This window comes from Mucilaginibacter sp. NFR10, assembly GCF_900100445.1.
In the GTDB taxonomy this organism is placed as follows: Bacteria; Bacteroidota; Bacteroidia; order Sphingobacteriales; family Sphingobacteriaceae; genus Mucilaginibacter; species Mucilaginibacter rubeus.
On record NZ_FMTV01000001.1, the window covers coordinates 346029 to 461371 of the forward strand.

105 protein-coding genes and 3 tRNA genes (1 of these 108 only partly in view) are annotated in these 115343 nt (G+C 43.6%); 75 read left to right on the top strand and 33 right to left on the bottom strand.

The genetic code is table 11. From position 1 onward, the window contains the following. The 3 genes from BLP33_RS01535 to BLP33_RS01545 all read left to right on the top strand — a co-directional run. On the top strand, positions 1-2418 hold the 3' portion of the coding sequence (locus BLP33_RS01535) for a ThuA domain-containing protein (protein WP_217633093.1). Its footprint begins 1023 nt before the window's first position; only the last 2418 of its 3441 coding nucleotides appear in the window; the start codon falls outside the window, past its left edge; the stop codon is at positions 2416-2418. 117 nt (positions 2419-2535) lie between these two features. Beyond that, positions 2536-3393: a sugar phosphate isomerase/epimerase family protein gene (locus tag BLP33_RS01540; protein WP_090524143.1), complete on the top strand. Its 858-nt coding sequence runs from the start codon at positions 2536-2538 to the stop codon at positions 3391-3393. A 3-nt stretch (positions 3394-3396) separates the two neighbouring features. Next, positions 3397-4332, top strand: coding sequence for a sugar phosphate isomerase/epimerase family protein (locus BLP33_RS01545; RefSeq protein WP_090524145.1), 936 nt, complete (start codon positions 3397-3399; stop codon positions 4330-4332). Between the two features lie 197 nt (positions 4333-4529). Here the strand turns inward: BLP33_RS01545 and BLP33_RS01550 are convergent, their stop codons facing one another. Then, the gene (locus BLP33_RS01550) at positions 4530-5051 is read right to left on the bottom strand and encodes a protease (protein WP_090524148.1); all 522 of its coding nucleotides are present in this window, start codon (positions 5049-5051) and stop codon (positions 4530-4532) included. A gap of 114 nt (positions 5052-5165) precedes the next feature. Between BLP33_RS01550 and BLP33_RS01555 the strand changes: the two genes are divergently transcribed. Beyond that, positions 5166-6308: a metallophosphoesterase family protein gene (locus BLP33_RS01555; RefSeq protein WP_254780042.1), complete on the top strand. Its 1143-nt coding sequence runs from the start codon at positions 5166-5168 to the stop codon at positions 6306-6308. A 199-nt stretch (positions 6309-6507) separates the two neighbouring features. On the opposite strand, the gene BLP33_RS01560 is transcribed toward BLP33_RS01555, so the two are convergent. Beyond that, positions 6508-7104: an FMN-dependent NADH-azoreductase gene (locus tag BLP33_RS01560; protein WP_090524150.1), complete on the bottom strand. Its 597-nt coding sequence runs from the start codon at positions 7102-7104 to the stop codon at positions 6508-6510. Positions 7105-7510: 406 nt separating this feature from the next. Between BLP33_RS01560 and BLP33_RS01565 the strand changes: the two genes are divergently transcribed. The 27 genes from BLP33_RS01565 to BLP33_RS01695 all read left to right on the top strand — a co-directional run bounded on the left by BLP33_RS01565 (position 7511) and on the right by BLP33_RS01695 (position 46652). Then, positions 7511-8095, top strand: coding sequence for a Pvc16 family protein (locus tag BLP33_RS01565; protein ID WP_090524152.1), 585 nt, complete (start codon positions 7511-7513; stop codon positions 8093-8095). A 38-nt stretch (positions 8096-8133) separates the two neighbouring features. After that, positions 8134-9318 carry a hypothetical protein gene (locus BLP33_RS01570; protein WP_090524155.1) on the top strand — a complete coding sequence of 395 codons (1185 nt, stop codon included), beginning with the start codon at positions 8134-8136 and terminating at the stop codon, positions 9316-9318. Between the two features lie 18 nt (positions 9319-9336). Then, entirely contained in the window at positions 9337-10791 is a 1455-nt protein-coding gene (locus BLP33_RS01575) for a phage tail sheath family protein (RefSeq protein ID WP_090524157.1), read from the top strand. An 11-nt stretch (positions 10792-10802) separates the two neighbouring features. Next, on the top strand, positions 10803-12794 hold the full coding sequence (locus tag BLP33_RS01580; protein WP_090524160.1) for a phage tail sheath C-terminal domain-containing protein: 1992 nt from the start codon (positions 10803-10805) through the stop codon (positions 12792-12794). 33 nt (positions 12795-12827) lie between these two features. After that, positions 12828-13259, top strand: coding sequence for a phage tail protein (locus BLP33_RS01585; RefSeq protein WP_090524162.1), 432 nt, complete (start codon positions 12828-12830; stop codon positions 13257-13259). 2 nt (positions 13260-13261) lie between these two features. Further along, positions 13262-13720 (top strand): phage tail protein, encoded by a 459-nt coding sequence (locus tag BLP33_RS01590; RefSeq protein ID WP_090524166.1) that lies wholly within the window; start codon positions 13262-13264, stop codon positions 13718-13720. A gap of 4 nt (positions 13721-13724) precedes the next feature. Continuing rightward, on the top strand, positions 13725-13907 hold the full coding sequence (locus BLP33_RS01595; RefSeq protein WP_090524169.1) for a DUF5908 family protein: 183 nt from the start codon (positions 13725-13727) through the stop codon (positions 13905-13907). After that, a complete protein-coding gene (locus BLP33_RS01600) occupies positions 13907-14578 on the top strand; it encodes a CIS tube protein (protein ID WP_090524172.1) in 672 nt (223 codons plus the stop codon). Before BLP33_RS01595 ends, BLP33_RS01600 begins: the two co-directional genes overlap by 1 nt. 6 nt (positions 14579-14584) lie before the next feature. Continuing rightward, positions 14585-16336: a type VI secretion system tip protein VgrG gene (vgrG, locus tag BLP33_RS01605; RefSeq protein WP_090524175.1), complete on the top strand. Its 1752-nt coding sequence runs from the start codon at positions 14585-14587 to the stop codon at positions 16334-16336. Positions 16337-16345: 9 nt separating this feature from the next. After that, complete coding sequence (locus tag BLP33_RS01610) at positions 16346-16636, top strand: PAAR domain-containing protein (protein ID WP_090524177.1); 291 nt, start codon at positions 16346-16348, stop codon at positions 16634-16636. 3 nt (positions 16637-16639) lie between these two features. Further along, positions 16640-17062: a GPW/gp25 family protein gene (locus BLP33_RS01615; protein WP_090524180.1), complete on the top strand. Its 423-nt coding sequence runs from the start codon at positions 16640-16642 to the stop codon at positions 17060-17062. A 9-nt stretch (positions 17063-17071) separates the two neighbouring features. After that, positions 17072-20371 (top strand): baseplate J/gp47 family protein, encoded by a 3300-nt coding sequence (locus tag BLP33_RS01620; protein WP_090524183.1) that lies wholly within the window; start codon positions 17072-17074, stop codon positions 20369-20371. Beyond that, entirely contained in the window at positions 20362-23079 is a 2718-nt protein-coding gene (locus tag BLP33_RS01625) for a hypothetical protein (protein ID WP_139159909.1), read from the top strand. The genes BLP33_RS01620 and BLP33_RS01625 overlap by 10 nt, the downstream gene beginning before the upstream one ends. A gap of 18 nt (positions 23080-23097) precedes the next feature. Beyond that, complete coding sequence (locus tag BLP33_RS01630) at positions 23098-27276, top strand: hypothetical protein (RefSeq protein ID WP_090524190.1); 4179 nt, start codon at positions 23098-23100, stop codon at positions 27274-27276. Between the two features lie 9 nt (positions 27277-27285). After that, a complete protein-coding gene (locus BLP33_RS01635; protein WP_090524192.1) occupies positions 27286-28773 on the top strand; it encodes a contractile injection system tape measure protein in 1488 nt (495 codons plus the stop codon). Next, positions 28770-32336: an eCIS core domain-containing protein gene (locus BLP33_RS01640; RefSeq protein WP_175489892.1), complete on the top strand. Its 3567-nt coding sequence runs from the start codon at positions 28770-28772 to the stop codon at positions 32334-32336. The genes BLP33_RS01635 and BLP33_RS01640 overlap by 4 nt, the downstream gene beginning before the upstream one ends. After that, complete coding sequence (locus BLP33_RS01645) at positions 32333-33316, top strand: tetratricopeptide repeat protein (RefSeq protein WP_090524197.1); 984 nt, start codon at positions 32333-32335, stop codon at positions 33314-33316. The genes BLP33_RS01640 and BLP33_RS01645 overlap by 4 nt, the downstream gene beginning before the upstream one ends. A 7-nt stretch (positions 33317-33323) precedes the next feature. Further along, positions 33324-34241 (top strand): eCIS core domain-containing protein, encoded by a 918-nt coding sequence (locus tag BLP33_RS01650; protein ID WP_090524201.1) that lies wholly within the window; start codon positions 33324-33326, stop codon positions 34239-34241. Between the two features lies 1 nt (position 34242). Further along, positions 34243-35571: an ATP-binding protein gene (locus BLP33_RS01655; protein ID WP_090524207.1), complete on the top strand. Its 1329-nt coding sequence runs from the start codon at positions 34243-34245 to the stop codon at positions 35569-35571. A gap of 289 nt (positions 35572-35860) precedes the next feature. Beyond that, positions 35861-38173, top strand: coding sequence for a tetratricopeptide repeat-containing sensor histidine kinase (locus BLP33_RS01660; RefSeq protein WP_090524209.1), 2313 nt, complete (start codon positions 35861-35863; stop codon positions 38171-38173). 3 nt (positions 38174-38176) lie between these two features. After that, the gene (locus tag BLP33_RS01665; protein ID WP_090524211.1) at positions 38177-40126 is read left to right on the top strand and encodes a sigma 54-interacting transcriptional regulator; all 1950 of its coding nucleotides are present in this window, start codon (positions 38177-38179) and stop codon (positions 40124-40126) included. Positions 40127-40679: 553 nt separating this feature from the next. Next, positions 40680-40862: a hypothetical protein gene (locus BLP33_RS01670; protein WP_090524214.1), complete on the top strand. Its 183-nt coding sequence runs from the start codon at positions 40680-40682 to the stop codon at positions 40860-40862. A 208-nt stretch (positions 40863-41070) separates the two neighbouring features. Continuing rightward, positions 41071-41616: a GNAT family N-acetyltransferase gene (locus tag BLP33_RS01675; protein ID WP_090524217.1), complete on the top strand. Its 546-nt coding sequence runs from the start codon at positions 41071-41073 to the stop codon at positions 41614-41616. Between the two features lie 6 nt (positions 41617-41622). Continuing rightward, on the top strand, positions 41623-42795 hold the full coding sequence (locus BLP33_RS01680; RefSeq protein WP_308421692.1) for a M20/M25/M40 family metallo-hydrolase: 1173 nt from the start codon (positions 41623-41625) through the stop codon (positions 42793-42795). Continuing rightward, complete coding sequence (locus BLP33_RS01685) at positions 42770-44110, top strand: sigma-54-dependent transcriptional regulator (RefSeq protein ID WP_090524220.1); 1341 nt, start codon at positions 42770-42772, stop codon at positions 44108-44110. The genes BLP33_RS01680 and BLP33_RS01685 overlap by 26 nt, the downstream gene beginning before the upstream one ends. Before the next feature lie 397 nt (positions 44111-44507). Continuing rightward, entirely contained in the window at positions 44508-45899 is a 1392-nt protein-coding gene (locus BLP33_RS01690; RefSeq protein WP_090524225.1) for an outer membrane beta-barrel protein, read from the top strand. 150 nt (positions 45900-46049) lie between these two features. Then, a complete protein-coding gene (locus BLP33_RS01695; protein ID WP_090524227.1) occupies positions 46050-46652 on the top strand; it encodes a hypothetical protein in 603 nt (200 codons plus the stop codon). A gap of 58 nt (positions 46653-46710) precedes the next feature. Here the strand turns inward: BLP33_RS01695 and BLP33_RS01700 are convergent, their stop codons facing one another. Further along, complete coding sequence (locus tag BLP33_RS01700; protein WP_090524230.1) at positions 46711-47868, bottom strand: trans-sulfuration enzyme family protein; 1158 nt, start codon at positions 47866-47868, stop codon at positions 46711-46713. 2 nt (positions 47869-47870) lie between these two features. Beyond that, positions 47871-49199: an APC family permease gene (locus tag BLP33_RS01705; protein ID WP_090524233.1), complete on the bottom strand. Its 1329-nt coding sequence runs from the start codon at positions 49197-49199 to the stop codon at positions 47871-47873. Between the two features lie 400 nt (positions 49200-49599). Here BLP33_RS01705 and BLP33_RS01710 point away from each other — a divergent pair, with 400 nt between their 5' ends. The 3 genes from BLP33_RS01710 (at position 49600) to BLP33_RS01720 (ending at position 54091) form a co-directional block, all read left to right on the top strand. Beyond that, positions 49600-50628, top strand: a complete 1029-nt coding sequence (locus BLP33_RS01710) for a LacI family DNA-binding transcriptional regulator (protein WP_175489893.1) — start codon at positions 49600-49602, stop codon at positions 50626-50628. Between the two features lie 338 nt (positions 50629-50966). Continuing rightward, positions 50967-51638, top strand: a complete 672-nt coding sequence (locus BLP33_RS01715; RefSeq protein WP_090526159.1) for a basic secretory protein-like protein — start codon at positions 50967-50969, stop codon at positions 51636-51638. Positions 51639-51781: 143 nt separating this feature from the next. After that, positions 51782-54091, top strand: a complete 2310-nt coding sequence (locus BLP33_RS01720; protein WP_090524241.1) for a GH92 family glycosyl hydrolase — start codon at positions 51782-51784, stop codon at positions 54089-54091. Between the two features lie 1237 nt (positions 54092-55328). Here the strand turns inward: BLP33_RS01720 and BLP33_RS01730 are convergent. Continuing rightward, complete coding sequence (locus BLP33_RS01730) at positions 55329-56900, bottom strand: TROVE domain-containing protein (protein WP_090524254.1); 1572 nt, start codon at positions 56898-56900, stop codon at positions 55329-55331. A 725-nt stretch (positions 56901-57625) separates the two neighbouring features. On the opposite strand from BLP33_RS01730, the gene BLP33_RS01740 reads away from it, so the two are divergent. From BLP33_RS01740 to BLP33_RS01750, 3 genes are all read left to right on the top strand, one after another. Then, positions 57626-57699, top strand: a tRNA-Pro gene (locus tag BLP33_RS01740). A gap of 13 nt (positions 57700-57712) precedes the next feature. Continuing rightward, positions 57713-57785 (top strand) — tRNA-Ile (locus BLP33_RS01745). Positions 57786-57791: 6 nt separating this feature from the next. Further along, a tRNA-Cys gene (locus BLP33_RS01750) sits at positions 57792-57865 on the top strand. A gap of 332 nt (positions 57866-58197) precedes the next feature. Here the strand turns inward: BLP33_RS01750 and BLP33_RS27300 are convergent. Together BLP33_RS27300 and BLP33_RS01755 are read right to left on the bottom strand one after the other, a co-directional pair. Then, on the bottom strand, positions 58198-58362 hold the full coding sequence (locus tag BLP33_RS27300; protein WP_175489894.1) for a hypothetical protein: 165 nt from the start codon (positions 58360-58362) through the stop codon (positions 58198-58200). Between the two features lie 107 nt (positions 58363-58469). Next, positions 58470-59261 (bottom strand): NIPSNAP family protein, encoded by a 792-nt coding sequence (locus BLP33_RS01755; RefSeq protein WP_090524264.1) that lies wholly within the window; start codon positions 59259-59261, stop codon positions 58470-58472. A 191-nt stretch (positions 59262-59452) separates the two neighbouring features. Between BLP33_RS01755 and BLP33_RS01760 the strand changes: the two genes are divergently transcribed. Further along, complete coding sequence (locus BLP33_RS01760) at positions 59453-60139, top strand: DUF2461 domain-containing protein (protein WP_090524268.1); 687 nt, start codon at positions 59453-59455, stop codon at positions 60137-60139. Here the strand turns inward: BLP33_RS01760 and BLP33_RS01765 are convergent, their stop codons facing one another. Both BLP33_RS01765 and BLP33_RS27135 read right to left on the bottom strand, forming a co-directional pair. Next, complete coding sequence (locus BLP33_RS01765) at positions 60140-60460, bottom strand: hypothetical protein (RefSeq protein ID WP_090524270.1); 321 nt, start codon at positions 60458-60460, stop codon at positions 60140-60142. A 124-nt stretch (positions 60461-60584) separates the two neighbouring features. Then, positions 60585-60740 (bottom strand): lmo0937 family membrane protein, encoded by a 156-nt coding sequence (locus BLP33_RS27135; RefSeq protein ID WP_112652139.1) that lies wholly within the window; start codon positions 60738-60740, stop codon positions 60585-60587. A gap of 162 nt (positions 60741-60902) precedes the next feature. Between BLP33_RS27135 and BLP33_RS01770 the strand changes: the two genes are divergently transcribed. Beyond that, a complete protein-coding gene (locus BLP33_RS01770; RefSeq protein WP_090524273.1) occupies positions 60903-61238 on the top strand; it encodes a hypothetical protein in 336 nt (111 codons plus the stop codon). A gap of 85 nt (positions 61239-61323) precedes the next feature. Here the strand turns inward: BLP33_RS01770 and BLP33_RS01775 are convergent, their stop codons facing one another. From BLP33_RS01775 to BLP33_RS01795, 5 genes are all read right to left on the bottom strand, one after another. After that, positions 61324-62460, bottom strand: a complete 1137-nt coding sequence (locus BLP33_RS01775; protein ID WP_090524275.1) for a glycoside hydrolase family 76 protein — start codon at positions 62458-62460, stop codon at positions 61324-61326. Between the two features lie 390 nt (positions 62461-62850). Next, positions 62851-64290: a tetratricopeptide repeat protein gene (locus BLP33_RS01780; protein WP_090524277.1), complete on the bottom strand. Its 1440-nt coding sequence runs from the start codon at positions 64288-64290 to the stop codon at positions 62851-62853. Positions 64291-64373: 83 nt separating this feature from the next. Then, positions 64374-64553, bottom strand: coding sequence for a hypothetical protein (locus BLP33_RS01785; RefSeq protein ID WP_090524279.1), 180 nt, complete (start codon positions 64551-64553; stop codon positions 64374-64376). Between the two features lie 232 nt (positions 64554-64785). Then, the gene (locus tag BLP33_RS01790; RefSeq protein WP_090524281.1) at positions 64786-65388 is read right to left on the bottom strand and encodes an NUDIX hydrolase N-terminal domain-containing protein; all 603 of its coding nucleotides are present in this window, start codon (positions 65386-65388) and stop codon (positions 64786-64788) included. Between the two features lie 350 nt (positions 65389-65738). Further along, positions 65739-66536: a hypothetical protein gene (locus BLP33_RS01795; RefSeq protein WP_090524284.1), complete on the bottom strand. Its 798-nt coding sequence runs from the start codon at positions 66534-66536 to the stop codon at positions 65739-65741. Positions 66537-66844: 308 nt separating this feature from the next. Between BLP33_RS01795 and BLP33_RS01800 the strand changes: the two genes are divergently transcribed. After that, positions 66845-67438, top strand: a complete 594-nt coding sequence (locus BLP33_RS01800; protein ID WP_090524286.1) for a dihydrofolate reductase family protein — start codon at positions 66845-66847, stop codon at positions 67436-67438. Positions 67439-67458: 20 nt separating this feature from the next. Here the strand turns inward: BLP33_RS01800 and BLP33_RS01805 are convergent, their stop codons facing one another. The 4 genes from BLP33_RS01805 to BLP33_RS01820 form a co-directional block, all read right to left on the bottom strand. Next, positions 67459-68202: an AAA family ATPase gene (locus BLP33_RS01805; protein ID WP_090524289.1), complete on the bottom strand. Its 744-nt coding sequence runs from the start codon at positions 68200-68202 to the stop codon at positions 67459-67461. Positions 68203-68238: 36 nt separating this feature from the next. Further along, on the bottom strand, positions 68239-68988 hold the full coding sequence (locus tag BLP33_RS01810; RefSeq protein WP_139159910.1) for a hypothetical protein: 750 nt from the start codon (positions 68986-68988) through the stop codon (positions 68239-68241). 111 nt (positions 68989-69099) lie between these two features. Then, the gene (locus BLP33_RS01815; protein WP_090524295.1) at positions 69100-69540 is read right to left on the bottom strand and encodes a hypothetical protein; all 441 of its coding nucleotides are present in this window, start codon (positions 69538-69540) and stop codon (positions 69100-69102) included. A gap of 88 nt (positions 69541-69628) precedes the next feature. Then, positions 69629-71083, bottom strand: a complete 1455-nt coding sequence (locus BLP33_RS01820; RefSeq protein WP_090524298.1) for an RtcB family protein — start codon at positions 71081-71083, stop codon at positions 69629-69631. A gap of 304 nt (positions 71084-71387) precedes the next feature. Between BLP33_RS01820 and BLP33_RS01825 the strand changes: the two genes are divergently transcribed. The 3 genes from BLP33_RS01825 to BLP33_RS27305 all read left to right on the top strand — a co-directional run bounded on the left by BLP33_RS01825 (position 71388) and on the right by BLP33_RS27305 (position 73461). Continuing rightward, a complete protein-coding gene (locus tag BLP33_RS01825; RefSeq protein ID WP_090526160.1) occupies positions 71388-72449 on the top strand; it encodes a helix-turn-helix transcriptional regulator in 1062 nt (353 codons plus the stop codon). A gap of 24 nt (positions 72450-72473) precedes the next feature. Next, the gene (locus BLP33_RS01830; protein ID WP_175489895.1) at positions 72474-73028 is read left to right on the top strand and encodes an RNA 2'-phosphotransferase; all 555 of its coding nucleotides are present in this window, start codon (positions 72474-72476) and stop codon (positions 73026-73028) included. A gap of 295 nt (positions 73029-73323) precedes the next feature. Further along, entirely contained in the window at positions 73324-73461 is a 138-nt protein-coding gene (locus BLP33_RS27305) for a hypothetical protein (RefSeq protein ID WP_167516184.1), read from the top strand. Between the two features lie 236 nt (positions 73462-73697). On the opposite strand, the gene BLP33_RS01835 is transcribed toward BLP33_RS27305, so the two are convergent. Continuing rightward, positions 73698-75263 (bottom strand): M20/M25/M40 family metallo-hydrolase, encoded by a 1566-nt coding sequence (locus BLP33_RS01835; protein ID WP_090524300.1) that lies wholly within the window; start codon positions 75261-75263, stop codon positions 73698-73700. 356 nt (positions 75264-75619) lie between these two features. Here BLP33_RS01835 and BLP33_RS01840 point away from each other — a divergent pair, with 356 nt between their 5' ends. Beyond that, positions 75620-76084, top strand: coding sequence for a hypothetical protein (locus BLP33_RS01840; protein WP_139159911.1), 465 nt, complete (start codon positions 75620-75622; stop codon positions 76082-76084). Positions 76085-76343: 259 nt separating this feature from the next. Then, entirely contained in the window at positions 76344-77264 is a 921-nt protein-coding gene (locus BLP33_RS01845) for a ChbG/HpnK family deacetylase (protein WP_090524305.1), read from the top strand. 4 nt (positions 77265-77268) lie between these two features. Here the strand turns inward: BLP33_RS01845 and BLP33_RS01850 are convergent, their stop codons facing one another. Beyond that, entirely contained in the window at positions 77269-77478 is a 210-nt protein-coding gene (locus BLP33_RS01850; RefSeq protein WP_090524308.1) for a hypothetical protein, read from the bottom strand. 171 nt (positions 77479-77649) lie between these two features. Here BLP33_RS01850 and BLP33_RS01855 point away from each other — a divergent pair, with 171 nt between their 5' ends. Both BLP33_RS01855 and BLP33_RS01860 read left to right on the top strand, forming a co-directional pair. Then, positions 77650-78657: an ABC transporter ATP-binding protein gene (locus tag BLP33_RS01855; RefSeq protein WP_090524310.1), complete on the top strand. Its 1008-nt coding sequence runs from the start codon at positions 77650-77652 to the stop codon at positions 78655-78657. A 42-nt stretch (positions 78658-78699) separates the two neighbouring features. Continuing rightward, positions 78700-78894 (top strand): DUF2683 family protein, encoded by a 195-nt coding sequence (locus tag BLP33_RS01860; RefSeq protein WP_090524313.1) that lies wholly within the window; start codon positions 78700-78702, stop codon positions 78892-78894. 18 nt (positions 78895-78912) lie between these two features. On the opposite strand, the gene BLP33_RS01865 is transcribed toward BLP33_RS01860, so the two are convergent. Both BLP33_RS01865 and BLP33_RS01870 read right to left on the bottom strand, forming a co-directional pair. Further along, positions 78913-79869 (bottom strand): EamA family transporter, encoded by a 957-nt coding sequence (locus BLP33_RS01865; RefSeq protein ID WP_090524315.1) that lies wholly within the window; start codon positions 79867-79869, stop codon positions 78913-78915. Positions 79870-79875: 6 nt separating this feature from the next. Next, positions 79876-80355 (bottom strand): Lrp/AsnC family transcriptional regulator, encoded by a 480-nt coding sequence (locus BLP33_RS01870; protein ID WP_090524317.1) that lies wholly within the window; start codon positions 80353-80355, stop codon positions 79876-79878. A 252-nt stretch (positions 80356-80607) separates the two neighbouring features. Between BLP33_RS01870 and BLP33_RS01875 the strand changes: the two genes are divergently transcribed. From BLP33_RS01875 to BLP33_RS01890, 4 genes are all read left to right on the top strand, one after another. Continuing rightward, positions 80608-81168: an RNA polymerase sigma factor gene (locus BLP33_RS01875; protein WP_090524319.1), complete on the top strand. Its 561-nt coding sequence runs from the start codon at positions 80608-80610 to the stop codon at positions 81166-81168. A gap of 20 nt (positions 81169-81188) precedes the next feature. Beyond that, complete coding sequence (locus BLP33_RS01880) at positions 81189-81590, top strand: hypothetical protein (RefSeq protein ID WP_175489896.1); 402 nt, start codon at positions 81189-81191, stop codon at positions 81588-81590. 87 nt (positions 81591-81677) lie between these two features. Continuing rightward, positions 81678-81893, top strand: coding sequence for a hypothetical protein (locus BLP33_RS01885; RefSeq protein ID WP_090524321.1), 216 nt, complete (start codon positions 81678-81680; stop codon positions 81891-81893). Between the two features lie 12 nt (positions 81894-81905). Continuing rightward, positions 81906-82115: a hypothetical protein gene (locus tag BLP33_RS01890; RefSeq protein ID WP_090524324.1), complete on the top strand. Its 210-nt coding sequence runs from the start codon at positions 81906-81908 to the stop codon at positions 82113-82115. Between the two features lie 17 nt (positions 82116-82132). On the opposite strand, the gene BLP33_RS01895 is transcribed toward BLP33_RS01890, so the two are convergent. Beyond that, on the bottom strand, positions 82133-82621 hold the full coding sequence (locus tag BLP33_RS01895) for a VOC family protein (RefSeq protein WP_090524326.1): 489 nt from the start codon (positions 82619-82621) through the stop codon (positions 82133-82135). A gap of 799 nt (positions 82622-83420) precedes the next feature. Between BLP33_RS01895 and BLP33_RS27310 the strand changes: the two genes are divergently transcribed. After that, complete coding sequence (locus BLP33_RS27310) at positions 83421-83567, top strand: hypothetical protein (RefSeq protein WP_175489897.1); 147 nt, start codon at positions 83421-83423, stop codon at positions 83565-83567. Between the two features lie 88 nt (positions 83568-83655). On the opposite strand, the gene BLP33_RS01905 is transcribed toward BLP33_RS27310, so the two are convergent. The 3 genes from BLP33_RS01905 to BLP33_RS01915 form a co-directional block, all read right to left on the bottom strand. Continuing rightward, the gene (locus tag BLP33_RS01905) at positions 83656-83856 is read right to left on the bottom strand and encodes a hypothetical protein (RefSeq protein WP_090524329.1); all 201 of its coding nucleotides are present in this window, start codon (positions 83854-83856) and stop codon (positions 83656-83658) included. A gap of 110 nt (positions 83857-83966) precedes the next feature. After that, entirely contained in the window at positions 83967-84824 is an 858-nt protein-coding gene (locus tag BLP33_RS01910; RefSeq protein ID WP_090524331.1) for a glycoside hydrolase family 16 protein, read from the bottom strand. Positions 84825-84991: 167 nt separating this feature from the next. Continuing rightward, positions 84992-85204, bottom strand: coding sequence for a hypothetical protein (locus BLP33_RS01915; RefSeq protein ID WP_090524333.1), 213 nt, complete (start codon positions 85202-85204; stop codon positions 84992-84994). Between the two features lie 181 nt (positions 85205-85385). On the opposite strand from BLP33_RS01915, the gene BLP33_RS01920 reads away from it, so the two are divergent. From BLP33_RS01920 to BLP33_RS01930, 3 genes are all read left to right on the top strand, one after another. Continuing rightward, positions 85386-86651: a metallophosphoesterase gene (locus BLP33_RS01920; protein ID WP_090524335.1), complete on the top strand. Its 1266-nt coding sequence runs from the start codon at positions 85386-85388 to the stop codon at positions 86649-86651. Positions 86652-86733: 82 nt separating this feature from the next. Then, a complete protein-coding gene (locus tag BLP33_RS01925; RefSeq protein WP_090524337.1) occupies positions 86734-86949 on the top strand; it encodes a hypothetical protein in 216 nt (71 codons plus the stop codon). 356 nt (positions 86950-87305) lie between these two features. After that, positions 87306-90149, top strand: a complete 2844-nt coding sequence (locus BLP33_RS01930) for a TolB family protein (protein WP_090524339.1) — start codon at positions 87306-87308, stop codon at positions 90147-90149. Positions 90150-90151: 2 nt separating this feature from the next. Here the strand turns inward: BLP33_RS01930 and BLP33_RS01935 are convergent, their stop codons facing one another. The 4 genes from BLP33_RS01935 to BLP33_RS01950 form a co-directional block, all read right to left on the bottom strand. Beyond that, entirely contained in the window at positions 90152-90949 is a 798-nt protein-coding gene (locus BLP33_RS01935) for a hypothetical protein (RefSeq protein ID WP_090524341.1), read from the bottom strand. A 71-nt stretch (positions 90950-91020) separates the two neighbouring features. Continuing rightward, positions 91021-91767 carry a copper homeostasis protein CutC gene (locus tag BLP33_RS01940; RefSeq protein WP_090524343.1) on the bottom strand — a complete coding sequence of 249 codons (747 nt, stop codon included), beginning with the start codon at positions 91765-91767 and terminating at the stop codon, positions 91021-91023. A gap of 148 nt (positions 91768-91915) precedes the next feature. Then, positions 91916-92926, bottom strand: a complete 1011-nt coding sequence (locus BLP33_RS01945; protein WP_090524345.1) for a N(4)-(beta-N-acetylglucosaminyl)-L-asparaginase — start codon at positions 92924-92926, stop codon at positions 91916-91918. Between the two features lie 149 nt (positions 92927-93075). Next, positions 93076-93516 (bottom strand): putative signal transducing protein, encoded by a 441-nt coding sequence (locus BLP33_RS01950; RefSeq protein WP_090524347.1) that lies wholly within the window; start codon positions 93514-93516, stop codon positions 93076-93078. A gap of 53 nt (positions 93517-93569) precedes the next feature. Here BLP33_RS01950 and BLP33_RS01955 point away from each other — a divergent pair, with 53 nt between their 5' ends. The 4 genes from BLP33_RS01955 (at position 93570) to BLP33_RS01970 (ending at position 96058) form a co-directional block, all read left to right on the top strand. Further along, a complete protein-coding gene (locus tag BLP33_RS01955) occupies positions 93570-94517 on the top strand; it encodes a helix-turn-helix transcriptional regulator (protein WP_090524349.1) in 948 nt (315 codons plus the stop codon). Between the two features lie 122 nt (positions 94518-94639). Next, entirely contained in the window at positions 94640-95095 is a 456-nt protein-coding gene (locus BLP33_RS01960; protein ID WP_090524351.1) for an EVE domain-containing protein, read from the top strand. Continuing rightward, complete coding sequence (locus BLP33_RS01965; protein WP_090524353.1) at positions 95083-95505, top strand: SRPBCC family protein; 423 nt, start codon at positions 95083-95085, stop codon at positions 95503-95505. The genes BLP33_RS01960 and BLP33_RS01965 overlap by 13 nt, the downstream gene beginning before the upstream one ends. A 94-nt stretch (positions 95506-95599) precedes the next feature. Continuing rightward, entirely contained in the window at positions 95600-96058 is a 459-nt protein-coding gene (locus BLP33_RS01970; protein ID WP_090524355.1) for a GyrI-like domain-containing protein, read from the top strand. Between the two features lie 157 nt (positions 96059-96215). On the opposite strand, the gene BLP33_RS01975 is transcribed toward BLP33_RS01970, so the two are convergent. Together BLP33_RS01975 and BLP33_RS01980 are read right to left on the bottom strand one after the other, a co-directional pair. After that, complete coding sequence (locus BLP33_RS01975) at positions 96216-97550, bottom strand: dihydroorotase (RefSeq protein ID WP_090524357.1); 1335 nt, start codon at positions 97548-97550, stop codon at positions 96216-96218. A gap of 65 nt (positions 97551-97615) precedes the next feature. After that, positions 97616-98062, bottom strand: a complete 447-nt coding sequence (locus tag BLP33_RS01980; RefSeq protein WP_090524359.1) for a winged helix-turn-helix transcriptional regulator — start codon at positions 98060-98062, stop codon at positions 97616-97618. Between the two features lie 80 nt (positions 98063-98142). On the opposite strand from BLP33_RS01980, the gene BLP33_RS01985 reads away from it, so the two are divergent. The 11 genes from BLP33_RS01985 (at position 98143) to BLP33_RS02035 (ending at position 109712) form a co-directional block, all read left to right on the top strand. After that, positions 98143-99027 (top strand): NmrA family NAD(P)-binding protein, encoded by an 885-nt coding sequence (locus BLP33_RS01985; protein ID WP_090524361.1) that lies wholly within the window; start codon positions 98143-98145, stop codon positions 99025-99027. A gap of 243 nt (positions 99028-99270) precedes the next feature. Further along, the gene (locus BLP33_RS01990) at positions 99271-99738 is read left to right on the top strand and encodes a MarR family winged helix-turn-helix transcriptional regulator (RefSeq protein WP_090524363.1); all 468 of its coding nucleotides are present in this window, start codon (positions 99271-99273) and stop codon (positions 99736-99738) included. Positions 99739-99743: 5 nt separating this feature from the next. Further along, positions 99744-100247 carry a transposase gene (locus tag BLP33_RS01995; protein WP_090524365.1) on the top strand — a complete coding sequence of 168 codons (504 nt, stop codon included), beginning with the start codon at positions 99744-99746 and terminating at the stop codon, positions 100245-100247. A 136-nt stretch (positions 100248-100383) separates the two neighbouring features. After that, positions 100384-101736: a DEAD/DEAH box helicase gene (locus BLP33_RS02000; RefSeq protein WP_090524367.1), complete on the top strand. Its 1353-nt coding sequence runs from the start codon at positions 100384-100386 to the stop codon at positions 101734-101736. A gap of 9 nt (positions 101737-101745) precedes the next feature. After that, positions 101746-102012 carry a hypothetical protein gene (locus BLP33_RS02005; RefSeq protein ID WP_090524369.1) on the top strand — a complete coding sequence of 89 codons (267 nt, stop codon included), beginning with the start codon at positions 101746-101748 and terminating at the stop codon, positions 102010-102012. 8 nt (positions 102013-102020) lie between these two features. Beyond that, positions 102021-102353 (top strand): gliding motility protein GldC, encoded by a 333-nt coding sequence (gene gldC, locus BLP33_RS02010; RefSeq protein ID WP_090524371.1) that lies wholly within the window; start codon positions 102021-102023, stop codon positions 102351-102353. Positions 102354-102363: 10 nt separating this feature from the next. Next, a complete protein-coding gene (locus tag BLP33_RS02015) occupies positions 102364-102798 on the top strand; it encodes a hypothetical protein (protein WP_090524373.1) in 435 nt (144 codons plus the stop codon). A gap of 88 nt (positions 102799-102886) precedes the next feature. Further along, the gene (locus BLP33_RS02020) at positions 102887-106345 is read left to right on the top strand and encodes a response regulator (protein WP_090524375.1); all 3459 of its coding nucleotides are present in this window, start codon (positions 102887-102889) and stop codon (positions 106343-106345) included. A 2-nt stretch (positions 106346-106347) separates the two neighbouring features. Continuing rightward, positions 106348-107178: a CheR family methyltransferase gene (locus BLP33_RS02025; RefSeq protein WP_175489898.1), complete on the top strand. Its 831-nt coding sequence runs from the start codon at positions 106348-106350 to the stop codon at positions 107176-107178. After that, positions 107168-107755, top strand: coding sequence for a chemotaxis protein CheB (locus BLP33_RS02030; RefSeq protein ID WP_090524377.1), 588 nt, complete (start codon positions 107168-107170; stop codon positions 107753-107755). Before BLP33_RS02025 ends, BLP33_RS02030 begins: the two co-directional genes overlap by 11 nt. 28 nt (positions 107756-107783) lie before the next feature. Then, on the top strand, positions 107784-109712 hold the full coding sequence (locus BLP33_RS02035; RefSeq protein WP_090524379.1) for a hybrid sensor histidine kinase/response regulator: 1929 nt from the start codon (positions 107784-107786) through the stop codon (positions 109710-109712). Here BLP33_RS02035 and BLP33_RS02040 read toward each other — a convergent pair. Further along, positions 109709-110194: a methylated-DNA--[protein]-cysteine S-methyltransferase gene (locus tag BLP33_RS02040; protein ID WP_090524381.1), complete on the bottom strand. Its 486-nt coding sequence runs from the start codon at positions 110192-110194 to the stop codon at positions 109709-109711. The genes BLP33_RS02035 and BLP33_RS02040 overlap by 4 nt on opposite strands. A gap of 92 nt (positions 110195-110286) precedes the next feature. Between BLP33_RS02040 and BLP33_RS02045 the strand changes: the two genes are divergently transcribed. From BLP33_RS02045 to BLP33_RS02065, 5 genes are all read left to right on the top strand, one after another. Further along, entirely contained in the window at positions 110287-110970 is a 684-nt protein-coding gene (locus BLP33_RS02045) for a heme exporter protein CcmB (protein ID WP_090524382.1), read from the top strand. 201 nt (positions 110971-111171) lie between these two features. After that, entirely contained in the window at positions 111172-112413 is a 1242-nt protein-coding gene (locus tag BLP33_RS02050; RefSeq protein WP_090524384.1) for a hypothetical protein, read from the top strand. Between the two features lie 11 nt (positions 112414-112424). Then, the gene (locus tag BLP33_RS02055; RefSeq protein ID WP_090524386.1) at positions 112425-112850 is read left to right on the top strand and encodes a QcrA and Rieske domain-containing protein; all 426 of its coding nucleotides are present in this window, start codon (positions 112425-112427) and stop codon (positions 112848-112850) included. Between the two features lie 9 nt (positions 112851-112859). Continuing rightward, positions 112860-113930 (top strand): imelysin family protein, encoded by a 1071-nt coding sequence (locus BLP33_RS02060; RefSeq protein WP_090524388.1) that lies wholly within the window; start codon positions 112860-112862, stop codon positions 113928-113930. Positions 113931-113938: 8 nt separating this feature from the next. After that, positions 113939-115312, top strand: coding sequence for a di-heme oxidoreductase family protein (locus BLP33_RS02065; RefSeq protein ID WP_175489899.1), 1374 nt, complete (start codon positions 113939-113941; stop codon positions 115310-115312). Positions 115313-115343 lie beyond the last annotated feature (31 nt).

The window sequence follows — 115343 nt, forward strand, 5'->3', positions numbered from 1 at the left end:
TACTATATGCCCGCCGGGCAAACGATCGAACCTCTTAATTTCCAGCTTTCGCGCTTCAAGTTAAGTCCAACGGATGTGCTCGACCTTAAATCAGAAAAAATCCTGCTTAAAGTACCTGTACAAAAGGTGAGCGGCGCTCACCACGGTGGCTCGCTGGCCTGGGATAAGGATAAAAACCTGTACCTGTCCACAGGTGATAGCTCAAGCCCTTTTCCTTCTGATGGTTATGCACCGCTGGATGAGCGCCCCGGAACAGAGCATTACAGCCTTGATGCGCAGCGGAGCGCCGGCAATACCAATGATTTTAAAGGCAAGATCTTACGTATCCACCCCGAGGCCGACGGAACTTACACCATCCCCGAGGGAAATCTTTTCCCGAAAGGTACGGCTAAAACCAAGCCCGAAATTTATGTGATGGGCTGCCGTAACCCATACCGGATTGCGGTAAATCCTAAAACATCAGTTTTATACTGGGGCGAAATTGGGCCTGATGCGGGTAAAGATTCGCCGCGGGGGCCGCGGGGGTACGATGAGTTTAACCAGGCGCGCAAAGCAGGCAACTTTGGCTGGCCATATTTTGTGGGGAACAACTTTGCCTACTCGCACTGGGATTTTGTGAATGCCAAACCAGGGCCAAATTTTGATCCCAAAGCACCGGTGAACAATTCGCCTAATAATACCGGGCTAAATGTGTTGCCTCCGGCTACGCCGGCCATGATCTGGTATCCTTACGCTGCTTCCGACGAGTTTCCCGAGTTGGGTATGGGGGGGCGCTGCGCCATTGGCGGCGATTTTTATGAGTTTGATAAGCATATCAAAAATCCGAACAAATTCCCTGAATATTATGACGGCGCCTTGTTTGTGGCCGACTGGATGCGCAACTGGGTAATAGACCTGAGGTTTGATAAGGATGAGAACTATTTACGCAACGAAGCCTTTATGCCTGCCAACGGCGATTTTCGCCGGCCTATTGATATGGAATTTGGGCCGGATGGTGCTTTGTATATGCTGGAGTATGGCTCGGTTTATGGCGCCCAAAATGAAGACGCCCGGTTAGTTAAGATTGAATACAATACCGGTAACCGTGCGCCGATTGCCAAAGCCAGTATTTCGGACACAGCTGCATTTAATAAATTCGCCAAAACCAGGTTTTTAACTGCGGAGTTAAAAGAGTTTCCGGCAAAAAAGGAAATAGCAGGGCAGGCCCCGCTTAAGGTAAGCTTTAGCAGCCAGAACAGTAAAGATTTAGATGACGACGATAAGATCACTTACCAATGGTTGTTCGATGGTAAAGCGGTTGGGGCATCTACACCTTCGGCCAGTTATACTTTTACTAAACCGGGCGTTTATAAAACTATACTGAAGGTAACTGACAAGGGCGGCTTGTCCGGTCGCGATACGGTAATTGTAAGGGTTGGCAATACCAAACCGGAGGTCACCATCGCCAGTGCTGATAATAAATCATTCATCTGGAAAGGCAAACCATTTCATTATCACGTGGTAGTTAGCGATAAGGAAGACGGTAAGATAGATCCCAAAAAGGTGAAACTATTTTATATCTACAACCCGCAGCCCTCTGCCAATAGCACCACACAAAATTTAACAGCTTTGTCAACTACCGAGGTAAGCTATCCGGGTAAGGGGCTGATGGCTAATAGTGATTGCAAATCGTGCCATACTATTAACAAAACTGCCGTTGGGCCAAGCTTTTTAGCTATTGCAAAACGGTACAAAACCCAAAAGGGAGCTATTGATCAGCTCTCCAAAAAGGTAATTGCGGGCGGCGCGGGCAGCTGGGGTACTGAGCATGTAATGAGTGCGCATCCGCAACTATCAAATGCCGATACGCGGGAAATAGTGAAATACATTTTTTCGCTTACGGATAAAAAGAGCCCGGTATTGCCTTTGCCTTTAACCGGCACACTCAATCTGAAATTTAATGACGCTGAACCGCGCGGAGAATACACGCTGCTGGCCTCTTATACCGATAAAGGTGGCAAAGTTGTTGGTCCGCTTAAGGCTACGGATATGGTAGTTTTACGCAACTCGGCTGTTAAGGCGGTTTATGCCGATGAGTTGAAAGGCTTTAACAGGTTTAAAGATGACCTGTCGGCAGGGAGCCATAAATCATATGTGCTGTTCAGGAATATCGACCTGACCAATATCAGCAAGTTTGCTTATAAATATGCCTCAAAGGATTATGATGGGGAGATAGAGGTGAGGCTCGATTCGCAGGCCGGGCCGGTGATCAGTTCCGTAGCTTACCAAACCACCGGGTCATGGGATAAAACCGGCGAAGTAACCGGTGTGTTGAGTAAACCTGTAAGAGGAAAGCATGATGTATATTTCTTCGCCATAAAACATTCTAAGCCGAGTGACGGTATTTTAAATTTGAAGGATATTCAGTTTGTTGAATAGTTTTTAATTATAATGCCGTCATCGGAGGCACGAAGCAATCGCGAACTTTACAGATCGGATCTGCTAATCGGGGATTGCTTCGTACCTCGCAATGACGCATTTTTATCTTCAGGAACCATGAAAAAATCAACCATTTTTATAGCCCTTGCAGCCGTTATGGCTTGGGGGCAAAACAAAGTATCGGCACAAACTAAACCGTTATTTACCGGTGCTATAGGTGTGCAGGCTTATACATTTCGGAGCAGTATGCCAAAAGCTACCGCCGCTGTGCTGGATACCATAAAATCATTAGGCATAACCGAAATTGAAGGCGAAGGGCCGAAAGGGATGCCGCCCGAAGAATTCAGGAAAATGTGCGATGACCGCGGTATCAGCATTCCATCAACAGGGGCGGGGTATGAAGCAATTGTTAATGATCCGGGTAGCGCGATCAAACTCGCTAAAATATTGGGCGCAAAGTATGTGATGGTTGCCTGGATCCCACATGGTAAAGAGTTCACTTTGGATGATGCCAAGAAAGCCGCTGCCGATTTTAACCGGGTGGGTAAGATCCTGAGCGAAGCGGGTTTAACCTTCTGTTACCATAACCACGGTTACGAGTTTGGAACTTATAACGATGGTACGCTGTTTGATTATATCGCCCAAAATACCGATCCGAAATATGTTTCGTTCGAGATAGATATCCTGTGGTCGTTCCATGGCGGGCAGGATCCGGCTGCATTGATCAATAAATATCCGTCGAGGATGAAACTGATGCACCTGAAAGATATCCGCAAAGGCGTAGCTAACGACCTTACCGGCGGTACCGATACCAAAAATGATGTTGCCTTAGGTACCGGGCAAATTGATATCCCTGGGGTGTTGAAAGCTGCAAGAAAGGCCGGAATTAAACATTATTTTATTGAGGATGAAAGTCCGTCGTACAGCCAGCAATTGCCTGTTACCATTGCCTATCTGAAAGGTTTAAAGGATTAATATATGAGTAATTTAAACCGCCGACAAGTGTTAAAGGCTATAGGTTTAACAGCGGGGGCTGCCGTATTGGGTGAAGCAGGGGCGGTAGCAGCGCCCATAGCTCCAAAAGCTGGCGGCGGCTTTGTTTACTCGCTAAACATGAGTACCATACGCGGGCATAACCTTGGCTTTGTTAAAGAACTTGAAGTAGCTGCCAAAGCCGGTTTTACATCAGTAGAGATCTGGATAGATACACTGCAAACTTATCTGCAAAACGGCGGGTCATTGACTGAAGCCAAAAAGATCATCGCGGGCTTAGGCCTTAAAATTGAAGATGCCATAGGTTTTGCCCCATGGCTGGCTGATGATGAAGCAGCCCGTAAAAAAGCGCTGGAGCAGCTTCAACGGGAAATGGACATGCTGGCACAGATAGGCTGTCATCGCATTGCAGCCCCTCCGGCGGCCGTGACCAAAGGCCCGGTGCTTGATCTGGATGTGGTTACTGAACGATACCTCACCATCCTGAAAATGGGCGAGCAAACGGGCGTTTTACCCCAACTGGAAATGTGGGGCGGATCGCAAAATCTGAAACATATAAGCCAGGTACTTTATGTAGCTACACAGTGTGGTAATGCGAATGCCCGCATTTTGCTCGATGTGTTCCACCTTTTTAAAGGCCAGTCGGCAGTGGAAAGCCTCAATTATGTAGGCAATCATGCCTTGGATATTTTTCACGTAAATGATTATCCGGCAGGTATCAGTCCTGAGCAGATCTCCGAACCCGACAGGATCTATTGCGGAGACGGTATTGCCCCGCTTAAACAGATCCTGCAAATAGTTAAAAACCCCGAACGGCCGCTGGTGATCTCGTTCGAAGTTTTTAATAAAAGTTATTATGCGCAGGATGCTTTAACGGTGGCCAAAACCGCGTTGAAGAAAATGAAGGGGGTAGCCTCTTGAAGAACATATAAAAGAGGTGGGATTGTGCGATTCCCCTCTTGAGAGGGGCGGAGGGATGTGTTTCTGCTTTGATAAGTCTACCGCAGAAACACACCCCTGCTACCGCTCATTCCCCCGTGCCCCCTCTCAAGAGGGGAATTTAAAAGCTCACCATCGATGAGCATCAGTAAGCACCAAATATTAAATCTTTCCTTTTTTTACTTCCCTTCATAAACAAACGCTACACTATCTTTGACGGTAAGGCCGCTCATATTTTGCCCTACGTAAATGATGGTGTATTTTGATGGCTTACTGATATCATAAGCCTTCAGCAGGTCCACAGTGGTTGATAAGCTATCTTTAGCGTTAACCTTAATATAGCTGCTGGCAGGTGGTGGCATCATTCTTTTGGCCATAGCACCTTTGTACAGCATTTCCTGGCCGCTTGCATCTTTAACGTCGAGGTATTTGCTCATAAGCGGCTCAAAGGGGGTGTGCCATTTGCAGAATTGACGAGCTGTATCGGCATCATTATAAACTGTAAATTTTAGTTCAACAGCGTCGCCAATCTTAATAGTGGGTTTTATTTGCATTTTGGCAAATAGGTCGGCACTCGCGGCAGCGGCGTTACTTTGATTTTTAGCAGAATCAGAACCGGCAGATGTGTTTTTAACATGATTAACACTGCATGCCGATAAGGCCAGCAGGGTTGCAGATAAGATTATTTTGTAGTTTTTCATACGGCAAATGTAAACACTTCAATTGCCATTGGCCTGATAGAATTTTGAACCCGTGATTTCAGGCTGGCCCTGTTAAACCTTAAACCCCCAATTTAATCCTGCCTTAATATTAGGTTGCGTAATTTTGTTGACATTATGGAGCAGATGGCGTTAATTTCTTCATTAAAACACACCGGCCCGATCATCAAAAAAGATCAGCCGGATGACAGCTATAAATTTCAGCCCCTGCCCGAACCTTCCGGCAGTTATCCATATCACCTATCCATACATGATGTAGTGCCCGGCATTGCTGATAACAAAATGGTTTTTCATATGGTAGGGGATACCGGGAGCATTCGTAACCCCGGTTCGCAAAAGCGTATAGCAGCTTTAATGGCCGCACAGTATAAAGCGCTTTCCGGAGCTGATAAACCAAACTTTTTGTACCATTTGGGCGATGTTGTTTACAATTACGGCGAAGCTCAAAACTATTATGAGCAGTTTTTTGAACCCTATAGTCTTTATCCGGGGCCGATATTCGCGATAGCCGGTAACCATGATAGTGATGTAAATCCTGCTGCTGCGATGCCGTATCAAAGCCTTGATGCTTTTACAACTGTGTTTTGTGATACTGTTTCGCGCCCTGTAATGCTGAGCCGAAGGATAGACCGCAAAAGTATGCCGCAGCCCAATATTTACTGGACAATGGACACCCCGCTGGCAACTATTATCGGTTTGCATACCAATGTGCCAAAGTACGGCGTTGTTACCCGCGAGCAGCGCGAATGGTTTATGGAGGAACTGCGATCTGCCGAGATGCAGCGGCCAGATAAGGCTATTGTTCTTTGTATGCACCATGCTCCTTATTCGGCAGATATTAATCATGGAGCCAGTTTGCCGATGATCGATTTCCTGGAAGGTGTTTTTGAAGAAACCGGTATCAGGCCCGATATAGTTTTTAGCGGGCATGTGCATAACTATCAGCGTTTCAGTAAGCAATATGATGATTTAATTATAGTGCCTTTTATTGTAGCGGGTACCGGTGGTTTTGACGAATTGCATTCAATTGCTTTGACAGACAATAAGGGTTTTACTGCCGAAGATTCGCGATTTGATGGTGTAAGCCTTGAACATAGTTGTGATACAAGGCATGGCTTTTTAAAGATCGCTGTTGAAAAGATTAATAATGGGCTCACCTTAACCGGTGAATATTACACCGTAGCTGATGAGGACGAAAATACAGCTGTTTTAACGGATAGCTTTGCTGTGAAGATTTGATTGTTGAGACAATGATCATTCTTTCGTCATATCCAATTCGCATCTGGCAAAGCAATGGAGTCGTTCATCTCCAAATCAATTTTATTCATTGCCGTCGACTTTAATGTTGTGCAACAGCCACTAAAGTCAACGGCAATGATAGCTTCATTTATAAGTTTAAACAAAAACGGGAGGCTTTAGCCTCCCGTTTTTGTTTAAATTAAAGCTCAATAGCTTCTATCGCTTTATCCAAAGCTGTTTCCTGCAGACCTGGCACTTTTACCCCTTCAACCCTGAAGGTTTTTACATCTGTCATTCCTAAAAAGCCTAAAACTGTTCTTAAATAAGGCTCGGTAAAGTCGTATGGTTTCATAAAGCCTTCGGAGTATACACCGCCTGATGAGATGGCCAGGTATACCTTTTTATTTTTAACCAAACCCTCGGGTCCTTTTTCGCCGTAGCTGAAAGTTTTGCCCGCGCGGCAAATGTGGTCAATCCACGTTTTTAAGGTTGATGGAATACCGAAGTTGTACATCGGTGTATCAATAACCAAAGCATCTGCGCTCATGAGTTCGGCAATTGCTTCGTCCGAATTTTTTGCTGCTTCAGCAAGCTCGGGTGTCCTTTTTTCTTCAGGAGTGTAGAAAGAGGTGAGATGTGCTTCTTCCAGGTGCGGGAATGGAGTAGCTGTTAAATCGTGTGTGATTAAAGTATGATCCGGATGGGCCGATTGCAGTTCGTTAACAATGGCATTGCCCAATTTTACGCTGAATGATGCTTCGCCCTGGGGGCTGCTGATTAGATGTAATATTTTCATTGCTCGTTATTTTAAAAGCAAAATTACCTTGAATAACTATCAAAAAGATACTACTATCCTAAAGGATACCGGTATCCTTTAGGATAGTAGTACTTGCCTTTCGGAGAATTATCTGAAGTTCAGGAGTACCGGAAATGTGCAGATCCGCGCTGCGCTAAAATTCATGGTTTTTAAACTTACGCCTGTTTGGCGGCAAATGCTTAAACAAAAAAAGCCCGTTTTAACTATAGATTAAAGGTTTTATGTTCTTTTAACCTATTCATTACCACGTATTTATACGTGTCTCAATCGCGTATAAATACGTGGTAATTAACGTGCATACACTTGCACGTTACTAAAGTCAGATGCCCAACTTTGGATTAACATCAGCAGCCAAACTGCAACCACCTATAAACATCTAATTATCATGATTTACCAAACCGTAAGTTTTTTAGCCGAGCAGTTAAATAACTATCTCAAAACAACCGACGGGAACAGCGGGCTCAGCTCAAGCTTCACCCAGCTTAAAAACGTGGCCCACCTGAGCGACGATGAGATCAAAGGGCTTGAAAATATCCTGGTAACGCTGGTAAATATCTCCGAAGAGTTTACCATGAAAAACATACCGAATTATGTACGCAACGGCGATGATATTAACTATCGCAACGCGCCGATGTACCTTAACCTGTATGTTTTATTTTCGGCCTGTTTGCATTCTTCTTATGAAAAATCACTGATCTTCCTGTCGCATATCGTCGAATTTTTTCAGGGTAAGAGCACTTTTACCAAACAAAACAGCCCGACCACGAAAGTCGGCCTCGGCGATTTTCGCCTTATCCTTGATATCTACTCGCCCACATTTGAGCAGGCCAATTACCTGTGGAGCACGCTGGGCGGCAAACAATTTCCATATGTATTGTACCGCGTCAGGCTGATTGAAATACTGCGCGATAATGTGACCGAAACACGTGGCATCATTAAAAAGATAGAACTGAGCGATAAACTGAGCTAACGATTAGTGCCGGCGATTAACCTGTAAATTATAACCCGATGGTACTGGACCTGAACTACGAAACGCTTTTTGAGGTTGACATCCGTCATCATTATCACCTGGATGACGGTATCACACTCTTTGACACGCTGAGTGCCGACGCGCGTCTGGCCATGCTGGAACGTTACGATATCGGCAGCTTTATGAGTGTAACGCCTACTAAAGCTACAAGGGCAAAGTTTGCAGGCTTGCACATGGTTTATAAGCAAACCGAAACCGGCATTATTACCGGCATTCCGTATACTTTAAACGGCACCAAGGAACAACCGCAGATAGTACCGGCAGATAATACCGTTTTTAGCTTTAGTTTGACCATTAACGACGGGCTTTTTGCCAACTACAGCTCACTGCCTTTAAAGGCGCCGGATGGTATGGTATACTTTTTTACCAACGATCCTTCGTATTCGCCGCGTGTGGCGCCGTTTTTAACAGCGACACCAAATGTGTACAAAGCTGCTACCGATTATTACCCCGGTGACATGCTGGTTGACAACCAGGCTGCGCCAACTAAATTGTTCATCGCCCAGAAAAAGAATAACCTTGACCCGGCAGCGGGCGGTACCCCGGCGGGTAACTGGATAACTGATCCGCTGGTAGGCGGAAAACCGCTGGCCTACGCAAGTAACAATGATTTGATCCGCCAGTTTGGGCGCATATTTACCTATCAGGTAACGGTGGCAAATAAAACCCCGGTACTCACTATAAAAGATCGCTTTGGCAATGTTGTAAACGTGCCCGGCAGTGTCGAAACCGGGCCTTTGAATATCATCAAAGCTGATATGGGCGGTTTACCCGAAGGCTTATATACCGCCCACCTGGCAACTGCAGGTTATACTGACGATTTTCCTTTTTACTATAGTATGGATGCGTCGGCCTGGGCTTTTATTGATATCTGTGTTAAAACAAGCGGTGCGACTTATAACCTGTTACAGGCGGATACTACGCTTAAATCGCCGGTGTTTAGCTTACGGTTTAAAAACCGGGCAACCTACTGGCGCTATATAGGTAAAGCTTTTGGGGCGGCTTCGGTGACTGATAATGCGCTGCCCCTTACCCGGCAGGGGTTTATTACTGTAAAAGTGAAGGATAAAAATAATCATCCCACCACTATCGACCTGCCCAATGCAACGGCATCACTTATTAAACCAGAAACCAACCAGATTTTTTCAGACATATTTTTTTAGGAAGTAAAAAACAGTAATATGGCAACAACATACAAAACTCCGGGTGTTTACGTGGAAGAAATTCCGCTCCTACCTCCATCGGTAGCCGAGGTTGAAACGGCTATCCCGGCCTTTATAGGCTACACACAAAATATTAGCTATAACGGGGCATCGCTGCAGTACAACCCTGTCAGGATCAAATCGCTTAAAGAGTATGAGCAGATTTTTGGTTTTGCCGAGAATACCCTGTTTACTACAACCGGAACAGCAACCGGTATCAAGATCAAAAAAGCAGCAGGTGTGTTTTCATTTGATGCCGCGGTTGACGATCCTTACGCAACCCTGAAATTCAGGATGTACTATTGCCTGCAGCTTTACTTTGCCAATGGCGGCGGCCCTTGTTACATTGTTTCGGCAGGCCAAACTGGTGCAGCTGTTAATGTTGACAAAGCTTTGCTTGGTAACGCGCTTGCCGCGGTTCAAAAGGAAGACGAGCCCACAATTTTGCTGTTTACCGATGCCGTAACCCTTACCGCACCTGCAGACTATTATGGCTTGTTTACCGCAGCATTGGCCCAGGCCGCATTTCTGCAGGATAGGGTAGTACTTATTGACCCATATGTGGCAGTAGCGGATAAAGGGAAAAAAGCGTTTGGCGATATCGCAACTGCTTTCCGCACAGCTATTGGGGTTAATAACCTTAGTTATGGTGCTGCCTATTATCCATGGCTGCAAACCAGCATCAACTATTTCAGCAATGAAAGCAAACAGCTGATTGTTTCCGGAACAGGCGTTACACCAACGGATTTTCCGGCCACTGCCGTTCTGCGCGACGATGCCAATACAGCCAATTCTATCTATCACTTAAACAGTGACCTGTATAACTATATCAAACAGCAAACCAGCCTGTTCTCGGTTATTTTACCTCCCGCAGCTGCAATAGCAGGTGTATACGCATCCGTTGATAATACTCGGGGTGTTTGGAAAGCGCCGGCAAATGTGAGCCTTAACATGGTTGTGGCCCCAATGGTAAAAATTGATGATGCCGACCAGGAAGATATGAACGTCACCAGCACCGGTAAATCAGTAAATGCCATCAGGGCATTTTCGGGCAAGGGTGTATTGGTTTGGGGAGCACGTACGCTGGCAGGTAATGACAACGAATGGCGTTACATATCCGTAAGGCGTTTCTTTAACATGGTCGAAGAATCGGTTAAAAACTCAACCCAACCCTTTGTATTTGAGCCTAACGATGGTAATACCTGGGCAAAGGTACGCGGCATGATAGCCAACTTTTTAATACTGCAATGGCGTGCAGGTGCTTTACAGGGCGCCAAGCCTGAGGATGCCTTCTTTGTACACGTTGGCCTTGGCGAAACCATGACCTCGTTGGATATCCTGGAAGGCAGGCTCATTGTTGAAGTAGGCATGGCTGTGGTCCGTCCGGCCGAGTTTATCATTCTTCGTTTCAGTCATAAAATGGTTCAATCTTAAATCAATTAGTCATGGCTTATAAAACACCCGGAGTTTATGTGCAGGAAATTGCACTGTTTCCGCCATCAGTTGCCCAGGTTGAAACTGCTATACCCGCCTTTATAGGTTTTACAGCTTTTGCATTAACTCCTGAAGGCAAATCATTGGTAAATGTACCAACCCGTATAAAATCGTTGCTGGAGTTTGAAAGCTTATTTGGCGGCGGCTATGTACCGGCAACCATTAAGGTTACTGTTAACCCGGCTACAAACCAGATCCTGAACGTGGTACCCGATAAACGGTTTCATTTGTATGTATCACTCAGGCAGTATTTTGACAATGGCGGCGGGCCATGTTATATCGTTTCGGTGGGAGATTTTTCATCTGCCGTAACGGCGCCGCCTTTATCAGGAGGTATCGATACCCTATCGGCCGAGGATGAGCCTACACTGATCTTGTTTCCCGATGCGGTTGAGCTGGTAAGCGGTGGTAACCCCGACCTTGTTGCTTTTAGCGGTTTGCAAACCAAAGCGTTGGGCCTGTGCGCTTCTATGCAAGACAGGTTCTCGATACTTGATGTGCTGCAGGGCGATAAACGCCAGGATGTTAGTAATAAGCCTATTGATAATTTCCGAAGCTCGATAGGGATCAACAACCTTAACTACGGCGCGGCTTATTATCCCTGGATCATAACCACTTATGATGTCAATGTTGATTTCAGGCAGATGGAATTTTGGAATAATGCAGGGGTACCGGCCAAGATCACCAATTATGACGGCTTTTCAAAAAGCACTGATGAAAAGGCGCTGGTAACCAATCTGCAAAATGCTATCAAGGACACTGATAAAGTAATCGGATCTGTATTTAGCAACGCTGCTGACGCAACTGCGTTGAGGGTTGGTGGCATTGATGCCGTTAAAGCAAAGTTAACCGCACTGGCAAATAATATTGCCAAAAACATAACTCCCGATGTACAGCTAACCAGTTACCTCGATTTGTTGGCCGCCATTGTTACCGCGGGTAAAAAGGCTAAAGATGCACCCGCTGTTGGTGCGTTGTATGGCAAAGACATTGACGCATTGAGTAAAGATGCAAAACTTGCCGCTGCCATCACCAATCTCATTGCCTACGAAAAAAATGCCAAGGTTGCTGCTAATACAACCGCCGGCCGTAACCCCACGCCTGTTTATTCGGTATTGGATAATACACCCTGGTTAGCCAACTCAAACTATGCGGCTGTAGCTGCCAATGCAGACAACTTTACCAAGGATGCGGCCGGTGCGCTTTCCATCGTACAGGCACTGCAGGATACCGTTGCCACCATTTTAACTGGTTTTGGCGCATTAATAAACGGTGCCCTGTTTTATGAAAACCTTGCCGAGCAGGCTTTATTCTCGGGCAATGTATTTTTCAGTGCCGCCAACTCGGCTATAACGCTTAAAATGAGCACTATACCGCCGTCTGGGGCAATAGCAGGGGTGTATGCCAATGTTGACGGTACCCGGGGTGTTTGGAAAGCACCTGCCAACGTAAGCCTTAACAATGTCATAGGTCCCGCTGTGAAAATTGACAACAGCGACCAGGATGATATGAATGTTACTGCCACCGGTAAATCAATCAATGCTATCAGGGCTTTTGCGGGCCGGGGCACTTTGGTTTGGGGCGCGCGTACCTTAGCAGGTAATGATAATGAATGGCGCTATATCCCTGTCAGGCGTTTCTTTATCATGGTTGAAGAATCAGTTAAAAAGGCTACTTATCCTTTTGTATTCGAGAACAATGATGCCAATACCTGGACAAAAGTCAGGGTGATGATCCAGAACTTTTTAACGCTGCAATGGCGTGCCGGTGCCTTACAGGGCGCTAAACCCGAAGACGCATTTTTTGTACACGTTGGCCTTAACGAAACCATGACCGCACTTGACATTTTGGAGGGCCGGATGATCGTTGAAATTGGTATGGCTGTAGTAAGGCCTGCCGAGTTCATCATCCTCCGCTTCTCACACAAAATGCAGGAGAGTTAATTATATCAATGAATTTCATTTAAAACAAATAAAATGGCAAATTATCCTCTACCCAAATTCCATTTCCAGGTTGACTGGGGTGGCACACGCATCGGTTTTACCGAAGTAACCGGCTTACAAATTGAAACCGAAGTGGTTGAATACCGCGAAGGCAGCAGCAAGGAATACAATAAGGTAAAAATGCCCGGCATGCGCAAGTACGGTAACATCACCCTAAAACGCGGCACATTTGCTAATGATAACGAGTTTTATGATTGGATGAACACCGTAAAACTAAACCAGATAGATCGGCGCGACCTTACCATTAACCTGCTTAATGAAGAGCATCAGCCGGTGGTTACCTGGTCGGTTAAAAATGCCTTCCCGGTTAAGATCCAGTCGGCCGATTTAAAGGCAGATGCCAACGAGGCTGCAATTGAAACGCTTGAGGTTGCACACGAAGGTTTAACCATTAAAAACGGCTAATCATGGCCTTCGACGCTAAATCGGGTTATCCGCCTTTAGGCTTTCACTTTAAGGTGGTGTTTACGGGCATCGGCGATGAAAATATCGACAGCAGGTTCCAGAATGTATCCGGCCTATCCATGGAGATGGAAACAGAATCCAAAAAGGAGGGCGGCGAAAACCGTTTTGAACACGCGCTGCCGGTAAGGGCCAAGTTTCCGGCACTGGTGCTGAAACGGGGGCTCATTACCGAATCAAAACTGCTGATGGACTGGTGTAATAACGTGTTCAATAATTTTATTATCGAACCCAAAGACCTGACCGTAAGCCTGCTTAATGAAGAACATGACCCGCTTTTAACCTGGAATGTAGTGCAGGCCTGGCCAAAAAAATGGAGCCTGAGCGATTTGAATGCCGAGCAAAACAGCATCGCAATTGAAAGCTTTGAGCTGCAATACCAGTATTACACCCTTCAAACCTGATGTTATGCCAATTGAGATCAGAGAACTGAACATCCGCGTGAGCGTAAATCAAAGCCCTGCCGAACAGGATTCAAAGCCCTCGGGTGTCGGTGGCGGTAGTGGCGGTGGCGGCGGTGATAAAGATGAGATCATTGCCGAATGCGTGGAGCAGATACTGGAGATTTTGAAAAATAAAAACGAACGCTGATGGCCGATAACGTAACCAAAATGAAGATCGTGGCCTGGTCCGATCCGAAGAGCAAAAATGAAGAAGGCTCTATGACGGTACAGGTTAACCCCGAAAGCTACAGCCAGAAGATCGAGATCAAGTATTCTGATAAACAGGCGCAGGGAACCTCGGGCAAGTTGCCCAAGTTTTCCAAAATTGAGCCCCAGAAGATGGATTTCGAGCTGATGTTTGATCGTACCGGGGTAATCAATGGTGCTACCGCCGGTGAGTTAGGGGTTGACGAGGATATCGATAACCTGCAAAAGCTCATCATCGAATACCAGGGCGATAAGCACCGGCCAAGGTTTGTAAGTATCTATTGGGGAACGCTTCAGTTTGACGGTGCCCTGGAAACAATGGATATCAGCTATAAACTGTTTGATAGCCAGGGCCGCCCGCTCAGGGCCATTGTAAAAGCTTCGTTCATTGGTTCGGTTGAGGATAAAAAGCGGGTAGCTAAAGAAAATGCCCAGTCGCCCGATTTAACAAAAGTGAGGGTGATTAACGAAGGGGACACATTGCCGCTGCTCTGCTACCAGATATACGGCGATTCAAAGTATTACATAGAAGTAGCCCGGGCAAACAGTCTTAACGATTTCAGGTACCTTAAAACAGGCACAAAGCTCAAATTTCCACCATTAAATCAATAACAAATCATGGCAGATAGCCGCACCATAGAAACCACCCGGCCAAGTACCGTTGTTACCCCGATTGTAAAAATTGAGGGCACCGAGATACCCCGTACCATGCAGGTGGAGGCTATGGTAATTGATAAAGGCGTAAACCGGATAGCAGCCGCCAAACTGGTGATTATTGATGGTGATACCTCGGCCCAAAAGTTTGATGCCAGCAACGGTGACTTGTTTGTGCCGGGTAAAAACATCGAGATCCTGTGCGGTTATGAATCAGATAACTACACACTGTTTAAAGGTGTGGTTATCAAGCATAGTATCAAGCTGCGTAACAGCGGCTCGCAACTGGTTATCGAATGCCGCGATAAGGCCATTGCCATGACACTTGCCCGCCATAGCAAGTATTTTGGCGAAAACGTGAAGGACAGCGATGCTATAACTACTATAGCTGGCACTTACAGCGGTTTAAGCACCGATGTTGCCGATATGAACATCACCACCAGCGACCTGGTGCAATACGAAGCCACCGACTGGGATTTTATAACCGGTCGAGCCGAGCTGAACGGGATGTTGGTTTATACCGATGATAATACCCTCTCCATCAAAAAGCCGGAAATAAGCGGCGCCGCGGTTGTGGAATTATCATTTGGCGCTACCATGCTGGAGTTGGATGCCGAGATTGATTCGCGGATCCAGTTTCCCTCCATAACAGGCCGCACCTGGAACCCGGCATCACAGGAAATTGAAAAGGTTGATGCCAACCCGCCATCGGGCGAACTGAACGGCAATCTGACAAGTGATGATCTGGCTGGTGTATTTAATGAAAGTAAATATCAGCTTAACCATGGCGGCAAGCTTTCGCAGCCCGAATTGCAGGCCTGGGCAACATCGCTTAAGCAAAAGCAGGTGCTTTCAAAAGTGCGGGGCAGGGTAAAGTTTAAAGGCATTCATACGGTGAAACCGGGCATGATCATTAAGCTCAGCAATCTGAGCGACCGGTTTAACGGCAACACGTTTGTAAGCCACATTCAGCATCATATCTCGGCCGGCGACTGGCAATTGGAAGTACAGTTTGGTTTAGATCCGCAATGGTTTACCGAAAAGTTTGAAACCAGTATAAAGCCTGCTTCGGCCTTGATCCAGGCGGTTCCGGGTTTGCAGATTGGGGTTGTAACACAATTGGAAAGCGATCCTGATGGCGAATGCCGCATCCTGGTACGTATGCCGGTGATTAGTGCTGATGATCAGGGGATTTGGGCACGCGTGGCAACTTTAGATGCCGGTAAAGAACGCGGAAGTTTCTTTTTGCCCGAAGTTGGCGACGAAGTGGTAGTAGGTTTTTTAAACAGCGATCCGCGCAAGCCTGTGGTACTGGGCATGCTTAACAGCAGCAATAAAACCGCTCCTTTAACCGCGGCCGATGCCAATAACCAAAAGGGCTTTGTAACCCGCAGCAAAATGAAACTCATTTTTGATGACGATAAAAAATCAGTAACCATCGAAACGCCGGCCGGGAAAAAGATAACTATGGATGAAGACGCCGGGGCGATTGAGTTAAAGGATGAGAACAACAACTCGATAAAAATGAACAGCGATGGCATCACCATCGAAACCCAGGGCAAACTGGTGCTCAAGGCTCAGCAGGATTTTAACGCCGAAGGGATGAACCTGGGCCTGAAAGCCAATACCGCCCTTTCGGCCGAAGGATCGGCCAGTGTAGAAGTAAAATCAAGCGGTACGGCGGCACTCAAAGGCTCAATTGTACAAATAAACTAATAGCAAAAAATGGCAGCAGCAGCAAGGATAGGCGATATGCACGTATGCCCTATGTTCAACGGGCCTTCACCTCATGTAGGCGGACCTGTAATAGGGCCAGGGGTACCAACGGTACTCATTGGTGGTATGCCGGCCGTATGCCTGGGCGATATGTGTACCTGCGCCGGTCCGCCCGATTCGATAATCATGGGTTCGGCAACGGTGCTGATAGGAGGGAAACCCGCCGCCCGCATGGGCGATAGCACAACCCACGGCGGATCAATAGTGTTAGGCTGCCCAACAGTAATAATCGGAGGCTGATCAATGGAACCAAAAATACCTTTTATAGGCAGGGGATGGAGCTTCCCGCCAAGCTTTGACAAGGCTGCCGGTAAAGTCGAAATGCTTACCGACGAGGCCGATATTGAAAGCAGTTTGGGCATACTGTTCAGCACCCGGCTGGGCGAGCGCATTATGCAGCCAACTTTCGGGTGCGATTTACAAAAGATAGTTTTTGAGGCTGTGAACCTTACCCTCAAAACCTATATTAAAGATTTGATTGAAACCGCCATACTGTATTTTGAACCCAGGATAACGCTAAATAGCACCGAGGTTGACACCAGTATGGATAACGAAGGGATTTTGCTTATTAAGCTCAATTACACGGTACGTACCACCAATTCAAGGTACAACTACGTGTTCCCTTATTATAAAAATGACATTACCAGCATAACTACCAACCAATAAGAACTAACCATGGCCTGTAACGATAAAAATCCGCTTCAACGTGATGGCTCAAGCCAGTCACAGCGCTTCCTGAAAGCGCTTGACCCAGCCTACGCCCCAATTGAGGAATTGGGCATGGAAGACTGGCTGACGTTCGCTGCTGCTTATGCCGATAAAATAAACTATTATACCTTGAAAGACAGCAATTACCCCCAGGGCGATTGGAAACCGTTTTTCATCCAGGATAAAAAAGCGCTGCAGGATTTTTTGAAGCAGGTTGAGGTTAAAATGCAGAATGCCGGCCTGGGTTTTCCCGACTCAAGTATCAAAAGCGATGTTGAACCGCACCTGGCCCTGTTTATGTGTTTCATTATGCTTTTACAGCATTCGGAAGATGCATTGAACCAGTTTACCGGCCGGCACCTTGATTTTTATTTTAAACGGGTATTGCAGCTGCGTAACCGCCCCGAAGTACCCGATAAGGTACATGTAATATTTGAGCTTGCCCGTAACCTCACCGGTTTCCTGTTGCCGGAAGGCACACCACTTGATGCCGGTAAAGATAAAAGCACCAAACCCAAACCGGTTGTTTTTAAAACAAACGCAGAGCTGGCTGTAAACAGCGCCACTATAGCGGCTATGAAAAGCTGGTACCAATCGTCCGCGGATAAGAAGGTAGCCTATGCCGATGTTACTTTTTCGGCCGATGGTTTGGGTACACCTTTTAAAGATGATGTACCTAAGTGGAATCCTTTTGGCAGCAAGAGCTGGCCAACAGCATCAATGGGCTTTGCTTTTGCATCAAAAGTATTGCTCATGAGCGAGGGTGACCGTACCATAACTTTAACACTCAACTTTTCGGGGCTTGGTACTACTATTGATCCTGCACTGCTTGCCCAACTGTTTAAGGTTTTTTTAACATCCGAAAAAGAGTGGCTGCAGGCCGATTTTCCAACTACAGATGCCTTTAAGGTTAATCAGCAGCAAATTATTATTACAGTAAATATACCGGCAAAGGCTAAGGCTGTTGTGCCCTATGATCAGGCTATTCATAAAGAAAATTATAAAACCGATTTCCCGGTAATCCGCCTGCTGATGAGTGTTCAGGATAATGCCTATCCTGTTTATGTTGCGCTGAGTAAAGCTAAGCTCAATAATGTGCAGATAGATGTGACTGTGAAGGGCATGAAAAACCTGGCTGTTGAAAATGATAACGGTAAAGTTGACCCATCAAAGCCCTTCTTTGCCTTTGGCGCACTGCCAAAAGTTGGCTCAACCCTATACATCGGCAGTACTGAGATCTTTCAAAAAGAGTGGACAGAAATTACGCCTCATATAGATTGGAAAGGCGTACCTGATGATCTGAAAAGTTATTATACGGCTTATCGTACAGATTATCTCAAGTCGACATTAAGTCCCGGTGCATATAACATTAACGCCAGTAATGAGGCTTCCGATACTACGGGGACCTCGAGGGTGATAACTGCCAAAAGTGATTTTAAAGCAAAAGTAGCCTATATCAAAAATGGTGCATTGTTCCCAAGCGAAGGCAGCGAGATCAATGTGCTCGATAATACCTTTACACTTAAGCCGGATGGCGTTCAGCAAGCGGTAAATCCCGCACCTTATTTTATTAATAAATACCTGTATTTTAATGTATCGGGCTCTTTTAAACAGGGTAGCTGGCCGCAGGCCGAAAAGGCGTTGGTGCAACAGTATGTGCAACCTATGCAGATGTTTTTCCCGGTGCTGGGTTTTGTTGGTTTTCAGCAAACTGCTACCACACTTCAAACACAAACCGAAAATTTCTCAGCAGGAGTTAAGGATAATTATATCCTTATAAGCCTTGAAAAGGATTTTCTGCATAGTATATATCCGCAATTGTTTGCCGCTGCCATGACAGATACAACAAGGGCCGCGCTTATCCCTAAAGAACCCTATACTCCCGAAATAGCATCGCTCAAGCTCGATTACAAGGCATCGGCTAAAAATAAGATTGACGATTTGACCGGCAGTAATGATAACCCTGGTTTGCTGGCTGATTACGTGAACCATAACGTTCAATTTTTTCACGAAACACCATTTGGCCAGGCCGAACAGCATGCTTTCCTCAAAAAACAATATCACGGGCTTATCGACGGGAATATTACTGCTATACCGCAAGCTCCAGATCTAGCAGCTTTTTACATAGGCATTGCGGGTATTGAAACGGGGTCTGTAGCCAGTATTCTTTTCCAGGTAGCCGAGGGCAGTGAAGACGCGCTTGCTCCCTCGTTCTCGGATACTATTCAACCTAAATGGTATTATTTATCGGGCAATGAATGGCTTGCTTTGGATAAAAGCAATATCATCAGCGATGATACCAATGATTTTTTACGCTCGGGGATCATCAAGTTTTTAATCCCCGAAGGCGCTACAACCAACAATACATTCCTAAACCAAAGCCTCACCTGGCTTGGGGTTGAACTGCCAACTGCAGTAACGATAGATTCGGTTTGTAAATTCATCAACGTACATATCCAGGCTGCCGAAGCCGAATTTGCCGATAATGATAATGAACTTTCGCACCTGGAAACCGGGTTGCCTGCAGGTACCATCAGCAAACTGCTCGACAGGCTGCCGCAAATCAAATCGGTTACTCAGCCATATGCCTCGTTTGGCGGTTTACTGCCGGAAGATGACGGCGCTTTCCGCCTGAGGGTAAGTGAACGGCTGAGGCATAAACACCGGGCTGTCACCATCTGGGATTATGAGCACCTGGTAATGGCGCAGTTTCCGCAGGTATTCAGGGTTAAATGCCTTAACCATACCAACGATAATATTGAAGTTGCCCCGGGCAGCGTAAGGGTGGTAGCCATACCTGATATCCGTAACCAGATCAGTTTTGATCCATTTAAACCTCGCGTAAGCAAAAATACCCTGAGCGAGATCACCAAATATCTGTCGGGATTAAACTCTATGCATGTTGACCTGCTGGCTATTAATCCTGATTATGAAGAGGTAATCCTTGATTTTAAGGTGAAATTTTACTTCGGACTGGATGAAAACCTATACGCGGCTAAGTTGAATACCGATGTGATTAATTACCTGTCGCCCTGGGCTTTTAACCGTAATGCCGATATTGATTTTGGCGGCATCCTGTACAAAAGTGTGGTGATCCGCTTTATTGAAGAACTACCCTATGTTGATTATATAGCCGATTTTAAGATGTACTTCACAGCATCGGGGCCTGCAAACCCCGATGTTTTGGAGGCAGGCAATTCAAAGGCAATCCTTGTATCGGCAAAGCAACATTTAATTGATACTAAAACCATACATACATGCCCATGATTGATCAGTTAACCATACCGAAACAAATTGATACCAGCCTTGGGCCCGAGTATAATGCTTTGCGCACCGAAGGTATGCAGCATATCCGCGACCTGGCCAGCGCCATCTGGTCGGATTATAACGTGCATGATCCGGGCATTACCACGCTTGAGATGCTTTGCTATGCACTCACTGATCTGAACTACCGCATTACACTGCCCGTTGAAAATATTTTGGCGGTTGATCACGACAATGCCAACAGTATGCATGAGCAGTTCTTATCTGCCATAAAAATACTGCCCACTTACCCGGTTACGCCCGACGACTACCGTCAATTATTTGTGCGGATAGATGGTGTGCGGAATGCCTGGATCAAAAAATCGCCCCATAGTATTATAGCTAACTATAAACAACCTGATGGTAAACCATTGCTGCGTTATGCCAAACCCGGTGAAAATGCCCTGACCGGTAAAGAGGTTAAATTCGATCTAAAAGGCATCAACGATATCCTGATAGATTTTGAGGATTTTCCTGAATTGGGGGGCGATGTAGCTAAGATCAAAGCCAAACAGGATGACATCATCAAACAAATAAAATCAGTATACCATTACTTCCGTGAGCTGTGCGAGGACCTTGACCAGGTAAAAGCGGTTGAAAATCAGGAGATCGTGATATGCGCCGAAATTGAGCTTCAGCCCCAGGCCGATCCTGAAATGATCTGGGCGCGGATCATGTTTAATATTGAGCAATACCTTACACCCGATATTAAATTTTATCTGCTTAAAGAATTGCTGGATAAAGGCATGCAGCCCGACGAGATTTTTGAGGGCCCAGTGCTTGATTTTGAAAACCTGCAGGGCATTGATACTAAATTTACAAAACAAGGGTTCATTATCCCGGCCGAGCTTGCGGCCTCACAGTTGCGTACAGAGGTGCGCCTGTCTGATCTGTATCGCATTATCATGGAAATTGACGGCGTACGATTGGTAAAAAGAATTTCCTTTGGTTTTTGCGGCTGTACCGCGCCGCAGAGTGAAGTTGCCGATAAGATCTATAAATCGAATGAATGGCTGCTTTGTGTGCAGGATGGCCATAAACCTGTTTTATGCGAAACCAATTCATCATTCACATTTTATAAGGATGTGGTGCCTATCGAACTGAAACAGTCCGAAGCCCAGGCCGATCTTAACCAGCTTCGTAAAGACTGGCAGGACAACGTGGAAGCTAAAAAGATAGTCGACCTGCCAATACCTGAAGGCGATTATCGTGATATAGCCCATTATGAAACCCTGCAAAACCAGTTTCCTGAAAATTACGGTATCTCGCCGCTGGGCCTGCCTGAAACTGCTACAACTGAGCAAAGGTCGCTGGCCTTACAGCTTAAAGGCTACCTGCTGTTTTATGACCAGGTGCTGGCCAATTACTTCGCCCAGCTTTCAAATGCCAGGATTTTGCTTACTGCCGACGATAGTATCCGCAAAACCTATTTCAGCAATACGGTAAATGGCATCCGCGATGCGGAAAAGCTGTTGGATGGTTATGCCCAATGGGAGAAAACGGTTGATGATGTAATTAAAGAAACCGGGCAGGATAACTATCCCGAACGGAAAAATAAATTCCTCGATCATTTGCTGGCCCGTTTTGCCGAGCAGTTTAACGAGTACGTATTTTTAATGTACCGCATTTACGGCGAAGATTATCAGCGCAACATCATCAGGCATAAGGTTAAGTTTTTGAAAGACTATGACCAGATGAGCATTTGCCGCGGCAGCGGGATGGATTTGTACAATGCCAAAACACCGGATCAGCAACTGGTGAATGTATCGGGCATGGAAAAACGGATCTCCATGCTGCTCGGTTTCTCTAACTATAAAATGCAACAGCTTAGCGTTGAGGATTACCTTTTGTTTAAGGCCGATGCCCTGCATTATAACTGGACAATATCGCAGCTTGGCGTAGTTAAATTTAAAGGCAATGCCAACTTCCTGAAGGAGATTGATGCTTATGAAGATCTTGGCCTCGTATCCGTACTGGCCTGCGACAGGGAAAATTACCGCTTAAGTCCGGGAGCTACCGCCGGTAAATATGTATATAACATAGCCAACTCTGCGGGTACTTTGCTTACCCATAATGATATGGAGTTCAGCGCCGCCGCCATCGAAACCGAGATAGCATTTATCATCAAATTTATGCAGAACGATTTCAAGATGGAGGGCATGTACGTGATTGAGAACATCTTGCTGCGCCCGCCATTTGATTATACCGGCGATGATAGTACCCACCACCAGTTTATGCCGGTTTGCCTTGATCCTAACGGTGTGTACTGCGAGCCGCTTGATCCATATTCGTTCCGGATTTGTGTGATACTGCCGGGGTACAGCGTAAGGTTGCGAAACACAGCCTTCCGAACCTATGCCGAGCGGCTCATCCGCACCGAAACACCGGCCCATGTGTTGCCGCGCATCTGTTTCATCGGGCATGATCAGATGGTTGGTTTTGAAGCGGCTTATAAAGATTGGCTTGCTGCCAAACACATAGCGGTAAGTACCGATACGCCTATAGACCCTGTATTGAACAGCAAATTTATTGATGTACTTGAAAAACTATACACTGTTTATCAGCAGGGCCAGCTAAGCGATTGCGACGATGATACCCAGGAAACCAACCCGATAATATTGAACAAAACCAGCCTTGGCACCTTGCAGGGCGGCACAAATAATAACAGTTAAAACCTAAATGAAAAAGCCATGCCACCAGTAACCAACATAAAGCTCACCGATATAACTTTAGAGTATAACTCCTTTGTTGACAGCCAGGTGCTTACAGCCAAACAGCTGAATGATATTGTAGAGTTTTTTGAAGATCAGCAGCGCCTTACCCGTACCTGTTTAATTGGTGTTGGCCTGGTATGCGGCTTAAGTTTCAAAGGCGATGCCAACGGCATAACCATAGGCAAGGGCTGCGGCGTAACTACCGACGGCGATTTGCTTTACATGCCCGAAACAACCTATAAAAACTTCAGGGCCTATGATAATTCGCTGATCAAATACCCGCCGTTTTATCCCATGGGCACCGATGCCGCACAAATGGCTTTATGGGAGCTGGTAACACCCGATGATAAAGGCGCTTTCCCGGTTGATAGTTTTGCCCTCACCAATTTTAAATCAAAGGCTGGTAAGGAACTTACCGAAATGTACGGCCTGCTTTACCTGGAGTATTATTCTAAAGATCCGGATGCCTGTACGGCTATTGATTGCGACAATCAGGGCCGCAAGCAGGTAGCCAAACCCAAAGTGCTGCTTATTGCACAGGCAGATATGAACCAGATCATTGAGCAAACCGGTTCGGAGGTTATTTATGACGATATCTACAAAAAGTATTTCAATGCTTATAACGCGTACTTTGATGCCCCTGTGCTGGCGGCAAAACGGGTGTTTTTCAATAAGCAGACTACCGCTTCATCATCAGCGCTTACCGCTGCCTTTTCAAAAATTGCAAATGATGGTGCCGGTGGTTTATCAAGTGCTGTTCAAACGCTCTACAACACATTCAAATTCGCGCTCGATCCGCAATCTGTTTATCCTATTACCAGTATCGTTGCCAATATCAATACAACGCTGAGTAAAGCTACAGCCCCAATGCAGGCGCAATATCTGTATGATTTTTACAAAGATCTGTTAACCGGGTATAATGAATTGAGGGCTATACTTTCGGATATCATTTACCAGTGCTGCCCCAATATTTATGCTTTCCCCAAACATATTATGCTGGGTGCTTTAAATGTTACGCCTACGGCCAAGCCAACGCCATATCGCCATAAATTTTATGCCTCGCCGGCTATCAGCGCCAATAAAGATAAGCTGAACATTGCCATTAACCTGCTCGACAGGCTGAACGTTATGAGCAGCGGGTTTACGCTGCCTCCGAGCCCGGTGGTGAAAATAACACCATCTACAGATAACAGTAAACCTTTAGAGGCAAGGGCTATCCCTTTTTATTACGGCAAACCGGTCGACCTGGCTCAAAAGTGGAGTTATAACCGGTGGCTGCAGGGCACAGATAAGCTGATCCTTGGTTATAATGCCGGAGCTTATTCGCCCGCAAATGATATGGTGGTAAATCCGCTCGCCTATTCAATCGACTCCAATAATTTTTTCAGGATTGAGGGGCATATCGGTAAAAAATATACCGAGGCTATTGCCGCGGTTGATAAGATCAGGCAGGACAGTAACCTGCCATTTGATGTAGTGGCCATCCGTTTGGGCGATGTAAGCCTTAGTGATATTGATATAGATGATTATGCCTGCCAGTTTAATGATCTTGAAGCTACATTAAAAGCTTTCCAGGCAGAGCAGAATTGCCTTTATGGTGATGTAAGCAAGTTTTTTTCAAGCTTTAATACCAAAACAGGTTATTCGGTGGCGAATGATATCCGGTATCAGGCGGCCCAGCAAAAACTGGAATTGGCCAATGAGGAGGAAGTAGCCGCTCCTAAAATGCGAATGGCTGCTGCCAAAACAGCGGATACCGGCGAGGTGCAGGCAACTGCCCGCGAACAAATAAGCAGCGGATTTGCGATCAATAAAAGCACCGATAGATATGTGATGGATGGCGGTATCGACGCGGTTGACAATAATATCAATATAGCACAAGGCAGTATAGGTTATTATGTAGATCAGATCCGCAGGCAGGGCGGGGCCATCAGTATTTCTGACTATGCAGATGCCGCAGGCAAAACTGTGGATACCTCGGCAACAGGCTCATATGAGCAAGCCATTGCAGTTGATATCCCTGTGCGCATGATAGCCGGCACCCGTAACATAAGCCAGTGGCTGCCCGACAGGCTGGTTGATATTGACGAAGACACCATTGATAATTTTACAGCCCGCCTGGATGAACTTTGCAACGAAGTAAAGTTGGCTGCTCAAAAAAGCCGCCAGATTTTTGCTAAAAGCGACTATGTACGAAAAGGGTATGAAGATGATTATGAATTACAGTTATGGCGCTTATCTGAAAATTGCTGTGCAGGTCAGGCGCTTGCCGTAATATTAAAGGAAATACAGGACCGCAAAACCAAGCTGCTGCAACAGCTTACCTTTTCGGCCTATGCCGCTAATCATACCGGGTTAGAACACCTGGCAGGTGTGCCGGCGGGTGGTACCTTTGTAATGGTTTATGCTACCGCGGTAGCTGCACCCAGTCCAACCACCCCTTCAGACAAATTTCCGCTCGAAGACAGGTTAAAGGCGCTTGAAAGCGAACAGCAGTTTGTAAAAGGTTTTGCAAGTGATAGCGACGTGATGGTTTATATCGCCAAAAATACCGAGTATGATGACATTGCCGATGCTGTAAAATATTATGAAAGCCGGTCGAAACGTAAGTATACCCCGACAAATGAAGCTGAGGTGATCAAGAAAACTCAGGCCTTAGCGCTCGAACTGGGAAAATCAAGAGCTGTAGCTGCAAACCCCGATGTGCCTGCCGATATAGTATTTGCCGATTTCTGCCTGCCGTATATGTGCTGTTCTGATTGTCCGCCGGTAGCATTTATCATGCCTAAGCCACAGGTAGGGCTTAGTTTACCTAAAGCCGTAGCATGTTCTGACGAAGGGTTGCTGCAGTTTAAAGTTAGCCCGGCTGATGGGGTTATCAAAGCCTCGGCTGGTTTTGAAACTACAGTTGTAACTAAAGACGCAATAACCTATTTTGATACTACTAAAGTTAAAGACGGTACATTTGGCCAGCAGATTAAATTTACGGTAAATGATCAGCCAACCGATTGCACCATTACCGTATTCAAACATCCGTCTGTTAAACCTGCAGCCAGCATAAGTGATACAACCCAGTTTGCCGTATTTATTCAGCTAACGGCTACAACCAATCAGGCAACGGGCGATACATTTGCTTACACCTGGACTATGCCCGACGGACAGGTACATGCTAACCTTACCACACCGGATGATAACATTACCTTCCAATATGCTGATCTTCGTGCCAAATTCCCTGATGGTAAACTAACCTTCATCTTATCTGCCAATAACCATGATTGTACCGATTCTGAGCAGGTTACTATTACAGTAGAGATTCCTGAGGAACCTGTAGACCTGCAGTTAGCTGCCAGCGAAGTTTGTTCGGATGAGGGTAATATAAACTTCACTGCCGTACAACCCGCAACAGGGATTATCACCTCAAAAATAGCGGGAGATGCAGTTAAATTATTGGGGAGCCAGTGGGTTGTTGATCCATCGAAAGGTCCTTATGATGTCAGCATCAACGACTTTATGGTGAACGACAAGCCGGTTCCTGCTTGTACGCTCATGATCCATGAACATCCGCAGGCCTCTTTTGACTATAAAGTGTCTATGGATAATGAAAAAGGTGCTGCCACGGTTACTTTAACAAATAAAACACCTAATCCGGGCAGCTTTAAGTTTACATGGACATTTGACGATGGAACTACCAGTAATGAGGTAAACGCAGTAAAAGTGTTTGATATGCGCCAGTTCCCGCGTGGCCGTAATACAGTTATTACACTTACAGCAGTGAATGGTAAGTTTGAGAAGTGTCGTGCCGTGTTTACACCTACGCCGCCTGTTGCTTTGCCTCCTATAACTACCACTCCGGTACTTACCCACTTGCCGCCGGAAACCACTACACCAATAGTTACTAAAGTTCCGCCTGTGGTTACTACGCCGCCAACGGGTACTACTGTACCGCCGGTGATTACAGTTAAGGATACACCTCCGGTAACACCATCGGTAACGCCAACACCAACGGTAGACCCATCTGCGATTAAAACGAGTACAACTGTAACACCGGCGGCTACACCGAAGACAGACCCGGCTGTAACTCCTGTGACACCCAAAATAGCTCCGAAGATTATCAAAAAAGATCCGGGTACTACAGATCCTGGCACTGTTAAATAATGTTGAGCTATGGTAGCGAGGACACATATCATCCATAAGCTGGTACTTGATATAGAAGTATCACACCGAAGCACTGCCCAAAAGGTGCAGGACGAGGCCGTGCGGTACTTTGAACAGGTACTGCTCAAAAAACTGGAGCAATTGCTGGATGATATGGATCTGCCTGCTCATGTTTTGATAGATAAGATTGATCTTGATCTGGGTATGGGTAAAATGGAAGATGTTTTTGAGCAACTGCAATTTAGGTTATCGAAGGCGCTTAAGCCAGCTTTAAACCCCGGTTTGCTGCCCAACGGAGATGAGCCGGATAATGTCATTGACTATTCACTACTTACCGATGAACAGCAGGCTTTTAACGTGTTTATTTATTTCCTGAATACGGGCAGGCTCCCATGGTATGCTGTTGCTGCAACAGAGTGGCTACAGCAGGAAGATGTTTGGTTAAATAAACTATCGGGGCAGTTGATCAATGATAACGTTTATCAATCAAAGCTTATCAATCTGTTTAAGAGCTCAGCTCTTGCGGCAGCCAGGTTATTCAGCCAGTTTGGTATGGCTTTTATTAAAAAGCTGGCAATGGTTTTACTTCAGGCCGAGACTTATGGATTTCAAAAAAAGGTCGACGCTGTTGTTGAAGAAATCAGGCGTTTGATAACTGGTGAATCAGCAACAAACATACACGCTAACATTAAAGAGGTTTTACCGGCGGAATTTAATAGCGACTCCGGGCGGCAGATCATTGAAAAGCTCTTGCTGATGATTTACCTGCTGACAGGCCATAGTGAATTACCTGTTGATAGCACAATCCTGAAAAAGTTAGCCGCGTTAATAAAAGGAGATTTAAAAGCTTCTGTTTCAAAGTCTACGATGAGCCTCATTCAAATAGCCGAAACAGTTATCCAATCAACAGAAAATAAACCGCTACTACAAAGTAATAAGCCCATAACCACGCCCGATAATACTCCGGAAACGAGCTTGAAAAAAGAAGAAGAAATTGCCGGAACTTATGTAACTCAGGCCGGTTTGGTGATCCTGCACCCGTTTCTGGAGTATTTCTTTAAAGATTTTGGCTTGCTGCAGGATAACGATTTTGTTGATCTGCCCGCAAGGCAACTGGCCGTTCACCTGCTGCACTATTTAGGTACCGGTAATGTGAACGCTTTTGAATATGACCTTTATTTTGAAAAGTTTTTATGCCGGTGGCCACTTGACGAGCCATTGGAACGTGAAGTTGAAATACCACAGCGTATGCTTGATGAAGGCGACAACATGCTCCGCACCGTGATAAAATACTGGAAAGCATTAAAAAACACTTCGCCCGGCGGCTTGCGTGATGCATTTTTAATACGAAACGGGAAACTGATTGAAGCAGAACAGCCTGCCCGCCTTATTGTGGAGCGGATGGACCTGGATATCCTGCTTTCGTCATTGCCATGGGGCATTGGCGTAATTAAACTGCCCTGGATGAATGAACCTTTTTACGTGGAATGGCAATGAAGACACCGCAAAAGGCAGCACCTGCAAACACCAAACAAAACCAGCCCGCAAACAAGCAGGGGGCAGGGAAAGATCCTTTTTTCTCTGCCGCTCATGATGTTGAACAGGCGCAGGAAGCGCCCTTTTTTGAAGGGAATAAGGTTCAGCGTAAAATGACGGTGAATGAACCTGGCGATCATTTTGAACGGCAGGCCGACCAGGTGGCTGATAAAGTTGTTCAGCATATTAATCAGCCTAAAACCGTAGCCAACGCTGCAACTAGTTCTACTACTACCACGGGTCCTGCTAATGCAGCTACCCCCGCTGTGCAAAAGAAAGAAGATAAGAAGGAAGATAAACAGGAAAAAGAGCAGAACGGAGCCGATAAAGAATTACAGCGCCGCCCCATTTTTGAAAGTGATGGCGATCCCAACGAGGGGAATACATTAAAACGCAGCAGCCAGTCGGCCGCTCCGGATGTATCTCCACAAACGCAACAAAAGATCGAAGGCAGCAAAGGCGGCGGCGAACCATTGCCTGCCAATACCCGCGAGGAAATGGAAGGAGCAATGGGCAGGGATTTGAGTGGGGTACGCATCCATAACAACAGTGAAGCCGCCGGATTAAGTAACGATTTACAGGCGCAGGCGTTTACCCACGGCAATGATATTTATTTCGGGGCGGGTAAATATGACCCGCAAAGTAAATCGGGGCAGCACTTGTTAGCGCATGAGGTGACGCATACGGTACAACAGGGTGGAAATGGTGTTAAAAAGAAAGGGGTTATTCAACGGGCGGAAACCGGCGTTGCAGAAAGTGGAAAAGCCAAGGCGCACACTGGTGAAGATAAAATTGACCAAACCAATAAAACTATAAAGGTTGAGAAAATAGATATTCCAGGTTTTAAATATGATATGATGCCATCTAAAACCGATTACTCGTTTAAAAAAACGACGAGAAGCGGAAAACATTTGGCTACCTGGGAAAAAGATGCAGCTACAGATGCCGGCTTTGGGAAAAAGTTTGATGACCTGAAAAAGGTTGAGTTACCCAATGGCGGGACATCTCCCGCGGGAAATAACACTTATTTCATGGTATCAAAAACCAATGTTACCGGGGGCATATTGTTTGGTAACCCCGATGAGATAAGGACCCGGTCGGTGAGGCCTAACTGGCGGCGGGCCGGGCAAATGCATGAGTTTGAAGTTGATCATAAAGTAGAGTTGCAAATTGGAGGGGCCGATAACGATATCGGCAACTTATGGCTTCTTTCCCAAAAAATTAACGGCTCATCAGGTGGTACTATTCAGGCCAATATAAAAAGTGCTGTAGATGAAACTATTAAAGCCGAAAAAGCCAAGGACCCTGAAAAAGTAAAAGGTCTGTCGGTGCAGGGCATTGTAGATAATTACAGTATCACCACTGCAAAGTTAAATAAAGCCGGATCGCCGGACAGTGTGGGCGACCAGGAAAAATATTCGCTTTCTGAAATTCAGAAGGGAGAGCATCTCAACGGTATGCGCTTTTTAGTGCCCGGCAAAGATGATAAGATTTTAAAAGAGCTTGTAGATACCAATACTGTACACCTGTTTTTGAATGAGAGGCGGAGCAAAGCTATCAAAATGCCTAAAAAAGGGCCTTTTAAACTTCAAAACTCAAAAAAGTATACTGCCAATATCGATTCTGTTACCTATGACCCCCAAACAGATATTATGCAACAGGGTGGAACCGGCAGCATAACAGTAACCATGTTTAAAACCAGTAAAACTGCCGACAAGATTACTGAAAGTTTTACATTGAATCCTATTCCGGGGGTGTACGGGGGATACGTTTCGAGACAAGACATTTTAGATAAATTACGTCCGCAGGTCAAGGCCTTAAGCCCGGTTCAACTCTCTGAAGCCGGCTTTAGTGATGATGGCGAGCTTGAAGCAAAAGGAAAAGTACATACAACCATTCCACTTATCGACAATGCGGATATTGATATTATCATAAATAGCAGCGGCTTAAGTATCCGGAAAGTTTTTGATGGCGGCGAGATCAAGCTTCCCCCTCCATTTAAAATTACAGATACTTCGCTCGGTATTACTTTGGGCGATTCGGGTTTGACGGTTGATGGTAACATGAACTTTGAGATCAAAAAACTCGGGAAAGGCGAAGTTCATGCAAAAGCAGGTACCTCAGGGGCTTTCGCGCTGGGTGGTTCATTTGATTTCGACTCTAAAACTTTTAATCCTGCCCGTATTACGGTTGACTATGTTAAGCCTGGTGATGGCGGCGGCGGAGGTTTGTCTGCCACTGGCGAGATAGGAATCGGCCCTAATAAGATAAAGGGGATCAAATCGGCCCATATTAATATAGCTTATGCAAACAATGAGTTTACAGCTACCGGCACTGCCGAACCGGATATTAAAGGGGTAAAAAGTGCCGAGATCCATGTTAGTTACGCTAATGAAACCTTAGTTATTGGTGGCAGCTTCGTTCTTGACGAGAATATGCCGGGTATTCAAAGCGGCAGCGGTAGTGTGGAAGTTACACGCGGGCCGGACGAAATTTACCATGTTAAAGCCAGTGGTAAAGCAGTACCCAAAATTCCGAAGATCAATACCGAACTGTCAATATCTTATGACGATGGCGCGCTGACTATTGAAGGCAAGGCATCTTACGCTGCTGACAGGGTATCAGGTGAGGTGATGGTAGGCGCCACCAACCGTGCTATTGCTGCCGATGGTACGCCATCAGGCCCTGCAGGGGATAAGTTTACTGCCTACGGCTCGGGTAAATTAACCCTCAAAGTTACCGATTGGCTGCAGGCTTCGGCAACTGTAAGGGTGACCCCGGCCGGAGAAATTGAAGTTGTTGGCCGTTTGGATCTTCCTTCGGCTGTTGATGTGTTCCCTAAAAAGAGCATCAATAAAGAGCTGTTCAAAGTACCAACCATCCAGATTCCCATATTCGCCATCCCGCTTGGGCCTAAGAGTATCGGTATTGTGGCCACTATTGATGGCGGCCTTGATTTTGATGCAGCTGTAGGCCCCGGCCAACTCAAAGACGTTTTTGGACAGATAGAATTTAACCCCTCACACCCGGAAAATACACGCATTAGCGGCGGGGCAAAATTTGTGATCCCGGCGCATGCCGGTTTAAAATTAAAAGCCGCATTAGGTATTGGTCTGAGTATCGGGCCTGCCAGCGTTACCGGCGGCATCCAAATAGTTGGCGGATTAGGGTTGGAGGGTGAGGCGAGCGCGGCTGCCGACCTGGCCTGGTCGCCCACAACCGGGTTTGAGTTTAACGCTTTAGGCGAGATAGAGGTACACCCTAAGTTTACATTTGATGTAAATGCATTCATTAAAGCCGAACTTGATCTTTTGGTTACAGATATTTCAAAAGAGTGGACTAAAAACCTGGCGTCATTTAGTTATGGCCCTGATCTGCAGGTTAAAGTTTCGCTGCCAATCCATTATAAGGATGGCGAACCGTTTGATGTGAAAACCGATGATATTAAAGTTACCTATCCTGAAATCAGCATTTCTGATATAGCAGGTGGTATAGCAGATAAAGTTAAAGAAGAAATGTTATGAGCAACCGAAGCCAACTAACCGAACTGATAAACCTTGGCGCCATGCAGCAGCTTAACGGTAATTTTGAAGCTGCCGAGGCTTATTATGCCAAAGCTGCCGACTTAAATGAGCCCAATGTTACCCTGCTCAATAACCGGGGAATGTTGTTTTACCAGCAAAATAAATTTGCCGAAGCGAAGCCGCTGTTTGGACGTGCTTTACAAATTGACAGTCAAAATGCTTCGGCATGGCTCAATCTGGCTAATACCGAAGTTTTGCTGGGCCAGTATGATAAGGCTCTAAACGCTTTCAGGCAAACTATTACGCTTAAGGCCGATCAGTTTGAAGCCTGGGAGGGCTTGGCAAAACTGTATATGCTATCGGCAGATATGGAAAGCGCCGAAACATGCTGGCTTAAAGCGGTGGAACTTAACCCCGCAAGTTTAAATTTATTGATGGGACTGGCGCAGGTCTATCTTTCAACCGGGAGGTATGATGAAGCTTTTGAAATGGCCGATTATGTATTATCCGAAAACCCGCAAAACAGCAGGGCTTTGCAAACAGCAGGTCTGTCCCAATTAATGATAAAAAACTATGCGTCGGCTACAGGGTACCTGATCAGGTATTTGATGCTGTTTCCTGGCGATATTGCGGTACGTAACCACCTGGCCGTTGCTTATTTGCAAAGCGGCCAGTTAAATGAAGGGGCGGCAGAATATGAGCGGATCCTGGAATATGACCCTGGAAACGAAGAGATAAGATTAAATACCGGGGTGCTTTGCCTCGGCCTCAACCGTTTTGATGATGCGCTGGCACACCTTGACCTGTTACTTGAACAATACCCCGAAAATAAGAAAGGAAAGCTTTACCGGGGGATAGCCCTGGCTAATTTAAACGAGAAAGATAAAGCGCAGCAGGTTTTTGAAGACCTGCTGCATGATGCCGGCGAATGGGCCGCCCATGCAAAGAAGCAATTAGATCTGTTACACAATTTAAACTAAACCTCCTATGAAATACATCCATAATACACGCCAGCCGCTTAGTCAGAAACAGGCGGATAAAGCAGATAAGCCCTTTTTTAATGGCAGCCGCGAAAAAAGCAAGCAGGATGGAGATGCTTTTTTCCAGGCCAGGAAAATTGATGGTAACCAGGATAGCGCCCTCGAGCAGGAGGCCGATGCGGTAGCACATAAGGTAACTATGGCACAGCAGGCAACTGCTAATTCGTCACAGCGGATGGGACAAATGAGCGTTCAGAAAAAAGGAGCTGATGAGGAAAAGGATGCTAAAGGAACCCAAAAGAAAGAGCAGAAGGATGAGAAAGAAGAGGGTAAGCCGCAGAAAAAAGACGAAAAGAAAGAAGAAGAGAAGCCAACTCAGAAGAAAGAGGAGGATAAAAAAGATAAAGAGCCCCAAAAAAAAGAAGAAGATAAAAAAGATAAAGAAGGCGTTCAAAAAAGGGAGGAAGATAAAAAAGACAAGGAACCGCAGAAAAAAGGCGAAGAAGATAAAAAGGACGAAGGCAAGCCGCAAAAAAAAGAAAAAGGTGAAGAAAAAGACGATAAAGCCGCTGCCCAAAAAAAAGAAGAAAAGGGTGGCAGCGTAGAAAAAACAGAGGGCAAGCCCGAAGCTCTGGAAGCTAAGTTTGACAGATTACTGAACGAAAGTAAAGGCGGCGGCAGCCCATTACCGGCTAAAGTACGCACACAACTGGAGCATCAGATGAACGCCAATTTTGAACAGGTGAAAATCCACACCGGGCAGCAGGCTGTTGAACTTTGTAACCTTTCAAAGGCGCAGGCCTTTACACATGGCAACGATATTTATTTTAACGCTGCTAAGTTTGATCCGGAAAGCACCGCCGGTATGAACCTGCTGGCACACGAATTAACCCATGTTGTACAGCAAAACGGTCCGCGTAAGTAATATGGATACTAACATTAAACAGTTAAAAACATTAATGCAGTACACGGCCGGGTGTATTGAGGCGCGGCTGCAAACCGTATTTGGTAATGATGCCACTTATTTGCCACCGCTACTGCCGCAGTTGGAGCGAAATGGCAGCGTACTTGAAAAACTGATAGATGATAATGGCCTTAGCAGCAATGAGGTTATTATATTGATGATGGCCCTGGCGCCGCATTTACAGGTTGAATTTTTTGATGAGATCATTCAACCTTATATACGCGAATCGGGCGACTTTCAGCAGATTGGAGGCGTTCGCAGCCGTAACGGGCGCAGTTTTTTACCGACCGGCCAAACAGCGGTTTTTGTTTTGGCAGGCGATGATATTGAAAAAAGGTTGGAGATAGCGGAGCTTTTCCATCATCACGGTAATTTGGCAAAGCAGCATATTTTACATCTGGAGGACGTGCCTGAAGGAGAGCCCGCCTTATCCGGAAGGTTGGTGTTGCAGCCCGAATATGTTGAACTTCTGGTCAGCGGTACCGAATCTATTCCCAAACTAAGTATGAACTTTCCGGCACAACACCTGGAAACTACCTATAACTGGGATGGCCTTGTACTCAATGATACCACCCGCAGGCAAATTGCTGAGCTGGAAAACTGGGTAAACTACCAGCAGGTACTAATGACCGACTGGGGCATGGAGCGGAAATTGAAACCAGGCTACCGGGCATTATTCCACGGCCCGCCGGGAACGGGAAAAACGCTCACGGCATCGTTGCTCGGTAAGTACACGGGTAAACCGGTTTTCAGGATCGACCTGTCCATGATCGTATCCAAGTTTATCGGCGAAACGGAAAAAAATCTCTCCAAATTGTTTGAAAAGGCAGATAATAAAAACTGGATCCTGTTTTTTGATGAAGCTGATGCGCTTTTCGGTAAGCGTACCAATGTTAAAGATGCACATGATAAATATGCCAACCAGGAAGCATCGTACCTGCTGCAACGTGTGGAGCAGCACAATGGCCTGGTAATACTGGCAACCAACTTTAAAAATAACATTGATGAGGCCTTTATGCGCCGGTTTCAGTCGGTTATTAACTTCCCGCTGCCTAATGCCGATGAACGCTATACCATCTGGCAAAAATCTTTTCCGCCTAAAGCAAACCTCAACGGGCATATTAACCTCGAGCAGATCTCGCGTAAATATGAGCTCAGTGGTTCCGGGATCTTAAACGTGGTGCAGTTTGCCTGTTTGCAAATGCTGGCCCGCAAGGAAGGCTGCATTACATCCGAGCTGATACTGGAAGGTATTGAAAGAGAATACACTAAAGAGAACCGGGTTTGGTAGAGATCTCCGGGATATAAACCGGAAATTTCCCGGCTATCTATAATTTGTACAATCGAATCCATGATCTGTACATTGACTGGTTGAGCAGGCTTCGGGATTTTTATGCCGGTCCGGATCCTGGTTATCTCAGCAATAAAGAAAATATAGCTTTCTGCTTATTGATGCCGTTTGCATAAAATTGAATAAATTTAGCAAATCATCGCCTATCACTATTCCGTGACTTTCACAGGAGATGATTTCGTTATGGTTTTGTCGGTAATTATCTCTGGGGCAATAAAATACTAAGTGTATGTTTAAATATATAGCGACATGTTTTATTGCTTTAATTTTTGCCCCAAGCGTTTCCGGGCAAAAAAAGATGGACATTGCTACCATTAAACTCAACCTCGATAACCAAAAAAACAAAGCCGACACCAATACTATTAAGCTGCAAATACAATTAGGCAGCTATTATCTCAACAAGCAAGGCGACCACAAAGAGGTGTTGGATAGCGGCATCACCGCTTTCAATAAAGCCATACAAATGAGTGTTGCCATCCATTCGGCAAAGTGGCTTAACGAAGCTATGATGCTTAAAGGGGCGGCGTATCTCAAGCAGGACAACCTGAAGCAGGGTAAAGCTGTTTTTATGGAAGTAGTTGGTTATTACCATAAAACAGGTGATCAGTACCAGGAAGGTAAAACCCTGGCCCGCTTAGGCGATAATATATCTATAGACAATACAGTTGCCATTCCTGATAAAATAAATAGTTATGAGCAGGCCCGGGCCTTATTTCAGCAAACGGGCCATAAACTGGATGAGGCTGATATGAACAAAAACATAGCCGACATCCATCTTAGCCAAAAGAAACTTGATCTGGCCGAAACCGAACTGCGCCAGGTGCTGGCCCAATACAAAGCAATAGGTTACAAAAAACTTCATTATACCTATCATTCCCTTGCCGAGATAAGCAAACAAAAGGTTGATCTGCATAACGAGCTTTTATATCGCCACGAGGTAATAAAAAGTATGAACGCCACGGCTGATACGGCTTTGGCCGATTTTTATTACGCCAAACTTGCATTGGTATATGCCGATCTGAATAAATATGACCAAAGCCTCATCTATATTCTTAAATCGGCAGAGATACTAAAGCATAGAAAACAATACGAAGATTTTTATGGGTACCTGAGCCTCATTATTTATGATTTCATAACAGCTAAAAGACCTAAAGAAGCACTGGCATACTTGAAACAGGCGGTAAAAGATGTACCACCGAAGATCCTGGCGCAAAAGGTTGATATGTATGAGGCATTTGGCAATATCTACGTTGCCCTGAAAGATTACCCGGAAGCCGAGCGATATTATCTGAAAATGATGGACGTATATAAGGTTACTAACTTTAGTAAAGACTTTTATACCACTAACGAGCAAATGGTTACTGATTTTGTTCATTACAACGAAACCATGGCCGGCTTTTACCTGCTTACCCAACAGTATAAAAAGGCGGGCATTTATACAAAACAGATCTTATCGCTGCCATCTAATACCATCAGGCCTATTACCCTTACCAAGATACATGGCATGCAGTTCCGGGTTGATTCGGCATCCGGCAACTATGTAGCTGCTATAAAACATTTCGAGATCCATAAACGCCTTGATGACTCGTTGTTTAATGCCATTAAAAACAAGCAGATAGAGGAGCTCGATATCAGATATAAGACCAATGAAAACAAGCAGTCGATAAGGTTTTTACAGGAACAGAGCAAGAATCAGAAAGCCGAACTGCAAAAGGTAAACATGCAGCGTAACATTACTTTTGGCGGTGTGGCTATGCTTATCATTATAGCAGGTTTGGCATTTAACGGTTACCGGCACAAGCAAAGGAGTAATCAGCAATTACAGTTAAAACAAACGGAAATTAATAATCAGAACCTATCGTTACAAATCCTGCTTAACGAAAAGGATGGTCTGTTAGATGAAAAGGACTGGCTGTTAAAGGAAGTGCATCACCGGGTAAAAAACAACCTGCAAATTGTAATGAGCCTGCTTAATACGCAATCGGCATTTTTGAAGAACAACGCGGCGCTTGCCGCAATCCGGGAAAGTCAAAACCGGGTACAGGCTATAGCGCTTATTCATCAAAAGTTATACAGTAATTCGGATGTGGCTTATATCGATATGTCGGTTTATATTAATGAGCTGATCAATTACCTGGCCGATTGTTATGATCCTGGCGGCAGGGGAATTCGTTTTGAGCAAATGATACAGCCCGTTAAGCTTGACGTTGCCCAGGCCGTACCCTTAGGCCTGATACTAAACGAGGCCATTACAAACGCCATAAAATATGCCTTCCCTGCGCAGCGGGGCGAAATTAAAGTAGCCTTACAACTGGCCGAGGAAACCATTATACTCACCATAGCCGATAATGGAATAGGCTTGCCTGTTGATTTTGACATCCAAAAAGCAAGCTCATTAGGGATGGAAATGATGAAAGCGTTAAGTAAACAACTGGGCGGTTATTTTAAAATAGAAAATTACGGCGGCGCTATAATCACCGTGGAATTCAGGGCCGAGAAGATGTTAAATAATATTGAACGAAAAACTTTTGCAGCTAATTAAAATATGAACAAAAAGATATTAATAGTTGAGGATGAGTCGCTGGTGGCGTATGATCTGAAATTAATATTAACCCGTGCCGGTTATAAAGTTTGCGGCATTGCAGATTCTGTACCCGAAGCGTTGGAGATCATTGAGGAGCAAAAACCTGAAATGGTATTGCTTGATATATTTTTAAAGGGCAACCTGAACGGTATTGACCTTGCCAAGGTGCTTACTTCAAAAAATATAGCATTTGTATACCTGTCGGCTAATTTTCAGGAAAGTATCCTGGAACGGGCAAAGGCTACGCAGCCCTATGGTTTTTTGGTAAAGCCATTCCGCGAAAAAGAACTATTGATAACCCTTGACGTGGCATTTTATCGTCATCAAAACAGTATTGAATCCAAATTGCGCCAGGAGCAGGCCCTGGAACAAGTATTTAAAAATATTGTTGCCGAACCGATAAACTGGAAACAAAAGTTGTTGAAAATAGCAATGAGTATCCAGCCGCATGTACCGTTTGATTATTTAACTGTTACCATGAAAAATGGTGCGGGTTTTCCTGACAACGCCATTTCATTTTTGCGTACCGGATTTGATGAATACCAGGTAATAGGCCCGGATGAATTGGTAAACATCACAAAAACAAATAAAAAACAGCTTAACCGGATGCAGGATGACAGTCCGCGGATAACCAAGGCTGATTTTTATAATGCCGGCAATTTTGTTAAGATTTGGCCGCAGTTTCCCGTTAAAAAGCTTATAGCCCAGGTTTTTAATATGCAATCGTTTTTAGGATTGCCTTTGCTTTCGTCTGGTGGGGATGTTATTCATTTTTCGTTTTACAGCCGCAAAACCGATTGTTATACCAATGATCATTTGATCTTGTTAGATCGGCTGCACAGATTATTACTGACCACGGTGGAGGCGATCATCCCATTTGATGCGCCTGAGCCGTCACCACCCAGAATTGATAAATCAGGCCAAAATCAATTGAGTGAGAAAAACAAAGCAGCAGGCTTTAAAGATATTATCGGTAAAAGCCATCAGATGCTCACCGTACTTGATCACATTGGTATAGTGGCTCCGCTTGATACATCGGTATTGGTTTTAGGCGAAAGCGGTACCGGTAAGGAGCAGATAGCCAAGAGTATCCACTATCTGTCGCCCCGTAAAAACAAGCCTTTGGTAGTGGTAAACTGTGCCTCCATGCCGGCTACCCTGATTGAGTCCGAATTGTTCGGGCACGAAAAAGGTGCTTTCACCGGGGCTGTGGAAAAACGTACGGGCAAATTTGAACTGGCCGATGGCGGTACTATTTTCCTGGATGAGATAGGCGAAATGCCGGCCGAGCTACAGGTGAAGCTGTTACGCGTATTACAGGAGCAGGAAATTGAACGCATTGGCGGCAGGGGCCCGGTGAAGATCAACGTACGCATAGTTGCGGCTACTAACCGCAACCTTGAAAAAGAAGTTGAAGAAGGCCGCTTCAGGCTCGACTTATATTACAGGCTGTTTGTGTTCCCAATCATCATTCCACCTTTAAGGGAACGTAAAGATGATATTCCGGTATTGGCTAATCATTTCCTGGCACGATACGCGCAAAAGATCGGTAAAGCGGTAACGGGGATCTCAGCAAACGTAATGGCCCAACTGCTTGAATACCACTGGCCGGGCAACGTGCGCGAGCTGGAACATTTTATTGAACGCAGTATCCTGTTAACGGATGGCCCGGTAATAAAAGATGCTTACCTGCCCAAGCTGCAGGGAAAAAAGGAAAGCCCTGCCTTTGCCGATATAGCAACCGACAGATTGAAAACCATTGATGAACACGCCCGCGACCATATTTTGGAGGTTTTGAAACGGTGCAATGGTAAAATAAGCGGCAAGGACGGGGCCGCATCTAAATTAGGTTTGCCGCCATCAACCCTGCATTCAAAAATGCAAAAGCTGGGGATCAAAAAGTGGGAGTAGGGCTGCTATATTTTATAGTAACTTATTGATTTTAAGTTGGTTTTGATTGGGGCGAACTTAAAGTAAACGTTCTCGCCGGGAGACTGCTGTGGGAGGTAACCCTGCCTGTTGTTTAATTTATTGATTATCAATTATATGTGTTAGGTTTTTACGATTTCTGTTAACCCTGTTAACCCCCCCGCTGGCCGTTAACTTAAAGGATTAAAGTGTGAGGAAATGGGAGATTCCCCGCCTGAGAGGGGAGAGAGGTGTGTTTCTGCTTTGATAAATCTACAGCAGAAACACACCCCTGCTACCGCTCATGCCCCGGGGCGCGCTCTTGAGTGAGGATTGTAAAGTTTTTGATCGATCAGTCATTTAATTTACACAACTCTTTAATAACATCGGCCTGCTTTCAATACTTTATCATTTTGATAATTTATATATCCCAAAATGATAGGAGGGCGATGGCTGCTTGTGGCCGCTTTGGTGCAGTGTGCGTATTTTGACGGCTTTATTAGCTTTTGGCATAGGTTTAGTTTATTGCCGGTTTTTATGATTAAGTTAAAAAGCCATGGCAGCATTTTATATTATACTTAAAGTTACCGCTTTAATAGCAGTTATTATTGTTTCAATTACCGGCCCTAAAAAGAAAAAAGCATCCCCTAAAACTGAGATAAGCGGATTGGCTGTAAATGCCGATGGCTGCCTTGAGCATTTCAAAAACAGCCCTGAATACCATCAGCCGGTTGAATAATTATCAAAATATCTTGTTTTGAAAATAGAAGCCTTTCATTTTGATAGGCTTTTTTTATGCTCCGGACCTGCGCTAAAAACTAAAATCTTCATTTACATGGCCTAAACCTATAAATGGTACAAGCGTACCACAACGGGCATTCTTTTAGCATTGGGATATGTACAGTTATTCAACAAATCCGTGCTGATAGCTGAAATAAACATATAAAATGGAAGATGAACGAATTATTGTAAGGCCGGCTATTCCGGCCGATGTAGTGTTCGCCGACGAAATTATCAGGGAAATGGAAAGTTCGGCCATAGCAAGAGGCTCGGGTATTTCCAAAAGATCGGCCGCCTCAGTAATAGAAAAAATCGATACTGGCAAAGCTATAATGGCCGTAACTGAAAATGGCGAATGGGTAGGTTTCTCCTACATCGAAACCTGGGACGATGGGAAATTTGTATCCAACAGCGGGCTCATCGTATCACCGCAACGCCGTAACCAGGGTGTAGCCTCCGAAATTAAGAACCGTATTTTTAACCTTTCGCGCAGTAAATACCCAACCGCCAAAATATTCAGTATCACATCTGGTTTGGCCATCATGAAAATGAATACCCGTCTTGGCTTTGAGCCCGTAACCTATGCCGAAGTAGCAGGTGAACCTCGTTTTTGGGATGCCTGCAAAAGCTGTGTAAACTACGATGTGCTGCAAAGTAAAAATCGCTGCAATTGCCTGTGTACGGCCATGTTATTCGACCCCCAACTAAACTAATCAGTTATGATAAAAACATTGAATGAGCAGCCCGTCACCTCCCTGGTGGGGCATACCATGCCTTTAAACCCGCATTTTTTTAGCGAATCAGTTGTGCTGCTGCAGCACATGATCAAAATATCGTCGTTCAGCGGCGATGAATGTGCGGTTGCCGATACTATACAACAGCATTTGCTTGGGTATTCGGTAAAGGTGAAACGGCAGGGAAACAATATCTGGTGCTTTAATAAATACTACGATGAAACTAAAGCGACAATATTGCTTAACTCTCATATGGATACGGTTGTGCCAAACGAAGCTTACACAAAAGACCCGTTTTGTCCGGAAATAAGCGAAGGGAAACTTTATGGCCTGGGGAGTAATGATGCGGGTGGTTGTGTGGTATCGTTAATTGCTGCTTTCCTGCATTTTTATTGCTATCAGGGCCTGGGTTTTAATTTATGCCTCGCCATTACTGCTGAAGAGGAGAACTCCGGCGAAAATGGCATTAAATCAATCCTGCCCCTGCTGGGCAATTGCGAGCTGGCTATAGTTGGTGAGCCTACTTTATTGCAGATGGCCATTGCCGAAAAAGGCAATTTGGTTATTGATTGCGTAAGCAATGGCCGCCCCGGTCACGCCGCGCGCGAAGAGGGCGATAATGCCATTCACAAATGCCTGCGTGATCTGGAATGGTTTAGCCTTTACCAGTTTCCGCAACAATTAAAAGGTATTGCACCCGTAAAAATGACGGTAACCACGATTAAGGCGGGTTCGCAACATAACATTGTGCCCGGCCGCTGCGAGTTCACTGTTGATATCAGGCATGACGATACATTTTCACAGCATGAAATTGTTGATATCATCAAACGTAATGTATCCTGCCAGGTAAGTCCACGCGCCGGTTCATTAGCCGCGTCATCGGTATCTCCTGAGCATCCTATAGTTAAAACGGGAATAGCTGTTGGCTGCAAAACTTATATCTCGCCTACCACATCTGATCAGGCCTGGTTATCCATCCCTTCGGTAAAGATTGGTCCCGGTGATTCGGCCCGCTCACATTCGGCCGATGAATTTATTTACCTCGAAGAGATCAAGAAGGGGATCAGCTTATATGTGAGGTTGCTGGAAACACTACCGCTGATGCTCATCAATAATCCAAACAAATACAAAAATGAAATCAGGCATATTAATAATTGATGACGAAGTTAAGCTGAGCGAACTGATGGCCCGGATCCTGGTGCTGGAAGGTTATCACGTAATTCAGGCACCAAATGCCAAAGCTGGTCTGCGGATCATTGAGCGCGAGGATGTGAGGGTGGTGCTGAGCGATGTGAAACTGCCCGATGCCAATGGCGTTGAACTGGTGCAGCGCATCAAACAAATAAAGCCCTACATCGAAATCATCAACCTAACAGCCTTTGGTACCATCAGCGACGGGGTGCTGGCTATTAAAAACGGAGCCTTTGATTATATAACCAAAGGCGATGATAACGATAGGATCATTCCGCTGGTAAGTAAAGCGCTTGATAAAGCCAACCTGCAATATCACATTAACGAGCTGCAAAATGAGGTTGAAGCCCAACATGGTTTCCCTATAGTGTTAGGGCAATCGCCGGCGATACTGGAGGCGGTTGAACTGGCAAAAAAAGTAGCCTGCACTGATGCCACCGTTTTGCTTTTAGGCGAAACCGGCACAGGCAAGGAAGTATTTGCCGAAGCCATCCATTATGAAAGCCTGCGTAAAGACAAGCCTTTTGTTGCCGTTAACTGCAGTGCTTTTAGCAAAGAGTTATTGGAAAGTGAATTGTTTGGTTACAAGGCCGGGGCATTTACCGGTGCGCTCAAAGACAAGAAAGGCTTGTTTGAAGAAGCCAATGGTGGTACTATTTTCCTGGATGAACTTGGCGAAATGAGCCATGACCTACAGGCCAAACTGTTGCGGGTATTAGAAAACGGTACTTTCATTAAAATAGGCGAAACCCGAACCATTAAAGTGAACGTACGCCTCATTGCAGCCACCAATCGCGATTTGCAAAAGGAATCGGAAGACGGGCACTTCAGACTCGATCTGTTTTATCGCCTTTCCGGCTTTTCTATAGTACTGCCGCCCCTGCGGGATAGGATAGGTGATATTGAGGTGCTGGCACGGCACTTTATCAAACTGTATTCGGCCAAAGTTAAGAAAAAGCAGCCTGATGTGGACGAGAACTTTTTTAAACTGCTCAACCAGCATAAGTGGAACGGCAATATCCGCGAACTTAAAAATGTAATTGAGCGGGTTATCATCCTGATGGACGAACCTATACTCACTCCTAAGCTACTCCCCAACGAATTTCATAACGGTGGTTATTATGACCTTGTAGCACTTGATTTGGATAGCGTAGAACGCCACCACATCCGCAGGGTCCTGAAATATGTGAAAGGCAATAAATCAGAAGCTGCAAGGGTGCTTGGAATCGGTTTAGCCACCTTATATCGCAAAATTGAGGAATATCATATTATTATGAACTGATGATGATAAACAATTAAAATTTTCGTCATGTTGAACTTGTTTCAACACCCCACTCGCTAAGCCGGCTGCTAAGCAAATCGCCCACCTGTTCTGTGGGGTGCTGAAACAAGTTCAGCATGACGATATTGTTATTTCATTTTACTTTTCAGTGGCTTTAGATTTTACCTCAATCACCATGAGAAAACCGCCTTCTCAAAATGAAACAGAACATTCAACTATCCCCAACCAAAATATAAAACAAAAACTAATAAAGAGCTGATAATCAAATCGGCGGAAAATATTGCAGCCGCTTTGGTATAGCAATTGGCAGGCGTGCCATAATTAACGCAGGCAAGAGCAATTAAAACTAAAACACTGCAACCCGCTCCGGCCGCGAACAAATAATCTCATACAAAAAATGAAAAAACTTCTCTTATTTATTGCTTTAGGCCTTACTTTACTTTTAGCCTATGCCCAGGCAAACGCTGCATCATTACCAGATAGCACCACAATTAAAGACACCGTAAAAACTAAACCCGAACCATTTGCCTTTGGCGATTTTACCTGGCTTAACGGCAACGACCGCCGTCATAAAGCCCTGCTCGATACTAAATACTTTACCGGTCGTTTCCTGCTTGATTTTAACTATACCGCTTCAAACAATAACCCGGTAGACCATACCGTGGTTGGTTCAACCGCTCTGGCGCGTGACCATGAGTTTGAGATCTCGACGGTAGCTTTCGGCGGAGATTTTCATTATGATAACGTGCGTGCCAGCGTACTTACCCAATTTGGTACGCGATCAACTGTAGTGCCCCGTAACGACTTCAGTGTTACCCGCGGACAGTTTGATCTTTCAACAGCTTACCGCTACCTGAGCGAAGCCAACGCCGGTTACCATTTTAATGTGTTGAACGGTATCAACGTTGATGCAGGTTTGTTCATGTCGTACGTAGGTTTGTTCTCGTACTATAATGCCGAAAACTGGGCTTACCAGCCATCCTTCACCAGTGATAATACGCCATGGTTTTTTAACGGTGTGCGTGTGCAGATCTTTGTATCGGACAAACTGAAAATTGAGCCTTGGCTGATTAACGGCTGGCAATCATACGGGATGTTTAACAGCAGGCCAGGCATTGGTGGTCAGGTTCTTTGGCGCCCTAAAGAATGGCTTCAGGTGCTAAGTAATAACTATTATGGTGCCGATACCCAGGATAAACCGGGTCGTAAGCGCTTCCATACTGATAACAGCGTGGAGGTACGTTATTACAAAAATAAAAACACTTTCGTAAACAGTGCGGCCTTCTCTATAACAGGCGACCTTGGCGATGAAAAAGGCGATGGCGTTAACGGTTTCAAATCCGATCCTGTTAAAGGGCCGGCCCAATACTTTGCCAGCGCCATGTTTTATCACCGTATGGTAATGGCTAAAGGTCATTTAGGCTGGACAGTAGGCGGCGGTGTAATGAACAACCCCGGCCGTTACCTGGTGCTTTACCCAACGGGCGATGCCAACCCCATCCCGGCAGTGGGCACAGGTGCAGTTGGTACACATCCGTTCTCGGCTAATCCCGGCGATAAGTTCCATGCTTATGACTATTCAACTACCGTGGATCTGATGCCTAACGATTACCTGACTTTCAGGATGGAAGTGGAACACCGCCATGCCGATGTTCCTTACTTTGCCGGTCATGGTGGCGTTACATCTCCTGATGGTTATAATACTACACCACTTGGCGGTACCAATTTTGTCCCCGATTTGGTGAATTCTGAAACAAGATTTATAGCTGCCTTATTGGTGCGTTTTTAAGCGCAAAGAGGCGTGTAACATAAACGTACTTTAAAACCGCGATAACTTATCCCGTTTGGATTGCAGGGCTAGGTTTAGTAAAGGTTGGAGGCCGGGTTTTGCCGCCCGGCTTTTTTATGCCCTTAATTTTAAGATTAAATAGTAAACAAAATGAAAAATTCAATTAAAATGATCATCATCACAATGATGATAAGTATACAGGCGAACCGACTTGTGGCACAAAACACAAATGCAAACGCAGGTATTTATTTAACTGTACAGGATTACAAAGCCGGCAGGCTAAGCTATGTGCCCGAAGCTGGTGAAAAACTAAAAATCAATGATTTTTTTGGAGGAAAGCACATCAGCGTTAAAGCCGGAAGTAAAAAGATCAGTCTGTTAAAGGGCAATGTTTTTGGCTACCGCGACGGAGGTAAAAATTACAGGTTTTATCAAAATGAAGCATATGAGATACTTGACACAGCCGGTTTTCCGCTTTATACACATGCACAAATAATACCGCAAGGAAAAGGCTATACCCGCTACGAAAAGTATTTCTTCAGTGCCGCTATAGCAACGCCTGTTTTAAACTTAACTGTAGCAAATGTGTACAAGAGTTTCCCTGACCAAAATGATTTCAGGTATAGCATCCGCAATTACTTTCACGGCGATGCTGATCTGATGGCTTATGACAGCATTAACAAAGGGTATCAGATCAAATACCTGTATTTTGAACATCAGCATGCAAAGGGTATTCAGCATGTATCCCTATAAAATAATTAAAATTGATTTCAAAAACCAAAAAGTAATCCCGGCGCGGAGCCGGGACTATTTACTTTTCTAAAGCCCGTTTAATATCCGCCATCAAATATTGTGGGTCTTCCAAACCAATATACATCCGGATTAATTGATGATGGTCGTTATCGGCCGAATACTCATCCTCACTAAAAGAAGCGATGGCCGGCACAACAAGGCTTTCATGACCTCCCCAGGAAACAGCAAGCAGGATATGCTGCAGGCTATTACAAAACTTTTCGATTTTGCCGAATGTGCTGTTTTTTAATGTAAGGCTAAACAGGCCCCCGCAGCCCTGCATTTGTTGGCTAACTAAATCGGCCTGATTGAATTTGGGACTAAAAGGCCAGATCACCTCCTGTACAGCCGGATGAGAGGCAAGCCATTCTGTAATGAGTCTGGTACTTTCAAAACTGCGTTGCAGCCGGAGCGGGAGCGTTCTTAATCCCCGCAAAAGCAGCCATGCCGAATGGGGCGACAGCGCCGGACCGGTATTCATGAACTCGTGCTCAAAGATTTTTTTAAGCATAGCCTTGCTGCCGGTAAGCACACCTGCCACAACATCCGAATGGCCGCCGATATATTTTGTTGCTGATTGCGCCACAAGATCAACCCCCATTGATATGGGCTGCTGATAAAGGGGACTACAGTAGCTGTTATCAATCATGGTTGTGATGCCCCTTGATTTGGCAAAGCCGGTCACTTTTCTGATGTCCTGTAAGGCATAACAAAATGTATTAGGGCTTTCGAGGTAAATTAAGCGGGTTTGCGGAGTTGCAGCTTGTTCAAAATTTTCAAAAACTGTTCCGTCAATAAATGTGGTTGTAATGCCAAATTTGGGTAAAAAGTCTTTAAATAATTTAATTGTCCAACTGTACAGGTTATCCACGGCAATAATATGATCACCGGATTTTAACAGCGATAAAATGGGGACACTTATAGCACTGATACCGCTGCTAAACAGCAGGGCCTCTTCCGCGCCATCTAACGCGGCGAGTTTTTTCCTGAGTATAGTGAGTGTGGGATTTTGCCCCCTTGAGTACAGGCTGCTTTCAAATTCATCATTCATTGCCCCCCTAAGTGCTGCAACGTCTTTAAAACAGAAATTGCTTGATTGCATAATTGGCGGCGAAACGGCGTTAAAGTAGTTCTCTCTTTCCTCCCCAAGCTCATTTAAAATAAATGACAAATCCATAATTAAAGTATAGTGTTAGGTTTTTGGCTTCGTTTTGTGATATAGTAGATAATAAGGCCGGCAATAAAAGCACAGATGCATATTAAAGCAGCCTGTGGGTTTTCAATAAAAATGCTGATAGTAACAAACCAATAGGTTGTAATAAATATGACAGGTATAACAGGGTACCATTTCATGATATAGATGCCTGTATTATTGAGATGTTTGGTTTTGCGCCGTAAAACGAAGATCGTTATAGCTGCAGTTGAAAGGCCAATGGTGTCAAAAAACATTACATAATTTAATATGTTTTGAAACGAATTGGCAAAAAACAGGATAATGAGCACCGCACCAACAAAAAAGCTCAATCCAAACTCCTGTACCTGGGTTTGGCTGTTTACACGTTTAAAGCGGGCTGGTAATATACCATCTTCGGCCATGGCGTAATAAACACGCGGGTTGGCCATAATATTAACGTTAACGAAAGCCAGTACCGAAACAAACATAAGCAGCGATACTATTTTATATCCCGCAGCACCAAACAAAACCCCTGCAAGGGTTGCCGCTAACGTAGTTTTATGCTGTAGCCCGCTGATACCTAAAACCGAATAATAGGCAAAGTTGATAAGCATGTATAATGATATCACGGTAGCTATTCCAAAAAATATAGCCTTGGGGATATTGATCTTCGGGTTTATAATATCGCCTCCAAAATTTATAGTTTGCTGATAACCGCCATAGGTAAAAAATACAGCTACCAAACTTATTCCGAACGCGCTTATATTGTTATTATTATGATATGCGATAACTTCTTTGGTAGCATTGATGTTACCTTTAAATACTGCCGCACACAAAATCAGGATCATGCCTATTTTAAAAAGCGTAAGTACGTTTTGAGTACGGGCACTCATTTTAATGCCCAGGTAGTTGATAATATATAAAACAACCACGGAAGTAATGGTCATGATTTTGATGCCCGCATCGTTTTGCAGGCTTTGTGGCATAATAATGGGGTTAATGTATTCCGCGCCTATCAATGCTACGGCAGCTACCGAAGCAGCGTTGCTGATCACCAACACCCAGTTAATCATAAAAGCAAAAGCAGGGTGGAAGCAATATGAAAACACTTTGTAGAAACCGCCTGTGGTAGGGTAGCGGGCACCAATTTCGGCAAAGGTGAGCGCCCCGCACAGGCTTACTGCTCCCCCAAGCAGCCAGGCTCCGAAATACAAAAGAGGTGTGCTTGAGTTTTTTGCTACTTCTGCCGGTGCTGCAAAAATGCCCATGCCTATTACGAGGCTCACAACAATCATTGAAAGATCAAAGCGGTTGAGTTTCGGGGTTATACTCATGAAATTTTAAAATACCAATTAATCAGGGAAAACACAAAATCTAAATTTAGCATTAATTTGTCAGCAATTGATACGATGAAAGCTTTTATACACAGGTCTTCTATTTTGATTTTTTAATGATCTTAATGAAAGTTTATAACTGTTTTGCAATAAATTGTTGTTGAAAAGGTCGAAAATGCAAGCCATACGCTATATTTACCAGTCCGGTTTTAAATGTTTATATTACAAGGTTAAAATATTGGCAATTAGCAAAATTAACTTGCCGGGTTTGATTGAAATAAAGCAAAAAGTTAAATTTTAACAGATATCTGTTTGACTAATTACCGGTTTAACATAAAAATTGATAAGACTTTAAGATGCAGGGCATACTAAACCTTAAACCTGAATTTAAAAAACGATGATGAAAAAAAAGATATCCATTAAGGATATAGCCAAACTTACCGATACGTCAATAACTACTGTTTCATTTGTTTTAAATGGTAAGGGCCGTATCAGCAAAGAGATCAGTAAGAAGATATTGGATGTGGCCCAAAAAAATGGTTATGAACCTAATCGTATGGCGGTTGGTTTGCGTACGGGTGTTTCAAAAGTTATCGGGCTGATAGTGGAGAGCATTGGCGGGCCGTTTTTTGGAGAGATGGCAAAGGTTATTGAAGAGGAGGCTGAAAAAGACGGCTATCGTATTATTTATTGCAGCACCAACAATAACTTGCAAAAAGGTAAGGATATGATCAGGATGCTAAGCCAGCAACTGGTTGATGGTTATATTATTACCCCGATGAGGGGGCTGGAAAAAGATATCCAGAACCTGGTTGATAATGAAAAACCTGTAGTGCTTATTGACGGATATTTCCCCGGGACAAGCATCCCTCATGTACTGGTTGATAATTATACAAGCGCCTACAACGCGGTTGATTGTTTTGTACGATCGGGATATAAAAATATCGGGATGGTGACTGCCGACCTCGGGCTGATCCAGCTAAACGACCGGAGCCTGGGCTACAAAGCTGCTTTAAAAGATAATAACCTGAAAGATAGCAGTAAGATGGTTTTAAAGGTTCCCTTTGATATGGACAAGAATGACGGGGTTGAGGCTGTTAAAGCATTTATTGAAAAGCAAAAACAAATGGATGCTGTTTTCTTTACCACCAATTATTTGGGTACCATGGGTTTGCAGGCCATCAAAGATCTTAAGCTTAATATCCCCGATGATTTGGCGGTGATAAGTTTTGATGATAATGAAGTGTTTAGCTTATACCCACCGGGTATCACTACCATACAACAACCTACTTACGATATTGCAAAATCGGCAATTGATATTTTAATGGCGCAGATCAACACCCATAAACTTGATGCTTCAAAAATTGATCTGAAAATCCCGTCGAAACTGATTGAGCGGGGATCAACCCTGTCGAAGGCCACAGCGTGACAATAGTTTAGTATTGGTGCACGGATATCCTTAAAAATCATTTGGTAAAACGTTTTATTTAATTAGCTTTGAACACTGATGCTGCTCACCTGGTTAGTTAGAACCGGTTGGGGTAGTAGGGGGCTAACTCCACCATAGTTCAACTGCTTCATAGTTCTTTTTTGATAATATTGTTTAATTAAAAAACGCCTGTTGTTTGAAGAGCAACAGGCGTTTGTTTTTGAACAAATTGAAAGGAAACTATTAATAATATTACAGAGGAATATGTTTTAATGATAAAACGTTTTATCTATATTTGGATGGTTTATCATTATCAATCGCAAAAACCAAAACTATTCATGAAAAAAATATTTATTTTCTCACTATTCTTAATTTCGGGCTTGTTCATGGGTTTGAATGCCAATGCGCAGGAAGTTTTTAAACAAAAAGGCTACCAGGTAACTTTTATCAGTAAGGATGCTGCATTTAGCACAGATTTGAAAGACAGGCTGATCAAAACCTTTTTTGAAGTGTATCCAAAACTTTCAAAGGAGTACAACAAAAAAACATCTAAAAAAGTAACGTTTGTTATCGATACCGCTTATGACGGCGTAGCTGCTACCGGAAATGATACCGTAGTATTCAGCGCGAAATACATGACCAAACATCCCGGCGATATTGACGTGGTTACTCACGAAGTAATGCATATTGTGCAGGCTTATGGCAACAGCGACGGCCCCGGCTGGTTAACCGAGGGGATTGCCGATTATGCCCGTTTTAAATTTGGTGTTGACAACGCCGGGGCCAAATGGGCATTACCCGCATTTAAATCGACCCAAAATTATGATAATGCTTACCGTGTAACTGCACGCTTTTTGCTTTGGGCGGAAAAAAACGCAAAGCCCGATCTGGTAAAAATACTTGATAAGCAACTGCGTGAACATACTTTCACCAACGATAGCTGGAAAACCCTTACCGGTAAAACAGTGGATGAGTTGTGGGCCGCTTACGCTTCAAATCCCGCGGTTTAAACCGTTTGTTACAGGTATCTGTAACAAATACCACGTACTCCCATATTTAGCGGGCTGCTTTACATAAATTAGTTGCTTTGTTAAAAAGAGGTTACAAGGCCAGGGGCCGCGACGCAGAATTTCCTCATATATGAGAGGAAACAATGAATATACTTAAGATTACAATGAGAAGAATACTTACAGCATTATTAATAGGTTCGGCCGTTTATAGCCAGGCTCAAACCAAAACAGAAAAGCTGGTTGATTATGTTAACCCTATTATAGGTACACAGCGCATGGGGCATACTTATCCGGGGGCAACGGTGCCGTTTGGTATGGTACAGTTAAGCCCTGAAACGGACACTGCCAGCTACGAAAAAGACGGTCACTACAATCCTGATGTATACAAATATTGTGCAGGATATCAGTATGACGATAAAACGATAGTAGGCTTTAGTCATACCCACTTCAGCGGTACCGGTCACTCAGATTTGGGCGACTTTTTAATTATGCCAACCGTTGGGGCTTTGAAACTTAATCCGGGTGTGGCCGATAAGCCCGGCAGCGGCTACCGTTCGGCATTTTCGCATCAGAATGAGGTTAGCGGGGCCAACTATTATAAAGTAAAACTTGACGCTAATAATATTACTGCCGAGCTAACTACCACAGCAAGGGTTGGTTTTCATCAATATACTTTCCCTAAGTCGGATCAGTCGCACATTATACTCGACCTGATGGCCGGGATCTATAACTACCCCGACAAAAATGTATGGACTTATCTTAAAGTAGTTAACGATTCAACAGTTGTAGGCTACCGCCAAACCAATGGCTGGGCCCGCACACGTACTTTGTACTTCGCTATGAGTTTTTCAAAACCTTTTTATCAACATGGGTATAAAAAGTACGATAAACGCGAGGTGTACGGCGGTTTCTGGGGTAAATTCAATCAAACCAAAAACTTTCCTGAAATTGCCGGCAGGCAGATCCGCAGCTACTTTGACTTTAAAACAGAAGAAGGGGAGAAGATCAAAATTAAGTTTGCCATATCTCCCGTAAGTATGGACGGCGCGCTAAATAACATGCGTACCGAAGCACCGGGTTGGGACTTTGATAAGGTGAAAAACGATGGTCAGCAGCTTTGGGAACAGGAACTGCATAAAATTGAGATAGCCGGAAGTAAGGAAACCAAACAAAATTTCTATACCTCCATGTACCATACCATGATCAATCCTACGTTGTACATGGATGCTGATGGTCAATACAAAGGCCTTGATCAAAATGTACATAAGGCTGATGGTTTTACCAATTACACTACATTTTCGCTTTGGGATACTTACAGGGCATTACACCCGCTGTTCAATATCATTGAGCCGAAACGTAACGCGGATATGATCCAGTCGATGCTGGCCCATTTTGATCAAAGTCCGGAGCATATGCTGCCGGTATGGTCAAACTCCGGTAACGAAAACTGGTGTATGAGCGGTTACCACAGCGTTGCTGTAATTGCCGATGCTGTAATAAAAGGTAATGTGAATTTTGATGCTAATAAAGCGCTTGATGCCTGCGTTACCACCGCCCGCCACCGCGATTATGAAGGTATTGGTGAGTATATGGATAAAGGATACATCTCTGATGAGAAAAGTGGTGTGTCTGTATCTTCAACCCTGGAGTATGCCTTTGACGACTGGGCAATTGCTCAGCTTGCAAAAAAACTAAACAGAAACGATATCTACGAGGAGTTTGTCAAGCGTTCAGAAAACTATAAAAACGTTTATGACGCCTCAATAGGTTTCATGCGCCCAAAACTGGCCAATGGTTCATTCAGGACTAAGTTTGACCCGTTGAGCACCATTAACGAAGGTTTTATTGAAGGTAACAGCTGGAACTATACGCTATTTGCGCCTCAGGATCCTGAAAGCCTGATCAAACTGATGGGCGGTGATAAGCGCTTTGTACGTTACCTGGATTCATTGTTTACCATGAACTTGCCCGATAAATATTTTGCCGAAACAGAGGATATTACCCGCGACGGTATTATCGGTAACTACGTGCACGGCAACGAGCCATCGCACCACGTAGCCTACTTGTACAACTGGACCGATAAACCTTGGAAAACGCAGGAACGCGTACGCATGATTTTACCAATGATGTACAAGCCAACCCCCGATGGTTTAGGAGGCAATGATGATACAGGCCAGATGAGCGCCTGGTACATATTCACCTCACTTGGTTTTTACCCGGTTGCTCCGGGTTCAGATCAATATTCAACCGGTAGTCCGGCTATTGACCATGCGATTATTAATTTGGATAATGGTAAAAAGTTTACCATCAATGTAAAAAATCAAAGTGCCAAAAATGTTTATGTGCAAAAGATGGCACTGAATGGCAAACCGCTTGATAAGCTATTCATTAGCCATGATGAGATCATGAACGGAGGTGAGATTACTTTTTACATGGGCGCCAAGCATAAATAGAGATTGGTTTTGATTTCGGATTTCCGATTTCGGAGTTAAAAAAGGGCTTTCCGCATTGGAAGGCCCTTTTGTATTTGACTTTATTGGAGGATAGCTCACGATTGCAACATGCCAAAGAAACGTTATTGCGGGCACGAAGCAATGCCAAACTCTACAAAACGGCTTTGCAAATCGGGATCGTTTCGCGCTTCCATGTTTTAAACAGCCTTTACATATAATATGGCAGTGGACTATAGCGGGCTGTTTTCATAAAATTCAGCTCTTATTTGCAATAAGATAGTTTTTTTTAGTTTGCTCTAATTCAAGAAGCTTTTGTTGTATAGTTTCAGTCATTGTTTTTAATATTAAAAGTTAAAAAAAATGAAAGAGCTACAGGTAGCAGGTGCATTCCGGATTCGAACCGGCACTCATGTATTGCTACATGTTTTCAACCAACGAAGTAACACCCACTTACGGCATCTTTCATTACTTACCCCCGAGGGGTGAAGTTTTTTTGTTTAAAATCAGGGAGTAAAGAGCGATGAATGGTAGCGCTTGGCTTGACAGGCGAAGTAACGCTTACCAACGGCATCTTATTCCTGATTGCAGCAGGTTTAGGTAAAAGAAATTTATGAACAACAGGCCAAAGGCAATGGCTAACAAGTGGTTCAGTCGTCCCATGCTCCAAACTGTCTGAGCTACTTTAGCTTGCGGGGCTAAAGGCCGGATTTTTACCGGCGACCTTGGGGTTAAAAAGCGAAGTAATACTTGTTTACGGCACTTTAACCTATTGTTCATTTTTGAAAATAAGGGCAATGGGCAACAAATCTTCTGCATTATGCTCTAACCAACTGAGCTACCGCGGTTACCAGCGGGCCGGGTTCGAACCGGCGACCCTAACGTCCCAAATCGAAGTAGTACTTGTTTACGGCACCTTATTTTATTTTCAATTTTTTAAAAGAAGGGTAATAAGCTATAAGTGCTTGCTTACACTGCGTTCTAATCGTTTAAACTACCCTTTCGGGGCCGGACTCAAACCGGCGTCTCAGTTGGGATCATCGAAGTAACACTTATAAACGACACCTTCTTTTATAAAGAGCAACAGGCGGTAAGAGACTTGGGGGCTTGCAAGCGAGGACTCGAACCTCCATCATGACTTTCATCACAATGCCCTCCCCATTATTGGTTGCGAAGTAACTCTCACCTAACGGCATCTTTATTTCTTTAAGTGCAGGGATGTTAGCCTCCCTGCACGTTTTTATAAATCTATATTGTTAATAATGTTCAGCGCCGAGCTTCCGTTTTCAATTGCCGCTAACACATCAAAAACTTTATCGCTCCAGCCTGCAATTAAATGCACATCGTTTTGCAGTAACTGCAAAGGTACCTGTCCATAGCCCGCCAGGTCAAACAGGTACAGTTTTGCCTGTGGTGCAATGTGTTGTTTGTAGTAAACCCACTGCTCCTGGATATGGTTGCTACCTCCGTTACTGTTCCACAATTGGCAATCGGTAAATAACATTACCTTATCCATTTGTACGCGGCGGGTACTCAGGTCATGGATAACCAGGTAACCATTGGTAGAGTAACCCACTTCACCTTCGCGGCGATAAAACTCCTGCACGTTGCCCAAAATGTTGCCGCGTGGTACAGTAATGGTCTTCCAGCGGTCGCCAAACATACCCACCTCCACATTTTTGCAGCGCGATTGTAACAACATGGCCAGCATTAAACCAATATCATACAACAGCACTTTTGACTTTGCCGAGATCGATTTCTGCATGGATCCGGATACGTCGCAGGCCAGCAATACGCGGGTATTTTCATCAAAGCCCTTGATATTGGCTGCGCTTGCCTGTACCGCTTTTTCCAATGCATCCAGCAGTTCTCCGGTGTAGCCTTTGTTGCCGGTTATAGCTGCTTTGGCTGCCCTTGCAATGTTTTGCACCGTCGAGGTTGGCGTTATCAGCTCACGGTAAGCAGCCAGGTAGCGGAATGGAAATTGTTTGGCTTTAGCCACCTGTTCGCCGTCGGCAATGGTTGTACACACTTTTTTAAAGTGGGCATAGCTTACGCCGGCTTCCTGGATATTGCGCAGGTTACGCAGCAAAGCCATATAACCCAATTTACCGCTGTCAATCAGTTCTTCCCATTTGGCACGGAACGCTATTGCTTTGGCGTCGGCGCTATCAAAATTCAGCTGACCAAGGGCCGAGAGTTCTGTTTCCCAGGTGTAAGGCGTTTGCAATCCGTTTGCCGCTATCTTGTTAAAGATCAGCTGCTGCAGATCATCTTTAGCACGTGGGTGTACCAGGAACAATGCGTCGCGCATTTTTATGGCGCCATCGCGGTTATATTTAGCAAACTGGTATTCATCAAAGCGGTTAAATGCCTGTGATAAACCCTTTTGCATTTGTTTTGACAAGCGGTTGAGCTTTTTAGTGCCCTTACGCCCATTTAATGTTTCATAACAGGCCAGCAGCTCGGTGATCTCATCGGCGCGACCGATAACCCCGTCGGTAACCCGGGCAACCAGATCGTTGCCCGAGTGCAGCTTAGCCAATTCGGTAACCAGCACCAGCGGTACCGAACGCATATACATTTTGGTACGTGCATAAACTGCCAGTTTACCAACAAATACCGGGTTGCATTTAGCTATCAAATTACGCAGGCGCTCCATACGTGCCTGGTCTTTTTCATAAAAGGTGTCGTTTAAGCTCCAGGTTACTACCGTGGTGTAGAATTCCAGTTCGGCACTCATGGTAAAGGCTTTTGCACCTTCATGGTTTACCGTTTTGGTTTTTACTCTGCTTAACAGGTTGAATTTCATTTTGAACCTCCTTTATTTTGTTTTGTTGATACAAAGGTTAGAGGCTACTGCGCAGTGTATTTGCGTAGTGAAAAATATTTTTATTTTTTTTGAATTTATTATTACGCTGGGCAGTTGTTAGCTTCTTACAACCTTAAAAAAGTGGGTATAAACGAAGAATATTTTAGGTTTTCAACTTTCGGTGCGCAAGCCAGCGTTAGGGATTGTAGTGTAAAGCCCACAGCGAGGGGTGAATTGTGGGTCGGAAAGGCGAGGACTTGGAACGTACAGCCCGGGCCGTAGGCAACGCCATTGTCCGAATCAGAATTTACATAATTTGAGAATTGACGAATGCTAAACTAATTGAAAAAGATCTTAATCCCTTAATTGGGAGATGATATAAACAAATCCGAAACCGAAAATTCCAAAAATTCCAAATCCGAAATCAATTATGGCGTTACCTGCGGCCCGCGCTATACGCTCATACGCCCGCAGGCCTTAGCCACGGGCCGGTATCCGCTGCTATCGCTAACGCGGGTTTGTATGAATGAGAAAAAAAATATTTTTCATAATTATTTTTTAATTTAAATATTGTTTGTATAATTGCATCATGAAAACAACAATATGTATACAGTGTCCATCACCCATACTGATTTATCAGAGGAGATAGCCTATGTATATATAGTAAGTATATAACAACATTAAAAATCCTCTTAGATAAAAACTAAGGGGATTTTTTGCTTTACAGGGTAGTATATCAATTGGTCAGATTACCACATTTGGGATGTGGAGGCTCCTGGTTCGAGTCCGGGTTACCCTACTGATTTACAGCTGGAAATATAGCTCAATGGTAAGAGCAGCACCCTTATACGGTGTCGGTTAAAGGTTCAAGTCCTTTTATTTCCACAACATGGCCGGTTGCCCGAGTGGTTCAAGGGAGTCCTCTGCAAAAGGAATGTCCGCAAGTTCGAATCTTGTACCGGCCTCTTTTATTTTTGCCTGCGTAATAGCATTACGCCCGGGCCTTAACTTTCATAATCCCGGCGCAGAGCCGGGTATGGATAACTATTGTTTTTACTTATTTAATAGTATTTTTTTATGATATTTGCTGAGTATTTCTTAGCTTCTGTGATGGTTGATGGAAGTTATAAGTCTCAATAAGAATTGCGCACCTTTGGCCTTTCTCAAAACCAGGGGTTTTTGATCTTAATTAAGGCAATATCTATTTAAACCAAATGTTGAAACAGGCAGTAGAGAAATTGCGGGGGAATATGGTTTTGGAAAGGCTTAATATTTCCTCGTCAAATACATCTACAGATTATTTGCTGATAAATGGTTTATGTACTATCGAAGCCTTGCTCATGGTTTGTTGTATCTTGTACAAACGGGTGGCCATTTGAAAGCGCTTTTTATAACTTCGTTTCAATCCTTCTTTCAGAAGTTCAATCTCAGTCTCACTGAGTGTTTGCCTGTTTGCCTCCATATCGTGGCTGATAAATTTATGAAAAATAAGCTGTATGATGAAATTCGAAAAGGCCGTTGATAAGCAAGACTTACGAAGTTTCCAAAACTTCGTAAGTCTGTAAAAAATTAAATCTGTGAGTAAGTTGTTGGCATCAGCATAGTTGACGTTATTTTGCTCACCAGCAGCGCATCGGCATATTCGGGCATAGCGCTGATTTTTTTCCATTGCGGATCACTACCAAAAGCTTTCCAGTGAGCATTCTTGGCATCAAGGTCATCAAAGGTGATCATATAGGTAAGATTAGGCCTTTGTGAACCTATTACGGTTTCACCCCAAAAAACGGGCTTGAAACCGAGGCGTTTAAATACATCTATTTCGCCTTCATCATTAAACATTTCAATTTTCTTTTTACCTGCGGCTTCAGTTGCGCTTTGATACTGCCTCAACTCAAAGATCCTCGTTTTATTTTCGGGTGCTTCCAGGTGCGGCATGTGTACAAACGCTTTTAACAAAGAGCTTTCTATCCGTTCATAAGCCGGGGCAGCGGCCGGGGCATTAAGATAAGCAGCGCCTTTGGCCTGCAGTTCTGCATCGCCGGCGAAACTATCGGCCACTGCTGCGAAATGGGCAAGACTGTTAAACTGCACCAGCACAAAAAGCCTGGTTTGGCCTTCGGGCTTCATTTCGGTAAATACCCCTACATGTTTTACACCTAACCGGTTGAAGGCCGGTATAGCAGTATCTTTCAGGAAATCCTCTACCAGTTTTTGCTGTTCCGAATTTTTAAGGTTGTATACCCTTAGTTCATAGTATTCGGCAGCTTTGGGGGAAGTTTCTGTAGCTTTGCTCATGGCAGGTAAAACAGTTGCGGTTACACCGGTTAACAGGGTTGATTTAACAAAGGAGCGCCTTTTCATAGCAGGTTTGATTGTTTGGCTAAGATAGGTTTTTCGGCAAAAAACAAGTGTCACATTTTTGTTTTGAGGGGAAATCCGGTGCTTAAGCATCATCCGAATGTATTATTAAACAGTGCAGGCGGATTCGATTTTGGACAGCCTGCAAATTTCTCTAATTTGGCTTTCCTGCTTTTTGCAGATTATTTTTAATTATGAGCCAGCTAATACTACCCGCCTCCACTTTTGATTTTATGAGGCAACTGAAACAGAACAATAACCGCGACTGGTTTGCCCAACATAAAGAGGCATATCAACAGCAGCTTGAACTGGTGGAGGCTTTTACTGTCGGGCTACTGAACCTGCTCAATACGCATGACGTTATCGAAACGCCCAACGCAAAAAAGGCCCTGCACCGCATCTACCGCGATATCCGTTTTTCAAAAGATAAAACGCCTTTTAAAACTAACTGGAGCGGGAATTTTAAACGGGCGGGAAAGCACCGCCGCGGCGGTTATTATTTTCACCTGAAACCGGGTAATACATTTATAGCAGGTGGCTTTTGGGCTCCGGATACGCCCGATCTTAAGCGGATCCGCGATGAGATCGCTTTTGATGCTTCGCCGTTGAAGCAAATCATCGGCAGTAAGGAGTTTACAAAAACTTTTGGTGTTTTGGAAGGCGAACAGCTGAAAACAGCCCCCCAAGGTTACGCTACAGATCATGAAGCTATTGAGCTGTTGCGTTATAAACAGTTTTTAGTAAGACGGCGCTTTACCGATGAGGAGGCTTTACGCCCGGATTTCATCATAAAAGCTTCTGATACTTTTAAGAATATGCGCCCCTTTTTTGATTATATGAGCGATGTGCTCACTGCAAATGTAAACGGCGAGGAAGATTAACTATTCGTGCCTCGTTGAGCCGTCATTAGCCTCGGTGATCTTACTGAGGTTGTAATGCATTTGCCCGTTATGTTCTTCGCCTTTAATAAGACCTTTATTGTAAAGGCTGACAAGAGTGGTTTTAACCAGCGCGGTAACCTGTTCGTTCACAATGCCGGGCTGCAGGGTTTCCAGTTCTTTCAGTACACTATCCGCCGTACCTTCGCCAATTTGCGCCAGCGCATATATGGCTTTATTTTGCTGGGTATCCTGTGGATCAAAATGAGAAGGGATGTGCAGTGGTTTATATTCTTCCCTGAATTCTTCGTCGCTTAATGTCATCGTAGTAAAACTTATAATAACACTACAAACGTTATTAAAGTTTGTGTGACATTTTTAGCTAAATCCCAAAACAATAAACGCGGGCTTGCGGCCCGCGTTCTGTTTTCTTATAGAAAAATAGTTTTTAAACTGTTGAAGGGCTTCTGATAATGCCAAGCAAAAATGAAATTACGGCAATTACCAATAAAGCATGAATTAAACCTGTTGCCGAATAGGCAAACACACTGATCGCCCATCCTATTATCAGGATAACTGCGATGATATACAATAATGATCTCATAGTTTGATGTATTTAGTTTGTTATATATAACACTTTAAAAATCGTGCCATAATTCAATCTTTATTGAAAAATATTATTTATATTGAAAGTAAATTAATTTTATCGAAATAAGGATTATGGCATCTCTCTTGCTATATCTTGATGCTGCACTTAACGCTACATATGAAACCATTCTTTATTACTATAGCTAAAAATTTAACTCTTCTTATAATACCGGACAGTGATGCCCATGCAGACGGTCACCCGGTGTTAACCTATACTTATAGTATTTATCGCCGCGATAAATCAACTTTAGGCAAGCTTAACCAGCCTGATAAGCTTTTGCAGGTAAATAAAAAGAATAATCCCGATTACCTGGGGTATATTACTTTTGAGCAACCCGGAAAAGTTTTTAGTTACGTTGCCGACGGCGAAAATGAGCTATCGCCCGATGAGGTACTGGAAGTGATTGAGGAGATCAATCATTTCAGGGATACGCCGCAATTGTGGATTATTTAAATTATGTATAAACGCGGACAAACGCGAATGCGCTAAATGATTTTTAGCGCATTCGTGTTTTGTGGGAAATAGCAGAGCGTAATGCTTATTTCTTAGTTGGAGGTATCAACTGCATAAAAGTTACAATGCTGCTGGCCTCATATGATTGAATATCGCCGGTTGGGGTAGGCACGGCGTAATTACGATAAGTAAGGTTCCTGCCATCGCGGTTTTTCCAGCCGGTGTTAACGTTGGTTTGGATCCAGCTCAGGTATTGACTCTGGGCGCCCTCGTTGATCAGTTGCACTATATATTGCGCGAAAATAGCTTTCAGAACACCCTGTTCGTTAAAATCCCCTTCGGCAGGTAATATACCGTTGATGCACATATTGTTTTTTACATAATCGGCATATAGTTTGGCGTCGTTAAGGTAAGCTGCATCGTTGGTTTGTTTGTATAAGGCCATGGCTGCACCAATAGCGGTACCAGAATTATAGGTATAGTCCTGACCACCCGGAGGGTTGTTGCCTATTTTGTTATCGTTCACTTTGCCCGATGCATCCACCAAATTAGTTTTCGACCAGGCATAGATAGACTTGGCCTTATTAAGATAAGAGACATCCTTAGTGATATTATACAATTTCATAGCTGCTATAACGGTGGGGAAGTTGATACATGAGTTTTTTCCGCTGTGCTGAAAATCCCAGAACATGCCGCCATCTATAGGGTCATAAGAGCCGTTCCAAACCCTGTCGAACCCGGATTTTGCTTTTTCAAGATAACTGGCATTGCCGGTAAGCTGGTTGGCGCGCGCCAGGGCAATAACCCACCACATCATATCGTCATAAATAAACCAAACAGTGGTGTTGTTCCAGTTGTAGCCATCGTAATGATTATAATTGCCCTGGTATATATCGCCAATGCGGGTAAGCTGTGCAGGGGTTTTGGTACGCTCATAAACATTCATGGCCATATCCCAGTAAATAGCCTGCGTCCATATAGCTGCAACGCCATCTTTTTTTGTGGTACTGAAGTATAGCTTATTATTTGAATCGTAAAAGGCGTTATTGAATGCTGTATAGGCAAGGTCGGCATCGGCGCTGCTAAAACCGGTACTATTATCGGTTGGGGTAGTCGTATTTGTATCAGGCTTCGATGCAGCGGGTGTTACTTCTTTGCCCTTACTGCAGCTTACTATTGTAATAAACAAACTTAGGACTAAAAAGCAGATAGGTTTTTTCATAATTATAAATGTTGGTTGGTAACGGGTTTGGCTATGGTTGGTAGTGTAATAAGGTTTTTAATTATTGGTTAATTGATCACTTACAGGGCAATTATAGGCCAAAAAATGTGTGCTAACTAAGGTTTTAACCAACAAAAAATCATTAACCCAATTTTTAACCGTGATTTTAACCGGTTAGGGGGGCGTTTTTACGTAAGACATAATAAACTTCGTCATGTTGAACTTGTTTCAACACCCCATTTGCTAAGACGGCGGCAAAGCAAATGTTTATTGAAATTGCTGTTTTTTGTGGTTAAAAGCTGAGTGATCTGCACGGCGAATACCTCAGGGTCCTCTGCGAGAGACACTGAGGGAAGAACACGCTGTATACTGTGGAGATGTCGTTTTGTCTTACCCCTGCGCAGGTTTCCGTTTTGCGGCAGGTGGTTTACTTTCCTTTTTCTCTGGCGAAGATACCGCCGCGGTAACTGGGGGCTGTTGAGGTTTATGCCCGTGTACCAGCCGCTCATGCATGAAGTGTGTAAGCTTATGATGGAATGGTACCAGCACGGAGGCCAGGCATACCAGGATCACCAGTTCAAGTACGGGTAAATGGTTGCTGAGGCGCTGCACAAAAGGATGAATAAACAGGGTTAGAAATTCAAAAGCCAGCAGCAGGCATAACACACTCATAAACTCAATCACCTTGCGGTGGGTACGGCTTTTGCTCAGCAGTAACACTACCAAAAAAAATGTCGGGATAAAAACAGCTATGCCTACCATTTGCAGATTAATTATCCGCGCCTCTTCTTCGCGGTGCTTCTCTTCGGCAATCTCTTCCTGCCGCGCCGCTTCGTTAAAACTTAGCGTTTGGATCTGCTTAATTTTTTCCGCATTGAACATACTATCCTTTGCGGCGATAGCGGTTTTTAGATATTGCAGTTCAAGGTGCTCATTTTTGCCCCGGTACACATCGGTAAGCAGGTTGCTGGCATGAAAAATCCCCTCGGGATATAGCGCAGTTTTTGCGGCATTAAGGGCCAGCGTTGCATAATGGATGCTTGAATCGGCCATGCCTTTTTGCTTATAGAGTTGTGCTACGCTGTTATAGCTGTCGGCAAGGCTGTTTTGGTCGTTTACTTTTGCAGCATAACTTATACTCACCCGGTAATAATCAAGCGCCAGGGCGGTGTGTCCCATTTTATAGTTAATGTCGCCTAAAATGGATAAGGTGTTTGGCATGGTAGCCGTATCTTTTAACGTTTGCTTTATGGCATAAGCCTGCATCTCATAGTTTAAAGCCGAATCAACCTTGTTAAGCTTGATGTAGCAGTTGCCGATATTGGCCAGAATAATCCCCAGGCGCGCTGTTTCATGCAGTTCTTCGGCAACAGCTTTAGCCTTAAAATGGTAGGATAGGGCTTTTACGTTATCCAACTGGTCGGAATAAACGATGCCTATATCGCTGAGACTTTTTAAAATACCCAGGCGGTCGTTAATTTCTTCGCGTATTTTTAGTGAGTTGAGCAGAAAAGAAAGGGCCTGGTCATACTTGCCGTTTTTCCATAAAACCACACCCAGGCGGTTCATGCAATCGGCCTCGCCTTTTTTGAAAGAGAATTTGCGGGCAAGTTCAAGTCCCTGCTGTGCATAAATCAGTGCGCTATCTGGCCGCGTGGCCTGCAATTGTAAACTTAATTGGCGTAAAGGTTCAACACCTGCGGTATCATTTTTATGCCGGGCAGCTTCTGATCTTAGCTGATTTAATATGTTTTTTTGAGCATAGGTATCCGTGGCGATGCCGGTTAAAAGGCATACGCAAACCATTCCCTTTAGTATGTGGTTTAGCATAAATTATAAAATAAAACAAAGCTCCCATTTTAGGAAGGGGATAGATATACAGGGCAATGGTACCAGCCGGATAAAACAGTTTCCTAACTATCCATCGAAGGTTCTTCAGCTGCATTATCCGGGTCGGGCGAAGCTACAAATCCGTCGGCGGCTTCGTCTTCGGGCTCAAGGCCTGTTTCATTATCAGCAAATCCCATTGAGGTATTTTTGTCCCTAAAACCCATAGAGGTGTTTTTGTCGAATGCTTTGGTTGATGTACTCATGGCTTTAATGTTTAAAAATCAGTTTGAGTTCAGTTAATTGCTAAGCGAGCAGGTATATAAATATACATTTATATTTTACTGATGGTCAAATCTTTACGCATTATGTGAAATGGAGTGCCGTTTTATGCGGATAGTTGCCGGTTTTGCGGAAAGTATATTAAATGAGACTGAAAAAAGAAACCGTCAGCTCATAAAGGAGTGGATAAAATAGAAGTGACCGAAACAAATTTATTTACACTTGCGACAGGGCTTTTTTTCGATGAAGTAAGGCCTCTTTTACATATTCCCCGTGGTTTTTATGCCAGGTGGTTATTTCGGCCGGATCGACAAATTTTATTTCGAGGCTTTCTATGGATGTTTCGATATTGCCGCTAACGTATTTGCATAAATAAAGCACTACTACCGAACTATGGGGCTGCTGAAACTGTCCGGCGGGGACAGCGAAGAATTTAATGATCTCAACCGGTTCAACAATTAGCCGGGCCTCTTCCCAAAACTCACGTTTCATGGCTGTTTCCGGGTCTTCGCCAATATCAACCCAGCCGCCGGGCAATCCCCATAAAAAGTCGTCGCTGCGGTGCTCAACCAGCAGGCGGCCATTGTCATCAAACAAGATGCCGTTAACGCCCACTTTGGGTGTGGCATATCCCAGATCGTTACGAAAGCGTTCTTTTAAAACTTCGGTTTCCAGGCCGGTAAATTCACTGTATTCCTGTGTGGCTATATTCAACAGTTTTTGATAGCGCTCCATATCGAAAGGGCTTTTGGTATACCTGATACCGGTTTGCGCCAGGGCGTAGATGTTTTCAAGCAGGTCGATATAGTTCTTTTTCATATGGTGCCCGCAATATAGCTAACAGCTAATATAACCGGGGTAAAGAAATTATAAAATCATTGTTTAAAGATGTTTTGCGTATGGAGGGAATTTGTTACTTTTAAATACTCTTGGATTTTCTTGTGCCTGCTTCCTGCTGATTAGGTTCGGGATATACGAGTTCGAATCTCGTTCTGAGCACACTTTATAGCTTCACGGCAATCTATAACTCTTGAGAGTTCGAGTCTCTCTTCGGACACAGAATTGTAAAACCCTTTTAAAAGCAATTTAAAGAAGGTTTTGTTTTTTTAGTTGATTTTATAAAGTGCGTTTAACGCATAATAAAGCCACTTTAGCGGTCGGGGCACGTATTAAAATTTATATATCTTCCCTGATTCTAAAATCACTAATTCAGCGAACTGACCTGTCTTTTTTATGTTTTCCATAATTTCATCTGCTATATTTTTAGCTTTTTGAAATGTTATATCATCATTAAAGGTCATCTGTATACCTGGCGGCTCCCACGAATAGCTGAACTCATCTTGACCAACTTGATAGTAAGGCCAATTGTCTTTTTGAATTTTGGTCCATTCAAAGGAATTTGGCGTCATGATCTCATCATGATTTTCAGCCGTTATTTCTAAATCACCAGTAATTAGAAATTCAAAATTCTTGCCAGTCCATTTTGAGCTATCTGGTGCTATAGGGATAACAATATTTTCTTTCGATGTCTTTATCATCCTGTCAAAAATAGACTGTACCAATTCTAACATAAAATCAGGGTTTTGCATTTTTTTAATATGCTCAATAATTTTAGCCTGGTCAATATGGTTTTTTATGAATTCCTCTCCCTGTTTGGTAACAGCATATTTTACGGGATGACCAAATCCATTGGCTTCAGCAACATATAATAAATGGTTATTTACTAACTGAGATAGATTATTTTTCGGGTTTCCTGGAAAGTCACATCTATCCAATCGCATCATTAATGTATATGGACTACTTATTGACGTTTTTGATATAAGAATCAATACTAACTGATCTCTTTCTGATAGCTCATTTGGGTTAAATGCTGCGCTATTTGGATCAACGGACGGTGGATCATATCGGGTGATCGTATTCAGCTCAGAAGTCGTTTTGCGGCTTTTTAGAAAATCAAATATACCCATCGTGAAATTGGTGTGTTTAGTGTGAATAAATTTAAATAAAACTCATCGTAATTAAGTAGTATCTATTGGATTGATTATCAATAAAATACATTTAAGTTTAAACATAGTCCCATGATCTGCACGTTTATGATTCTTAAGACTGTAGTTAAACATATTATGTGAAAGGCCTAAGTGAAGTCTTCGGATAATAATATGATCTGTCGCATTCAACCTATCATTGGTCGCATATACACCGCAGGCATTATAGGCTTATTATGGAGATTTGTATCATCACAAAAACAATAAGTTAAACAGCAAATTAAAATCTTATGAGAAAGATAATCGTTTTAACATTTATGACATTAGATGGCGTAATGCAGGCACCGGGTGGCCCGGAAGAAGATCAGTCAGGCAGTTTTAAATATGGCGGCTGGTCGGCACCTTTTATGGATGAGGTTTCTGGTAAACTCATGCAGCAGCAGATGGAAGCCACAGACATTCTGCTGGGCCGGAAAACGTTCGATATTTTTGAGGAGTATTGGCCTAAACATGCAGATTACTGGCCAGGTATCAATGATGTAACCAAATACGTATTGTCCAATACAAAGGATAAATCCGATTGGAACAACAGCGTGTTTCTTACAAGTGTAGATGATATTAAAAAACTGAAAGATTCAGAAGGTTCGGACATCAAAGTTTGGGGCAGCGGAGAATTGGTTAAGCTGTTACTGAAACATGATTTGGTAGACGAGCTTTGGCTTAAAATATACCCGGTACTGCTTGGCAAAGGGAAAACCATATTCAGTGAGGACACCATGCCTACGACTTTGGAGATAACAGAAAGCACCGTTACACCAAGCGGAGTGGTCTTTGTTAATTACAAACGCGCCGGGGAGGTTAAGACCGGTAATATGGGAGCTTAAAAGGTTTTGGAGGGAGTTGCTCACTCTCCAAAAAGGATCCGCGTCATTTCCTCATAATTATTCAGGAAATGTTTGGTAACCATATAATGCTCCGTTTCTTCGTAACGAATCTGTTTTATGCCCGAATCGTCTAACTGGTAAATGGTTGCGCCCGGGTAGGCTAATAAAATGGGGGAGTGGGTGGCTATAATGAACTGTGAATTTTCATTCACAAGCGTATTGATGAGCGAGAGTGCCGCCATTTGCCTGTTTGGCGATAAGGCGGCCTCGGGCTCATCGAATATGTAAAGCCCGTTGCCGGTAAGCCTGTTGGTTAGCGTTGCCATGAACGATTCGCCGTGTGAGCATTCGTGAAGTGACCTCACACCATATTGCCGTGCAAACGAGCCTTTGTCGTTTTCGTAAACGTTTTCCATATAGGTGGCTACGTTATAAAAGCTTTCGGCCCGGAGAAAGAAATAATCGGTTGGCTTTTTGTAGCTTTTTATACCGGTTAAATAATTGAAAAGTTGCGACGAATTATTATGGGTTTGAAACTGCGCGTTTTTTGAGCCTCCCTCGATACTGAAACCCATATGCAAAGCGATGGCTTCTACCAACGTTGATTTCCCCGAACCGTTTTCGCCAATGATAAAAGTAACATCACGATGGAACTTTAATGACTTTAGGCTCCTGATGGAAGGGATGTGAAATGGATAGGCATCAAAAGATGGTACCGTATCGCGTTTCAGTTGGATCTCCTGGAGAAAAGGTTTGGCTTCCATGGTAGGGTAAAGATAGGGAATGGAGATGAATAAAGATTATAATCGAAATAGCTTAGCCAGTGCACGATACATCACCCATACAACAGGATAACACATCGCAATTGCAAATATTATTAATGATATAGCATAGAGATCATTACTGAATTTATATGTTAAATCAACCTTTGATAATATTACTATTTCGGCTCCCAATATCAATATATACAATGCCATTTTTATAGTAAACTGGCGTATAAAATTGATGTGGTTTTGCGCCTGCTTGAATGTCTTGTTCTGCTCAATTCTTTGTTGTGTTATATTAAAAATGAGCGTCTCGATTTGGTCATTTATGGAAGGCCACATATCGTAATTGTCCAATGCAAAATCTCTATAGATTGATAAAAATTGTAATATTTCAATACGCAGATAGTCGTAGTGTTCCGGGCGGAATGCTTCCTGCAGCTCATCGCTAAACTGGTATAGCACCCCCATTTTGTCACCGGCCATCGTATTATTTAACGCGATGCGGTCCATTACTTCGCATGCTTTTTGTAACCCGATATTATTGCTATTGAGTTTATGATAAATTAGCCCAAGCAATACATTGCCTATAATAGGTGCATTGCTAATACTTATTTTGTCTTTGATAAGCACCTTTGCTTCTGTAACGCTCTTGCTCATTGAAAGCTCAATGAAAAAATAATCCGGAATATCTTCTGTAGTGATGATGATATCATCGGCCCATTTTACAGCTTCGGCTTTTGTAATTAGTTCCCATTGCAGGCCCCAATAAAATACTTCAAGCAAGAGGTTATATGGTTGCGGTGATGTGGACATTTAACGATTTATGATGGAGGTGTAAGTTAATCAAGTAAATATCCTTCGTTATAGGTTTTGATTGGCAATTACTAATTATGATTAGCAGGTTTGTTTAGGAATGTTTCTTTTAAACTTGATAAATTCTCTCTCAATTAAATCAAAATAGTTCACTTTAAGTGAGATGTTGCGAATGTCAATTATACGACTATTTTCAATCGGTTCATGCCAGTCTCCATCCCAACAGCAATAGTATTCAATGTCGTCGTCGATAGTTAGCTTATTTAATAGATCGATAAATGCCTGCACTGTTGGTTTACTATCCTGCCATTCCGGATCATTAAATAAATGAGAATGAAATTCCAGTCCACATGAGCATTGAGTATCTGAACCAACATAATAAACATAAGGCAGGCTTAATTTATCTTTTAAACCCGTCAATTCATCTGCACTTGGTTGTATTAGATAAATTAAAGTTTTTCCTGCCACGAAGTCGCTTGCCTGCTGCGGAGTTGAAGTAGCTATGAAAACTGCGTAACACATACTTTTAATAATTGAATAATTGTTCAGATCTTAGCTGCAATCGGTTAAATTGGAAATACAAACTCCCCCTTTAGGGGGCCGGGGGCATCTAATCCTCCGGCTTTTCCTTAGCATCAGCCATCCGCACTATCCTCGGCTGAAAGCTCGCCAGTACATCAACCAGATCATGTTGGGCGGCCATCACGGCATGGATATCCTTGTACACCATCGGGGCTTCGTCAAGGTCACTTCCCATCAGGGTGATGCGTTTATCTACCAGGTTAGCGGCAACCGCTTTTGGATCCACGGTTTTAAAGGCTGCGCTTCGGCTCATTAAACGGCCTGCGCCATGCGATGCGGAGTTGATAGAAGCCGCATCACCTTTACCACGTACTACAAAACCAGGTGTGCTCATGCTGCCCGGGATGATCCCCAGTACACCTTCACCTGCCGGTGTAGCGCCTTTTCGGTGTACCATTACTTCGGTACCATCGGCAAGCTGCTCTTTCCAGGCAAAATTGTGATGGTTCTCGATCATCATAACCGGTTTAAGGTTAAGCGCACGTGCAATTTTGTTATGGATTTCGTGATGATTGGCGCTGGCGTAATCGCCGGCCAGGTTCATGGCAATCCAGTATTCCTGCCCCTCGTCATTATCCAGATTTAACCATGCCAAATGTTTGGCTTCCTGCGGAAGCTTGGTTTTGCTCATAGCAATTTTTGAGTAATGATCGGCAATGCTCCCTCCAAATCCGCGCGAACCTGAGTGCGATAATAAAGCCAGGTAATTACCGGCCGGGATGCCTTCAAGAGCGCCTTCGGCAACGGTAAGCTCACCCCATTCAACAAAGTGGTTGCCGGTACCCGAGGTGCCCAATTGGGCATAAGCCTTATTCTTCAGGTTCCGGATTGTCTTGGTTTCGCTCCATACAGGGCGATCAAACAGCGTGGTATCAAAATGTGTTTTGGTAACCCCGCCAATGCCAAAGTTGGTATGATCAAGCAAAAGCCCTTTAAGCATGTCGGTTTCAGTATCAACCACACCGGCAGGCAAATCAAAAATGCTCAGACACATGCGGCAGGCAATATCTACCCCAACCGCAAAGGGGATGATGGTATTTGCAGTTGTAGCCAGCACGCCTCCAATAGGCAAGCCGTAACCCTGGTGCGCATCGGGCATTAAAGCGCCTGCTACGGCTATGGGTAATTTAACCGCGGTTTTCATCTGCGCAAGCGCACCCACTTCAATATGCTCAAGGCCGTAAACCGGGAAATCGGCAATTTCCTGTTTCAGTGCGAAGTTGGTTCGCGGCTGTTTCAAAAATTTCCCTTCTTTTCGTAAGTCGATTACCGCTTCGGCCAGGTTCTTGAACTTACCGCCTTTTTTAAGGGCGTAAGGCATCGGGTCGTCAATAAGGGCCTCCAGGTTGGCCAGGATCTGCTCCTTATCCATTACACCGTGTTTTAACAGGCCATTGGCCACACGGCTAAAGTTCTCTAATATCTTTACGTCGTTAATACCTAATGAGGTTAATTCGTTGTTGCTTATTTTTATCTTTTCCATAGCGCTCCTGAACCTCCGCCAATTGGCGGAGGGGTTTCTTAATTAGCTGCTTTTGTTATTTAACGATACAAAGTAAAATTGCAACTGCGCAATGTATTTGCGCAGTAAAAAATAATTTAATAATATTATAAAAAAAATGAGGAGTTGGTATTTAATCCGCTATTCATTATTAAGACCGTCATTGCGAGGTACGAAGCAATCCCCAATAGGTAGAGCAGCTATGCAGATCTCCCTGTAAAGTTTGGGATTGCTTCGTACCTCGCAATGACGGGTGTTGACAAACATCCTAAATCCCAATCAAAATATGCCCGTAAACCGCAATGCCCTTATCCGCTACCGAACCATTGATAGCTGCCTGCAAAACCGCCGCCGGCAGTGGACACTTAATGATCTGATTGAAGCTTGCTCCGAAGCTTTGTACGAATACCAGGGGATAGACAGCGGGGTAAGCCGCCGCACCGTACAGGCCGATATTGAAATGATGCGCAGTAATAAGCTGGGGTACGAAGCGCCTATTGTAGTGGTTGATAAAAAGTATTACACCTACTCCGACAAGAATTACAGCATCAATAACATCCCCCTCAATAACCAGGACATGCAGGTGCTTAGCGAGGTAGCCGGTTTGCTGGGGCAGTTTAAAGGCCTGGGGCATTTTGCCGACCTTAACGAAATGGTAACCAAACTGGAAGACAAGATCTACAGCCAGAAAACACACAGTGTGCCAGTGGTTGATTTTGAAAAGAACGATAACTTGAAGGGATTGGAATGGATTGAGATTATCCGCAAGGCTATTGTAAGCAAGAATACGTTGTGTGTTAGCTATCAGTCATTCAAAGCAAGGGAGGCCAGTACATTTTGCTTCAGCGCTTATTTGCTGAAGGAGTACCGTAACCGCTGGTTTATGCTGGGAGTAAAGAATGTAGGAAATAAACAATTGCTTACACTGGCGCTTGACAGGATTCAGACTGTCGAAGTACACGCTGATAATTATATTGAAAATACACAGGTTAACCTGGCTACTTATTATAATGATGTATTAGGCGTAACTAAATCCGCGGGACAGCGCGATGTTGAGGTTACTTTTTGGGTAGATGATAAAAACGCTCCTTATGTTGTTACGAAACCTTTACATCACACCCAAAAGATACTGCAGGTTACAGTAGATGGGACAATATTCAGCATAAAAGTGGTTTTGAATTTTGAGCTTGAACGGGAATTGCTCGGTTTCGGGCCTAAACTGAAAGTGCTTGGTCCGCGGATTCTGGTTAAGCAAATGAAGGATCTGTACCGAAAATCACTGGAGCATTATGCTGGGGATAGCCCCATCCCGCAAGGAGGTAATTTGAGCAGGTTGTTAAATTCGTGACATAAAGCATTTATATTAGCATTAATGATAAGCGAAAAAGAAACGACCAGCTTAAGTAAATTTTTAAGCCTGGTATTACGTCATCAGCCCGAAGCAATAAATATTAAACTTGATGAGCAGGGCTGGGTAGCCGTTGACGAGTTGCTGCTGAAAGCGGCTGCACATGGTAAAGCCATAACTCTTGAAATACTGAACCACATAGTTGAAACTAACGCCAAAAAGCGTTTCGCATTTGATGATGCCCGGCAGAAGATCCGCGCCAGCCAGGGGCATTCGGTTGAGGTTGAGCTGGGTTATGAAGCACAAATACCACCGGATGTGCTATATCACGGTACAGGGAGCCAGTCGGTTGAGGCGATTTTGCAAACCGGGCTCGAAAAGCGGAGCCGGCAGCACGTACACCTGAGCAGCGACCTTGAAACGGTCGTTAAAGTTGGTCAACGCCATGGTAAACCTGTGGTGTTAACCGTTGCGGCGGGTGAAATGCACAGGCTGGGCCATAAATTCTATCTGTCAGAAAACAAGGTGTGGCTTACCGATTTTGTCCCCAAAGATTTTATTGGAAAATATTCTTCTTAACCTATCCATGACAACTTAAAAAATGGGTGTCATACTGAGCCCGTCGAAGTATGGCGGACAGGGCCTCTGCACACGAGTCTTCGACAGGCTCAGACTGACAGGCCCTCTTTGTCATCTAACCTTCAGAGTCCATGGATTTAATCACCCAGGATAAATCGGAAATCGAACATCCGAATTCCGAAATTGGAAAATGACATTTTTTTGACTTTTGTACCAAATTAGTCGAAACTTTATTTTAAAAAACGCTTGCAGGTTAAGTAGCAAACCTGTTACATTTAGGAAATTATAAACTGAAATGCCAAAACACATCCTAATTATTTACGTATTAGTTGCCTGTTGTATCCTGGTTATTATGGTCAACTCATTTGTTAAAAACAGGTTAAACAAAAAAGCAGAAGACAGGCGGATCCTGAAACCCGTTAACCGTTCTTAACTATTTTTCAAACCCATTAAGAAGGCCGGCCCGGTGATCAAAACGGGGCCGGCTCTGCAAAGCATCGATATCTCCTGATGCTTATATGTAATGTTTATTACCCGTCGTTTTTTTGAAGTTTAAACAAGTCTGTATTAAAATATACGTTGAGGAAAATATTTTTCGCTAAGACGCAAAGATTTTTTTTGCCTTTGCGTCTTAGTATGCTTATTTAATCGCGGCCGTTTGCTATTCTGCTAAAATCCATCAAAAACAAAAGTTTCGTTTACAAGCGGTTTCCTTGGCAGCATTTCAGGTCGGATACTGGCCTGGTACACAAATGAGGCTACGATGATGGCGGCCTGTTTCAGATCGTCTATCATCAGGTGGTCGTAGTCGTCCATATTGCTGTGATGTGTGCGGGTTTCATAATCAATAGGGTCTTGCACAAACTGGAAACCCGGTATGCCAGCCCAATCAAACGCCAGGTGATCGGTTGACCCGGTATTGGCCATAGTTACCGTTGTGGCGCCAAGGTCATTAAAGGGTTTTAGCCACTGTTCAAATATCGGTTTCATTTTTTCGTTGTTTTGCGCAAAAATCCCCCTGATTTTTCCGGTACCATTATCCAGGTTAAAATAGGCCGATACTTTAGCCTGCTCGGGCTTTACAGTAAATTTAACGCCATCCCTGAAATGTTTTTTAACGTAGCTGAATGAACCGAGCAAACCCTGCTCTTCGCCGCTCCAAAGTGCAATGCGAATGGTGCGTTTTGGTTTAAGCCCAAGCGAATCGAGCAGGCGAACGGCCTCCAGCATCACAATGCAGCCCGCGGCATTGTCGGTTGCACCGGTAGCTGCCTGCCACGAATCAAGATGGCCGCCCAGCATCACCAGCTGCGATTTTAGCTTGGGGTCGGTGCCAGGAATTTCACCCACTACGTTATAGCCGTTTGTATCTTCGGTAGATGTTTTGCCCGTAAAATTCATGGCCAGCTCAACTTTTTGGCCCGATTGGATCAGCCGTTTGATTTTCTGCCCATCCTCCGAAGCCATGGTAACTTGTGGTACGGTTTCCGGATCAGTTAATTTATAGCCGTAGCGGCCTTGTACAAAAACGGTTCCGTTAACATTACTGCGGCCCGCGCTAATGAATGCCAGCGCACCGGCGTTTTTCAGTATCCGGTCTGCTGTTTTAAAGATCTTCAGGTATTTAGTAGTATACATGTCGATCATGGAGCGGGATACCATATAAGTATCCTTCAGGTTGGCTAATGAGGTGTCGGCCAGTCTTTCAGCCGATGGCTCAAAGTCCTTTTTATAATCAGCCGCATCACCGGTAACCAGCACAAATTTGCCTTTAAACCCGGTAGCGTGACTATTCAGATAAGTAGTATCTATAGCCTGTGCCGATGTAATTACCATAACTTCACCTTGCAGCAGGCCGTTACTGCCCGGACTCCAGGGATTAGGGTAAGCCCTGATCTGTGCATTATAGGGTGCGCGCATCATCATGCTGAAATCCTGCACTTCCCATTGTTTGCCAAAAGTGCCCCAGGGCTCGGTAGCTGTATTGGTCATTCCCCATTTTTTCATGGTGGCAACCGCCCAACTTGCTGCCCGGGCATAACCCGGTGAGTTGGTTAACCGCGGACCGGATACATCGGTTAAATAATGCGCTATCTGCGGAATTTGTGAGCTGCTAAGTTCTGCCTTACGGATACGGCCGAAAGCCGCGGTATCAATAACTTCCTGCTGGGCGTAACTGCCGGTGCCGGCAAACAACAACGCGCCGAAAATAAAATTACGTTTTATATATTTCATAGTGAGGGTTTTAGATTTGAATATAGAGCTTTTAGTTTGAAAAATATAAATATGAGAGGGTAAAACCCGAACTAAGCCGTGGCTTTAACACAATAAAACATTGGTAATACGGCTGATATTCATTAAATAACGTAAAAACCGCATCCCGAAAGCGTATAAACACTATGTTACCCGGGTGTTTTTATCGTCAATTTTATCTTCTCTAATTAAAGCCATTTAACCCGGAGGCTATTTGCAGTTTTCTGAATCAGCAAATAGCTTGAAGCAATAGTATTTATAGTGTTCGGACCGCCTGTATATGGCTTTAAATGTTTGTGAACCAACAATCAAATTATATAAACTTAAAACTACAACCTATGTCTTTTTTATCAAAAATGTGGGATCACGTAAAATCCCTGTTCCATAACGCTTCAGACGTTGTACATGAAATCATTACCGTAGCCGACAAAGTTGCTAACGGACTCAAAAACCTTGAAGCAAGCCAGGCTGGCCAGTTTTTGGAAACGACACTGGAAACCCTGGTGCCGGCATCAGCAGTAATTGTGAATGGCATTAAATTATGGCTGCCCAAAGTGGTTACAGATTTAAACTGGGCTGTACAGGAAGATGGTAAAACAGATGCGCAAAAAATAGCCGACGCGGTGGCTTATTTAGCAAAACTGAAAGGCGCCAATCCCGATGCTTATGCCAGCCAGCTGAACACGTTAAATGCACTGATTCAAAAATGGATGTCGGACCAGCAGGGTGCCGGGCTCAACATTCAGCAGGCCCTCACCATTAGCCAGGTAAACCATAATCCCGACCTGGTTTCGGCCCAATGATATTAAATTGCTGAGTACTGCACGCCAGGGGCCCCATCATGAAACAAATGATGTGGCCTTCTTTTTTATAATTATTTTATTGATATGACTGGTCTTTCTTTTAGAGTTTAAGAGCGCTTTGCCTGTATGTAACAATATGCTATCATGTTCAATTTAGTTTGTTTTATTAAGCCTCATAATAAGATATTTATAATGTTGAGTTGGAACCGGTTTTCTGCCGACCTAACGTTTGTGAACCTTTTTTGTATTGAAGATAAAAATGATGAAACGGATATTGTTTTGCTTTATGCTGATGACTTGTTTAGGAAGCAGGGAAGTACGCGCGCAGTCACTAAATGGTAATTTGCCGCGGTTACTCATCAGGCTGGATGATATCGGCATGAACCATTCTGTAAATATGGCTTTGCTTAAGGCTGCTCAAACAGGTATGCCGCTTTCTGCTTCGGTGCAGTTTGCATGCCCCTGGTACCAGGAAGCAGTTGAAATACTAAAGCAATATCCTAATGTTACGGTTGGGGTTCATCTTACATTGACTTCCGAATGGAAAAATTATCGCTGGGGGCCTGTTACCGGCCGTACGGCTGTTCCGAGCCTGGTTGATTCAAACGGGTATTTTCCGCAATCAACGCGGGCGTTTGCTAAAAGCGGCTATAAACTTAGCGAAATTGAAACCGAGTTGTCGGCCCAGATTGAAAGGGCGCAGGCATCAGGATTAAAAATAACCTATATCGATCCGCATATGGGCATAGCGCTTTCAACACCCGAATTGCGCGCCCTGACCGAAAAACTGGCTCATAAATACAAACTGGCTATATCAACCCTAAGCAGTGTAACTTATTTCGGCGAAACCTATAAAGAAATGTGGGGTGAGCCTATCGCTACAAAAAAAGAAGCGTTTTTAGTTTACATAAGCAAGCTAAATCCCTATAAGCCCAATATGATGGTGCTGCATACCGCTACCCCGAGCCCCGAGATGGATGTACTGGTTGATATGAACAGTAACATGATGAACTCAAAAGAGGGTAAGCCCCTTACCAGTTTGCACCGCCAAACCGAACTTAATGCCTTGCTCTCGCCCGAGTTTGCAGCAATGAAGGGTAAAAAGTTTCAGCTGATCAATTATCAGCAACTGCTTGCCGGTAAGGACATTAGCTCACTTAAAGCTGCAGATAATAAATAAGCCCCTATTTTTTTGAAGTAGCAACTACAACAATACCGCCTATAACTAATAATCCGCCCAGGTAGGGCGGCCAGTTAACAGTTTTTTCCCTGTCGGCCGATACCTGTATAGGGCCGGCATCAATGATCTTTTCTTTTTTGGTGTAAGTAAAGCCTGTCCAGATGAGCATGGCCGCACCTACAATAATGAGTACAATCCCTATGGCTTTGTTCATGGTTATATAATTTGGTTATCTATAATAAATAGCGTTTAGTTACTATTTGTTTTGCGCTCGTCGTTCAGATTGGCATATTAAGTTTTTTTGCTTTCAACTTTTCTTTAGATTAGAAGCCTGGATCCGGGGTGAATGGTTTTCCAATAACATCCTGAAAATTAATTACCGTAGATGCAAGATGATCTGATACTGGAAACCATATCGGTTACTAAAAACTTTTTTGGGGATAAGTCTTCGGGGGTTAATAACGTTACCATTTTTATTCCGAAAGGAAAGATAACAGCGATAGTGGGTGAAAGCGGCAGCGGGAAAACCACTTTGCTTAATCTGTTATATGGTACCCTGGAGCCCGACCATGGCGAGGTGTTTTTTAAGGAAGAGCAGGTATTAAGCAGGCAAAAAGGTATTCAGCATGCCCACAAGGTTATGAGGATGGTAGCGCAGCACGATAACGATCTTGATCCGCGAATATCGGTATGGGACACTATATGTGAAGGTTTGCCTGCCGAAGATCAAAGTCAGGCTATCCATCATGTTACCGAAGCCTTGAACCTTTTAAATATCTACACCATTAGGGAAATGCCCTTTGGTAAATTAAGCGGTGGTGAAAAGCAGCGCGTAACCATTGCCAAAGCATTGATTAGCCGCCCGGAAGTTTTACTGCTTGATGAACCCTTTAACCAGGTAGATGCCACCTACCGGGAAGGTTTACAGCACGATATCAGGTATATTGTAAAGGAATGGGGAGTTACCGTAGTATTAGTATCGCATGATCCTGCCGAGATCCTTTCCATGGCCGATGAACTTATTGTACTTAAAGAAGGGGAAATAGTGGAGAACGGCAGTCCCGAGCAGTTATATCATTCGCCTAAATTATTGTACACAGCACAAATACTGGCCAGTTGTACCCGGCTAACATCGGCCCAGGCAAAAGTTTGCGGCATAAAAAGTAAACGCAGCGTAGTAGTGGTTTACGCGGAGCATATTAAAATAAGTAGCCTGGGCAGCAAATGGCTGGTGAAAATGGTGTTGTTCAAAGGCTTTTTTGAAGAGCTTATTGTTGAAAAAGATGGTTTAACACTGCGGATACTCAATTACGACAGACGTAAGTACCCGGTTGGCAGTAAAGTTGGCATCAGTATCAGTAAATATTTTGAATTTGGGAAGTGGGAGAGCTGATAGGCGGTTCTTTATCTAAAATGAATTATATTTATCTAAACGATGGAAGTTTTTACAGTTAAACCCAAAACTAAAGAGCAGCTTGTTGCCTTAAAGGCTTTCTTAAAACTAATGAAGATTGATTATCAAATAGAATCAAACTATAACGAGAAATTTGTTTCAAAGATACTTCAGGGGCGGAAAGATATCAAAAATGGCAAAGGCATATCCATAAAGGTAAACGATTTATGGATATGACCACATTGGTTTAAGCTCTCATTTCGCTACTGCCAGCTCTCCATGTTTCGCCTTCCTATACTTCGATAAATTGATCAGCAACACGCTACTCAATATTACAACCAGTCCAATAACCTGGATCAGCGTTACATGTTCGCCTGCAAAAATTACCCCCAATAATACGGCTATCACCGGGTTAACATAGGCATAGGTACCAACCTGGGTGGCCGGTCTCACTTGTAAAAGCCATACATAAGCGCTAAATGCCGCTATCGATCCAAATATAATGAGATAAGCCAGGGCATACCAGCTTTGTGCCGGTATAGCATGCCATTGTACGGTTTGTACCTCGTTGTTTAAAAAACTTGCGGGAATAAAAAATATGCCGGCTCCAAGCATTTGCCAGGCCGTATTTACCGATACCGATCCTTTGGTGTTATAATGTTTTGAATATAATGATCCGGAAGCCCAGCCCAGTGTACCAAGTAAAAGCAATATCATTCCTGGTAGTTTTGATGGACCTGCCGATGATCCCAATACGTCCGCGATCTGATCCCTGAATAAAAGTATCACACCTATAAAGCCAATGATGAGGCCGACAATGGTGCTTTTGCTTTTAAAGTTGGTGCTCCAGTTGGGTTTATCAAGCAGCACGAACCAAATTGGCGGCGATGTTACCATAATGGCCACCATAGCGCTTGGTAAAGTTTGTTCGGCCCATATTACTGCACCGTTACCTATTACCAGCAACAGGAAACCGCTTACTGCTGCATGTAATATGTTTTGTTTTACAAAAATCTTTTCACCCTTAATTGCACACCACGCCATTAACAGCAAACCCGCTGTGAAGAAGCGCAGCGCGCCCAACAGCAGCGGCGGAAAACCGGCTACTGCAATTTTTATAAAAAAGTAGGTAGAGCCCCACACTATATAAACAGTGGCGAAAGCTATAATAACTAATATGGGCGAAGTGGATTTTGCAGTAGTAGGTGCCATGATATATTATTTTTCGGGTATAACCAATTGTTGTTGTTCTTTTTTGGTTTCGAGCACTATGGTGGTGCGGGTGCTCAAAATATTGGGTATTTTACTGAAGTGAGTGCGCATTAAATTCATTAGCGAGGCGGAGTCATAAGTACGCACTTTTATTAAATAACAATCGTCGCCGGCTATGTGGTGCACTTCCTGTACTTCGGGTATCTTGGCCAGCTCGCCTGATGTAGCATCGCTTCCTGGCCCATCGGCCGCTTTCATAAATATAAAAGCAAGCATTTTTTGCTGCAGGGCCGCCGGATTGATGCGCGTTGTATATTGCTGGATTACATTTTTTTGTTCCAGTTTTTTTACACGCTCCAGTATGCCGGATGGCGCCATGCCAAGCTCACGGGCCAGGTCGGCATTAGAGATCCGGGCATTTTCCTGCATCAATCGCAAAATATGCAGGTCGGTTTTATCTAAAATAATTTCCGGTTCGTTAATCATACAGCAATATTCGGTATAAATTGAATAAAGTTCAAATATTTTTAATTAAAATGAATTTAATTCGACAAAACTATCTTTATGATGTTTAAACATCAGTTGCTTAAGCCGCTTCTGCAATCAAATAAATGCTGTTTTAGCTGTCTGAAATGGCTTTTTGACAGGCAATAGATTTTTTTGAAAAAAAATTAAAATGTTTTTAAATCACAATCGTCTTTATCTTTAAAAAGGATAAAGAAATTGACAACAGCGATAATGCCCCAGGACAAAAACAGCCATATCATACAAACAATTGCTTCGTATGGTAAAAGCCTGTTGGGATTTATTCGCCGGAGGGTAAAAAACGATGCCGACGCCGAGGATATACTCCAGGATGTTTGGTACCAGTTTAGCGCTGTTATTAATTCTGAACCGATTGAACAAACCAGCGCCTGGCTATACCGGGTGGCCCGGAACAAAATAACTGATAAGCATAAAAAAAAGACGGAAACCCTGCTTGATGATATGCTGGCCGATGATGAGGATTATGACGATGAGGCACCGGACTTTAAAGCCATACTCCTTACCGAAGCTACCACTCCCGAAACCGAGTATTTGCGCAACCTTTTTTGGGAGCAGTTATTTTTTGCGCTGGATGAATTGCCCGAAGAACAAAAACAGGTATTTGTTTGGCATGAGCTCGAAGATATCCCCTTTGAGGAAATTGCCAAACGTACCGGGCTAAATACCAACACGCTGGTATCAAGAAAACGTTACGCCGTACTACACTTGCGCAAACGGCTTGCCCAGCTTTACACGGAAATTACTGAATATTAAAAATTAAGACATTATATATCATGAAACCATTTTTTTATAAAAGGCGATTTTTTTTCATCCCGCTTGGGGTGCTCGCTTGCCTGGCCGTCATCAGCTTTGTGGTAATGCAGCTGTGGAATAATTTATTGCCGGATATTTTACATGTAACAACTATTACTTACTGGCAGGCCGTTGGCATATTTATTTTATGCAAGATTTTGTTTGGTTTTGGGAAAGGCGGCCCTAAAGGCGGAGGAGGTGCCCCTTGGATGCGCGGACGCATGGCCGAGCGTTTTAAGAATATGAGCCCTGAAGACAGAGATAAGTTCCGCGCTCAGTGGGAAGACCGCATGTGCGGATGGAAAGGCCACGGGCATGGCAGGTTTAGCCGTGACTGGGACGATTTTAATACTACCACAAACGACGAAAAGAAGGCTGAGTAAGCAATCAGCATATCCGGCTTTAAGTTTTGTGCATTCCGCTTTCAGCTTTATATAAATTAATATTTATCTACTTCAAATAACATAACAATGGATGTACTGGTATTTGCAACAAGTGTACGGCAGAGACGGCAGGTGAGCCGGGTACAAAATTTATTAACCAAAATACCTGCCATAGCCCAATGGAACTTTGACCTGGAAGACTGCGATAATATTTTACGGGTGGAGGCTGAGGATCTTTCACCACGTTATATCGAATCGTTGTTGCAAAAGGCCGGCATCCATTGCCAGGAGCTTGATTATTAATACCTGTTTACAATGGCAGCCTCGCTTGAACGTAAGCTGATCCGATGGGTCCATATCTTGTTAAGCATCCCAGTTGTAGGGTATATTTATGGCCCGGTGGCTCAAATCCCTAACGCGGCTGCGGCGGTAAAATGGGTATTCTTCCCGATAATAGCACTTTCGGGCTTTTGGCTGTGGAAAGGCTATTGGTTTAAAAAGAAATACAAAAATTTAGTTAAGTGATTGTTTGGCAGCCCGGCTTATTTTTTAGCCGGGCTGTTTATTTCAATCCAGTAGCCATCCGGATCCTGGAAATATAGTTGTAGTACGCCATCGGCCCGGTAGGTAGGTTCTTTACTGTCGCCTTTCCAGTTTGAATAGGGGATATTCATTTGATCAAGCGTTTTTGCAAACTCTTTTACCGACGAAACAGTGAAGCAAAGGTGTACGCCTTTAACCTGTTTTTCGTTCCGTTCGGCCTGTATAACGTGTAGTTTTACATTATTGCCAAGACTATACCATTGGTGTACGGTATCGGCAAAGGGGTTGGCAACTTTTTTAAGGTGTAATACTTTGGTATAAAATTCGGTGCTTTTTTTAAGGTTACCGGTAGTAATGGCGATATGATCAATTACCGGTGAGATATCGGTACCGTTTTGCGCTTTGCAAACCACAGGTAAAAGCACAGTTATTGCCAGCAGCAACGTGGTTAGTTTGGCTGTTTTAAAAATTATTGATAAAGATCTCATTGTTAGGATTAGTAATTTAAATGCCTAAAGATATAGGTTTAGCATTATGGTTAAAGTAATGCACAAATAAATTACACAAGCATTCAATGAAAACTGAATATCAATCTTTCGTCCAGGGGATTAACACAATTGATATTGTGTAAATTCCAGTCATTAATATCAATAAGGCCCGCATCGGTCCTGTAATGACTGTCATCAACAGGGCATTTTACTACATATCCAATATCTTTAATCAGCACAATTATTGGTCTTGCACCGCAAACCTTGCAGCAGTTACAATCAACCGATCCTGGTATATTTACATAGCCCCTCATACTTCATCCGGCGTTTAATTAGTTTTTAATTGCGATTAGTTATCAGGTCAATCAACTTTGTTGAAGTACTCGTATTTTATCCTCAAAAATTAAAAAAATGCTAAATGAGAATAAAATCCTCCATAAAAATATAATACGTATGAAACTGAATTTATGTTACTGCCCTTTGCAGATTATTATTTATTTAAGAGAATAATAATAGTTTGTTTGTATTTTACGGTACCGTTTTATAGTAATTTAACGCTGCAAACAGCTATGGAGCAATATCATTATTGATGCTTATAACCTTTCTGGCTATCGGTTTTTTGTTTGTTTGGATTAACCGGGCCATGGCGCGACGGAGTTCCTGAGTTGTCGCTTGAAATAGTTGTCGACTGATGATTATCCTACTGTAACATTCCTTTTACGGCTTTGTTGCCGCACTCTTATGGCATGATAACTGTTTGGCCATAGTTTATCTATCGAAAACTAATAAATCATTTGCTATGAAAACTACTGTTTCACGCTCAATTTCATTATTAATATTAGTAGCAATGGGCTTTACAAGCTGTTCGGCCGAATACCGGGAACGGCACAGGCGACGACACGACGAAAGGGTTCGTGTACACGAACGGGTAGTTATACATAATTAAACAGGTAAATACAGCAAAACAGGCCGTGCTGATGAAGCACGGCCTGTTTTGTTTATGGCGTTTAAAAACCGGGATTGTTTATGGTAGATCAATCGTTCCAGAGGTGCCGTGAATGAAGGCTGCCTTCCAGTTTGTTTTTAATTATAAGGTCGTCTTTATGCAAAATGCAATCGCCCTGATTGATGTCTTCTTCGGCAGTAACTTTGATGATGCTGCCTGATATCTGTTCAACTATACTTGATAAAGTAAATATCTCTGAGTCGGGTATTTGTACGGTTAATATTGCCATGGGTAGATGATGTTATTTTTAATAATTCAAAAATATGTTAATTAAATCTACCCAATGTTTTATGAAAGTAAAATTTAAATAACCTTTATTTTACAAATGTCTCAACAATATTAATTCACGGTTTTAGTTACCAGTACCCAGTCCACAATGGTTTTGGCATTACCGGCCTTTATTTTGTTAACTGTATTTTCTGATAAACCATGATAGGGTTTGGTAACCTTGTTAACACCACCGGGATAGCCACCGCCTAATGCAAAATTAAGGATGATGAATTTTTTGTTATCAAAAGCCCAGCGGCCATATTTTTCAACCATTGCTTTTGTTACCGTATAGGTGATTTTGCCATCAACCTTAAAAACAAGGCTCTCCGGCAACCAGTCTACCGAATATACATGCCACTGGGTAACATCAATGCCTGCGGGGAAAAATATACGTTTTGCAAGCGGTGTATCGCCAAAATAGCCGGGGCCATGTAAAGCATGGCTTACCCAGCTCGAGTCGCCTACGGTTTCCATTACGTCAATTTCGCCGCAATTGGGCCATTTACCGTTTCCAAGCAGCCAAAAGGCTGGCCATAAGCCTCCGCCTGCCGCCATTTTCATTCTGCATGAGGCCGTGCCATATGTAAACTCCATTTTAGCACGGGTATTAATGCGGCCTGAAATGAAATCATATTTACGCTGCTCTTTACTGGTAAAGCCGGGTTTATATAAAGCCTTTAAAACAAGCGCGCCGTTTTCGGCACCTTCGGCTTTACCATCTATCATATAAATGGTAGCCGCCGAATCAACATAGGCCTGCTGCTCGTCGTTAACAGTATTGCCTGTAACTTCAACATTCCATTTGCTCCTGTTGAGGGCAGGATTGTTAAAATCTTCAAAGAAAACAGTATCCGTAGTTTTAGTCTGAGCGAATGCCTGTAACGCTAATAAAAGTGGAGCTGATAGCAGCAGATATTTTAGATTCATTTGAGGTGTGAGATAAGGGTTTAAAAGTAGATAAATTGGATGATACGAATTCAGTATTTACCAATTGCGATCATAATTTTACAGTAACGTCCCGGTTTGAAACTAAAATACATTGATAAATAAACAGATGAAGAATCTCTGCTTACATTGTTATATTTGTGTAATACTCATCTTAAGGTCATGGGTAAAAACACAATAAACTTATATTTCAGGTCAAAACAGGTTTCGTTAATAATGTTGGCGGTCACGGCTATCATTTGCTCCAGGTTGCTGTTCTTTTTTTTTAATGACCCTGAAGGCCCAAATCTTTTAATAGTTGGAGGTTTGGCACTGGCTGTATTTTTGCTATCCTGGGCGGTATATGTATTCGGTCCATTCAAAATAAATGGCTTTAAACGACTTTTCGCGGCAATTTGTATCCAACTACTATTAGTTATTGGTCTCTATTTTTGCATGAAGTAAGTTCCTGTCTTTCTAAAAATCGTTGAACCTGGCCTGCATCTGCAATTTTACCCTCTAATTACCTTTACTTTTTTAAATTGCAGTCTTATATGGATTTATATGCACAGTAGTGGTTTTTTGAAGGTATTCGCAATTATTGCGTTGATTAGTTTGTTGTTTGATTGGTACATCCATTCCGGCCTTAAAACCTTAACTGCCGACTGGCCATCAAACCTATGGCGCAATGTTGTTTTATGGGGGTATCTGATCATATCTGTAGGCGTAACTGCTTTATTTTTATTTGGCTTTGGCGCTTTTAGCACAGCAAGCGGCATGCGCCCGTTTCATGAGTGGATGCTAAGCCTGTTCCTGACGTTTTTTATTACCAAATTGGTTTTCATAATCGTATTATCCCTTGGCGATCTCGGGCGGTTTTTCGTAGGTGTATTCAATTTGATCAGTGGTTCGGGCGGGGTTGCCGGACAGCCGGCTTTTCCCGGCCGGCGTAAGTTCATCAGTGAAATAGCGGTACTGGCAGCTGCTGTGCCTTTTACTTCGTTTTTTTATGCCATGCTTAAGGGTAAATACGATTATAAACTGCATAAAACCACCCTTTATTTTGATGATTTGCCCGATGCCTTCGATGGCTTTACCATCACCCAGCTTTCTGACATCCATTCGGGAAGCTTTGATAATACCGAGGCTATGCAACGCGGTATCGACCTGGCTAAAGCGCAAAAAAGCGACCTGTTTGTTTTTACCGGCGACCTGGTGAATAATGCAGCATCGGAAATTGAGCCTTATATTGACAGGTTTGGGCAGATCAAAGCGCCTTACGGACAGTTTTCCATTTTAGGTAACCACGATTACGGTGATTATATCCATTGGGATAGCCTGCAGGAAAAAGCAGCCAACCTCGATAAGCTTAAACAACATCACAAAGCTTTAGGCTACCGTTTGCTGCTGGATGAAAATGTAACCATTGAAAAAGGCGGACAAAAGATCTCCCTCATCGGGGTCCAAAACTGGGGCAGAGGTTTCATTCAGGTAGGCGATTTGAATAAGGCGCTTCAGGGCGTACCTCCGGATGCCTTTAAAATACTGCTTTCGCATGATCCTACCCATTGGGAAGAACAGGTTCGTTATAACCTAACAACCATCCATCTTACCTTATCGGGCCATACCCATGGCGCACAGTTTGGGGTTGAGATCCCCGGCTTTAGGTGGAGCCCGGTAAAATACCGCTATGTTGACTGGGCTGGCCTCGCTAATGAAAAGAACCGGTATCTGTACGTAAACCGTGGTTTTGGTTTCCTGGCATTTTCGGGAAGGTTAGGTATTTGGCCGGAGGTTACAGTTATTGAGATGAAGAAAAAGGTAGTGTAAACAAATAATAGGCGCTGGAATTGGAGGCTTGATTTGTGGCAAGGTTTTTATGCTTTTTATATGAAGCATTAAAACTAAGATTATGGCAACCAACGATATAAAAAGGATAGGCAAAAACGGTCCGCAGGTACAGCATCAGCATAGCAATGCCTGGCAAGTGATGAAGCCTTTTGTACATTTTGGTGTGAAAGCTATAAGCGCAATAGCCCATACGCTTATCTACATTATAAAACATATTCCCAAACCTGATTCGCCTAAACCTTCCGGGCAAAAAGGCGGTAAGATCATCAAAATATGAAATAGTAAGCCCGGTATATTCATATCGGGCTTTTTTGTAATCCAGTACTGGTTATCTACCGTTATTAAACGGAATAAAATACCGTGTTTTCACGGGTTGCGGGACCGTTTTTAAATGGCGAGATTTAAGCGTTGATTAAATCCTGCAAAACAAGAACTGCCATTACCTATCACGGGTTGCTAATATTGCCTTCAATAATAATTGATATAATATTTAAAACCTAAACCTTAACTTTAACCTTGTCTTGACACCCGTCAGTTTGATGGGTGTTTTTTGTTTTATACCAGTTCAAATTCATAAGCGTTCAGTAAGTGGCTTGTTGTTTAAATTACAATTTGTACTTACTTTCACCCTCAATGAATCATCTGTTTACCGGTTACAAAACGCTTCAAAAATTAATACTTCCGGCGCTGTTACTTTCTGCTACATTATCATCAAAAGCGCAGGTGTTTGGCGGTAATCCGCCATCTATAAAATGGAAACAGGTAAACACACCGCCAGCCCGGGTGATATTCCCGGCCGGCTTGGATTCGGCGGGGTTAAGGGTTGCCAATATTGTACAGCAAATGAACGGCCTGATCCGGCCAACGATCGGCTTTAAGCAAAAACAAATCAGTATTGTGTTGCAAAATCAAACTACTGTAGCCAACGGTTATGTAGGATTGGCCCCCTTCAGGAGCGAGTTTTTTTTAACTCCCGAACAAAATAGCTTTGATATAGGCAGCCTGCCATGGCCGCAGCAACTGGCTATTCACGAGTACAGGCATGTGCAGCAGTACAATAATTTTAATGTAGGCCTGTCGCATTTACTCCGTATAATTTTTGGTGAGGGCGGACAGGCGCTGGGTAACGACCTGGCTGTACCCAACTGGTTTTTTGAGGGCGACGCTGTTTTTAACGAAACCCTGGTGAGCGAACAGGGCAGGGGCCGGTTGCCTTATTTTTTTACCAGTTACCGGGCGCTGTGGGCGGCGGATAAAAACTACAGCTATATGAAGCTCCGAAATGGCTCGTACCGCGATTATGTGCCCGATCATTACCCGCTCGGCTATATGATGGTAGCCTACGGTCGCGAAAAATATGGCAGCGAACTATGGAAAAACGTAACACATGACGCCGCGGCCTATCGCGGTGGCTTTTATCCTTTTCAATGGGCTGTTAAAAAATACACCGGCGAAAGTTTCAAAACCTTTTCAAATAACGGGTTTGCTTATTTCAAACAGCAATTTGCCGAAGATAACACCCAACCGGTTGCAGAACGAAGGACACATTTTGACGCCAACCGGCAATACCCGGCTTTTGTGAATGATAGTACGCTCATCTATGCCAAAAATACTTACGATCACTTGCCCGCCTTTGTCATTAAAAACGGTAGTAAAGAAGTGAAAATCAGCACCCGTTCCTATTCATTGGATAGTTATTTTGATTATCACAACGGTAAAATAATTTATACATCCTATCGGCCGGATTTACGCTGGGGCTACCGTAATTATAGTGAATTGATGCTGCTTGATGCAAAAACAGGCCAGGAACACCGGATCACCTCAAAAGCAAAATACTTTTCGCCTGCTTTTAGTGCCGATGGCCAAAGTATTGTTGCTGTACGGGTTGATCCATCAGGTGCAAGCCGGCTACATATTTTGGATACTGCAGGGAAACTGCAACAGGAAATTCCAAATCCCCGGGGGCTGTTTTATACTTACCCTAAGTTTTATGGCGATGGCAAACTGCTGTCGGCAGCGCGCAATAAGGATGGGAAAATGGGGATAGCGCTTACCGAGATTGCTACCGGTAAAACGGATTATTTAACGCCACTGAGTTATCGCCCGATAGGTTTTATCGCCCTGAAAAAGGATACGCTTTATTTTACCCAAACCGATGGTAAAAACGACCGCCTGTTTGTAATGATGCTTAACGATAAAAGTGTTTATGAGATGCTGCCTACCGGTAACGACAGTGGCATAGGTTATTATCAACCTGCTGTAAGCGACAATAAACTGGCCTGGGTAGGTTTTACAGCTGATGGTTACCGGATTAGCCAGGCTAACAAAAAAGATTTAAAATGGATAGCCGCCGGGGGGGATTATGCACGCTACCTGCCCGACCTGGGGATCACCGCGCTCAAAAAAGATTCGGCTGCCAATTTAGTTGCCGAAATAACTAATAAGCCTTTGCAGGTTACCAACTATTCCAAAGCGCATGGATTGTTTAATTTTCACAGTATCATCCCCAACATCAGCGACCCTAATTATTCATTCGCTATCACAGGCGAGAACGTGTTGAATACTTTTCAGTCCGAGTTGTCTTTTGATTATAATACTAACGAAGGCTACAAGCAGTTTGGTTTCGATGCCATTTATGGGGCCTTATTCCCCTATATTTCGGCCGGGGCCGATTATACACTCGACAGGCGGAGCTTTTATAAAGGCCAATACGTTTACTGGAACGAGACTGCTGTACATAGTGGCTTGCGGGTCCCCCTGAATTTTAGTGAAGGCAAGCGTTTAACCAGTATTACCCTTGGCAGCGACCTGTATTTTAACAGCATCAACTTTCAACAAGCCTACAAAAGCAGTTTTGCAGATAGATCGTACAGTTATCTGAATAACTATATCAGTTTTAGCAATCAAACGCAACAGGCACAGAAAAATATTTATCCCCGGTTTGCGCAAAGCATAGGCGTCAATTATAAATCGGCAGTTTCGGGCTCAGGAGCAACACAACTGTTAACAACCGGGTCGTTTTACTTCCCTGGCTTGTTTGTGAACCACAACTTTGTCATCAGCCTGGCGCGCCAGCAAAAAGGAAAAGATAATGTAATCAGTTTCTCTAATGATTTCCCTTTCTCCAAAGGTTATACCGCCGAAAACCTGGATAATATGAATAAGATTGGCTTAACCTATCATATGCCAATAGCGTATCCTGATGCAGGTTTCGGTAACCTGTTTTACCTGTTACGCTTACGTACTGCATTGTTTTTTGATTATACCCATGCCAGCGCATCAAACTTTTTTACCGATGGCAGCAGCTTTAAACAAAACTTCAGGTCAGTGGGCGGTACCTTGTATTTCGATACCAAGTTCTTTAATCAAAACAGTATCACATTCGGTGTCAGGTATAGCAGGCTGCTGGACGAAGATTTTTTTGGCGGAGTAGGGAGAAACAGGATAGAGCTGGTTTTGCCGGTTACATTTTTTTGACGTTAATAAGCTTTGTTTCTGATGTAACCATCTCTTGGAAACACACCGGCTATATCACCATGACATTCATATAGAAAAGTTTTTCGGTTAATAAGGTAATCGAAAATTCGCTGATCTTTATTTGAGATTTTAAAGCCATATTTTTTTAATCGCATATACCCATAAATACCATAAGCTTGCGTTTCACTACATATATTAACAAGCATTGCACGTAATTTAGTAACCTGTTTGTGCTTTGCAAGGCTATCTATTAACTTTGCTTCGTCGGTTTCATATGCGCCATCACCGCAGTATAATCCGAACATTTCATGCTCGTTTAATTCTTTTTTTAGGTCGTCGATAGTTTTTGCAGAGTCATAAAATGCATTTCTTAATTTTAGATACTGCATAGCCTTTAAAGTATCTATTTTAGGGTGATTTCTGAGTATGTTGGATTTTCTATCGTAATCATTATAGCGTATTGATGTCCCCTGGCCGTATAGAACCGAACTTAAACAAATAGTGTCATCATGCACCAATAAATTTATATGATAGTCATAAGTACCGTTAAGTGTTATATTTATTAAACGGTGAGTATACCCGAAATCAACGTCTCTGTCATATACAAGTTTTACGTCGCTATTAACAGGTTCGCGGGTTTTCTTGATGCTATCAGCACGCTGATAAAGTCGGTTGGCAGATTTTTCCTGGTTCGCCAATGCTTCAAATTTGAGATAGAATGTTCTATCCAGATTTTGGCAGTAACCGTCACAAGTGGTTAGCAAAAGTAAAATGAACAATATCTTTTTTGCGATCTTCATTTAATGTTGCTTAACGGAATTTACAAGATATCAGTTTTATGTCCTGATATCTTGTATCTTGAATCTTTTCTCTAACTATTCGCCAGCCTGATCAATTCCCTAACCCGGTCAACGCCGGTAACATCAATGCTGTATTCATCGCCGGCTTCGTTGCTCATGAGAATATGATCGTTATGAAATTTCATTTTACTGGCAATTTTTATCCTTGCCGATGAGTGTACTTCGGTAGCGCCGGTAAAATGGATCAGGTCGGCTACGTTAACTTCACTTACGCCGCTCCCGGGCATGATACTGATACGGCCTGCCGCCTGCTCAATAAGTCGGTTTAAGTTACTGGCGCCTTCAATAGCCGTGCTTTTACCACCCGAGGTCAGGATCCGCTCGCAGCCCATTTCTATAATTTCTTCAAGGGCTTTATGCTGATCGGCACACATGTCGAAGGCCCGGTGGAACGTTACGCCCAGGCCCCATTGCCGGGCAAGGCGCACCATTTCGGTACAGCGTTCTATATCTATGGTGCCGTCTTCCCGGAGTATGCCTATCACAATGCCATCGCATCCGGCGTCAATGCAATACCTGATATCGGCCATCATGAGCTTGTACTCCATATCATTGTACAAAAAATCGCCGCCGCGCGGGCGGATGAGCACATACAGCTTGATATGGAGCAGGCTGCGGGCCATTAATATCGTACCGTGAGATGGGGTGGTGCCGCCATCCTTCAAATTTTCGCAAAGTTCAACACGCACAGCGCCGCCCTCCTGGGCCGCCAGGGCCGATGTAACCGAATTAGCACAAACTTCGAGCGATACTTGCATGTTTTTTTAAGTCCATAGTCCATGGTCGATAGTCCATAGCCTTTTTTGTTCATAGTCTATAGTCGATAGTTCATAGACTACTACTGTTAAGTTAACTATATTCTGCAATATTAAGCCATGGACTATCGACTATGGTCCATGGCCTAAATTATTTATAATAACTCTTGCCAGGTATTAACAGATCCTGCTGCTGCGCATTGCAAACAGCGTATGAAAAACCGCTTTGTATGGCATATGCGCCATATTCACCCTTTTTATTGATAGCTAAAAAGCCAACCTGGATCTTTTTTGCTATTTCCGGCTTCTTTTTGATAATGCGGTTTACGGCTTCCTTACAGGCATCCTCGGGCGATAAACCCTGGCGCATTAATTCAACCACCAAGAAGCTGCCCACATTGCGGATCACCTCTTCGCCAACACCGGTTGATGTAGCACCGCCAACTTCATTATCTACATAAAGGCCCGCGCCTATAATAGGACTGTCGCCAACACGGCCATGCAGTTTGAAGGCCATACCGCTGGTAGTGCATCCGCCCGAGATATTGCCTTTGGCGTCAATAGCCAGCATACCAATAGTATCATGGTTATATTTATTGCCCGGTTTGCCGCCGTTTTCGATATTCATTACGGGGCTGTACTGGGCTTTTTTAAGCCATTCCTTCCAGATCTTTTCTGTTTCGGGGGTTAGCAGTTTTTCTTTTTTCATGCCCTGCTCAACGGCAAACTGGGTAGCACCTTCGCCAACCAGCATTACGTGAGGGGTTTTCTCCATCACCAAACGGGCTACCGAAATAGGATGGGCTATATTCTCCATGGCAGCTACCGAGCCACAGTTGCCAAACTCGTCCATGATACATGAGTCGAGGGTTACATGTCCGTCACGATCGGGCAGGCCGGTGCGACCAACGGTATGGTTGGTAATATCTTCGGCTTCGGGAATGCGGGCGCCGGCTTCAATGGCGTCGAGCGCACGGCCCCCGGCTGATAATACTTTCCAGGCTCCTTTGTTGGCTATAATGCCAAAATCCCAGGTTGAAATTACGATAGGATAACCGCCTTCGGGCTTTGATATGACAGTTTTTGCGATGGCAGATTTAGAAAGCGCTGCAAATGAAGCACCTGCAGCAGATAATTTAATGAACTTACGGCGGTTGTACATACCGCTAATATATGAAAAACAGTTTTAAGTCGTAAGTTCTAAGTCTTCAGTCTGAAGTCGTAACTCTTGAGTTTTAAGTTAAGACCCTGTCAGGTTATAAAAATGAAGGTTTTTGACCCGCGACTTAAGACTTTCGACTTTGAAAAAAGCTATTCAAAATCCCGCTGGCAATTAAAACAATGCCAGGCTTTACGGCTATAAAACGGGAATATCATCAATAAAAATGAGATGATGGCGGTGAGCCAATGAACCCTTTTTTCGGTTGCAGAACCGTAGCGTACATTGGTTGAGCCGCAGTAAGGGCAAATCACCGCATTAAGCGTTTCGTCGTCAATTTCAATATGGTCCTGGTCGTGCAGGTCACCTTCGGCAGCTAAGATTTCACGGCAACGCTCCAGGTCGCGCTCAAATATTTTTAGTTTAATACCGCCTACAGCCTGGTTGTAAAGCGGGTTTGAACCTATGGTATTTTCATCAGCAATAAAACAGGGAATGCCATAACCCTCCAGTTTGGTGCGGATGATATGTGCAAGCATCACATCATAATAAGTTTCAAATGTTATGATCTTTTCTTCGGGTTGAACGGCCATATGTAGATAAATATTAATCAAAGGTAAATTGTTTTTTATTTAATTTGGACGCCATGAACCGCATCGACCGAATATCAGCCATTTTGATCCAACTACAATCACGCAGGGTGGTAAAGGCGGGTGATATTGCCGATAGGTTCAACATTAGCCTGCGTACGGTTTACCGCGATATTAAAACGCTTGAGGAGGCGGGCATCCCGCTCATAGGCGAGGCCGGCGTTGGCTACTCCATTATGGATGGTTACCGACTGCCCCCGGTAATGTTTACCCGCGAGGAAGCCACCGCTTTTTTAACTGCCGAAAAGTTTGTTGAAAAGCTTACAGATACCTCAACAATGGCGCAGTACCAATCGGCCATGTATAAGGTGCGGGCCATTCTTAAATCATCAGAAAAGGATGCTTTGGAAAACCTTGATGGTAGTATTGAAGTACTGAAAAGCCATAGCCAAAAGCGGGCCGGTAATGTTGATCATATCCAAACCATACTTGATTGTATCATTTGTAAGAAGATCATGAGCATTGACTACTTCGCCGCCCACTCGCAGGAAAATACCAAACGGGAAGTTGAGCCCGTGGGCGTTTTTTTCCTGGATAGTTTTTGGCACCTGATAGCTTACTGCCGCTTGCGCAGTGATTACCGCGACTTTAGGATAGACCGCATTAAAAAGCTGATGGTAACAGATAAAAGTTATATCAACAGCAAGCACCCTACGCTAAAGGATTACATTGATAAGATGGCCAGCGAAAAGCAGCTTGAACAGGTGGTGATCAAAGTTGACAAGGAGATTCACAGCTATCTTGACCATCAAAAATACTATGGCGGTTTTGTATCTGAGAAAACCGTGGGCAACAAAATTGAGATGACTTTTTTGACCATTTCATTAGAAGGTTTTGCCCGATGGTATATGACCTTTGGCGACCGCGCTGAAATCATTAAACCAGATACACTGCTGCAACGTGTACGGGAGATCACAGCGACCATCGCCCAAAAAATAAATTAATTTCTTTTCTTTTTTTCCTGCTGACATAAGGCTGTCACCAGTGCGTTGTTACTTTGTTTCATAATGGCAGGGGCAGGGCTTTTATTGGTCGTGTTTTTGCGGGTAATTTAAACCATACACTTATGAAACATTGGATAATAGTAGTATCAAAAGATCACATTGGCCGCGGCATTTCCGGGGGATTTATTCAGGCCAATCATGGTAAACTGGCGCCGCTTAAACGTATGGAGGTTGGCGACTGGGTGGCGGTGTATTCGCCTAAACAAAAGATGAACGGCAATGAGCCTTTGCAGGCTTTTACAGCCATTGGCCAGGTGCGTGACGAGGATATTTATCAGAAGCAAATGGCTATTGATTTTATCCCATACCGCCGCAATGTAAATTACTACGAATGTGCCGAAGTTCCGATAGCCCCGATGATTGACGAACTCGATTTTATCACCAACAAAAAAGCGTGGGGTTACAACTTCAGGTTTGGATTTTTTGAAGTTCCCGGCGCAGATTTTAAGAAGATAAAGGAACAAATGATCACTGCAAAACAACCACTATTAAATAAAGCTACGTTATGGAAAAATTAACAGTAAATGTGCAGGTAAAATTTAAAGCCCCGATGGCTAAAGTTTGGCAAGGCCTGACTGATCCTGCTATGGTAAAAAAATATTTTTTTGGTACCGATCTTGAATCGAGCTGGAGGGTAGGGGAGCCCATAAAATTCAGCGGGGAGTGGGATGGTAAAAAGTATGAAGACCATGGAACTATACTGGACATTGATCCCGGTATATTTGTAAAATATAATTACTGGAGCAGCATGAGCGGTACCGAAGACAAGCCCGAAAACTATGCTAATATTACCTATAACCTAACCGAGAATAATGGCGAAACCGAGCTTACCATTACCCAGGATAATGTAAAAAATGAGGAAGCCAAAACGCATTCAGAGCAAAATTGGAAAGGGATTTTTGAGGGACTGAAGAAGTTGGTTGAATAATAATAATTATAAACTAATAATTTATATAATCATTATAATTAACTGTATAAAAATTAATTATATATCAATATAACAAATAGTAATAGCTCCAGGTATGGATAAAGTAACAATAAAAGGCTTTTTTTTGGTCGGCATTTCGGTGCGCACCACCAATCAGGGTGGCCAGGCGATGAAGGACATTGCCGGGCTCTGGAACTGGTTTATGAGCGAGCATGTTTTACAGCAGGTGGTGAACCGTGTCAGCGATGATATTTATTGTGTTTACACTGATTATGAAAGCGATAAGGATGGCTTTTATACTGCAGTACTGGGTTGTAAGGTAGCTACTAAAGACAATATCCCTGAAGGGCTGATCTGTATTACTGTGCCTCCCGGAAGTTATAAACGATACGTGGCTAAGGGTACACTGCCGCAGGCGGTAGGCGAAACCTGGCACCAGATCTGGACAAGCGATATTGACAGAAGATATATGGCTGATTTTGATGTTTATGGAGAAAGGTCACAAAATGCTGATAATGCCGAGGTGGAGGTTTTTGTGGGAGTGAATAACTAACTATCGTCATGCTGAACTTGTTTCAGCACCCCATCAGAAGAGCCGCGTGGAATCTTGCTTGTGAGGTGCCGAAATAAATTCTGCATGACTTTTTAGTTAAAAAAAATATAGCGTTTAGACTCCAGAAAATTCTGTAATCATGCAATTGTGATTTGGATTACCTGTTAAAAGTCAATCGCTTACCGGCTTTACCTTCAATAATACTTCCATTATTGTAAGCCAGATTTCCCGATATCAAAGTATAAGCCACTTGAGATCGGAAGGTATTACCTTCAAACGGGCTCCAGTTACATTTATACAGGATATTACTTTTATTTACGTTCCAGGGTTTGTTTAAATCTACAAGTACAAGGTCGGCCCAGTAACCTTCGCGGATGAAGCCACGTTTTTCTATTTGAAAAAGGGTAGCTACGTTATGCGCCATTTTTTCTGCAATTTGCTCGAGGCTTATTTTGCCATGATGATATAGCTCAAGCATAGCGGGCAAAGCATGCTGAACCAACGGTCCGCCGGATGGTGCCTGCAGGTAAGGCTGCTCTTTTTCTTCAATGGTATGCGGGGCATGATCGGTGGCAATAACGTCAATCCTTCCGTCGAGTACAGCACGTAAAATACCATCACGATCTGCCTCTGTTTTTACCGCCGGGTTCCACTTAATATAGTTGCCTTTTGTTTCATAATCCGCATCGGTAAACCACAGGTGATGGATGCAGGCTTCGGCGGTAATTCGTTTATCTTTTAATGGAATTGTCTTGTCAAAAAGATGTGTTTCACGCTCGGTAGAAATGTGCAAAATATGCAAGCGGGTGTTGTGTTTTTTTGCCAGCTCAACCGCCATTGATGACGACAAATAGCAGGCCTCTGCGCTCCTGATTTTTGGATGCATCCGCACCGGAATATTTTCGCCAAGCAGCTGTTTGTAATGAGCAAGATTGCTCTTGATTGTAGCCTCATCTTCGCAGTGAGTTGCAATCAACATTGGTGATTGTGCAAACAGTTTTTCGAGCGTGTGCGGGTCATCAACGAGCATGTTCCCGGTAGAGGATCCCATGAACACTTTGATACCACAAACCTTACTGATATCGGTGCGCAAAACCTCATCTAAATTGTTGTTAGAAGCGCCCATAAAAAATGAATAATTAGCCAGCGAATTGCGCGACGCAATCTGGTATTTATCCTCCAAAAGTTCCTGCGTTAAAGTGTTGGGAACAGTGTTGGGCATCTCCATAAATGAAGTGATGCCGCCTGCAACAGCAGCCCTCGATTCTGAATAAATATCGGCCTTATAAGTTAAGCCCGGCTCGCGGAAGTGTACCTGGTCGTCGATGCAGCCGGGCAGCAAATGCAGGCCTTCTGCGTTGATGATTTCATCGGCTTGCGCGTCAATTACCGGATCGATACGATCTATCAAACCATCTTTGATCAATACATCGGCAACGTATTGTTTATGCTCGTTAACTATGGTGGCTGCTTTTATCAGAATTGTAGACATGTGTTGATTTCGGATTTGGGAATTTCGATTTCGAATTTATTTATGATGCTTATAACAGGTCAAACTTACGAAGTTTTTGAAATTTCGTAAGTTTCAATAGCGGCGGCTATTTCCTGCTCTATCGGGAATTGTCCCAAACTTTTATAAATAGCAGTACCATTTGCCTCACTATCCTTCACGGCCCATGTTGCCATTGCGTACATTACCGGCCGCAATTCCATGCCCGATTCGCTGAGCCGGTAGGTTACGTACGGGGGCACAACAGGTTTTGATTCCCTTATGATGATACCATCAGCTTCCAGTTGTTTCAGGTGCTGGATCAGCATTTTTTCGGTAATGGTGGGAATAGATTTTTTTAGCTCGCTGTAACGCTTGCTTCCGGCTAAAAGGTGAAACAAAATGATCGGTTTCCAGTACCCGCCTATGCGTTCCATAACATAAGTTACCGGGCATTCTTTAAATGCGGCTTGTTTGTTTTCCTGTATGGTTGAGCTTTCTTTTATTGCTGTCATGGTGATACATACTTTAGGGTAAGTACTTGTAAAAAAGTAAGTACAAAAATACCTTTGCTTTCAATAAAAACAAAAACATTATGAAAATTATAGTAACAGGTTCAACAGGCAATATAAGCAAACCTTTAACACAAACTTTAACAGCCGCAGGGCATAACGTAACCGTAATCAGCAGTAACGCCGATAAGATAGCAGAGATAGAATCATTAGGGGCTAAAGCTGCAATTGGCTCGCTAACAGATGCCGATTTTTTGACCGAAACATTTACCGGAGCCGACGCGCTTTACGCCATGGTGCCGCCAAACTTTGGTGCAGAAAGCTTAAGGGCATACCAAAACGAAACCGGTAAAAGCTATGCCGAAGCCATTAAACGGTCGGGTATAAAAAAAGTAGTTGCGTTAAGCAGCATCGGGGCGCATTTGGATAACGGTGTAGGCCCTATAAAAGGCATCCATGATGTTGAGGGGATTTTGAACGGATTAGATGGTGTGGCCGTTAAGTTTATCCGTGCACCGTTCTTCTATATCAATTTTTTCAGTAACATCCCGCTTATCAAGCACCAGGGGATCCTTGGGTCAAATTATCCCGCAAATACAAGGCTGATCATGGTACACCCTAAAGATATTGCGGCAGCAGTTGCTGAAGAGTTGCAAAAAGATTTTGCAGGTAAAAGCATACGCTACATTGTAAGCGATGAGTCAACATCCGGCGGGGTTGCAGCGGTTTTAGGTGAGGCTATAGGTAATCCTAACTTGCCATGGATTGAGTTTACTGATGAACAGCTTGCAGAAGGCTTATCTCAGGCAGGTGTTCCACTTGAAATGACCCGCAATTTTGTTGAAATGGGCACTGCGGTAAAAAGCGGAAAGATCTGGGAGGATTATGATAAGCATAAGCCTGTATCGTCCGGTAAGGTGAGTTTGCAGGATTTTGCCAGGGAGTTTGCTGCGGTATATAACGGCTAATTCTTTTAATCATACTTAATTTGTTCGACTAAAATTTTACATACGAAGTTTTAAGCCGGACGCCTTCAAATCGAATTACATGAATTTCAATTTAACCTGATTGGAATCCGTGTAATTCGATTTGCCATGTTAGGAACCTGCATTTTAAGGAGATCAAGTGCTTCAAAAGCGAGAAATTAACTAAACAATAGTTTGCGTAATTGAAATATAAATAAATATCTTTGTATCTAAGATATTTAGATAATGAGAGAAAATAATGAGGCTGATTTACTGTTACAATTCAAGGCTGCCAGCAGGCAATACTCCGATGCCTCTGTTCTCATGCACGAAGCGATAGCCCGAAAAGCAGGGCTTTCCGGTACAGATCACAAGTACTTAGGACTGATACTACAGCATAAATCCATAACAGCGGGTGAAATCTCAAAGCTAACCGGGTTAACTACCGGCGCGGTAACCGGGTTGGTTGACCGCCTGGAGAAAAAGAAGCTTCTGAAAAGACAATTTACCAAAGACGACAGAAGGAAAGTAATCATTGTTCCTAACGTTGAAAACAGTATGAAGCTTTTAACACCGCTCTTTGATGAACTGCAGCAGCAAACTATCGAGCTCATTTCAACGTTCTCAACCGGCGAAATCCAAACTATTGAACGCTATTTTACAGGGGCAACAGCGATAATGAAAACAATAGCAGATAAGTTAAATAACAAATAATAACAATGGAAAATATAACTTCAAACTATCTGGCAAGAGCCGAAATATGGCTTTGCGTCAGTACCCTTATCTACTTTTTGATGAACGGAGCGCAGATATTTGAAACCTTGGTTTTTGTTCCCAAATGGACGGTTTCACCACCAGACAATTTTAAACTCCTCTTGGATGGAAAAGGTGTAAGTCTTAAAAATTTTTGGATAGGGTTCCACTCCCTTCACGAAATCACATTTATCCTTGCGCTTATTTTTTGTTGGAAAATTGACCCTGTAAAGAACTGGCTTTTAATTTTGTTTGCAGTTCACATCGCTGTCAGGGTATGGACATTGGCATTCTTTGCTCCCAATATTATAAACTTTCAAAAAATGGTCGGAGAACAGGCTCCGTCAATAGATCTGATAAACCGAACTTCACTTTGGCAAACACTCAACTATATAAGGGTTGCCATTTTCATTGCCATCTCCTGCGGACTTATCCCACTGTGCATTAAACTATTTAGTATGCGCCAATAAAATCATATTAATTTCTTTTATCTCTTATCCAACCGTCTTGTCTCCTGACTCTTGACTTCCTGCTTCTATTCAATTCCTGACACCGCCATGTTTTGGGCAATTGTTCCTACTTCAACAAAAAGCCTATCTTTGCGGCATGGCAGTAACCTTTGAAGATTTTAAATTTAACCGGCAAATTTTGAACGCGATAGCCGATGCCGGTTATACCGAAGCTACGCCTATCCAGCAAAAAGCTATTCCACCGATATTGAACGGGCAGGATGTGATGGGCATAGCGCAAACCGGCACCGGAAAAACAGCGGCCTACGTATTGCCCATCATCATGAGGCTTAAATATGCACAGGGCGAACATGCCCGGGCGTTGATCATTTCGCCGACGCGTGAACTGGCCATGCAGATTGAGGAGAACGTGAAAATTTTCGCCGCCAATACCGATTTACGCGTGGTAGTGCTTTATGGCGGTATCGGCCCTAAAACACAAATTGAACAGATCAACAAAGGGGTTGATATTATTGTTGCTTCTCCGGGCCGTTTCATGGATATTTACCTTGCGGGGCATATCGTAACCAAAACACTACAGGTGCTGGTACTTGATGAAGCCGATAAAATGATGGATATGGGCTTTATGCCCCAGATAAACCGCATCCTGGAAGTGGTACCTGTGAAAAGGCAAAACCTGCTTTTTTCGGCTACGATGAGCGAGAAGGTGCACCAATTGTCGGCTAACTTCCTGGAGTTCCCTACGGTTATTGAGGTTACCCCGCAGGCAACGCCCGCGCAAACGGTTAACCAGCATTTATACCATGTGCCTAATATCAAAACCAAAATCAACCTGCTTAAAAGGTTGCTTGATAATGAAGGCGATATTACTAAGCTGATTGTATTTTGTAAAACCCGTGCGGTGGCCGAAGACGTATTTAAATTTCTGACCCGTAAATTTGGCGAAGAAGAAGTGAAAGTGCTGCACGCCAATAAAGGGCAAAATACGAGGATCAACTCCATCAATTCATTTAAAAACGATGATGTGAAGATCCTTGTGGCTACCGATGTGGCATCGCGTGGTATTGATGTGAGCGATGTAAGCCATGTCATTAATTTTGATGTACCGGTGGTGTATGAGGATTATGTACACAGGATTGGCCGCACAGGCAGGGCATTACAATCAGGCGAGGCCATTACTTTTGCTACACCATCCGAAGAGTATTATATCCGCAAGATTGAGAAACTCATCAAGCAAACCATTCCCGTTGAGCATGTTCCCGACGATGTGTTTATTGAGGAAACCCCTTATGAAGAACGCCAGGACCAGGCCCGGGAGATAGATATGCAAAAGCGCAAAGAAGACCCCGATTTTAAAGGGGCTTTCCACGAAAAGAAATCCCTTAACCAGCGCAAAAAGTTTGATGCCAATAAGGATAAAGCTAAATACGGTTCAAAAGCAGCAAGGCAGGGTACAGGCCGATCATCCAAAAGCAAAAAAAGACACTAAGCCCCATCAATGAAATTCAGATTTACCCCTTTAAACTTTTTTACCGCGTTTTTGGTGGCGGTAGCAGCCTATGTTTTTATTTATGGAGCTGGTATGGCCGGACGCCCGCTTGAACATTGGGGTGGTACCATAGGTTGGATCTTTTTGCTGTTTGCCTTTGTGGTTTTTGTGATTGATATCATGTTCCGCAACTTTTTTATCGAAACCAAAAAAATATGGATGGTGGAGACCTTCTTCATCGTTCTGGTTATAATTATATTCTTACTTGTTAAATAAATTTTGAAATGAAAACCGCTGAAATAAAGCTTACCGTTACGCTTGATGATAATAATGTTCCTGAGCACATTCTTTGGGAATCGACCGACTCAACCAACAAGGAGGCGTTGCCTGTAAAATCAATGATGCTTGCCCTGTGGGATCAAAGCTATAAAAATACCCTGCGTATTGACCTTTGGACAAAGGATATGCCGGTTGACGAAATGAAGCGCTTTTTTTATGAAACCCTGCAAACCATGGGCGATAGCTTTTTACGCGCTACCGGCGAGAAAAATATTGTTGAAGACCTGCGCGATTATTGCGCCCACTTTGCCGATAAAATGGAGATTACTCAAAAATAACAACCTAAATATGCGCCTTAGCTCAATTTTATCATTTGCAGGTTTTGCCTTGCTTTTTGCTGCAACCTATTGCCCATTGCTGCGGGTATTTCACGTTACCAGCTGGAATATTTATAAGCTTAACCAACCTTATGGTCTGGTGCTTTTACTGGTAGCTGTTGTCGGGATCATAGTATCGTTCCTTAACCAGGCTAAAATTATGCGTGTGACTGCCTGGCTTTCGGTGGCTCTTGTAGTATTGCTGCTGGTTGCCGCTATTATGAAGGTTAATTCGGCATTTAGCTTTATTCCGTTTAAAGGTATTAACAGATTTTTAACCAGCCAGCTTAAATTTCAATGGGGTTGGTACGTGATGTTTGCCGGCCCGGTTTTGGCTTTAATTGGCGCGTTAAGTAGTAAGTCAAAAACTTTTATGCCAACTACGGCAGATCCTGCTGCAAATTAATACTCCCCGGGTGTTTAAAAAGAGCTGTAGCGTTTACTTTACAGCTTTTTTTAAACATATTTGTAGTTCAGATTAATACGGATACCTAATGTCAAAGTTTTCCTTCCGCCAGCAGGTTTTAGCTGGCTTTGTAGTATCAATCATTCTTGTTTTTGTGGTAGGCATCTTGTCTTATAACAGCCTGCGCCAATTCGAGGAGGATAATGTCTTAATTGATCATACCCAGAAGGTTATTCATACATCAACAAGTTTATTGCAGGATCTGGTAGATGCCGAAACTGGTATGCGTGGCTATGGTGCTACCAATAACAAGGCATTCCTTGAACCCTATAACGCCTCTTTGCCTAAAATAGCTGATGGCATTGCCACTTTGAAGGATTTAGTGAAGGACAATCCTGTGCAGATAAAACGTATTGATTCGATAAATAAACTGGTAAAGGAGCAATTGCTGATACTCAAAACAAACGTTGAAACACGCGGAAGCCAGGGGCTTGACTACATGGTGCAACGGGGCATGTTTTTAAATGGCAAAGAGAATATGGATCAGGTCCGTATGCTTATTGACCATATGACCAACACTGAAGAGCGATTGCTTACCAACAGGGAGGAAAGCTCGCAGGAAGCATCTACATTTGCTAAGATCGTAATTGCATGCGGATCATTGATCTTCCTGTTCATTATCCTGATGTTGTTCTTCTACATTCAAAAAACATTTGATCAGCAAAGGAAGACAGAAGAGGAGGTGCGTGTTGCCAATATTGAACTTGGTAAGGTACTTGCCGATAACGAAGCTAAAAACTGGCTGCTTACAGGTACCGGCCAATTGAATGAGAAGATGCAGGGCCAACAGGTTGAAAAGGAACTGTCAAATAATATTCTGTCTGAAGTTTGTACTTACACCAATGCCGCGGCAGGTACATTTTACCTGTATAACGAAGCAAACAACAGGCTTGAGCTTTATGCTTCATACGCCTTCCATAATCCTGATTTTGTTAAAAAATCGGTACAAATGACCGAAGGCTGGCTTGGTCAGGTAGCTAAGGATGGTAAAGCGGCGGTTGTAAAAGGTAAACTGAACGATAAGCTTGAGCTTTCATCATCGGTATTAAAAACTGAACTGGCCGAATCATTTATCATACCTTTCTTTTTTGATAAAAAGCTAAAAGGCGTAATGGAGGTTGCTTTTAATGAAGGGATCTCGAAAAATAAATCGGAATACATCTTAGCAATCGCTAATGATATAGGTATAGCTATTAATACATCGCAGGCACGTACTATTATGAACGACCTGTACGAGGAAACCCAGCAGCAGGCCGAAGAGCTGGAAGCACAACAGGAAGAGTTGCGGGTTACCAACGAGGAGCTTGTTCAAAAAACTGAAGAGCTGCAGGCCTCAGAAGAAGAGCTCCGGGTACAGCAGGAAGAACTGCGTACCACCAATGCCGAACTGGAAGAAAAAGCCAGTTTGCTTGAAGAAAAAAACCAGGCCATTGAACAGGCCCGCCAGGCTATTAACCTTAAGGTTGAAGAACTGGAAACCACGGGTAAATACAAATCGGAGTTTTTGGCCAACATGAGCCATGAGCTGCGCACACCGCTTAACAGTATCCTGGTACTGGCGCGGATCCTTAAAGATAACAAGCCTGCCAATCTTTCTGAAGACCAGATCAAATATGCCAGCGTTATCTTCAACGCCGGTAATGACCTGCTTACTTTGATCAATGATATCCTCGACCTTTCAAAAATTGAATCGGGCAAGCTGGATATGCAAAATGAAGATATTAAGGTAAGCGATATTGTTGGCGATATGGAAATGCTGTTTGCCGAAGTAGCCAGCAACAAAAAAATTAATTATACAACAAGTATAGACAGGCAACTGCCGCAAACCATATTTACCGATAAGGTACGTATAGAGCAGGTGATCAAAAACCTATTAAGCAACGCGTTTAAGTTTACTTCTGAAAATGGTTCTATCGCCATTATTGTAAAGTCGGGTATTAAAGATAAAACCATCAGCTTTGCTATCAAAGATTCGGGGATCGGGATCCCTGCGGATAAGCAAAAAGTAATATTTGAGGCATTTCAGCAGGCCGATGGTTCAACGAGCCGTAAATATGGCGGTACCGGTTTAGGTTTATCTATAAGCCGCGAACTTGCTTTCCTTTTGGGCGGCAGCATAACCCTGAGCAGTGAGCCGGGCATAGGCAGCGAATTTGTACTTACTGTGCCTTTTGAAGCTAAATTAACACCCGCCGCCTTAATTGAAGAGGCTTTGCCAACTGCCGAAACTTTTAAGCCTGTAACAGAGTTCCTGAGCCCGGTTAAAGCTGCCCCGCGCGACCCCGGTAAAGAGCCTTTGGTTGTAATTGTTGAGGATGATAAAAACTTTGCAAACATATTGCAGGATTATGCCCGCGATCATGGTTATAAATCAATCATGGTGTATGAGGGTACCCGGGCGGTTGAAATTGTGAAGGAAGCCAAACCTGATGCCGTGATCCTGGATATTATGCTGCCTGGTAAAGACGGCTGGCAGATTTTGAAGGAGTTAAAAAATGATGAGGATACGATGCACATTCCGGTCCACCTGATGTCGGCCGGGGATGCTGCCGCAAACCGTGTACGTCGCGAAGGTGCCATCAACTTCATGAAAAAACCTATCAATACCGAAACGCTGGATAAGCTTTTCGCCGATATCATGGTACAAAGCGGCACCAGGTTTAAACAGATCCTGCTGGTTGAAGATCACAAGGCCCAAAGCCAGGCCTTGAAAGACCTTATGCAGGGCCAGGGGATTACCGTCGACCAGGCTTTTGACGGCGAATCGGCATTCAGGTTGTTGCATGAAAACGAGTACCAGTGTGTGATCCTTGACCTTAACCTGCCTGATATTTCAGGGTTGGATTTGCTGGATAAGATCAAAGAGGTTGATCGCTTTGCTTCATTGCCTGTTATCATAAATACAGCAATGGAACTTGATAAAACATCGGTTAACAGACTAATGCACTATGCCAACGCCATGGTGGTTAAAACCAATAAATCATCCGACAGGCTGATTGATGAGGTTAACCTGTTCCTGAACAAGATCAGCGAAACGGCAAATGGACAGCCACAACAGGTGTCACCTGCAGTTCCTGCAAAGCCTAAATCATTAACTAAAGGCAAAGATGCTATTAAGGGCAAAAAAGTGCTCATTGTTGATGACGATATGCGCAACATTTTTGCGCTGAGCAGCGCCCTGCAAAGCTATGACCTCAATGTAGAGATAGCTAATGACGGTGAAGAAGCCATAGCTAAACTTGAGGATATAAAGGATATTGATATAGTGCTTATGGACATCATGATGCCAAAAATGGATGGCTATGAAGCTACCAGGCATATCCGTAAGCAAAACAAATGGGCTAAATTACCCGTAATAGCATTAACTGCAAAAGCAATGAAAGACGACCGCGAAAAATGTATAGCGGCCGGCGCCAATGATTATATCACCAAGCCCGTTGATATGGACAGGCTGATTTCGCTGATGCAGCTTTGGCTTGAAAATTAGTTATGGATACAGAGCAGGGAATTATATCACATGCGCAGGTTCATGAGCTTATTGATATTGTAAGAAAGGTTCATGGCTTTGATTTTTCGGGTTATACCAAAGCTTCATTAAAACGGAGGTTAACCCGTATTATGCTGCTCAACAAGTTTGAGTTTTATGACCTTAAACATGTGCTTATTAATGACGCAGACTTTTTTCAGGGCTTTTTGGAAGAAATTACGGTTAACGTAACCGAAATGTTCCGCGATCCTTCATTCTATCGTGCGGTTAACTCACAGGTTGTTCCGTATCTTTCAACTTATCAGCACGTCAAAATCTGGAGTGCAGGCTGCTCAACGGGCGAAGAGGTTTACTCTATGGCCATATTGCTGAACGAAGCTGGTTTGGGAAAAAAGTCGTTCATATACGGCACGGATATCAATACCGAGGTTTTAAAGGAGGCCCGTAAAGGGATCTACAGTTTGCGTAATATAAAAAGCTATGCGGAAAATTATCAATACACTGATTTAAAAGGTTCAATTACAGATCATTTTACCATTTTGTACGATGCCGCGTCGATACACAATGAGTTAAAACAAAATACACTGTTTTCGGTACATAATTTAATATCTGATACCGTATTTAATGAGTTTCAGATGATAAGTTGCCGGAATGTTTTTATTTATTTTGAAACTTACCTGCAGGAACGGATTCTTGACCTGTTTTATAAAAGCCTTTGCCCTTTGGGTTATTTATGCCTTGGCAGTAAAGAAACCATTCGGTCAGATACGTTTAAGAGTAAGTTTAAGGTGATCAACCAAAAAGAAAACATTTACCAAAAAGTTGGGACCTGATAAAAAGTTACTGGAAAGATGGCATGCCGCCCAGATCGTATTATTGGGCGGATCGGCAGGCTCGTTCAAAATTTTATTCCGGATCATAAAAGATCTTCCCGAAAAACTGGGGAAAACCGTAATTCTTATCATACACAGGAAAAAAAATTTTTTCAGCGAAATAGAAAAACTATTTGCCGAGAACAGTCGTATGTACATGCGCGAAATTGAGGACAAGGATATTCTTAAAACGGATACTATGTATATTGCGCCGGCAAACTATCATACCTTAATTGAACGCGGCGGTTATTTTAGCCTGGATGTTTCGGAACCGGTATGGTATTCAAAACCATCAATTGATGTTACCTTTGAAAGCGCTGCCGAGGTTTATGGTGACAAGTGCATGGCGATATTACTTTCAGGTGCCAACCAGGATGGCGCCGAAGGCTTATTAAAATTAAAGAAAAGCGGCAGCCTTACCATAGCGCAGGAGCCCGGCGACGCGGAAATGGCCGAAATGCCAAAGGCAGCTATAAATTTAGGTGCTGCCGATTATGTTTTAACACAGGATGAGATTTTTAAACTTTTACTTTCATGACAATCACCAACCCCCTAATTAATATTAAATGACCCCTGTTAATATTCTTATAGTTGATGACAGAGAAGAGAACATCATTGCTCTGGAGGCATTGCTTAAGCGCGATGATATCAAAATATTTTCTACTATCTCGCCAAATGAAGCCCTTAAAATTGCCTGGGAAACCAATATTGCCATTGCTTTAGTTGATGTTCAGATGCCCGAAATGGACGGCTTTGAACTGGTGGAAATGCTTAAATCAAACCCACGTACCAAAGATATCCTGGTTATTTTTGTCACAGCCATTTCAAAAGAAGCCAAGTATGCTGTTAAAGGCCTCGGTACCGGCGCTGTAGATTATCTTTACAAACCGCTCGATCCTTATATTACTTCGGCCAAGGTTGATTCATTTGTGCAGCTGGCCCGCACCCAGGCCGAAATAAAACAAAAGAACGATGAGCTGCAGAACTATGCCATAGTTGTCAAAAACTCGGCCGATATTATCACATCGGTCGACGCGCAAAGTCTCCGCATTGACAATATCAACCCCACCGTCGAAAAGATAATGGGTTTCAGGCCTGATGAACTTATTGGTAAAAGTATTGTTGACCTGGCCATCGACGATCATAAGGCGCCGTTTCGCAAAAAACTGGGCGAGATCATTAAAGACAACCTCAGTTATGCCATTTTTGAATTTAAGTTTGAAACCTTTGATAAAAGGGTAATTTGGGTGGAGTGCCGGGCTGCATACCGCAACAAAACCATATTTATTAATATCAGCGATATTTCTCCCCAAAAAAGTTACCAGGAGCAGCTCATCAAATCGAAAGAAAACGCGGAGTACAGCAAAAAGGTGAAAGAAACCTTTTTGGCCAATATGAGCCATGAGCTGCGTACACCGGTTAATGGCATTATAGGTATCACTTCGCTTTTGCGTAAAACAGATCTTACCGATCAGCAAGTGGGGATGCTTGATTTGCTTGATACCTCCTCAAAATCGTTATTGGGTGTGATCAATGATGTGCTTGATATCTCAAAAATTGAGGCCGGTAAGTTCAGTATCATCCGCACCGCCAATAATGTTTATGAGATTGTAAATTCGGTTTTTAACCTGCTTAAGTTTAAAGCCGATGAGAATAACATTGAGTTTTTGCTGGATATTGAAGATGAAGTACCTGAATACCTTATGGTGGATTCATTACGCCTGAACCAGATCTTGATGAACCTGCTGAGCAACGCCCTTAAGTTTACCGAAAGGGGCTATGTAAAACTTAAGATTACCGTACTTCAAAAACACAATGATAAGGTAAAGCTGAAATTCAGTGTTGAGGATACGGGCATCGGGATCCCGGCCGACAGGCTTAACAGGATCTTTGATTCATTTGAACAGGCCGAAGAAGATACCGTAAGCAAATACGGTGGTACCGGGCTTGGTTTAACGATAGTGAAAAAGTTGGCTGAGCTAAAGGGAGGCGAACTTACTGTAAGCAGCCAGGTAGGCAGGGGCAGTACTTTCAACTTTGTATGCTGGTATACCATCAGTATTAAACCCAAAACTAAGGTAACTGCCAAAACTGATAAAATATTGCCGCCGTTTAATAATGTACGGGTGCTGGTAGCTGAAGATAACATGGTTAACCAGTTTATGCTCTCCAAAATATTAAAGGACTGGAATGTAGAGGTGGAAATGGTTGATAATGGCCGTAAGGTTATTGAGAGGCTTACCAATAAAGACTATGACATTGTTTTAATGGATACCCATATGCCCGAAATGAACGGTTACCAGGCAGCCAAAACCATCCGTGTTGATTTTGAGGAGCCTAAACGGAGTATTCCAATCATATCGCTATCGGCGGCAAGTTATGACCATGAGCAGCAGGAAGCACTATCGGCAGGGATGAACGATGTGCTTTCAAAGCCGTTCCTGCCTTATCAGCTGCATGAAAAAATGTCGAGGTTATTGAAGGTGGGAGTTTAAAACTCCAGCCTGGTTTGCCCAACGCCCATTACCTTTGCCTCATGCTCAAGCAGCCATTTTTTGCGCCATATGCCGCCCGCGTAGCCGGTTAAGCTGCCATTTGACCCTATTACCCGGTGGCAGGGCACTACAACCCATAGGTTGTTACGGCCGTTGGCAGATGCTATTGCCCTTATAGCCAAAGGATTGTTCATTTGGTTTGACTGCTGGGCGTAAGTAATGGTTGTTCCATAAGGGATCTGGATCAACTCGTCCCAAACCTGTTGTTGAAACTCGCTGCCTTCCTGCTTTATAGGAAAGGTAAATTGCTTCCTTGTACCAGCAAAGTACTCATTTAACTCATCAATAGCAGCTTGCAGCAACGGGGTAGGAGCAGGTTCAATGTCATATTCCTCATCCCTTATCGATACTGATGCTATAAAGCCATCTTCTTCAGTAATGCGGGCAATGCCAACAGGCGTGCGGAAATAAGCTACAGACATGGTAATTGGTATGTTATATTCAAAATTAAGCTAATTTTTTTAGCTTGTCAAATGCCCTTACTCACTCGCAGGTAATTATTACATTTGCGGTGATGAAACTTGTTAATGAAACCTGGTGCCTGCTAAAAAAGGAAGTTTTGCTGGAGTGGCGGTCTAAATATGCTTTTAATGGCGTTTTGCTGTACGTGGTTTCAACGGTTTTTGTTTGTTATATCTCCCTCAACTTAAACCCAGGCTTTTCTAACAGCAGCGGTTACCCCATAGTTTGGAACGTATTGTTCTGGATCATTATGCTGTTTGCATCGGTAAATGCCATAGCCAAAAGCTTTATGCAGGAAAGTAAAAGCAGATTGCTATATTATTACTCCATTGCCAGTCCGCAGGCAATCATCTTGTCAAAAACAATCTATAATATTTTGCTGATGGCTTTGCTGAGCACTTTGGCATTAATTATTTATAAAGTATTTTTCCCCAATGCACTTGGCGACCCACTGTATTATTTCCTGGCGGTGTTGCTGGGAAGCGTCAGTTTTTCCACCGTGTTCACCATGATCTCGGCCATTGCATCAAAGGCCGGTAATAACGGTACCCTCATGGCTATATTAAGCTTCCCGGTTATTATCCCTGTTATACTGGTGCTTATTAAGTTGAGCAAGAGCGCTATGGATGGGGTAGACCGGAGTTTTTTTTACGGCAACATAGGCGTTTTGTGCGCTATCAATGCTATTGTAATAGCTACTGCTTTACTGCTTTTCCCATACCTGTGGCGCGATTAATTGCCCCATTATCATCTGACCGGTATTCATTCTGAATTTTTTCCGATCCCGTTTCATGCTGACATTTTTGGACGAGCATGCTTTGCATGGCCGCCAACGGTAAATTTTTGCCCTCTTATCGGCATTTTTTTTCTAATGTTATTTTAATTTGGATTAAGTCTAAATTAATATTTACTTTGTTGCCAACTTAACCAAACAACAATGCATGCTAAAACCCTTACTTTAGTCATTTTCTCCTTTCTTGTTTCGGACACGGTACTGGCACAGCAGCCCAATACCTCAACTGCCGAAGATTCACTTAATAACAATACCGTTAAGAGTTCGCTTTTATCAAATACTACCATTGGTGGTTACGGTAACGCTTTTTACCAGTACAATAACAATCAAAAAACTGCCAAAGTTGATTTGGAGCGCTTTGTGTTGTTTGTTGGCCACAAGTTCAGCGATAAGATCTCTTTCTTTTCCGAAACCGAACTGGAAGACGCTAAAGTAAACGGCGGCGAACCCGGAGGGGAGATCACCATTGAGCAGGCCTACCTGAAATTTAACTTAAATCCTAACCAATACATAGTTGCCGGTTTGTTTTTGCCGAGGATAGGTATCCTTAACGAAAACCACCTGCCAACCACCTTTAACGGTAACGAGCGTAACTATGTAGAAATCCTGGTGATTCCTGCCACATGGCGCGAATTGGGTGTTGGCTTTTATGGTCGCTTAAATAACTTACCTATCAATTATTCGGTTGGGTTGATGAATGGTTTAAGCGCCGGCGGCTTTACCCATGGTACAGGTATTGTTGATGGCAGATTTGAAGGTCGTAATGCAACCGGTACAAACCTTGCAGTTACCGGTGCGCTTCAGTATTACCAAAGCGGGTTTAAGGCCCAATTATCCGGTTATTACGGTGGCACCGTAGGTATCCGTAAAACAGAGGCTGATAGTCTTGGTTTAAACTCTGGCGTTTTTGGTACTCCGGTTGCTATGGGCGAGGGGGATATCCAGTATAACGGGCAAGGCTTTTCGGTAAAAGTATTGGGTACTATACTTTCTATTAAAGATGCCGATAAGATCAACAAGGCATACGCCAGCAACACACCCAAAACAGCTTACGGTGCTTATGCCGAAATAGGTTACGATTTGCTTTATCGCAGCAATTACGGCAAAGCAAACGCACCACAGCTGATTGTTTTTGTGCGCGATGAAAAACTCGACCTGAATGCCAGCATCCCTTCAAACGGAATAACCGATCAAACGCTGAATAAAAACTTTATTGTGGCCGGCCTTACTTACCTGCCGCTCCGTAACGTAGTGGTTAAAGGCGATATCAGGCTGGCACATTCAGGCGTGCAAAACCCGGAGCTGATCATTAACCCAAGTCCGGTTGCGTTGCCATACCAAACCAATAATACTTTGATAAACCTGGGTGTTGGATATTCATTTTAAACTTAAACAACATGGATAGAAGAGAATTTGTAAGGCAGTCATGCTCATTATGCCTTGCTGCTGGTGCCGGTATGCTGGTGGGCTCCTTATCGGGCTGTGCTACCTTGCCTGTTTATAAAGCAGCAGTAGCCAATAACACCGTAACTGTACCCGAAACGTTGTTCGGCACAACCAATTTTCAATTGATCCAGCCCAAAAACCAGTATTACAATATCGGTTTAAAAAAAGAGGCTAACGGCACTTATACCGCTTTGCTGTTAAAATGTACCCATGCCGATAACCAGCTTACTCCTGTTGGTAATAACGGTTACAAGTGCGATTTGCATGGCAGCACTTTTAATAACGAAGGCCAGGTAACTGCGGGTCCTGCTGAGCGTCCGCTTAAGAAATACACAACAGAAGTACTATCGAATCAAATTATAATTCATTTAACTTAATCTTTTACCATGAAAAACACTTTACTTGGCCTGTCATGCATAGCTGCTGTTGCCCTTAGCAGCTGCGGAAAAGACAAAACATCAGTTCAAAACACAACGGTTGATGAGCAGGAAGTAATAACCCAGTTTGTTAATGTTGTAGGTAATCCTAACTATGTTGATATTCAGGCAAAGGCAACTTTGTTAAATACATCAATAACTACGTTTTTAACAACGCCCACTGATGCTAATTTGACTGCTGCCCGTACAGCCTGGAAAAATACCCGTCAACCATGGGAACAGGCTGAAGGCTTTTTGTTTGGTCCGGTTGAGGACGATAATTATGACCCAACTATGGACAGCTGGCCTTTGAACAGGACTGACGTTGACGCTTTAATAGGAAGTTCAGATGTTATAACATTGTCTTATGTAGATGGGCTGGATGGTTTCTCAAAAGGCTTCCATGGCATTGAGTATATTATTTTTGGCCCGGGTGGTACAAGAAAAGCCGCCGATATCACAGCCCGCCAAAAAGATTATCTGAAGTTTACTTCTCAAAGTTTATTAAATACCACTACTGCGCTTATGAATAGCTGGGCAGCTTCGGGTGATAACTATGCAGCCAAAATCACTACAGCCGGAAATGGAAGTACAGCCTTTAAAACGCGCAAAGAACTGTTTACTACCATTGCTACTCAAATGGCCGCCATTTGTGAAGAAGTGGGTACAGGTAAAATGGCCGAGCCCTTCACCGAAAGGGATTCGACTAAAGATGAGTCATCATACTCGCATAATACCACTACCGATTTCATAAATAATATACAAGGCGTACTTAATGTATATACTGCCACTTATAATGGTGCCAAAGGCACAACAAGCTTAAGCGCTTTGGTTGCTTCAAAAAACCTGGCTTTAGATACTAAGATCAAAACACAAATACAAACTGCACTATCAGCGATGGCTTTGATAACCCCAACTTTTGAAAAAGCTATTTATGATAACCGTGACAAAATTTCAAATAGCCAAACTGCCCTGGCAACCCTGCAAGCCACACTTGAAGGCGATTTGGTCACTTTTATACAAACTAATATTAAGGACTAATTTTTAAAGTGAAGAAATTAAGCGTAATAGGCGCGTTGGTGCTTTTGGTGTTGCTGCTGGCAAAATGCCAGAAAGCAGCCCAGTTCCCTGCAGATAAATATGACGAGCGTTTATCAGGAGGCGATGCCACTGTGTTTGATATTACCTCGCACTCGTTTGGCAATATGTTTCCCGGACTTTCGGGCTATGATGCAGAGGTTCACGGCTTAGGTGATGCAGCATTCAGCAAGATCTTTGTTACTGCGCCTGCACCTATTAACCCGGGGTTGGGAACTATTTTCAATAACAATTCCTGCATTTCGTGCCACCATAATGATGGGATCGGCCTGCCAACTGCCGGCGAATCAAATTCGTCGCTGTTAATGCGGATCAGCATTCCCGGTACTGACGAACATGGTGGACCGCTTGCCGCGCCGGGTTACGATTTACAATTGCAGGATAAAGCCGTTTTTGGAAAAACGCCTGAGTGTAAGGTTAATATTACATACAACGATGTGACATATAACTTTCCTGATGGCGAAGCGTATGCCTTACGTACGCCTACTTATACACTAAGTAATTTGTATACGGCTCTGTCGGCCGGATATATGTTGTCACCGCGCCTGGCACCGCCAATGTATGGTTTAGGATTGCTGGAAGCAATACCTGAAAGTACCATTGTTGCCATGGCCGATCCTAACGATGCCAACGGCGATGGCATAAAGGGGCATGCAAACTATGTTTGGGATGTGGCAACGCAATCGCGCAAATTAGGCCGTTTTGGATGGAAAGCCAATACTGCATCTATACTTACCCAGGTAGCAGCTGCTTATAACCAGGATATTGGTATCACTAATAAGATATTCCCGGTTGAAAACTCTTTTGGCCAGGCGCAATATGATGGATTGAAGGATGATCCGGAATTGGCAGATAGTACACTAAATGCCGTAAGGTTTTATGCGGCTACACTTGCAGTGCCGGCGCGTCGTGATGTTACGGATGCTACTAATAAAAGGGGTGAGCTGTTATTTAAACAAGGAAAATGTGAAAGCTGTCATCGCCAAACCCTTACAACCGGGGTAAATGTAGCTTTTAAACCTTTGTCAAACCAGGTTATCCATCCTTATACAGACATGCTGGTGCATGACATGGGCCCTGGCCTTGCCGATAACCGCCCCGACTTTTTAGCCGGAGGGCAGGAGTGGCGTACAGCTCCGCTTTGGGGCCTGGGATTGTTTGAAAAGGTCAATTATCCGGGCTATTACCTTCATGATGGCCGTGCACGGAGTATTACCGAAGCCATTATGTGGCATGGCGGTGAAGCGGAATCATCAAAAGTTTTCTTCAGTACGTTATCTAAAGTTGATAGGGACGCGATGCTAAGCTTTTTAAAGAGCTTATAATTTATTTCCTGATGAAATTGAAAGCGATATG

Coding starts and splice junctions, on each gene's coding strand:
- BLP33_RS01955 (WP_090524349.1), top strand. CDS start 93,570: ATGAACCGCATCGACCGAATATCAGCCATTTTGATCCAACTACAATCA.
- BLP33_RS01590 (WP_090524166.1), top strand. CDS start 13,262: ATGGCCTTCGACGCTAAATCGGGTTATCCGCCTTTAGGCTTTCACTTT.
- vgrG (WP_090524175.1), top strand. CDS start 14,585: ATGGCAGATAGCCGCACCATAGAAACCACCCGGCCAAGTACCGTTGTT.
- BLP33_RS01765 (WP_090524270.1), bottom strand. CDS start 60,460: ATGACATTAAGCGACGAAGAATTCAGGGAAGAATATAAACCACTGCAC.
- BLP33_RS01905 (WP_090524329.1), bottom strand. CDS start 83,856: ATGGCAATATTAACCGTACAAATACCCGACTCAGAGATATTTACTTTA.
- BLP33_RS01815 (WP_090524295.1), bottom strand. CDS start 69,540: ATGTGTTACGCAGTTTTCATAGCTACTTCAACTCCGCAGCAGGCAAGC.
- BLP33_RS01990 (WP_090524363.1), top strand. CDS start 99,271: ATGAGAGAAAATAATGAGGCTGATTTACTGTTACAATTCAAGGCTGCC.
- BLP33_RS01685 (WP_090524220.1), top strand. CDS start 42,770: ATGAAATCAGGCATATTAATAATTGATGACGAAGTTAAGCTGAGCGAA.
- BLP33_RS02000 (WP_090524367.1), top strand. CDS start 100,384: ATGGCAGTAACCTTTGAAGATTTTAAATTTAACCGGCAAATTTTGAAC.
- BLP33_RS27310 (WP_175489897.1), top strand. CDS start 83,421: ATGAAAACTACTGTTTCACGCTCAATTTCATTATTAATATTAGTAGCA.
- BLP33_RS01650 (WP_090524201.1), top strand. CDS start 33,324: ATGAAATACATCCATAATACACGCCAGCCGCTTAGTCAGAAACAGGCG.
- BLP33_RS01800 (WP_090524286.1), top strand. CDS start 66,845: ATGAGAAAGATAATCGTTTTAACATTTATGACATTAGATGGCGTAATG.
- BLP33_RS01730 (WP_090524254.1), bottom strand. CDS start 56,900: ATGAAATTCAACCTGTTAAGCAGAGTAAAAACCAAAACGGTAAACCAT.
- BLP33_RS02035 (WP_090524379.1), top strand. CDS start 107,784: ATGACCCCTGTTAATATTCTTATAGTTGATGACAGAGAAGAGAACATC.
- BLP33_RS01945 (WP_090524345.1), bottom strand. CDS start 92,926: ATGTACAACCGCCGTAAGTTCATTAAATTATCTGCTGCAGGTGCTTCA.
- BLP33_RS01845 (WP_090524305.1), top strand. CDS start 76,344: ATGATGAAACGGATATTGTTTTGCTTTATGCTGATGACTTGTTTAGGA.
- BLP33_RS01625 (WP_139159909.1), top strand. CDS start 20,362: ATGCCCATGATTGATCAGTTAACCATACCGAAACAAATTGATACCAGC.
- BLP33_RS01850 (WP_090524308.1), bottom strand. CDS start 77,478: ATGAACAAAGCCATAGGGATTGTACTCATTATTGTAGGTGCGGCCATG.
- BLP33_RS01775 (WP_090524275.1), bottom strand. CDS start 62,460: ATGAAAAAACCTATCTGCTTTTTAGTCCTAAGTTTGTTTATTACAATA.
- BLP33_RS01715 (WP_090526159.1), top strand. CDS start 50,967: ATGAAAAAAATATTTATTTTCTCACTATTCTTAATTTCGGGCTTGTTC.
- BLP33_RS01995 (WP_090524365.1), top strand. CDS start 99,744: ATGGAAAATATAACTTCAAACTATCTGGCAAGAGCCGAAATATGGCTT.
- BLP33_RS02015 (WP_090524373.1), top strand. CDS start 102,364: ATGCGCCTTAGCTCAATTTTATCATTTGCAGGTTTTGCCTTGCTTTTT.
- BLP33_RS01860 (WP_090524313.1), top strand. CDS start 78,700: ATGGAAGTTTTTACAGTTAAACCCAAAACTAAAGAGCAGCTTGTTGCC.
- BLP33_RS01960 (WP_090524351.1), top strand. CDS start 94,640: ATGAAACATTGGATAATAGTAGTATCAAAAGATCACATTGGCCGCGGC.
- BLP33_RS01820 (WP_090524298.1), bottom strand. CDS start 71,083: ATGGAAAAGATAAAAATAAGCAACAACGAATTAACCTCATTAGGTATT.
- BLP33_RS02060 (WP_090524388.1), top strand. CDS start 112,860: ATGAAAAACACTTTACTTGGCCTGTCATGCATAGCTGCTGTTGCCCTT.
- BLP33_RS01790 (WP_090524281.1), bottom strand. CDS start 65,388: ATGAAAAAGAACTATATCGACCTGCTTGAAAACATCTACGCCCTGGCG.
- BLP33_RS01695 (WP_090524227.1), top strand. CDS start 46,050: ATGAAAAATTCAATTAAAATGATCATCATCACAATGATGATAAGTATA.
- BLP33_RS01570 (WP_090524155.1), top strand. CDS start 8,134: ATGGTACTGGACCTGAACTACGAAACGCTTTTTGAGGTTGACATCCGT.
- BLP33_RS01615 (WP_090524180.1), top strand. CDS start 16,640: ATGGAACCAAAAATACCTTTTATAGGCAGGGGATGGAGCTTCCCGCCA.
- BLP33_RS01720 (WP_090524241.1), top strand. CDS start 51,782: ATGAATATACTTAAGATTACAATGAGAAGAATACTTACAGCATTATTA.
- BLP33_RS01710 (WP_175489893.1), top strand. CDS start 49,600: ATGAAAAAAAAGATATCCATTAAGGATATAGCCAAACTTACCGATACG.
- BLP33_RS01930 (WP_090524339.1), top strand. CDS start 87,306: ATGAATCATCTGTTTACCGGTTACAAAACGCTTCAAAAATTAATACTT.
- BLP33_RS01675 (WP_090524217.1), top strand. CDS start 41,071: ATGGAAGATGAACGAATTATTGTAAGGCCGGCTATTCCGGCCGATGTA.
- BLP33_RS01885 (WP_090524321.1), top strand. CDS start 81,678: ATGGATGTACTGGTATTTGCAACAAGTGTACGGCAGAGACGGCAGGTG.
- BLP33_RS01670 (WP_090524214.1), top strand. CDS start 40,680: ATGGCAGCATTTTATATTATACTTAAAGTTACCGCTTTAATAGCAGTT.
- BLP33_RS01760 (WP_090524268.1), top strand. CDS start 59,453: ATGAGCCAGCTAATACTACCCGCCTCCACTTTTGATTTTATGAGGCAA.
- BLP33_RS01980 (WP_090524359.1), bottom strand. CDS start 98,062: ATGACAGCAATAAAAGAAAGCTCAACCATACAGGAAAACAAACAAGCC.
- BLP33_RS02040 (WP_090524381.1), bottom strand. CDS start 110,194: ATGTCTGTAGCTTATTTCCGCACGCCTGTTGGCATTGCCCGCATTACT.
- BLP33_RS01965 (WP_090524353.1), top strand. CDS start 95,083: ATGGAAAAATTAACAGTAAATGTGCAGGTAAAATTTAAAGCCCCGATG.
- BLP33_RS01655 (WP_090524207.1), top strand. CDS start 34,243: ATGGATACTAACATTAAACAGTTAAAAACATTAATGCAGTACACGGCC.
- BLP33_RS01575 (WP_090524157.1), top strand. CDS start 9,337: ATGGCAACAACATACAAAACTCCGGGTGTTTACGTGGAAGAAATTCCG.
- BLP33_RS01785 (WP_090524279.1), bottom strand. CDS start 64,553: ATGAGTACATCAACCAAAGCATTCGACAAAAACACCTCTATGGGTTTT.
- BLP33_RS01875 (WP_090524319.1), top strand. CDS start 80,608: ATGCCCCAGGACAAAAACAGCCATATCATACAAACAATTGCTTCGTAT.
- BLP33_RS01970 (WP_090524355.1), top strand. CDS start 95,600: ATGGATAAAGTAACAATAAAAGGCTTTTTTTTGGTCGGCATTTCGGTG.
- BLP33_RS01925 (WP_090524337.1), top strand. CDS start 86,734: ATGGCAACCAACGATATAAAAAGGATAGGCAAAAACGGTCCGCAGGTA.
- BLP33_RS01975 (WP_090524357.1), bottom strand. CDS start 97,550: ATGTCTACAATTCTGATAAAAGCAGCCACCATAGTTAACGAGCATAAA.
- BLP33_RS01585 (WP_090524162.1), top strand. CDS start 12,828: ATGGCAAATTATCCTCTACCCAAATTCCATTTCCAGGTTGACTGGGGT.
- BLP33_RS01705 (WP_090524233.1), bottom strand. CDS start 49,199: ATGAGTATAACCCCGAAACTCAACCGCTTTGATCTTTCAATGATTGTT.
- BLP33_RS27135 (WP_112652139.1), bottom strand. CDS start 60,740: ATGAGATCATTATTGTATATCATCGCAGTTATCCTGATAATAGGATGG.
- BLP33_RS01865 (WP_090524315.1), bottom strand. CDS start 79,869: ATGGCACCTACTACTGCAAAATCCACTTCGCCCATATTAGTTATTATA.
- BLP33_RS01550 (WP_090524148.1), bottom strand. CDS start 5,051: ATGAAAAACTACAAAATAATCTTATCTGCAACCCTGCTGGCCTTATCG.
- BLP33_RS01935 (WP_090524341.1), bottom strand. CDS start 90,949: ATGAAGATCGCAAAAAAGATATTGTTCATTTTACTTTTGCTAACCACT.
- BLP33_RS01565 (WP_090524152.1), top strand. CDS start 7,511: ATGATTTACCAAACCGTAAGTTTTTTAGCCGAGCAGTTAAATAACTAT.
- BLP33_RS01920 (WP_090524335.1), top strand. CDS start 85,386: ATGCACAGTAGTGGTTTTTTGAAGGTATTCGCAATTATTGCGTTGATT.
- BLP33_RS01840 (WP_139159911.1), top strand. CDS start 75,620: ATGTCTTTTTTATCAAAAATGTGGGATCACGTAAAATCCCTGTTCCAT.
- BLP33_RS02045 (WP_090524382.1), top strand. CDS start 110,287: ATGAAACTTGTTAATGAAACCTGGTGCCTGCTAAAAAAGGAAGTTTTG.
- BLP33_RS02055 (WP_090524386.1), top strand. CDS start 112,425: ATGGATAGAAGAGAATTTGTAAGGCAGTCATGCTCATTATGCCTTGCT.
- BLP33_RS01660 (WP_090524209.1), top strand. CDS start 35,861: ATGTTTAAATATATAGCGACATGTTTTATTGCTTTAATTTTTGCCCCA.
- BLP33_RS01835 (WP_090524300.1), bottom strand. CDS start 75,263: ATGAAATATATAAAACGTAATTTTATTTTCGGCGCGTTGTTGTTTGCC.
- BLP33_RS01755 (WP_090524264.1), bottom strand. CDS start 59,261: ATGAAAAGGCGCTCCTTTGTTAAATCAACCCTGTTAACCGGTGTAACC.
- BLP33_RS01855 (WP_090524310.1), top strand. CDS start 77,650: ATGCAAGATGATCTGATACTGGAAACCATATCGGTTACTAAAAACTTT.
- BLP33_RS27305 (WP_167516184.1), top strand. CDS start 73,324: ATGCCAAAACACATCCTAATTATTTACGTATTAGTTGCCTGTTGTATC.
- BLP33_RS01595 (WP_090524169.1), top strand. CDS start 13,725: ATGCCAATTGAGATCAGAGAACTGAACATCCGCGTGAGCGTAAATCAA.
- BLP33_RS01700 (WP_090524230.1), bottom strand. CDS start 47,868: ATGGATTTGTCATTTATTTTAAATGAGCTTGGGGAGGAAAGAGAGAAC.
- BLP33_RS02025 (WP_175489898.1), top strand. CDS start 106,348: ATGGATACAGAGCAGGGAATTATATCACATGCGCAGGTTCATGAGCTT.
- BLP33_RS01610 (WP_090524177.1), top strand. CDS start 16,346: ATGGCAGCAGCAGCAAGGATAGGCGATATGCACGTATGCCCTATGTTC.
- BLP33_RS01940 (WP_090524343.1), bottom strand. CDS start 91,767: ATGCAAGTATCGCTCGAAGTTTGTGCTAATTCGGTTACATCGGCCCTG.
- BLP33_RS01870 (WP_090524317.1), bottom strand. CDS start 80,355: ATGATTAACGAACCGGAAATTATTTTAGATAAAACCGACCTGCATATT.
- BLP33_RS01600 (WP_090524172.1), top strand. CDS start 13,907: ATGGCCGATAACGTAACCAAAATGAAGATCGTGGCCTGGTCCGATCCG.
- BLP33_RS02050 (WP_090524384.1), top strand. CDS start 111,172: ATGCATGCTAAAACCCTTACTTTAGTCATTTTCTCCTTTCTTGTTTCG.
- BLP33_RS01795 (WP_090524284.1), bottom strand. CDS start 66,536: ATGGGTATATTTGATTTTCTAAAAAGCCGCAAAACGACTTCTGAGCTG.
- BLP33_RS01910 (WP_090524331.1), bottom strand. CDS start 84,824: ATGAATCTAAAATATCTGCTGCTATCAGCTCCACTTTTATTAGCGTTA.
- BLP33_RS01770 (WP_090524273.1), top strand. CDS start 60,903: ATGAAACCATTCTTTATTACTATAGCTAAAAATTTAACTCTTCTTATA.
- BLP33_RS01780 (WP_090524277.1), bottom strand. CDS start 64,290: ATGCTAAACCACATACTAAAGGGAATGGTTTGCGTATGCCTTTTAACC.
- BLP33_RS01985 (WP_090524361.1), top strand. CDS start 98,143: ATGAAAATTATAGTAACAGGTTCAACAGGCAATATAAGCAAACCTTTA.
- BLP33_RS01635 (WP_090524192.1), top strand. CDS start 27,286: ATGGTAGCGAGGACACATATCATCCATAAGCTGGTACTTGATATAGAA.
- BLP33_RS01895 (WP_090524326.1), bottom strand. CDS start 82,621: ATGAGATCTTTATCAATAATTTTTAAAACAGCCAAACTAACCACGTTG.
- BLP33_RS01890 (WP_090524324.1), top strand. CDS start 81,906: ATGGCAGCCTCGCTTGAACGTAAGCTGATCCGATGGGTCCATATCTTG.
- BLP33_RS01880 (WP_175489896.1), top strand. CDS start 81,189: ATGAAACCATTTTTTTATAAAAGGCGATTTTTTTTCATCCCGCTTGGG.
- BLP33_RS01645 (WP_090524197.1), top strand. CDS start 32,333: ATGAGCAACCGAAGCCAACTAACCGAACTGATAAACCTTGGCGCCATG.
- BLP33_RS01540 (WP_090524143.1), top strand. CDS start 2,536: ATGAAAAAATCAACCATTTTTATAGCCCTTGCAGCCGTTATGGCTTGG.
- BLP33_RS02005 (WP_090524369.1), top strand. CDS start 101,746: ATGAAATTCAGATTTACCCCTTTAAACTTTTTTACCGCGTTTTTGGTG.
- gldC (WP_090524371.1), top strand. CDS start 102,021: ATGAAAACCGCTGAAATAAAGCTTACCGTTACGCTTGATGATAATAAT.
- BLP33_RS01805 (WP_090524289.1), bottom strand. CDS start 68,202: ATGGAAGCCAAACCTTTTCTCCAGGAGATCCAACTGAAACGCGATACG.
- BLP33_RS01950 (WP_090524347.1), bottom strand. CDS start 93,516: ATGGCCGTTCAACCCGAAGAAAAGATCATAACATTTGAAACTTATTAT.
- BLP33_RS01545 (WP_090524145.1), top strand. CDS start 3,397: ATGAGTAATTTAAACCGCCGACAAGTGTTAAAGGCTATAGGTTTAACA.
- BLP33_RS01630 (WP_090524190.1), top strand. CDS start 23,098: ATGCCACCAGTAACCAACATAAAGCTCACCGATATAACTTTAGAGTAT.
- BLP33_RS27300 (WP_175489894.1), bottom strand. CDS start 58,362: ATGGAGGCAAACAGGCAAACACTCAGTGAGACTGAGATTGAACTTCTG.
- BLP33_RS01680 (WP_308421692.1), top strand. CDS start 41,623: ATGATAAAAACATTGAATGAGCAGCCCGTCACCTCCCTGGTGGGGCAT.
- BLP33_RS01560 (WP_090524150.1), bottom strand. CDS start 7,104: ATGAAAATATTACATCTAATCAGCAGCCCCCAGGGCGAAGCATCATTC.
- BLP33_RS01580 (WP_090524160.1), top strand. CDS start 10,803: ATGGCTTATAAAACACCCGGAGTTTATGTGCAGGAAATTGCACTGTTT.
- BLP33_RS01665 (WP_090524211.1), top strand. CDS start 38,177: ATGAACAAAAAGATATTAATAGTTGAGGATGAGTCGCTGGTGGCGTAT.
- BLP33_RS01825 (WP_090526160.1), top strand. CDS start 71,388: ATGCCCGTAAACCGCAATGCCCTTATCCGCTACCGAACCATTGATAGC.
- BLP33_RS01690 (WP_090524225.1), top strand. CDS start 44,508: ATGAAAAAACTTCTCTTATTTATTGCTTTAGGCCTTACTTTACTTTTA.
- BLP33_RS02020 (WP_090524375.1), top strand. CDS start 102,887: ATGTCAAAGTTTTCCTTCCGCCAGCAGGTTTTAGCTGGCTTTGTAGTA.
- BLP33_RS01620 (WP_090524183.1), top strand. CDS start 17,072: ATGGCCTGTAACGATAAAAATCCGCTTCAACGTGATGGCTCAAGCCAG.
- BLP33_RS01830 (WP_175489895.1), top strand. CDS start 72,474: ATGATAAGCGAAAAAGAAACGACCAGCTTAAGTAAATTTTTAAGCCTG.
- BLP33_RS01640 (WP_175489892.1), top strand. CDS start 28,770: ATGAAGACACCGCAAAAGGCAGCACCTGCAAACACCAAACAAAACCAG.